The organism is Neobacillus sp. SAB-20_R2A (assembly GCF_049568635.1).
Lineage (GTDB): Bacteria > Bacillota > Bacilli > Bacillales > Cytobacillaceae > Neobacillus > Neobacillus citreus.
The window spans coordinates 5,549,174-5,664,516 of sequence record NZ_CP145895.1 but is presented as its reverse complement, the minus strand read 5'-3'; the positions used below and the strand labels follow the sequence as shown (position 1 = coordinate 5,664,516).

Here is a 115,343-nt window from a genome sequence, read left to right as displayed (position 1 = left end):
CGCAGGTCGGGGCAGTTGCCGTTTTGAAAAAAGAAGAAAACCGCGGCCGGCTGGCGTTTTTTGCAGGAATTGACAGCTGCCGTTTTAAAAAGCAAGTAAAGCCGGGCGACCAGCTGCGCCTTGAGGTGGAAATGGTGCGTTTGCGCGGACCAATCGGCAAGGGCAAAGCCGTGGCAACTGTGGACGGCGAAATCGCCTGCGAAGCGGAAATTACTTTTGCACTTGGGGAAAAGAAGGAATAAATTTAGGGCTTATAGTGGGTTTTGGCGAGTAAAATTTGATTTTAGACGAGTAAATATATAAAGTTGGCGAGTAAATTCTGCAATTAGACCAGTAAAACTACAGAACTGACGAGTAAAGACCGGGGGATAACCCTCGGCCTTTTTTACATGCAAAAAAATTCCATTCAAATTTTAAAAAACAACGGGAAAGCTATAAGTGTTAGGCAATAACATGAAAGTTGAAGGGAGTTTTTTGCTTGAAGAAGAAGCTGTTTATGCTGCTCACCGGTTCTGTATTGTCGGCGATGATGCTGGTTGGCTGTAATAATGCAAGGAACGACATAAACCCGCCGCCGCCAAGGGTTGATAACGATTTGAATGACAATATGGATCGCAACGACCTGAATAATCGGAACAACCTGAACGACCGCGACAGGATGAATAACCGGTTGAACAACGATTTAAATGACAATCCGATGGACCGACGCAACCATTATCCGGAGTCTGAGGACAAGAACACACCAACTGACAAGGACTGGATTAAGGACAACAACACTAAGCAGGAAGATATTATCGAGGATGATATCGACGTAAAAGACCGCGACAACAAAGACGAATAAGGCAAAAGGGGACAGGCGCCAAAACGGCACGCCTTGTCCCCTTTTTTTATGAAAATCCCGTCATCATTAAAGCTGCCGCGAGAATAGCAAAAATGATAACCAAAATATAAACGATGATGGCCAAAATCGTGATAATCCAGCCAAGCACCTTTCGTCCGGTTTGAATGAAATAAATTCCAAGCGCAATGGCCCCGAAGAAGAATCCTAAAATAGCCCATAGCCATGGCCTCTTACCGCGCTTCGGTGCGTCCACGGCTAAAAAAATGGCAATTATGACGTTTACAATCCAACTAGTCCAACTCATCTCTTTCTTCTGCCCCCTCCCAAATTTCTCCATATATATATCAATAGTATGGGGAGGATTTGTCGAAAAAGCAAGATAATTTTTCCAAGAAAAAACCAGCCCGAAGACTGGTATAAGCTTTACGTATTCTGGACCTTCAGCTTCGGCTTGCTCTTCATTTTATCCTTGAATTCGGCAAGGAGGGCATCTCCTGATAAGCCTTTTTGAATGAGGCTGTCGAGCAATAGCTCCGAATAGTCGCTTTTGTTACGGCGCAGATTACCTAAAAATAGAACGCTTGCGTGTTTTTCGAATTTCGTGAGTGAAGCGATTTTCGTTTGAAAATAAGCGGGTGCGTTTTCCTTCTTCGTAATAACGGCCTCGACAATGACTTCGCGGTTTTGCTCAGATATTTTTTTAAAATAATCATACAGGGAGAGATCAGTGGTGTACGCCTCAATCAGCCAGGTGGAGCGTTCGTCTTCTTTGTTGAGAATCAGGCCGTCTTCGAGCGGAACTTCAACCGATTTGTCATTTTCCACAACTTCCAGCGAGAATAATTTAAACGTCTTCATTACCAACCTCCTGTTTGTTTTTTCCTAATTATAACATACGCAAAAAAGAAGCAAATGTCGAAAAATATTTGACCGAAATAGGATTTTTAATTTATTTGTAAAAAATTGAGCCCATTCGTGACAAAAAACCTCTCGAAAATTGCTTTTTCGAGAAAAATCGACCTTGAAACGGGCTGTATCGCAATTTTACTTTGCTTATGAGCGGGTCTAAGATGAAATCATCAAATGTTGGAGGAGATGATACCTTGATTAATCAAGTAACGCTGGTTGGCCGCTTGACGAGGGACCCGGAATTGAATCAAACGACGGAGGGAACGCCGGTATCGCACATTACCTTGGCAGTGAACCGAAATTTCCGCAATCACAATGGCGAATTTGACACGGATTTTGTACAGTGCACCCTGTGGCGAAATGCCGCCGAAAACACGTACAAATATTGTCGAAAAGGGGCGGTCGTCGGGATCACCGGACGGCTGCAAACCCGCCATTATGACGGGCGGGATGGAAAAAGGGTATACGTAACAGAGGTCGTGGCGGAAACGATTCGGTTTTTAAGTACGAAACCGCAGGGGGCGGTGGCCGGGGAATCTAGAGCTGGGTCTTCGGCGTCGGTTTCTGGAGCTACAAATGGGCAGGGGACGAATCCCCCTGGACAAAGTTCAGCCGCGGCATCCGGAACTTCGGGGGCAGCGGTCCAGTCCCAAACTGCTGCACCTGGGCCAGCCCCTACAGCTGAATCGATTGCTGCATCATTACCATTTTAAGAGATGGAAAAAAGGAGGGGCTCTACCTTGGGTGCTCATGAAGAAGAATACGTCCATAACCTCGAGCAGTTACTCGAAACGTTAATCAAAATGGTTGGAAAGGCCAATCAAAAGGTCGACAGCCTACAGCTGCGGGTCAGCCAGCTCGAATGGCTGATCAAGGAACAGCAGCAGGAAAAAAGGGAGCGCAGCCCGATTCGGATTTACTCGTAATAATGGGGTTTCACTTTGACGACGACCTTAGATTGGCGGAGATATTGGTAAAAGTAAATGCAGGCAGCGGCGCCACTGCCTGTTTTCAAGGAAAGTCTGTCGGTCACGATTCTCAACCAATTTCCCCGAACTGCCTACATTGAAAAAGAGAATCAAACATCTCTTCTGAACCAGCCTCATTTTGGAATTCCGGCAGTTTTTTTGCCGGGATTTTTTTGTATGAAGGGATTGGTATAAAAACCCACGATTTGGCCATACTAATAGCAAAACCCCCTGTTTTTAAAAAGAAGCCGCTGACCTCGTGTCAGCGGCTTCTTCGATTTTCTAAAACCTCACGCTAAATCTTATCTCTATGCCGCTTATTAGCCCTAACAAGGCTCGCGATCATATCCGCATAAAACGCCCGGCGCTTAGGTGCCATTAAGTGGAGCTCCACCAGGGCCTTCTTCAACTCAGGTTCTTTTTGAAGCAATTCATAAATAATCGCCAAATCGGGATTCTCCAGGGTTTCCTTGGTAAGAAAGCCTGGCTCCACCTGTGGGAAATCTCCATGATTCAACTCCCCGAGCAAATAATCCTTGTCTATTTTAAAAATTTCCGCAAACTGCAGCAATGTTTGATAAGTGGGTACGCTGCGGCCGTTCTCAAATCGGCTGATCGTCGAGCGATGCAAATTCATCATGCTCGCCAGCGTGTCCTGGGACCAGTTTTGCCGATCACGAAGCTTCTTCAATTTTTCCGCTAGAGACATCCTTTTCACCGCCATCATAAAAACAGATCCTGCCTTTACGATAACGGGAAAAAATGGATCATAGTCCAAATGTGCGTATCCTTCACATCAGGTGACGTGAAAAGAGTGCACGTTGAATAAAAAATATGATTTTCCCAATTTTGCTGAAAAGGAATATTAAAATTATTGTCGAATAATATGAAACGGTGTAGATAAATGTCAAAACAGGAGGTTTTTCATGGAAAAAACTTTTTTAGTAATAGTGGGTGAACAAATTAGCAGCAAGGAATGGCGATTAAAAAGAAAACCTAGTTTTATTGACATATTTATACTTTCATTTCAGTTACCTCACACAACTATGAACCCCTCATACCAATATATCCCCCTTGAAAACGGTGGGAAAATGCCCATTAATTTTTGTGAACAAGACTTCCAAATAATATACAACGAAAATAAAATACAGATTCTAGTTGGTGAAAAAGATCTCCCAGAGGAGGTAATCTATGAGATTCTGAGTCACTTTGTTCTAATTGATGGAAGCAAAGTGACAGCCCTTCGACATTTCCCTTTCGAAAAAACAAGTCTATTAGTAAGGAAAAAACGGCGTACCGTGTCAGCGGAAAAGCAACTTAAAGATACTAGTGATTGTTTTAAACTTGAAGGAGGAATACTTCGGAAATTGTAGTTTATAGCGGGAACCACCTTAAAAAGGCAAAAGATGGCGAGTATTTGGCCAAGTCTTTTGCCTTTTCTTTTTGGGGATGGATTTCCTCTGAATATCAAATTGGAAAGTAAATCAGGTTTTTCGGTAAGTATTTTGCCAGAAGGCGGAAGAAAAATGATGAAAGTGGAAAGTATTTATCCCCATTTGGAAAGTAAACTCACCAAATCGGAAAGTATATCCAAATAAATGGAAATAGCTTCAAAAAGGTCATTGAAAAATACCTGAGCCAGGCTGGACGCCTGGCTTTTTATGTAGTTGGGGTCCGCTTGAGATGGGGGTTGGCGAGTAAATAATGAAATTCGGCGAGTAAAAGTCAATAGTTAGCGAGTAAATCCTCAATTTTGACGAGTAAATTCACGAAATCGACGAGTAAATTTTAAAAAAAAGGCAAATTTCAGCCCCAATACAGGACTTTCGCCCAAACGAACAAATGTCCAAGTAAGGTGCCTGACACCTTTACCCACCATTTTCCAAAATGGCCCTGTTTTTTTGATTTATGACACCTTTTTGCCATAAAACAGCCATTTTTATCCAGTTTAAGTCGATTTGTGATATTCTTTTAATATTTTTGTAACATAACTGGTAAGTTTGTCTGTTATAAATAGATTAATAGGAGGGGAGTATATGCAATCCACGATCAAGCGTATTTTACTAGTAGTACTTACAATTGCTACATACGCATCAGGCACCATGGTTACATATGCACAAACAAGCAGTGAAGCACTTCGCAATGCTCAACAGCAGCTCCAGGAAAAACAGCAAATTGTTAATCAGCAGAAACAAGAACAGCAAGCTGTTAATCAAGAAATACAAGGAATTCAGAAAGAACTAGATTCAATATATGCATATATTACAAAGAACCAAGAAGAAATGGCCCAAACTCAGGCCAAAATCGACGAAGTGAACAAGCTGATTGAACAAAAGAAAGAAGAGATTGTTGCGCTTGAGGACAAAATCCTCGGCCGTAGCGAAATCATGAAAAAGCGGGCCGTGGCCATGCAGCAAAGTGACAATTTCAATATCATCATGAACGTATTCTTAGAATCTGAAAGCATTTCCGATCTCATTAAGCGTGCAAGCGCTGTCTCGACATTGATGGATGCTGACAAGGACATTTTAAATGCCCAAAAGGCAGACCTTCAGAAAATTGAAGACGACAAAAAGGAAATCGATAAGCAGGAACAGGTTTTACTGGAGCAGCAAAACGTTCTTGCCGCAAAACAAGCTGAACTTGATCAAAACCTGCAAAAGCGTCAGGAAGTCCTAACGGCCATGCAGGATAAATATAATCAAATTACGCAACAATTGGCTCTAGCCGAGCAGGACAAAGCGAAAATCCAGTCACAAATGGCCGGCATTCAAGCGGCAATTGCCCAGCAGCAGGCACGCCCAGCTTCCGCACCAGCGCAGGATACCTCTAGCGCAGGCATTAGCGGCAAGGAAATGTACGTAACCGCAACCGCTTACAGCCATGAAGATTCAGGCTCGATAACGGCAATAGGTTATAACATCGAGGCCAATCCAAATATGAAATTGATTGCAGTTGATCCGTCTGTTATCCCGCTTGGTTCGCGTGTATGGGTCGAAGGCTACGGCGAAGCGATTGCCGGAGACACTGGCGGCGCCATCAAAGGCCACCGCATCGACATCCTCAAGCCAAACAGTGCAGAAGCAAGAGCATGGGGCAGAAGAACCGTCAAGCTGATTATTTTAAATTAATTTTTGAAAAATAAAGTTCATGTGAAGCGGAGACCCGGTACTGGAGCGTGCCGGGTCTTTTTATATAGGTTCGAATACTTTGGTTGGTCACACAATGAAAAATGACTTCGAATCAAGCAGGAACCATTTAATATATTCAATATCTGTTCTTGCAGGAAATTTGTCCAAGTTTGTCGAAATATACTCAATGTGGAATTTTAACTTTCATAACCATACAGAGAAAAGGATCTTTTTTATATTTAGTATCGCTAGGCGATATGACGCGCGTATAGCGTTACGCGATACGGATAAGCCCCTAGACGATACAGCTAAAGGCTTTGGCGTAATAAAAAAATTATCGGAAATCTTTTTTGGCGATATGCATTTAAACTTGAAGGAGGCTAAAAAGGGCGTTGTGGCGGTTGAGAACCTCAATCAAAAACAAGCATCATCCTTAATAAAGTTCCTCCAGAAAGGAGCTTTGTATCGCTGGGCGATATAGCTTGAAATAAATCGAAAATACTTTCATAATGTAATAGAATAGGAGGTCCGATATGAGACGTGATATACAACCGAATGAGCGAGCTTTCTCTTCCAAAGAAGTGGCAGAAGAAGTGGGGATTGCAACACCCACTGTTCGAAAGTATGGCCAAATCTTAGAGCGAAATGGATATGAATTTTTAAAAGATGGCGATCGGCGTATCTTTGTTCAATCCGACCTCGAAGCACTTATATCGTTACGCGATACAGACAAGCCCCTAGACGATACAGCTAAAGACCTTGTATATCAACAAAAAGAAAGACTAGATCGATTCAATGAAACAGAGATAGCGGTATCCGATACATATGAAAATTTACCCGAAGACCCCAATCAATTAAAAGAGGTATTAAGGTTTTTAGTCAATGAGCTCGCAGCCACACGTGAAATGAATGTCCAACTGACAAACGATATGTCACAGCTTAGAACCGCGGTTTCTCGGTTACAACAAGATCATCACAGCATAAGTTCTAATATTGCAAATTCGGCGCAAAAAACTCAGGTTAAAATAGAAAAATTATCTGAACAACAAATGGCCCATTATGAAACATTACTTCAACAAGAAAAACAAATGAACGAATTCTTACAAGCGGAAATACAAAATATGCGTGACGAACAGAAAGAAGAATGGCATTCACAAAATGATTTTAATAAACGTTTAGAAGAAGCGATACAAAAACCTAAAGGGATATGGGAGACGCTTTTTCTGTTATTCCGAAAATAAGGTGCCTATTTAAGTTTTTTTGTTCCGTATCGCTGGGCGATATAGGTGCAATTAACTTCTTTTTCAATCTGAAATCGGAGCGTTATAGCGATACCCGATACAGACAAGCCCCTAGACGATATTACAATCAATCAAAACGAATATTCCTTTGTTTCAAATAGTCGGATTCATTATTCTTCAAATTTCAACAAATTCCCGGGAAATACCTAAAATTTTGCTAATAATTACGCCAAAAAACGCTCAGAAAAATCTGAGCGTTTTTTATTGCTAATTTACTGTTAAAACATATGTTAATTAGCTTAGCGTCTTTCCCATCAACATCCGAACCCGTTAACCGAAAACCAGCATGTTCGTAACTTAGATCGACATTTTTTCTGCGGAATCAACCGTATGTTTCAACAAAGTCGCAATGGTAATCGGACCGATTCCGCCAGGAACAGGAGTGATGGCACTTGCCGCTTCGTAACATGTGTCATAATCAATATCCCCGACATTGCCTTTGTTATAGCCTGCATCTAATACGACGGAACCCTGCTTTAACCAGCTTCCCTGAATAAATTTTGGCCGTCCAACCGCTGCCACAACAATATCTGCCTGCTTTAGGATTTCAGGTAAATTGGCTGTTTTTGAATGGCATGTCGTAACAGTCGCATTGGCATTAAGAAGTAACGCGGAAACAGGTTTTCCTAAGATGGGACTTCTGCCCACTACGACAGCATGTTTACCCTCAATTGGAATCTGGTAATAGTCTAACATTTTCATAATCGCAGCTGGTGTGCAGGAAGGATATTCTCCAAACCCTAGTGCCGTCTGTCCGAACCCTGCACTTGTGACACCATCAACATCCTTTCGAATATCAATGGCCTCAAAAGCGGCACGTTCATCAATATGTGATGGCACCGGGTGCTGCAAAAGAATACCATGAACCGCTGGATCGTTATTTAACTCTTTAATTTTTTCGATCAGCTCCAATGTCCCTGTTTCAGCGGGTAAATGTACGCGAATAGACTCCATGCCAAGTCTTTTGCAGGCATTTCCCTTCATTCTTACATAGGTCTCTGAAGCGGGATTATCGCCAACTAAAATCGTTGCGAGGCATGGCGTGATGCCTTTATTTTTTAAACCTTCAATTCGTGCTTTCAAGCCTTCCTTAATTTCTGTCGCAACGACATTTCCATCCAAAATGATTTTTTCCATAACAAGCCCTCCTAAAAAAATGTAATAAAAAAGAGATAAGGATATGATCCTTATCTCTGCCCAGACGACCCGACACTATATAAAACACAGCTTCCTTGTGGTCGTTTCCACATTTGTCGTCAGTAACTGTGTCCATTTCATTGTTATAGGTTAAAGATAACATAAAGGCTTTAAATGTCAATGGAATAAATCCTTAATTGATATTGGCCTATGGTTTTAGTAATCTGTTAAAGATATTAAAAATGGGAGAGAACTCATTTGGCAATAGAGAGAAAGAAATATACAAAATGGTCTTTTAAAATCATTGTGATTTTAATGGGTTTACTGTTTATAAAAGTGATGGAAGCAGATGTATTGGAACGAATCATTCATTGGATTTGGAATAAACCATTAGATGCAACGGAGGAATTCATTGATATTATTGTGACGATCTTGATTTTTGTACCCTTTCTCTTTATTGTGATGACTCAACGGATTAAGTTAGAGAGCGCAGAGGAAAAGTACAAAGAGTTGGCCTATTATGACCCCATGACAGGCCTTTCAAATCGGCGATATTTTGATATGGAATTAAGCCATTCACTTATGCGAAAGAGCAATACCGGGGCTGTCTTGTTGCTTGATATTGATGGGTTTAAACAGGTAAATGATACCTATGGACATGACGTTGGCGACCTTTTATTAAAGGAAATAGGAATGCGCCTGATGGAATGTATAGGTAAAGAAAATACGGTCTCACGTTTTGCGGGGGATGAATTTATCATTTACCTTCCAAACACAGATAAATCTTTAGTAATAGAGTATGTGGAAAAGATTATTAATGAAATTAACAAGCCCGTTACGATCGATGAAAATCAAATTATTACATCGACAAGTATTGGTATTGCTCTTTTCCCGGAACACGGAATAGAGGCAATGACGTTAATAAAAAATGCGGATATCGCCATGTATAAAGCTAAATTACGCGGGAAAAACACATTTGTTATATTTGAGCTGCCGCTGAATGGCTCTTAAAAGACGGGAAGGGGCAACCAAGGCGGCTTAGGAGGGAAGAACAGTTCTTATAATGTATAAGGGCTGTTTTTCTTTTTCGAAAAACCAAGTAGCCTTAGCGTATTACGAAACAAAGTCACCAAAAAAGGACAGCAGCATATCGCCGCTGTCCTCCCCAGGCGCACAAATGTCTACGCGCGCTACCTGACACCATTATCCAAGATGCACTAAATCCCTAAGTTCATCCGTAGAAAGCTCCGTTATCCAGTTCTCACTCTGAATAATCTGGTCATTTAAAAATTGCTTCTTCTCCAGCATGGCGTCGATTTTTTCTTCGAGTGTGCCGGTGCAGATTAGTTTGTGCACGTGCACGAAACGAGATTGGCCGATCCGGTAGGCCCGGTCGGTTGCTTGGTTTTCAACGGCAGGGTTCCACCAGCGGTCGTAGTGGATGACGTGGTTCGCCGCCGTCAAGTTCAACCCGGTACCGCCAGCCTTTAACGACAGCAGGAACACTGGGAACTCCCCGTTCTGGAAACGCTCAATCATCGTATCACGCTGCGTCTTCGGAACACTACCGTTCAAAAATGGCACCTCGATGCCAAATTTCTTCTTCAGCGCACTCCGAATCATTTCGCCCATTTCGATATATTGGGTGAAAATCAGACAGCTTTCGCCCTGGTCCAAAACCGAATCGACCAGCTCGACAAGCTTCTCCAACTTGTTCGATCGCTCGAGAAGTTCCCGGCTTGCTGACTTTTCCTTCAAGTAGAGGGCAGGGTGGTTGCACAGTTGCTTCAAGCGGCCCAGCATTTGCAACACTAACCCCTTGCGTTCAAAGCCGGTCAATTTTTCAATTTGCTCAAATGTATCGTGGATAAGCTGCTCATAAAGCGACGCTTGCTCTGCTGTAAGCGGGCAGTATTCCTTTTGCTCCAGCTTGTCAGGCAGGTTCAGCGCAACTTCCTCATCCTTTTTCGTCCGCCGCAGCAGGAACGGCCGGATCAACGACTGCAGCTGCTGGATTTTATCTTTCTTTTCATCCTTTTCAATCGGGATGATGTACCGTTTCTGGAACTGGCCTAAGCTGCCAAGATAGCCATGATTGGTAAAATCAAAGATCGACCACAGTTCGGATAGGCGGTTTTCCATCGGCGTCCCGGTCAGAGCCACATGATGGCGCCCGCGCAATCTTCGAACCGCTTTGGATTGCTTCGTTTGGGCATTCTTAATGTTCTGCGCTTCATCGATGGCAATCGTGCTCCATTGAACGGACTCGAATTCCTCGGAATCCAGATGACTCAGCCCGTAGGAGGTGAGGACCACATCCACATCCTGAGCTTTTTCTGAAAAACTAGTCTCCTTAAGTCGGTTCGAGCCGTAGTGAAGGTACACATTCATCTCCGGAGCAAACCGCTCAATTTCCTTTTGCCAGTTGCCGAGCACCGAGGTAGGGCAGATGATTAAGGCTGCGTTCGTCGGTAACTTGGCAGGGGCAGCATCCTCTTTTTTCTTGCGGCGCGGTTTTGCATCAACGGGTGCAATAGGCAGGGAGGAGGGGGTGGTTTCTGAAACAGAGTCAATGTCGGCATCGGTTTCAGGCTCCGTGGCCTGACTATCCAGCGAATTGTCCCCAACAAGGTCATCAGCCACAACCGGCGCTTCCACAACATCTCCCGGAACCACCTTCACAACGTCCCCAGCCTCATCCTTTACCTTCAACAGATAAGCAATCAACTGAATCGTTTTCCCGAGCCCCATATCATCAGCTAACACAGCACCAAACCCGTACTGCCGCAAAAACCACAGCCAGCTCATCCCAAGCTGCTGATACGGTCTCAATTCTCCGTTCAATCCCTCAGGCACATCCACGAGCGGGATTTCATTTGCCTCCGACAGCTGCTTCACCATCTGCTTCCACTGCCGGTTCAGCTCAATTTGAATCTTCGCGAACACCTTGGGATTCTCTAGTTCCTCTTCGCTGCCCTCACCTGAATTAACTAGCTCCTGCTCAATCAAATCCCGAACCTGCAGGCCTTCTTTTTCGGCACGTTTCATCAAATCCTGAATTTGCCGAATGAACTGCGGGTCGAGCTTTACCCAACGGCCGCGAATATAGACGAGCCTCCGCTTTTCTTCGACAAGCTGATGGAACTCATCCTCGGACAAATCGACACCATTCATTGAAAAACGCCAGTTGAAATCGAGCATCGCATCCAGCCCGACAAACGACGGCCGGTGGCTCGACGTCCCCTTAAGCGACGCCTTTACGCGCAGATTGGCGTTTTTCATCGCTTGCCACCAGGAAGGGAGGAGGATTTCGACATCCAGCGCCAACAGCGTTTCACTCGCGTCCGTCAAAAACATCCACGCTTCTTCCTCGGTGAGCTCCGTTTTCAAAGCCCCGGGGCTGCTCTCGTCATCCGCATCCGTCGAAGCCCCGTCTCCCAGCCATGGAAACAGCCGCACCCAGCGGGCCTGCTCACGGTCAACCTTATCCAAAAACGGGCGCCACTTCGCCGGAATCCGCTTCACATCTTCAACATCAACAATCTCATCGACATTTTTCTTCCCTCGCAAAAACACATCCAGGCTCCAGTCACCTTCGCCGTCTTCCGGCTCATCCAGCCGCAAGCCAATCGTAAACGGGGCCTCGCTTTCCTTGATGCCGACCCACTCGAGCCAGCTTTCCTCATCAAAGTAACGCGCCAACTCCAAGCCTGACAAATTCTGTTTCTTCAATAAATCAAGCTTCGGCTCAAACAACTCCTTCGCCGCATTATTCCTAGTCAAAAAAGAATCCAGCGCACTGTTATACAAATCCGAAATATAGCTGAGAGCGGTGGGTGAGGCATGGGGACGGTTCTCATGCCTCACTTCATCTGCCTCTGATGATGCGCGAGAATCGTCCCCGTGCACCACTTCATCCGTCTGCGATGATGCAGAAGAACCGTCCCCATGCACCATTTGCTCCCAAAACTCGGGATGGAATTCATCCATCACGCGTTCGGGCAGTTTCCAGCGGAATTCGCCGTCCGGGCCCCATACGGAAAAGTCCGGGTGCCAGTCTTTTTCGACAATGCCCTCGTACATGGAGTTGGCGGCCGCCAAGCAAATTTCGGACTCTTCGTTCCAGTCCCATTCGATAAAGCGGTTGAACGATTCCTTGGCAAAAAGCGACACAAGCTGCCAGCCGTTCACAACCACGCCTTCGACATCATCCACGATCATCTCATCCAGGACTGTCCCGAAAAAACTCTCCTCGTGACTGCTGAAGACAAGATTCTTCCACTTGAAAGGACTCATAAACCTGCCGTGCTCATCCTGGGCCGTCAGCAGAAACCGGTCATCACCTAATTTAGTTGTCAGCAATTTCAAAAACCTGGTTTTAAGCATGGAAAACGTGCTCCTTTATATGAGGGCCGCTTAAAGTTAGACCCTCGAATACCTTTTTCAAAAAAGGTAATTTAAAAATAAATGTATGTAGTAAATCTATAATTGCCCTTAAAAAGTCTTCTAAGATACATATTTTCAGCTGAAAAGTCACCCGACTGCAATAAAATGACACTATATTAATGAGCGTGCATTTTCTATCGGCGAATTCTAAAGTCCTATCGGCGATTTATAGCATTCTATCGGCGGATTTCCGGCTCCAATCGGCGAATTCAGCCATTCTATCGGCGAATCAAAAAATGCGAGGTCCCCCAATCAAAAAAACCAACCCCATAAGTGTCAGGCACCGCTCCCAACAAACCAATCCAGAGCCCTAAAACCCCAAACTGTCCACTCCACACGAACAAATGTCCACGAGCGGTGCCTGACACCATGATCACCAACAAACACTATACCTATATCAACTTACTCCGCTGACACTCCTCATGAAAAGCCCGCAAACGTTTCGTTCGTTCCAATAAACCTTCGATAAAGTACTCCCAGTCATCAACGCGCTTTAGCTTCTTATACAGTGTCCGCAGCTTCTTCAAGTGCCGTACCGCCGCCCGGTAGCTCCCACGGTTTTTCTGGTCAATTTCCTTCTGCGCCGTCTGATGCAGCATCCCCAGCAGTACCTCGGGCCGCTCCTTCTCAACCACCTTTACCTTATCCTTCGGTAGATCATAAAAATCCAGCCCGACAAACGCCTGAAGCTCGCCCCAGCGGTCATAATCACCGCGTTCGAACAACAAATACTCATAATCCGCAAAGCTGTAGGGGAGTGATACCAATAAAGCCCGCTCATACAAATCTAATCGGCCATTCTCCGAACAATACGGTGCAATTGCCCGCATCACACTTCGCACAAACGCTGAACAGCTTTGATATGACACAAGCCCATCCAAATACTCCTTCAGCCTGCTCAAAAATAGCTCAATTACTGGCTCCACGCGGCGCCACAATTTCGGACCCGTAAAATATTCAATCCAGGACACCATATACGGCACAAACCGGACATCCGTTACACCGCCGGCCAGCTTCAACGCCAAATCATCATTTCCGAGCAAGAAATACAGATGAATCATCGTCACCTGAAAAGGGAGCGGGTTCTCTGACTCCTCAAGCGCCTTCAACCTAGAACCAATCCGGAGCGCTTCCTCCTGCCGCCACTCCTTCTTCCGGAACAGCTCAGTCCACAACTGGCGGTGCATATATACCCGTTCAATTTCATACCCCGCAACACTCGTCAGGACCTCAAACGACTCATCCCGCAGCCGCTCAATAAACTCATCAAACGCAAATGGCATCGTCTGCACGACTAACCGTTCCACCAAATCCGCCGAATCCTCCAGCAAATTTTCAAAACAATGCCCAAAAGCCTTCCGTACGACATGTTCCTCAAAACCAAGCTCTTCGCTCCACACCAGCAGCTTCCGAAACGATACGATCGACGCGACCAGCTCATACAGCAGGCGCCATTCCTTCTCCACCGGCGCACTCGCCCCGACCCGCTTCATATGAATCCCGAACAGCTCTGAGACCACATACGGGTTCGTATGTTTTTTAGAGGCAACCAACGCATCAAAACTCGACTCAAACGACTGCACCCAGCGGTCATAGTCCGGCTTCATAAGCCCGGCCGCCTTCACCAAATCCTTCGCAGCCTGCAGACCCCAGCTCGCCACTGACTTCGTCTCCCGCACCGGCTCACGCCACTCCGCCAACCAATCCGAAACACTCGCTTCCTTTGCGTACGCTGCAAAAAACACGGCCAACTGATGCCGGCAAAGCTCTTCACCAGGGCACGAGCAATCACTCATCCCCAAAAACTCCGGGTCCAGCCGCACCTTCGCCGGCGATACGTCCTGCACCACCGCCGTATACTCCCCGTTCTCAAAGCGAAGCTGCGTCACCAGACCCTGCCGGTACAGCATCATCCCCTTCTGAACCAGCCGAGCATCATCCGCTGCATTCGCATTCAGCATATCCTTCAACTCATCCGCAAGACCCTGTAACACCTCGTTCACAGGCATCGCTCCCTTTACCCAAAAAATCCATATTCCTCTATTATACCCAAAAATCCGCAACACGAGGAGCAAATGCTCAAGCCTCTAGGAAAAACGGTATCATTTCACCAAAAAGGTGTCAGGCACCGCTAAAGGACAATCCGGGCTCACAGCCCAAATTCCGCTGTCATTGTCCGATGACTGACAAATTCTTTACACCTTAGGTAGTACTGCCTAAGTAGTAGAAAGTTGTATGTCAAAATTCCCAAAATTTGTGAATTAAGAAGGAGATTTCCACTTCTGCGCTGAAATTATATAAATATACTTCTTTTGGGAGGAAGACCGAATGAGAACTACCCACCAATACAGATCTCCTTATGCCGCGATGTTGTGGTCAACGGTGCTGCCGGGGTTCGGACAATTTTACAACCGCGATTATATAATGGGATTTACGTTGCTGATATTGGAATTCGTCATCAATGTGAAATCAAAATTAAATCTTGCCATAATCTTCTCATTTGATGGGACCCTGCCGGAGGCCAAACCACCGATCGATTACAGCTGGGGATTGTTTTATCCGTCACTTTACGGCTTCGCCATTTGGCACGCCTACAATACGGCTAAGACGAACAATCAGAAACTGGAAGGAAATGTGGAGAACAGGACCTATCTGTCAGGCTTTTTTCTCGGAATCGTCCTCGGGATGGATTTCGGCCTGTTCTGGCATGATGGCCCCATATTGAAAAATTTGCCGCTTTTCGACGCTCCCGTGTTCAACGGAATCTTCTTCGGCCTGGTGATGGGATTAATCGGGCAGCTTATGGAAAACAATGTTTATCGAAAAAACAAAAGGAAGAAGATGAGAGCAACTTAATATGGAATATTACCAGAGCCAGGCTGCCCGCCTGGCTTTTTAGCCTTTTTGGACAGGCAGGAAAAATAGGTAGGCGAGTAAAATACAAATTTCGGCGAGTAAATCCTGAAATAGGCGAGTAAATTCGAAAAATAGACCAGTAAACCCGACAAAGTGACGAGTAAGTCCCAAAATAGGTAATTAAATAGGGGGACACGCACCAAAATCCCTTACCAAATCTCTAAAGATAGTGGGGGAGACCAATTAAAATTTCCTTTTTTCTGGATATACTTACCTGTTTTATAAAAATACTTTCCAAAATAGACGATTTACTTCCCACTTCCAACAAAATATTTTCCAAATTCAATAGTTTACTTTCCAAAAACCCCAACTTACTTTCCAAACACAAAAAAACCAGCCCCATAACGAACAGGTCTGGCTGGAAAAACTAGTTTTAATAGAGCCTCTTAAACGCAGCAAAGTGCGACGCATAATATGTGCTTTTTACATTAGAAATCGTCACACCGGTGCCGTCGTTGGCGTGGATGAACTGGTCGTTGCCTAGGTAGATCCCGATATGGGAGATACCTTGTTTATAGGTGTTTTGGAAAAAGACCAGATCCCCAACCTTAGGTTGGTCGACATAATACGAGCGGTCGTAGTAGCCGGCAGCAGAAGTGCGGCCGATTTTGTAGCCGGCTTGGTTGGCCACGTAATAGATGAAGCCACTGCAGTCGAAGCCGGCCGTCGTGCTGCCGCCCCAGGCATACGGGACGCCCATTAAGCTTTTGCCCACAGAAATCATCTGCGCGCCCAAATCACCAGCTGGTGCGGATACCGACGTCTGCCCTGGCACCTTTAGCGTCTGGCCGGCATAAATCATATCATAGGTTAAACTGTTCATGGCCTTCAATTCCTGAACAGTGATGTTAAATTTAGCAGCAATCGCACCGAGTGTATCACCGCTTTTGATCACATAATCGGATACGTCCGATGCCGCTGGAGGCGGAGTCACCGGCGCTGGTGCCGCGGGAACGGCTGGAGCAGATGGCTGTGCCGCATCACTCTGCCCAGGGACCTTCAGCGTTTGTCCGGCATAAATCATATCAGAACTTAACCCGTTCAAAGACTTCAATTGCGACACGGTAGTCCCGAATTTTAGCGCAATTTTGCTCAGGCTGTCGCCTGGGACAATCGTATAATCCTGCGTTGCAGCCGAACTAGGGGCTGGAGCGGGAGTCGCAGGAGCCGGCGGCGGTACAACTACCACTGGCGCGGGAGCTGGCGCCACCTCAGCCGACACCTTTAATACCTGTCCCGGAAAAATCAACGTGCCGCTAAGGCTGTTCCACTGTTGAAGCTCGCCGACTGTCACGCTGAAGCGGTTGGCAATCTTAATCAGGGCGTCACCCTTCACAACTGTATAAGTAGCCGCTGGCTGCGCAGATGGAGAAGGGGCAGGAGCAGGAGCTGCACTAGCCCCAGGACCAGGAATCTGCAACGATTGTCCAGCATAAATCAAGTCCGAACTTAACCCGTTTAGCGATTTAATATCATTTACTGTCGTTTTATATGTATTGGCGATTTTTGATAAAGTGTCGCCTTTTTGAACCTTATATGTATCCGCATGGGCCGCACCCGCATAGGCAATGGAAAGAAGGGCGGTTGTCGACAGAGCCCGAACGACGGTTTTACTCACGAAACAGTCACCTCTTTTTCTTCTATTTTTCTATGTATTTTACCATAGATTGCTAATTTTTTGTTCGAAAGTCGAAAAATTTGTGAGAATTTAACAAAAGAGGGTACTCACTACAGAAAATTCTACAAAATTCACAAATTTGCTACAAAATTCAACTGGAAATCTATTTACATTCCGCTACTTTTCTATTATTATGAAAAACAATGAGATGATGGAGGGACAGGTCGGAGTGGAGAAGAATGTAGAGAACATCAGCATGAAGGCTGACTTTTCAGAGATTGTCAAAAAAACATACGACAAGGCCATGCAAGAAAAAGAAATTTCCCTGAATCAATTAATCGAGGATTTAAAAGAAGACCTTAGACATTTGGTAGCACTTTAATAATAAATGGAAGACTGCTGGACTAAAGCCTGGCAGTTTTTTTGTGTCCATTTTCGGAGGACCATCCATGTCCCTCGCCGCCTTTTTGAGGCAGAAGAACCGTCCCCGTGCATCAAAAAAGGCGAACCTCTCAGTCCGCCTTCAACAATCACTTAATAAATATGATGCAAAAGAACCGTCCCCATGCATCACTTACTGATCAAATAGGCAGCTAATGCTTCGCTCCATAGTTGTACGCCTTTGTCGCTTGGTCCGCTCTGGTTGGGTGTTAAGTACTCTTTAATCGCTTCAGTATTTGGGTCTGGCCAGGAGGTCCAGTGGTCCAGATAGGCGATTCCGTTCTTCTTTGCGTAGTCCTTCAGTTGCGCCACTTGTACAGGGTAATTCTTTGCCTTATATAGCGGAATGGACGGCTGCAGGATAAAGGCGACTCCAGGTTTCTCCGTCTTCACAGACTCCATTACAGTCGTTAAATCCGCCAATGACTTATCCATCCCCACAGCACCGTTATTCTGCAAAATAAACGGTTCATAAATAATCAAATCTGCCCCGGCTCCAGCAACGTCTTTCTCTTTATTCTCCTTCAAAAATTGGCTCGAGTTTGAGCCGTATGTAATTAAATCAACCTCGATATGTTTCGCTTCAAATGCATCGACAAGTGACTTCTTCACAAGCGGAAAAGTCCCGTCACCTTCTGAGCCGATAGCCCCAGACCCAACAAACAAGATCTTAAACTTTGACCCATCTGCCAGCGTCTTCTTGAACCGCTCCACAGCGCCAGCAGGCCAATTTTTCGTTAACGAAACCAAATCCTCCTGCCCGTTAGCTGCAACCGAACCGACACCACCAGCAGCTGCCCCGCGAGTCTTCTTATATTCCTTCTGAAGCGTCGCGTAGTAATCCGTCTTCATATTCGCAGATGTGTCCGCAATTTGCTGTTTCCAGTGGGACTGTCCTAAATATAAAACGATAATAAAAATAATCCCTAATAATGCCACAATGACTTTCTGCATCTTTATATATAACCCCCAATCCACGTTGCACTCCTATTATAACAGAAAACTACCAAATTTCTCCTTAATTCTTCAAAAAACCCCAAGACCTTCAACCTAATGAAATGAAATTCCTACCAAATTCCTAAATCCCCTTCAAAAATCTTACAAAAGGGTGTTTAATAGAGTATGTAACATTTATTTTACAAATTTCGCATAAACATGACAAAATATGCTATAATATTCTATTGTATTCAGTTATTCAGGAGGACGAAATGGAAGAGACTATTAGTTTAAAAGAATTGCTTGAAACGCTAAAAAAGCGTCTAGCATTAATTGTATCCATCACCCTCATTGCTGCGATCATCAGCGGTGTGGTCAGTTTCTTTTTCTTAACCCCGATTTACCAAGCTTCAACGCAAATCCTTGTTAACCAAACGAAAAATGACCAAACGATGTACAGTCCGAGCGAAGTACAGACAAACCTGCAATTAATTAATACCTACAATGTTATCATCAAAAGCCCTGCTATCTTAGATATCGTTGCGGACGATCTCAAATTAGGCTTGAACGCGACCCAATTAAATCAAAAAATCACTGTAGGCAGTGAAAAGGATTCCCAGGTTGTCACCGTATCCGTACAAGACTCAAACCCGGACACAGCAGCGTTGATTGCCAACAAAACCGCTGAAGTGTTCCAATCGGAAATCGTCAAGATCATGAATGTCGACAACGTCAGCATTCTGGCAAAGGCACAAACCGGGGAAAATCCTTCACCGGTAAAACCAAGACCATTATTAAATGTCGCTATCGCCTTAGTAGTTGGCTTAATGGCGGGTGTCGGACTAGCCTTCCTACTAGAGTATTTCGATAACACCATCAAAAACGAACAAGATGTCGAAAAAGAACTCGGTCTGCCAATCCTGGGAATCATTGCCCAAATTGATGACCAGCAAATCGAAGAGTTAAAACAGCGCAGAGCCGCGAAAAAAACAGCAGTGAGAGGTGAGACTTATGGCTCTTAGACGAAAAAAGAAACAGCTAACGAAGGACCCAAGCCGTAAGTTAATTACATCGATTGCGCCAAAATCGCCGATTTCTGAGCAATATCGGACAGTCCGTACCAATATTCAATTTTCATCGGTCGATAAAGAAATCCGAGTGATCATGGTGACCTCTTCCGGTCCGGCCGAAGGAAAGTCGACAACAGCAGCCAATCTGGCAGTGACCTTCGCCCAGCTTGGGAAAAAAGTCCTCTTAGTGGATGCTGACCTGCGCAAACCAACCGTTCACCATACGTTTGGTGTCACTAATTTATTTGGTTTTACAACGGTCTTAACAAAGCAAAGAACACTTGAAAACACGATCAACGAGACGGAAGAGCCGGATCTTTATGTGTTAACAAGCGGACCGATTCCGCCAAACCCTGCAGAACTCTTAAGCTCCAAATCGATGGAGCAGTTTATCGAAGAGGCCAAAAGCGTATTCGATTATGTGATCTTCGACACACCGCCATTACTAGCGGTAGCAGACCCGCAAATTCTGGCGAATCAATGCGACGGCACTATTTTGGTGGTCTATAGTGAAAAAACCGAAATCGACCTGGCCAAGAAGGCGAAAGAATTGCTTGAGACTGCCCAAAGCAAGCTGTTAGGTGTGGTATTAAATCACAAAGAAGTTCAAAAGAGTGACTATTACTATTATTATGGGGCATATGGCACGAAAAATTAACATCATTCGACAAAATTCGTCATACTTTATCCTTATATATATGGTAATATAGTGGAAAGTGTTACAAATGACGAAATTCTCAGAAAAGAGTGTTAACAATGATTGACCTACATTGTCACATTTTGCCCGGAATCGATGATGGGGCAAGGGATTTGTCAGAAAGTATCGAGATGGCAAGAAAGGCAGCTAGCCAAGGGATTCGAACGATCGTGGCAACGCCCCATCATTTAAATAACCAATATGAAAACCCAAAACAAATCATTTTGGAAAAAACAGCGGAACTAAACCGCCAATTACAACAAGAAAATATAGATGTAAAGATTGTCCCAGGGCAGGAAGTCCGCATTCACGGCGAGCTTCTAAAGGGCTATGCGAAGGACGAAATCCAGCCGATTCACAACTCGAATTATGTTTTGGTGGAATTCCCCTCCAATCATGTCCCGAGGTATGCCAATCAGTTGTTTTATGATATGCAGCTAGAGGGATTAATTCCAATTATCGTCCACCCGGAACGGAACCAGCAAATCAACGAACAGCCCGACATCCTATATCGAATGGTGGAGAAAGGGGCATTAACCCAAGTAACCGCCGCGAGCATCAGCGGTGATTTCGGAAAAAAGATCAAACGTTTCACGCTACAATTAGTCGAAGCGAACTTAACGCATTTTATCGCTTCCGATGCCCATAATGTGAAGAGCCGCACATTCAAGCTCCGCGAGGCCTTCGATATCATTCAAAAAAACTACGGTAATGAAATGGTTTATCTTCTTCAAGAAAATGCAGCCAATGTCTTGAACGGGTATCATGTGTACAAGGAAGTACCTGAGAAGATTAAGAAGAAAAAGCTTTTTGGTATCTTTTAACGGACTAAGCCGATAGGAAGACCAAAAACTGAACATTCATTTCAGGGCGCGACGCTCTGAACGGCGAGGCTTCCCTGTCCGTTATCAATGGGGGCACTCGGTCATGCTGTGGGACCGCTCTTCGGCAAAGAGCGGGACCTTAGACGCAGGTCGTCAGGAGCATGATGTGAGGGAGGGTTAGATGCCCAATTTAAAAAATATACAAAAAAACAATAAATATCTAATGAAAGGATAAGTGTATACACTTGTATTTCCATTAGGTATTTATTTTTTTTATAAAGATATATGTTAACGGGGAGAAAAGAGGGGGAATTTATAGGTGACATATAGAAAGAGACTAGCCGCCATTATTTTATTGGATTCGTTCATTGTTTTAGCCGCCAGATACATAAGGCTCATCACGCTTAATCCAGAGTCGAGTTATTGGGAGGAATCCATTTTTTTATTTAGTACAATCACCTTAGTCATTTGCTATAACTTATTTGCGTTAGTTTACAAGCTCCATAATAAAGCCTGGGAATACGCGAGTGTCGGTGAGCTTCTGACGATCTTTAAGGTGGTAACTTTAGCAGTAGCGGTTACGACCGTAACGCAGCTTCTTACTTTTGAAGATGTGAACGTAAGAGGATTATGGATCACATGGATGCTTCTCCTCCTTTTCATTGGGGGTTCTAGGTTTTCGTGGAGAGTGTTTCGGGACAACTTTATGAATAAGCCGAAAAACGTGAAGCAAACGTTGATTATTGGGGCTGGCTCAGGCGGCACGATGGTGGCCCGCCAGCTGCTTCATAATCAAGAAATTGATTTAAAGCCGGTGGCGTTTATCGATGACGATCCAAAAAAGTTTAAACTGGATATCCTAGGGATTCCGGTTGTCGGAAATTCCAGCCATATCGTCAAGACCGTTGAAAAATGCAAAATTGATAATATCATTATTGCGATTCCTTCTTTAAGCAAAAAGGAAATCAACCGCATTTTTGATGAATGCTCTAAAACAAAGGCAAAAACGCAGATCATTCCAAAGTTAGAAGACTTGATGACAGGGAAGCTATCAGTAAATGAATTCCGCGATGTCCAGGTGGAGGATTTACTAGGCAGGGAACCGATAGAATTGGATATTAATAGCATTTCTGAATACGTGTCAGGAAAAACAGTTTTGGTAACCGGAGCAGGCGGTTCGATTGGTTCAGAAATCTGCCGTCAGATTTGTAAGTTCAATCCTCGAAAAATTGTCCTAGTAGGACATGGCGAAAATAGTATTTACCTAATTGATATGGAACTCCGCCGCAAATACGGAGAGCAGATTGAAATTGTTCCGGTGATTGGCGATATTCAGGATCGAAACCGGATGTTTGAAGTCATGGAAGAGCATAGACCGTTTGTCGTATACCATGCTGCTGCACACAAACATGTTCCGTTAATGGAATACAATCCGAGAGAAGCGGTGAAAAACAATATCTATGGGACTAGGAATGTGGCAGAAGCTGCGGACACATTTGGAGTCCATACATTTGTGCTGATTTCTTCAGACAAGGCGGTTAATCCTCCGAACGTCATGGGAGCGACGAAACGGTTTGCGGAGCTGATTATTCAAAGTCTGGCGCAACAAAGCTCGACAAAATTTGTTGCCGTTCGGTTTGGAAACGTACTTGGCAGCCGCGGCAGCGTGATTCCGTTATTTAAAAAACAAATCCAAGCGGGCGGACCGGTTACCGTTACACACCAAGACATGACACGATACTTTATGACGATCCCTGAAGCCTCACGGCTTGTCATTCAGGCAGGCACCCTTGCACGTGGAGGAGAAGTGTTTGTCCTAGATATGGGCGAACCCGTAAAGATTGTCGATCTAGCTAAAAACCTTATTAAATTATCAGGTTTTTCAATAGAAGAAATTGGGATCCGGTTTACAGGTCTTCGTCCTGGAGAGAAGATGTACGAAGAGCTGCTGAATGCCAATGAAATTCATCAAGAGCAGGTTTTCCCTAAGATTCATATCGGCAAAGCCAATGTGATTAATGCTGACGTTTTAAATCGTTTAATAAACGAATTATTAAAAATGTCAGAGCTAGAAATGCACGATACGTTAATAGCTGTAGCTAACAATAAGTATGATACTTCTTCGTTAATAGCTGTTGCCTATTAATCGTTTCTTGATAGACATTTCGATCGTTTCGATAAATTTCTGGCCGTAAAAATAGTTGAAGGTGAAATAAAAATGAAAAAAGTACGTAAAGCGATTATTCCAGCAGCAGGCTTAGGAACGCGTTTCCTGCCTGCTACAAAAGCGATGCCAAAAGAAATGCTGCCAATTGTTGATAAACCAACGATTCAATATATCGTTGAGGAAGCGGTAGCTTCTGGTATCGAAGATATTATAATTGTTACAGGCAAAGGAAAACGTGCGATTGAAGACCACTTCGATTTTGCTCCTGAGCTCGAACAAAACTTAATCGAAAAAGGAAAAACTGACTTACTCGACAAAGTCCGTTACTCCACAAATTTAGCTGATATACATTATATACGGCAGAAAGAGCCAAAAGGTTTAGGGCATGCAGTATGGTGTGCGAGAAATTTTATTGGTGATGAGCCGTTTGCGGTCTTGCTTGGTGACGATATTGTTCAAAGTGACACACCTTGCTTAAGACAGCTTATTAATATATATGAAGAAACTCGGTCATCTGTTATTGGGGTTCAGACCGTTCCTGATAATGAAACACACCGGTATGGAATTGTTGACCCATCTATACAAGAGGGTAGAAGATACCAAGTTAGTAATTTTGTAGAGAAGCCTAAGCAAGGAACTGCTCCTTCTAATTTGGCAATTATGGGTCGTTATATTCTCACCCCAGAAATCTTTATGCTCTTAGACCAGCAAGAAACAGGTGCTGGTGGAGAAATTCAATTAACAGATGCCATTCAAAAATTAAATCAAATCCAACGAGTGTTTGCTTATGATTTTGAAGGTAAACGTTATGATGTTGGAGAGAAATTAGGGTTTGTAAAAACAACAATAGAGATGGCACTACAGGATTTTGAGTTAAGATCCGAGTTAATTACTTATCTTGATCAAATAATGGATGAAATAAAGGTGAAATAAAATTTTACCCATGCACATATTAGTAGCTTTTTATGTGCATGGGTATTACATTGAGGATTTTAGTGGATTAGTAGTTGGTTAAATAGGAATGGTCTTTGAACTAAGTACTAGGCTACTAAATTGGAAAGGAAGTTATAAAAATGGCTGATAGAATATTCCTATCATCTCCCCATATGAGTGATGAGGGTTATGAAATCAAATATGTATTTGAAGCGTTCGATACGAACTGGATTGCTCCACTAGGAGAAAACGTCAATCAATTTGAAAAAGAACTAGCTGCTAAGGTTGGTACAAAATATGCTGCGGCATTAACATCTGGAACAGGTGCTATTCATATGGCTCTTAAGGCGGCAGGTGTGGGTGAAGGGGATATCGTTTTCTGCCAATCGTTAACATTCTCGGCAACAGCGAATCCGATTATATATCAAAATGCCATTCCAGTTTTTATAGATAGCGATTATGAAACTTGGAATATGTGCCCTAAAGCATTGGAAGAAGCTTTTGGGAAGTATCCTAATGTTAAGGCAGTCATTGTTGTTCATCTATATGGTTTATCTGCTGATATGGATAAAATAGTAGAGCTTTGTAAAAAGCATAATGTGGTTTTAATAGAGGATGCCGCTGAATCCTTAGGGACTTATTACAAAGGACAACATACGGGGACCTTTGGCGACTATGGAATCTTTTCATTTAATGGCAACAAGATTATTACTACATCAGGTGGTGGGATGCTTGTTTCCGATAACTCAGAGAGAATTGCAAAAGTCAGATTTTGGGCAACACAGTCTAGAGACCAAGCAAGGCATTATCAGCATAGTGAATTAGGATTTAATTATCGGATGAGTAATGTCGTTGCGGGTATAGGCAGAGGGCAGCTAAAAGTATTGGATCAGAGAGTGGCAAAAAAGAATTACATTTACGAGTTTTATAAGAGAGAACTAGGTGAACTCGAAGGTGTAGACTTTATGCCTACTAATAAATGGAATAAGCCAAATTATTGGCTAAGTAGTATAACATTGAACGGGAAGGTAAGACCTTTAGAAATCATGGAGGCCCTTGAGAAGGAGAATATAGAGTCAAGGCCAATTTGGAAACCAATGCACATGCAGCCGTTCTTCGAAAAGTATGATTTTATTGGGACTGGTGTCTCTGAGGAATTGTTTGAAAATGGTATTTGTTTGCCGTCAGATACGAAAATGACGGACGATGATTTAGAGAGAGTTGTAAAGACTATTAAAGGGTTGTGGGTTGAGGAATGGAAAGATCAAAAGGTGGCTTCTATCACAGGTTCCTAAAAAGACCGTTGGATTTTATATTATCATTGATTGCTATAGTTATTCTTAGTCCGGTATTTTTAATAGTTGCTATTTTAGTCAGAATAAAGTTAGGCAGTCCTGTGTTATTTAAACAAACAAGACCGGGGAGAAATGGAAAGATTTTTACGATGTATAAATTTAGGTCAATGACGGATGAAATTGATAAAAATGGAGAACTACTTCCTGAAATTTTTAGGCTTACTAAGTTCGGTAAGATTTTAAGGTCAACATCACTTGATGAACTTCCCGAACTTATTAATATTCTTAAAGGTGATATGTCGATTATAGGTCCGAGACCATTACTGGTCCAATATCTTCCTCTTTATACTGAGCATCAAAAACGTAGACATGAAGTTCGACCAGGTTTATCTGGGTTGGCGCAAGTTAGTGGAAGAAACGCAATCAGTTGGGAAGAAAAATTTAATCTAGATATAAAATATGTAGATAATGTTAGATTCATAGAGGATTTGAAGATTATTTTTCTTACTCTAATTAAGGTCTTTGTTAGGGAAGGGATTAATTCAGAAGATGCAGCTACAATGGAGCCTTTTAGAGGAACAAAAAAGGAAAGAATTGATTTATGAAAAATAAACTTTTAATAATCGGGGCTAGCGGTCATGGGAAAGTTGTTGCTGACATTGCATTGAAAATGAACAGATGGCAGAGCGTTGCCTTTTTAGATGATGATAAAAGAATTAAATCATCATTGGGATTGGAAGTGATTGGAACATCCTGTGATGTTTCTAAAAATATTGAGACATCTGATATTTTTGTAGGTATTGGAAATAACGTAATAAGAGAAAAAATTCAAGAGATGCTTGAAACATTAGGTGCCAGTATTCCGGTGTTAATTCACCCAAATTCGGTAATTGGAGAGCAAGTGATGTTAGGGGCTGGAACAGTTGTGATGGCAGGGGCAATAATTAACTGCTGTACAAAAATTGGTAAAGGTTGCATCATAAATACGGGATCTACCATAGATCATGATAATTTAATTGAAGATTATGTTCATATATCACCTGGTGTTAACTCAGCTGGGAATGTAAAAATTGGTAAAGGTACTTGGTTAGGGATTGGGAGTACGGTAATTAATAATGTACAAATAACTGAAGGTTGTAAAATTGGTGCTGGGGCAGTGGTCATTAAGGATATAAAAACAACGGATGTATACGTCGGGATTCCAGCAAAAACAATTAACCGCAAAAATGTAACTTAAGGAGAAAGAAAATGCCATTAACACTAATGTATATAACTAACAAACCAGATATTGCAAAAATAGCTGAGGATGCTGGAGTCGATAGAATATGGATAGATTTAGAACAGATTGGAAAGGAAGAACGTCAGGCTGGTTTAAATACGGTAAAATCTTATCATTCAATTGATGATATTATCCCAGTAAAATCAGTATTAAGTAGCTCAGAACTATTAGTTCGACTCAATCCTTTTTTTGAAGGTACAAAAAATGAAGTTGAAAATGTAATTCGAAATGGTGCAGACGCAATAATGTTACCAATGTTTAAAACAAAGCAAGAAGTAGATAAGTTTGTAGAATATGTTAATGGGCGTGCGAAAGTAGTACTTTTACTTGAAACTAAAGAGGCAGCAGAGAGTATAGATGTAATACTCCAAAGTACTGGTATTGATGAAGTTCACATAGGTTTAAATGATTTACATTTAGCATATAACAAACGTTTTATGTTTGAGCTTCTAATTGATGGGACTGTAGAACGACTATGTAAAATTTTAAAGGATAAAGGATATCTTTATGGGTTTGGGGGAATTGCGAGAGTTGGATTTGGCGCGATACCAGCAGAATATATTATTACTGAACATTACCGTTTAGGTTCAAGTATGGCTATACTATCAAGAAGTTTTTGTGATGCCAATATAGTTGAAAATCCATTTGAGGTAGCAGACATTTTTAAAAAGGGGATAAATAATATTCGTAAGAAGGAAATGGAAGCTTCCCAATACACAACAACACAGTTTGAATTTAATTATCAGATTCTACAACAAAAAATAAATAATGTTGCATTCGCATTAAATAGGTGATAGAAATGAAAATTTGCTTTATTACAACAGTTCCTATAACTCTTAAAACATTTGTTCTAGAAACAGCGAAATATCTTTATGATAAAGAAAAGATTGACATTACTTTTATATGTGATTTAGATGAAAGTTTTGCTCAAAATTTGCCAGAATATATTAATTACGTGCCAATTAAAATGACCAGAGGTATTAGTCTCTCCGGCATACCGGCATTACTAAAGATGTATCTTTTATTTAAGAAAGAAAACTTTGATTTAATCCAATATGCAACCCCAAATGCTTCACTATACGCTAGTATTGCAGGTTTTCTCGCAGGTATCCCCAAAAGATTATATTGTCAGTGGGGAATTAGATATGTCGGCATGGAGGGGACAATCAGGGGAATATTTAAAATATTGGAAAAAGCAATTTGTGTATTATCAACAGATATTCGTGCTGTAAGTAAAAAGAACCTTGAATTTGCTTTAAGTGAAAAATTATACAAGATGGATAAGGCTAAAGTTATAGGTGAAGGTGGAACAATAGGAGTTGATTTAAATCAATTCGACCTATTAAAGAAGGATGATTTCCGAAAGTCAATAAGGAAACAGTATGGGATTCTAGATGAATTTGTTTTTGGCTTTGTTGGTAGGCTATCAAGGGATAAAGGCGCAAATGAATTGTTAGCTTGTATTAAAAAATTAGCTGAAACCTCAAAGGTTAAGTTATTTATCATAGGGGACATGGAAGTTGATAAAAATGTTTCTTTAGATTTGCTCACATGGGCCAAAAATAGTGAAACCGTTATTTTTACAGGACAGAAAAACCAAAATGATTTAGTTCGGTATTATGCTGCATTTGATTGTTTAGTACATCCGACGTATAGAGAAGGCTTTGGTATGGTGCTACAGGAGGCAGCAGCGATGGAATGTCCTATTATTACAACTGACATACCTGGTGCTTCTGAGGTGATGGAGAACGGAAAATCTTGCTTGTTAGCAGAAGCAAGGGATTACAAATCACTTTATAAATTAATGGAAAAGATAATAAGTGATAATCATCTCTCTAAATTGTTAGGCACTAATGCAAGAAAAAGAATCGAGGAATATTTTGACCGAACAATAATGATTGAAAATCAGTATAAGGATTATATTTCATTAATTAAATCATAGTTTTTTATACATTGAAGAAGGGTTGGAATTATGCTTGTATTATCTGAGGTCGAAATTGAGGATACATTACTTAATGAAGATATAGATATTAAATTAATTAACAAGGAAACCGTTCAAGAGTACGATGGAAATATTGAAGTAAAAGTGATTTTGTGTAGTAGGGCAACTGCCGTTGTAGTTTCTAACATGAATTTCCCATCATTGTCTTTAGTAAATCTAACAAGTGCAGGATATGATGGTGTTCCAATAAAAAAGTTTCGAGATAAAGGTGTTCTAGTTGCGAATGTAGGGTCGATTTATAGCATTCCTATTGCGGAGACTGTTGTTTTTGGCATTCTTCAAATGGCCAAAAAATTTAGGTGCAATCCCAATAATAGATTTGTAAGGCTTACAAGAGGATACGATAATTATATAACAGAACTTTCTGGTAAAAAGGCAATAATCCTCGGGACTGGTAGTATTGGAACTGAGGTAGCAAAAAGGTTAGTAGGTTTTGATGTGGAAATCTTTGGGTTTGCGAAACGCACTCGTGAAAAAAGTCCCTTTATACGTATCGTGAATACAATTCATGAACTAAAGGAAGAATTACCAAAATGTGATTATGTTATATCAACATTACCTGATAACGATGACACAAAACAACTTATTAATAAGGATTTAATAAGTTACATGAATAGTGAATGTATATTTATTAATGTAGGGCGTAAAGCTGTAATTGATCAGATTGCATTATTTAGTGCACTAAAAAGAAAGGAAATAGGTGGGGCTGTCCTTGATATTTTTGAAAAAGTCCCGAACCCTATTACTAATATTTTTAGGAGATTATGTAATGTTATTGTTTTCCCAGGTGTTGCAGCTATTTCAAAAGAAACAAAAATAAGACTACAAAATCATTTGGCGTATAATTTGAATTGTATAAAGTTGGGTGAAAGACCAGTTTGTATTATTAATTCGGAGGATTAATAATGTTATTTAGTATAATTATTCCAGTATATAATGCAGAGAAATATATTCATGAATGTTTAGAAAGTATCCTAGCACAGAATTTTAAAGACTTTGAGGTTATATTGGTTGATGATGGTTCACCTGATAATTGCGGGGATATTTGTGATGAGTACATGAAAAAAGATGATAGAGTTAAAGTTATACACAAAACTAACCAAGGGGCATCTTCTGCTCGAAATGAAGGTCTCAAATTATCTGTGGGACAGTATGTAATATTCATTGATAGTGATGATTATATTAAGTCAGAAGATTTTTTAGCCAAAGTTTATGAACAAAGTAAAAAAAATCCGGACGTAATACTTTATAAATTTGAAAAGTATTTTGACGAGGAAGATAGGTTCTCTGATTGTTCATTTTCTTTAAAGAATGAGGAAAAATTAAATGAGCCCTATAAAATAATAAATATGCTTGTTTCAAATGATGCTTTTTATTGTGCCGCTTGGACAAAATGTGTAAAAGCCTCTTTACTAAAGGAACATAATATCGAGTTTGAGGTTGGTACAATTGCAGAGGACCAACAATGGTATTATAGGGTACTGGAACATACAAATAGATTTGCAATGATAGATGAGTCTTTTATAGTATATCGTCAAAGAAATGGGTCGGTGACTACATCGAATAAAACAAAAGATATTAAAGATGCTACACATATTTTAGAAAATTGTATAGAGATGGTAAAAAGATCAAATCTTCATAAAGATATGAAAGATGCTTTATACAACTCAATGGCAAAATTATATTGTAATTTATTAGTTGTTTTTTCTAGAGTAACTGACATTGAAAAAAAGCAATATATTAAAAGAATAAAACGTTTATCGTATCTATTAGGATATAAAATAAATAGTCGAGTGAAAATATTTTATTTTATATACAATCTTTTGGGGTTTAAAGGAACAATAACAGCTATAGGATTAATAGATAGAATAAAGAGTGTTGGGAGATAGAATAAAATGCAAGAAAGTTTGCCTAAAGTGTTGGTTGTTTCAATAAATGCTTGGAAAGATAATTCTGGTATAAATACGTTGATTGATTTATTTAAGAATTGGGAAAAGGATAAGATTGCCCAAATTTATACTAGGTCCTCGCTTCCAAGTACAAAAGTATGCAATAGATTCTTTCAGATCTCTGAAAATGCAGTTATTAAAAGTATTTTTAACAGAAAAAAAGTTACTGGAAGAATAGTAAGTAATGAAATGAAGATTGATAAAGATTTAAAAGAAAATATAGAACAGGAGAATTCATTATACTCAAAAATAAGAAAACGACGTTCTCAATTACTTAGCCTTGCAAGGGAACTTTTTTGGGTAATAGGTCATTGGAGAACAAAAGAGCTTAGACAATTTGTTGAGGACTTTGATGCTGATATATTATTTCTCCCAGTCTATCCAACTATTTATATGGGGCTTATCCAAAATTATCTTATTAAGATAACAGGAAAACCTGCGGTATGTTATTTGGCTGACGATAACTATACGTACCAAACCTGTGGGATAAATCCTCTTTCATATATTCATCGTTTTTTCCTCAGAAGACAAGTTAGGAATATTGTGAATTCATGTAGTAAGATGTTTGTGATTGCTCCTAAGCAGAAAGAAGAATGTGATAGAATTTTTGGCATAGAAAGCATTATATTAACCAAAGGAATAGACTATTCACAATTATATTATGAAGAGCTACAATTGAATACTCCAATAAAAATGGTGTATACTGGAAAGTTAATTATCGGACGATGGAAGTCACTAGTATCAATTGCAGAGAAATTGGGTGAAATTAACAAAGACACTATAAAAATCACATTAGATATTTACACTACAGATCAAGTTAAGCCATCAATATTAAAGAAACTTAATAGAAATGGCTGTAAAGTACGTGGTGCAATCCCTATGAATAAAGTTGCTAAGGTGCAGGCAAATTCTGATATAGTAGTTTTTGTTGAATCACTTGATTGGCGATATAAAAACTTAGCAAGATTATCTTTTTCTACCAAATTAACAGATTACTTTAAGAGTGGTAAATGTATATTTGCTGTAGGAGATAAGGATATTGCTCCAATAGATTATCTTTTACGTAATGAGTGTGCAATTGTTTCTGGTTCATACAGAGAGATTGGCCGAAATTTGGAAAATATCGTAGACAACCCAGACCTTTTAAAAGAATACAGCAGAAAGTCGTTTGAAATAGGTAAGAAAAACCATAATAAAATAATTATAGATCGAAATTTAAAAAGTACAATAAGTAATATTTGTGAACTACAAAGTCAAGAAAAAAATCAAATTAATTAAAGTAAATAAAAATATGGGTGGAATAGTCTAAAAGTCTCATTTCAGTAAGTACCAGATAAACATGATTACATTATTATCTATGCAGTAAGTATTGTTTAACGAGGTAGGTTTATTATATGAAAACAAACGATTTGATACGTAAAAACTATAATTCTTTGGACGTTGCAAAATTCTTATGCGCATTATCTATAATTTCTGCTCATTTTGCTTCTGAGTGGGGGCATTTCCCAATTCTAATAGATTATGCATTTTCAATTTACATTATAGCTGTTCCGTTCTTCTTTGTCTGCAGTGGTTTTTTGTTTAGTGAGAAATTTTTTAAACTTAAAAATGATAAAGAAAAAAAAATGTATTTTATAAAATATGAACGAAAGATAATAACTATCTATTTGTGGTGGAGTTTAATCTATTTTCTGTTTGTAGTTGTTGAGTGGATATCGAATGGAACTACACTTAATGAAGTACTTGATTATGTTCATATTGCCTTAGTATTTACTACTTATCCTACAATATGGTACTTACCTGCATTAGGAGTGGGTATTGCTTTACTCTATGTACTTCAAAAAAAATTATCAGTTATAAAAATTTTTCTTTTAGGTTTAGCCCTATATGTAATTGGTGCACTAGGATTTTCATATTCCTTTGTACAAGATAAAGTCCACTTCTTAAGTAATGTGTATCATATTTATAATATGGTATTTGAGACTTCACGTAACGGTTTATTTAATGGGTTACCTTTTGTGGCAATGGGAGCTCTTATTTCAATTTATAAGCAAAAGTTTAAATTTACAAGTTTTAGTCTTGGTTTGATATCCTTCTTTTCCCTAATAGCTATTGTATGTGAAGCTTTTATATTGAAGACTTTTTTCAATAATGTAGGCGCGGATACTGTCTTTTTCCTACTTCCCTTTGAATATTTCTTCATGTTATTTCTCATAACCATTAAATTACCAAGTAGTAGGGTTTATTTATGGTTACGTGAATTAAGTACTATGGTTTTCACTAGTCAAAGGTTGTTTCTAACAGCTATACCAGGCGTGATTCCTGGAATGGTAATAAACTCCTTGTACGAAAACTCTTATATTGGATTATTATTAGTTATAGGAATAACCTTATTATTCTCATTCTTGGTGATAGTAGGGAGTAAAAAATATTCCTTCTTAAAGGTTTTATTTTAAGAAAGGCAATTCCTGTGGCTCTAAAAGATTGGTAATAAAAGCGTATGTTTTTAAGAGGAGATGATCATCTTTGAAAAACGATGATAATGTAATGTTTATATGCGGTTGTTATCCCAAAGACAATGAAAAAGATTTTTATATTAATTCATATGTAATGCCTCAAAATGCAGCAAACGTACTATCGTGGCACATTATTGATGGAATGACCGTAAATATTGGAGATAATTTGACAGTTGTTACTGCACCATTTATCGGATACTATCCAAAACAATATAAAAAATTAATTATAGAAAATAGAAGGTGGTCGCTTAACTCTAGCACCGAAAAAAGACATTTGCAAATTGGTTTTATCAATATTAAAGGGTTAGAGACATTTATTAAAAGTGAGAAGATATATAGAGAAGCAATAAAATGGTATAAAGAATCAAAGAAAAATAGAACATTTCTTATATATAGTCATTATGCGGGCTTTATGCGTGCTGCTGGTAAACTAAAAAGAAAATTTAAAGATATTCATATATCGGTTATAGTCACAGATATGAACGAGAAAGATTATCGTCCTGACTTACAAGGCATTTATGGAAAACTAAAGTCAATCCCTCGAAATATTATGATCAGAACAACTTACAAAAATCTAAAATACATTGATTCCTTCGTATTACTAGCTGAAAATATGAAAGACCATTTAGAAGTTGGTGACCGGCCTTATACTGTTGTTGAGGGTGTGGCAAAAATAGCCTCTGAACTCCCAAATAATATTGATTTAGATTCAAACAGTAATAGTGAATTTAAGGTTGTTTACACGGGTACATTACACAAAAGATATGGGTTATTAAATTTAGTGGAAGCTTTTAATTATATTGAGGACATTAGTTGTAAATTATTCATTTGTGGCGATGGGGATGGTAGGAATGAAATAGAAAAAATTTCAAAAGTAAACCCCCAAATAAATTATTTAGGGGTTTTAGAACATAGTGAAGCGGTGAAGCTTCAACAAAGTGCAAATCTACTAGTTAATCCCATGCCTGAGTTTGGAATTCATACTGAATTATCTTTCCCATCAAAGACAATGGAATATATGGCAGCAGCTAAACCCGTAGCATGTTTTAAAGTGAAAGGAATACCGGATGAATATGATTCTTACCTATCTTACTTTAAGGAGAATAGTCCCCTCTCTATTGCTCATAAAATTTTAGAATTAAAAGAACTTGGGGATGAAAAATTAAAAACTATGGGTGAAGAAAATCGAACCTTTGTTGTTAAATTTAAGAATGCAAAAGTTCAAACAGCTAAAATAGTAAATTTAATTCTAGGGTGAGTCTATGACTTTAAGAAGAAAAGTAGTAAGTCCTTCTCTACTAGCAATTTTTATACAGTTTTTATATATACTAATGTTAATAATATATTTTGGACTGGGGACGGTGAATTTATATAGTATTAGTGTTTTATCATTATTTAATACTATTTTAGTACTAACCTTGGCATCTAAGGCACAAGGTAAATTTTTTTCAATGTATAACATTTTTATATTTCTTCTATCGTTATTTCATTTTGGACAATATTGGCTTTTTATTTTTGGTGTTAAAGTAGATACAACTATAGCATACGATATTATAAATATATACAGTGAAACACTTCTTATAACAACAGGGAAATTTATTATTATTGCGATAAACATTATAAATCTTTTATCATTATTTCAATTTGGGAAACAAGGGAAAGTTAAACATCCCAAGGATGAGGAGAATGTAGGAAGAAAGAACGTTGATAATAATTATGCTTTAAAGAGAATTTCCTTTTTTCTCTTTATCTTTCTAATACCTCCTGTATTATATTATGACCTTAACAAAATTATTATAGGGCTAACCACTGGGTATTCAGGGGTATTTACAATGGGAGGGAATATTTTACCAACATTAGAAAGCTATTTTATTATCCCCGCATTATGCCTAATTTATGCATTTCGTAATACGAGCAAGTGGAAGGCACCATTTTACTTTATGCTAATACGTTCTTTAATTTTAATGCTACTAACTGGTAGTCGCCTTTCCATGATGACAGACATAATTTTGCTAATATTTATCAAAGAAAATTATATTTCAAAATCAAATAGAAAAGATATTATAAAAACAGTATTCTCAATTGCACTTTTAATAATTCTTCTTCCTTTTGTAGGTTACATTAGGGGAAGCAGAGATATGTCGATAATTGATTTTATGATAAATCAAAATCCTATAGTTTTATTTATTTCTGAATTTGGTTCTACAGTGGTTAGTGCTATATTAGCGTTTTCTTATGTTAATGCTAATGGTCTTTACTTTGGGAAAACTTTTTTGGGGTCACTAACTGTGTTGGTCCCTGGGTCCAATGTTTTATTTTCTGGACTGAAACAAGAGATAACGATAGAAACAATATTAAACCCGATATCACCTGTTGGGGCTGCGTTGGGTGGTTCTTTTTTTGCTGAGTTTTATCTTAATTGGGGATGGTGGTCCCTAATTTTTATGGCCTTAACTGGATTTATTATTGCAAAATTTTCAAACTTTACTCTAAGTGACTTTAAAATTGATAATGAAGGCTTAATTAAATGTTTACTAATTTACATTTTCTTTGGAATTATGATATACGTTCGGGGGAATTTTTTGGACGTAGTATTAAGTTTCAAAAGGGCTATTTATTTTTTTATGTTATATCAAACTATTAGGATAATATTTTTTAAATCGAAAAAGAAAAGTAATGAAGAGGTTAGTATAGAATGAGAAAAAGTATTTTATTTGTCTATTCCAAAATGATTGTAGGAGGAAGTACTACAAGTCTAATATCGCTACTTAATAGTATTGATTATGATCATTACGACGTTGATTTATTATTATACAGTAATGAAGGTGTATTACAAAATTTAATTAATAAAAATGTGAATATTTTACCACCAGCATCATCCTCATTGGAAAAGTACAAAAAGTATATAGTACCTAAAAATGCTTATCTTTTTATGAAATCAAGGTATTTTAGCAAGAGATATAAAAGTAATCTTATTAAAGCTCAAGTGATGTCAAAAGTTGAGGCAAAATGCTGTAAGCCAATAAAAAAAGAATACGATGTAGCTATAAGTTTTTTAGAGTTTTGGCCGTGTGAATATATTATTGAACGTGTAAATGCTAAAAGAAAAATTGCATGGATTCATATTGATCTTAAAGGTGCAGGAATAGTACCGAAGTTGAGTAAAAACTCATTTAAGCAGTTAGATAATATTGTGATGGTATCACATCAATGTGTAAAAACTTTTAATGAGTTATTTCCAGATTTCACAAGAAAAACTATTTGTATTGAAAACATTTTGAGTAAAAAGACAATATTAGAGTATTCTCAAAAGGATAAATTGGATATCGAAATTGATAAGAAAAAACTTAACTTTGTTACAGTCTGCCGAATAGATTTTATTTCTAAAGGAATTGATAGAGGAATAAATGCTTTTATTAAATTAAAAAATGAGTCATTACTCGATAATGTGAATTGGTATATTATTGGAGATGGAATAGATAGGGGAAAAATGGAGTTAATGGTAAAAGAACATGATTTAGTAAATCATGTTCATATTTTGGGTCAGAAATTGAACCCATATGTTTATGTAAAAGAGATGGATATTTTCTTATTACCGTCAAGATATGAAGGGAAACCAATGGCTGTAACTGAGGCCCAGATGCTTGGGGTTGTTCCTGTAGTTTGTAATTATGCCTCAGCTGTAGACCAAATTGAGAATGGAGTTGACGGTATTATTGCTGAGAATAACGATATCGATATATATTATTCAATAAAAGAATTAATTACAAGGAAAATAAATCTTAGTAATCTAAAGGAAAATTTATTAAAGAAAGATTTTTCCAATGAAAGAGAGATAGAAAACTTTTATAATGTAGTTTTCGATAGAAAAGATGAGTAGAGTAAAAAGCCTAATAAATAATTCTTTATTTAGTATTTTACAACAAATAGTTGTAATGAGTGTAGGTATGATATTACCGCAATTTATGTTGAGGTACTACGGTTCAGAAACTAATGGTCTTATAACATCTATAACTCAAATTATTGCATATTTTGCATTAATAGAAGCAGGAATTGCGGGAGCTGCTGTGTACTCACTATATAAACCACTTGCTGAAAACTCATGGAGCGAAGTAAGTGGAGTTGTATCTGCAGCCAAGAAGACATATTTTAAATTAGGTTGGGTGTTTATAGGACTGACAGGTGTATTTGCTTTTATATATCCACTTTACGTAATTACAGAAAACCTGAGTAAAATAGAAGTTGGAATATTGGTTCTTGTTTTGGGTACTGCTGGGGCATTAGAATTTTTCACACTTGCTAAATATAGGGTTTTACTAACAGCGAGCCAAAGATCTTTTGTAATTTCTATTGCAACAATGATCGGAACATTAACTAATGCAATAATAATTATTACTTTTTCTTTGTTTCAAGTAAATATTGTCTTAGTAAAAGCAATTGCGGTAATCTCGTTACTATTACGAAGTTTAATTTTAAGTATTTATACAAGAAGAAAATTTACAAAAGTTAATTATAAATCAAAACCTAACATGCAGGCTTTATCAAAAAGATGGGATGCGGGGTATGTTCAAATACTTTTTTCAGTTCAGTCTGGGGCACCTATAATAATTGCAACTATATTTACAAGTCTTGAAATGGTAAGTGTTTTTTCAATATATAATATGGTGTTTGCTGCTTTACTCAGTCTGATGAGTGTTCTGGTGACTGGGAGTTATGCCTCAATAGGTGATTTAATTGTTAGGAATAAGCCAGAGCAATTAAAAAAAGTTTATAGTGAGTTGCAAACAGCTTTTTATTGTGTAATCGCTGTTGTTTATGCAATAACTCTTGTAATGATCAATAGTTTTGTAAAGGTATATGTTAGTAATCTTGGAGATGCTTATATATACGATAGAGCTTTACTAGGTATTTTATTTGTCTTAAGTAGTTTGTTTCAAAATTTGCAGACGCCTCAGGGTATTCTGTCAACAGCTGCAGGAATGTATAAAGAGGTTAAAGTTCAATCAACTATACATTCCTTGATTATTATAATAGGCGGTTGCATTGGAGTTTATTTTTTTGAACTTGAAGGAATATTAATTGTAACTTTAATTGCAAATATATATAGATTTGTTTACTATACCTTTTTTGTCCCTAAGTACATTACAAAAGATAATTATAGATTTACATTTTGGCAACTTATTAAAGTTCTGGTAATAATTGGTGTAATATACTATATTAATATACTTGTCGATTTTGAGCCCATTAACTTTATTCAGTGGACAATTATGGCGTCAATTACTGGTATGGGTGCGATTATATTAACATTGTTAATTGCTATCTTCTTTGAAAGAAGTAATCTAAAAAGTATTTTACAAAGGTTAAAAAGCACACTTTTAAAATAAAATCTAAGAAAAAATTACAAAACAAAAAAAAGTTAATATTTAATATGTAAATTTGCTAAGTAAATAAATTTGAAAAAATAAGGAGTAGGATGATAATAATGTTTGTTAATAAAACTTTATTAATTACTGGTGGAACCGGATCATTTGGAAATGCTGTTATGAAAAGATTTCTAGATACTCATATAAAAGAAATCCGTATTTTTTCACGTGATGAAAAAAAACAAGATGACATGAGGAAGCAATATAAAAATGAAAAGTTAAAGTTCTATTTAGGTGATGTAAGAGACTTATCAAGTGTGAAAAATGCTATGCACGGTGTTGATTATATTTTTCATGCTGCTGCGTTGAAACAAGTGCCTTCATGTGAGTTCTTCCCACTTGAGGCAGTAAAAACTAATATTATGGGAACTGATAATGTTTTAACAGCAGCTATTGAGTACGGTGTAAAAAAAGTGATTTGTCTTTCGACAGACAAAGCTGCATATCCAATTAATGCTATGGGTATTTCAAAAGCAATGATGGAAAAAGTCTATGTTGCCAAATCTAAAACTGTAGATTCAGAAAAAACGCTTATTTGTGGAACTAGATACGGAAATGTGATGGCTTCCCGTGGCTCTGTTATTCCATTATTTATCGAACAAATTAAAAATGGCCAGCCCCTAACCGTTACCGATCCGAATATGACAAGATTTTTAATGAGTTTAGAGGAGGCGGTTGAGCTAGTTGTGTTTGCTTTCCAAAATGCTGAGGCTGGAGATATTATGGTTCAAAAATCTCCAGCTAGTACAATCGGTGATCTTGCCCAAGCTGTAAAGGAATTGTTTAATGCGGATAACGAAATAAAAATTATAGGTACTCGTCATGGAGAAAAGAGATATGAAACATTATTAACAAAAGAGGAATACGTAGTTGCAGAAGACTTGGGTGGTTTCTATAGAGTTCCTGCTGATCAAAGAGATTTGAATTATGATAAGTATTTTGATAAAGGTAATAAAAAACTTACCACTGTTGCTGAATATAACTCCGATAATACCGAAATTCTTACTGTTAAACAAATTAAAGAAAAAATACTTGAATTAGATTATGTTCAAAGAGAATTAGAGGAATGGAATAAAAGAGTTCACGTATTGAACTAAAGGGTGGTATATATTAATGAATATTCTTGTTACTGGAGCAAAAGGTTTTGTAGGAAGAAATCTTGTTGCTGAACTAAAGAATAAGGGATATAATAATATCTTTGAATTTACTAGAGAAAGTGAACCTTCTTTGCTTGAGATTTATACAAAAGAGTGTGATTTTGTATTTCATTTAGCTGGAGTAAACCGTCCGATTGATGAATCGGAATATATGGAAGGAAACTATGGATTTACTTATGGACTACTAGAGTTACTGAAAAAACATAATAATAAATCTCCTGTCCTTATTACATCCTCCATTCAGGCTGAAAAAGATAACCCGTATGGGAGAAGTAAAAAGGCAGGAGAAGATTTAGTATTTGATTACTGTAAAGAAACGGATGCAAAAGTTTTTGTATATAGATTGCCTAACTTATTTGGTAAGTGGAGCAAACCTAACTATAATACGGTTGTCGCTACTTACTGCCATAATATTGCTAGAGACTTAGATATTCAAATAAATAACCCCGACGCAGAGCTTACTCTTTCTTATATAGATGATGTATTAGAAGAGTTTTTAAGAGCATTAGATGGTAACCCCACTTTACAAAATGAATACTGTGTAGTTCCTATAACACATACTATTAAACTAGGAGAACTAGCTGACCTTATAAAAAGTTTTAAAGAAAGCAGATTTAATCTAAGTATTCCTAATATGGAAGACTCTTTAACTAAAAAGGTTTATAGCACATATTTAAGCTTTTTACCGGAAGATAAATTTTCTTATGATCTTAAAATGAATTGTGACCATAGAGGTTCGTTTACTGAATTTATTAGAACCTCTGAAAGAGGACAAGTTTCAGTAAATGTATCAAAACCAAGTATCACAAAAGGGCAGCATTGGCATCATACTAAAAATGAGAAATTCCTAGTCGTAAGTGGAGAAGGACTAATAAGATTTAGAAAGATAGGTTCTGAAGAGATTATTGAGTATAGAGTGAGTGGGGAAAAGTTGGAAGTGGTTGATATTCCTACTGGATATACACACTCGATAGTTAATGTTGGTGAAAGTGATTTAGTTACAGTAATGTGGGCAAATGAACTATTTGATCCAGAGAAGCCGGACACATACTTCTTGGAGGTTTAATAGATGAAAAAATTAAAAGTTATGACAGTTCTAGGTACGAGACCAGAGATAATTAGACTATCAGCAGTTATTAATAAATTAGAAGCATCTGAAGCAATTGAACACGTCCTTGTTCATACTGGTCAAAATTATGATTACGAACTAAATGAAGTCTTTTTTCATGATTTTAATTTAAAAAAGCCAGATTATTTTCTAAATGCTGCAACAGGTACGGCAGTAGAAACAATAGGAAATATTCTAGTTAAAATTGATTCACTTATGGAAGAAGTAACACCCGATGCTTTTTTAGTGCTAGGTGATACTAATAGTTGTCTATGTGCGATTGCAGCTAAGAAAAGGCATATTCCAATTTTCCATATGGAGGCTGGAAATAGATGTTTTGATCAAAGAGTACCAGAAGAAACTAACCGAAAAATTGTTGATCACACAGCTGATATTAATTTAACTTACAGCGATATCGCGAGAGAATATCTAATCAGAGAGGGATTCCCATCGGATAGAATTATTAAAACCGGAAGTCCTATGTTTGAAGTTCTTAACTCCAGAAAAGAAGACATTGAGACATCAGATGTTTTAGAAAGACTTTATTTGGAGGAAGGGAAATATTTTGTAGTATCAGCCCATCGCGAAGAAAATATAAATTCGGAAACAAATTTTCTAGATTTAGTTGATAGCCTAAATGCAGTTGCTGAAGAATATAATATGCCAGTAATCGTTAGTACACATCCTAGAACGAAAAAAATGATTGATGCTAAAGGAATAGAGTTTAACCCATTGGTTAAAACAATGAAACCATTAGGGTTCAATGATTATGTGAAACTTCAAATTAAATCAAAAGCTGTATTAAGTGATAGTGGAACAATTAGTGAAGAATCCTCTATACTCGGGTTTAAGGCACTGAATATCAGACAGGCCCACGAAAGACCGGAAGCGATGGAAGAGGCTTCTGTTATGATGGTTGGACTAAAGAAAGAAAGAATATTACAAGGATTAGAAATTCTAGAGACACAAGAAAAAGGTACTTTAAGGATTGTTGGAGATTACAGTATACCTAATGTATCGGATAAAGTGTTGAGAATTATACTATCGTATACGGATTATGTAAATAAAGTTGTATGGGGGAAATAAAAGAAGGGTAGGAAATTGGGCTCAGATTCCCTCTCAGCTTAAGTTCAATTGGGTAAAGTGTAAAGAATGTTAAAATTTAGCCTTTTAGTTGTAAATACCTCATTCTTTTAAGTGAGAAAAGGAATGAGGACTTAATTTTTTGAATATCTACTTGTAAATATTTTACCGTCGTTGTAAATTCCCGGTACTTGTCACTCCACGAAATATCTTGTTTCACAGGAATGTTTCATGAATATTGTTAATGAAGAGAGCATATCATTTTAGGAATGTGGTTGGCTCTTTTTATTTCTGGTGGTCATTCAAGTATAATAAAGAAAGGTGTTTTTGAATTGGATATACTAGTAACGGGCGGTGCATGGTATATAGGTTCTCACACTTGTGGTGCTTTGTTGGGGGCAGGACATAGTGTAATTGTTACGGATAATCTTTGTAATAGTAATGTTTAGACGATTGATAAGATAAAACAAATTACCAATAAAGAAGTTGTTTTTCATCAGGTTGATGTGACGGATGAAGCAGTGGTGGATAAAATCTTCTTGGACCATCAGATTGCTGGTGTGATTCATTTTGCGGGACTTAAAGCAGTGGGAGAGTCTGTTGAGAAACCAATTTCTTATTATTATACCAACATTGTAGGTACTCTGGTACTTACCAAAGCTTGTCTTAGATATGGTGTGAATCGATTTGTATTCGCTCATCTGCAACGGTATATGGAGATAATCAAGTACCATTTGTAGAAACTATGAGTCTTTTACCAACGACGAATCCTTATGGCGAAACGAAAGCGATGAGTGAGCGGATACTATTTGATATAGCAAAAGCTAATCCTGCTTTTTCAGTATCATTATTACGCTATTTCAATCCAGTAGGTGCCCATGAGAGTGGTTTAATTGGTGAGGCACCAAATGGAGTCCCTAACAACTTGATGCCATATGTAACTCAAGTGGCCAAAGAAAAACTAGAGAAATTAAAAGTCTTCGGAAATGATTATCCAACAGTAGATGGTACGGGAGTGCGCGATTATATTCATGTATTGGATCTGGCTGAAGGTCATGTTGCTGCACTAAATAATCTTACTGAAGGTGTTCATGTTTATAACTTAGGTACCGGTAAAGGTACTAGTGTACTAGAATTAGTAAAGGCTTTTGAAGAAGCGAATGATATTAAAATCCCATATGAAATCGTCGATCGCAGACCTGGAGATATTGCTGAGTGTTATGCCGATGCTTCAAAAGCAAAACGTGAATTAGGCTGGACTGCCAAACGCGATATTTTTGCGATGTGCCGGGATGCATGGCGGTTTGAGAAGTGTTATAAAGAAATAAATTAAATGGTATATTACCCGCTAGTCTTTTCTATTTGGCAGATTGGCGGGTAATTTATTTTTTGTTTTATTGCTTTATTGACTAAATTCGTTAAAACACAGGCGCTTGTCACCGACCGAGTTTAAGCAGGAAAATACGAATAAGATAGTAAAAAGCCTTGTGGTCAATATTTGACCACAAGGCTTTTTAAAATTCAATAATGGTTCTTGAATTAAAAAAGGTTTAGTTAGTGTTTATTAGATCCAATTGTGATTTTAATTCGGTTTGAATTCTTTGTTTCTCCTCCGGAGCGACTAAGCCGTCATATATATTGTTAATTTTTGTCCCTGTTTCTTTAATTTCCATTTGTTCAATGCTGTTCCCAGCTATTTTATAATTTTTTTGAATGTCTACCATTTGGTCAAAGGATAAGTTTGTTTTGACATTTTTTCCAAGAGCAGTGAAGATTGATTACGGCCATTGGAATGTACCACTACTGACATAGTTTTTACCACCGAATGAAAAAGAATGTACCAAAGAATGACAGACTATTTACCACTCAATCTATCTGGTGATTAAAGATATAAAACCATAGTTTTGAGAATCAAAATGTCATAAAAAATTGATTGACTTTCAATAAGATCAGTCTTCGGCAAACGGTCTAGATTAACTCTTATATTACGTAGTAGACTAAATACTGCGCAATAAACAACTCCAGTTTTTGAGGACTTTTTGAAGAATGTCACTTAGAGTAATGGATCTGATAGTTGAATAAGGTTAGTCATGACAATGAGTATTTTACTCTGAATATTGAAGACTAGTAGGAATTAAATTAATAGAATGTCGTTTACTCGAAAGCGAAAAGGACTATTATTTGGTATTATATACCTTGATGACTATCAATAATGAATCATAGAACTTAAAGAGGAGAATAGATGAGACAATTTTACAAAGATAATAAGTGGATTATTCCTATTTCAATATTGATTGTATTAATCCCTATGGGTTTAAATCTCTTTTTTATATATGGTGATTTAAATACGGGTAAGGATTTAGGGAATGTCGAATGGTTGGTGTTTTGGGGGAGTTATCTTGGAGGGGCAGCAACCTTAATCGCAGTGTGCTTAACATTAAGCCAAAATATGAAGGTTATTAAACAAAATGAAAAGATTTTTATTCAGAATCAAGAAAATTTAATCTTTCAAGAAGAGCGCTCAAGGATAGCTCTTATGCCGTATATAGAAGTAATGGTGTCTCTTGATGAAGATATGAGTTTGCATAAAACAAAACTTCATCCTCCTAATGGTTTTATAATCCTAACAAACAACAATGATGCCAAAAGATTTAGTTCTGATTTCCCCCAAAAGTATCATCAAATTATTGAATCGGGATGGGTCGAGGAAGAAATTAGTGATGGAGTTACTACGTTACGTCGTGCAAATCACAATTTTATACGGTTAATTATGACGCAAAAAGCACCTTCGCTTGCAAGAAACATTCAGCTATCTGTTTGTTTGGTTGTAGAGCAGGTGGAAACAAGAATATACCTTAATCCTCCTTTTCTATTAGCTGCTATGGAGAGTGTTAAACTACCAATATTCTTTGATAAGGATTGGTCCGAAGGGGATTATAAATTCATCGTATCTTTTGAAGATATTGAAGGGCGCAGCTATGAGCAGTTCTTTACTATACAACATAAAGGTAGCCTCAATTATAGCTTCACTCCTATAAACGAACCTGAACTGCAAAATAAAAGCAGTTATTAAATTGAATATTAAAAGATAAAGTTGAATTTTGGAACAAGAATTTTCACTAACGGGAGAGGATTGTTTAAGAAGGGATGTTTTTGATATATATAGAATTATTATAGTCATTAAATGCTTTAGGAGGTAATTACTTTGGGTGAGGGACCAAAACAATTTGAAGAAAATGAAGTTTATAGAGAAAAATTTTAACTTTAAAAAAGGGGAAGAGTATGACGAGAGAAGAAAGAAAAGCAGCGCTTATCAAAGAAATGATTGCTATTTTGAGTCACGATGATGTTGAGGCTGATACCAAATATACCTATTTAAGAGACACTGCTATCCAAAAATGGACGGATGATATCCGAAATGGCGAGAAAACGAAATATCGCGGGTGTATCTATTGGTCAGCTAAAGCTATCGCTAAGTATTTAGAAAATATAGAGTTAATTAAAAACAAATCGGAAGATGCCCCTCGAAATCCTGAATTAGGCTTGAATCACGAACATGTAATTCCTAAAAGTTGGTTGATTACAAGGATATTCTTAGATAAAACAAAAGGGGAACCTTTAAAAGATGCCTGGCAATACCTTGATTTTTATTTAGAAAATATGACGTTTGCTTGTGTTGTTACAAAAGCAGAGCATGGTTTAATCAATAATCCCCCAGAAGGAGGAAATTATAGTTCTGTGATGCCTGAAGAAGCCTTCGGGAAAAACACCTGTAATCCTGATTATCATAAATATTGGTTGAGATATAAAAAAGCGGGTGTAAAAGTTTATCAATTGAAATGGAATGGAGAAAAAACAAAGGCTTCCATTGAAGGTGAGATCAACACAGATATCATCGATTGGGCAGAACCTTTGATTCCTATAAAACAAAATATATATGTTGAAAACCAACTTATTTATGATTTAGATAAAAAGATAATTGTTTTTAAATGAAAATGACATTATTTGAACGTACTTTCTTTAATATAGCGCTGTTTTGGGTCCATTATAAGAATCAATTTTTAAAGGAAACAATGGGTGACAGGAACTATCCAGAGAATTTCCAGTTTGTTAGGGATGGTGCCTGTGTCACCACCCGGATTTTGTTAAAGATTGATAGACTATATGAGTGGGTAGAGTGCTAAATAGAATTGCAGCCGACTAATGTTAGGGTAGCTTGGTGGTCAATCCTTTAATACGTTCTATAATGTAAACAATTGACTTGAACCTTTTGTCAATAATCTGGCGGAAATATTGTCTAAAAGTAAGGGGACGCCTATACTGTCTATAGCTTCCCTAATATCGGATTGCGAAATCCTGTGGAGGATTGCTGCCTGAACATTTAATGGACGCAGGAATTGTCCAGAAGTTGACGATATGCCTGTCTGGAAGTAGGTGGTAGGTGTTGTTGGAATTAATCAGGGTTCACCTTCGTTAACTGAAGCAAATCTTTAATCGCCTACTTCACACTCTTTCTTTTATACCAGGAAGGTGCCTGTCGCTCGATGTCCGCATGGCTGTAATCACTAGCTAATTTCTATATTAAATTCAAGGGTGACCTTCATAAAAGGTAAAATCATCAACTTAGTTTTTTAAATTTTTCTTTTTTCCACTTACCAACTTTATCATTAACGTGGAGACGATTCCAAACTTTCATGTTACACATTTCTGCGAATTCCTTTGCTTTGGGAGAATAATAACTGGTTGTAATGAATAGCGTATCAGAGCAACCATAGAATTCTTTTCCTCCATTCAACTTAATAATATCTGCATTTCCAACACTATTTTCCTTCGCCCATCGCTTACATTGAACAGCTATCTTTACACCATTCCTTGGATCCTTCATAACAATGTCCACTCCATGATCTCCAGAACCTCCAATTAATTCTGGGCTAAAGCCTAAATCTTTAAAGTATAAGTAAATTAATCTTTCAAATTCACTACCAGATAAACTATCAATATTAGCTTTTAGCAGTTCCGTATCATTATTAATTTTATTTATGTATGTAATTTTACTCCCCTCTTTAGTATTGTTTACAGCTTTTTTGACCGGTATAAATAAACCAATTATTGAAGTAAGAATAAAAGGTGTAATCAGAGCTGCAAGTAGATGGATCCAATCTAGCCTATTTAATAGAACATTGGAAAGGTAATAAAATAGAAGAATAAAATATATAATACTTTTGATAATTGCCTTTTTTCTTTTAGTCACTTCTTTTTCTCCTGTTCGAATTTCCATTTATCATCGACCACGGGAGCAGTTCTTGTGGTCGATCTTGAAAGATATTATCAATATAGAGCGTAAACAATGAATATAGTTTAAAATGCTATACCCCATAATGTGCTCTTTGTTAGATTTGTTCCTTAACGGGATTTTTAAAATAAAAAAGGAACCTCTATGTTAAATAACGGATATAATAACTTGTTTGTTTAGTTAAAACTGGACATATTAAAAAAACAATTGTTTTATCAGGGATGGCTGCCAGAAGTAAACCGCTGAAATCTGGCAACATTCATCAAAATTATTATGAGAATAGGGGGCAGAACCATTTATTTGAATGGTGCCTGTCACCACTCGAATTATTAGCCTTCAAATATATGCAGCCATTTTCTTTATAAGTAATTTTTTTCGTAAGCAGTTAAGTGTTTAGGCTAAGGGCTATGGGGTCAGACCCCCACTCAGCTAAAGTTTAAAGCGTTAAAGTGTGAGGGTTATGTATAGGGCATGGCCCTATTTTTTGTTCGTGAATTTGTCAAATTTGGTGGTTAGATTAGTAAGGGGATTGGCGGATTTTGTTGAATTTTGTCATTTTATATTACAAGAAAGAGGTGTGATGTTAGTTGTCGAGAGATCACCGTGTTTGGTTTTCTGGAGCTAGGTATCATATTACGAATCGGGGAAATTGGAGGGCTTCTATTTTTTATGATGATTTTGACCCTGAGGAGTACTTAAAGATTTTAGAAGAATCCTGCAAATATTATCCTTTTCATCTTCACGCCTACTGTTTATGACCAATCACATTCATCTTCAAATCGAAACGATTAACCATCATCCCAAAGATTTTATAAAAATGCTAAATTCCCGTTATGCCATGTATTTTAATAAACGCCATCATCTGGTTGGCCACGTTTTTCAGGGAAGTTATGGAGCGGAATTGATTGATACTGCAGACTATTTACTTGAGGTAAGTAGATTATTCTTTTGAATCCGGTCGAAGCGAACATGGTCAAGTCTCCTAAAGAATACTGCTGGAGCAGCTACATTGCCTATGTGACAGAAATCAAGGATCCTCATGTGACTACCACGAAAATATTATCGCATTTTCCAGATCTACAGAAAGAGAATTACCGCCACTTTGTTGAAGGCCTTAACCTTTCTTCCATTAAAGACAAAGACAGATGAGAGAGGGAGGATATTATTAGTAACAGTTAAGACACTTAGTATTGGCTTGAAGGTTATCTTGTACAGGCTTATTTTTCAAACCCGATGTATAACATATTATCCGTCAATCCCCAGTGTGAATGGAAAACCGTTTATAACTCATACTATTAATATTCCCCACACTAAAAGGTGAGTTATATGAAGGGTCAAAATAAAACAATTAGAAACCTGAAGCTCCAGTTGCAAGAAACAAAAGATTTAATAACGCACTCCTTTGAATATTTTAATCAGGAAATTTCTTTGGTGTATCTGCAAAGCCTATGTGACAGTCAGAAAATTAAGACTGATATAATCCAACCTTTAATGATGTGTGAGAAAGAATCGAAATTTCTTTTGCACCTTTTGTCGTTACCATCTGGTAATGACATTCAGAACGGTGAGGACCTACAGTCTTTAGTCATTGATGGGTGTGTCTTAATTTTTATTTCGGGTTCTGTTTATTCTTATAAGGCTCAAAAAGAATTCAATACTGAGGCTCAGGATTCGTCGGTAGAGATGTCCGTTCAAGGACCTCAAAAAGCATTCTCGCAGGATTTGGATCAAAATATCACCTTTATTCGAAAACGATACCCAAGCAGCAAGATAAAAGTAGAATACCAAGAGGTCGGGTCTTTATCCAAGACGAGAATCGCCCTTCTTTATGATATCGATTATGTGGATTTTACTGTCCTAAAAAAGTTAAAGAAGCGTTTAAGTGAAATAGATATGGATGTTATTCAAGCTGCCGGTCAATTAAATAATGCTCTAACGGGAAGAAAGATTAGCTTATTTCCGACCACGATGATTTCAGAACGACCCGATCGGGCTATACTCAATCTTTCACAAGGGAAAATTGTCATCGTGATACACGGAACGCCTTTTGCCGTAAGTCTTCCAGCTGTTTTCTTTGATTTTATGTCTTCAATGGATGATCTGTACCATGCTTATTGGATTAAGAAACTCATGCTTACTATTCGTTATGCTGCATTGATTATTACACTGGCATTGCCTGCTTTATATATCGCAATAACATCGTATAATCCTGAAATACTGCGATCACAGCTTACCTTAACCATTGCTGGAAGCAGGGCAGGGGTGCCTTATCCATCTTTCTACGAAGTTCTTTTTATGATGCTGGTAGTGGAAATGTTGGTGGAAGCAAGTATAAGGCTGCCAAAGGCAATCGGGCCAACAGCGACAACGGTGGGGGGACTAATTCTTGGCCAGGCCGCCCAACAGGCAGAGCTTGTCAGTTCAATTATGATTATTATTACGGCATTTGTGGCCATTGCCAATTTCACGATCCCGATTAACGCTATGAGCTTTGCCATTCGGTGCATTCGCTATCCCTTAATTCTTGCAGCATCCTTCTTCGGAATTGTTGGGCTGGTGGCAGGCATCATTGTGACGATATGTGTTTTAGTTGATATGCGAAGCTTTGGAACACCCTTTTTATCTTTGTATTGGGGCTCTTCGGATAAGATTGAAACTATAAGCGAGAGTCCAAAGGAGGGTCATGAATAGTTGATTCGTCATTTCTACTATATCGTCATCTTGACAATGATGATAAACATCATGGTAAATGTGCCAGCTGTTTTAATTCAAAAGCGGTTTGACGGCACGATTATGTCTATGATTCTAAGTGTTTTTATCGGAGGCTTATTGGTGATCATATTTACTTTTGCTATGGGTAAGTATCCACAAAAGGGCCTCCCTGAAATTTTCCTCCTTGAAAGGGTTCCGGCTTTTATTCGTAACCCCTATTTAGCCTTTTTGGCCTTAATGTGGATAGCTGCTGGGTCATTTGCCTTAATTTCTTACAGCTATGTCATTAAGCTATATATCAGCCCGGATATGAGTCTGGGGGTCATTCTTGCCTTTTTACTTATTATTGTCATATTTGGTGCTTTAAAAAAAACGGACTCCATTCTTTTCTTAGTTGAAATTGTTGTTCTCCCTGCTGCACCATTAGTGGCGTTTATTTTATTCAAGGCTTTTAGCAGCAAATACTTTTATTGGGAGCATATTTTTAGAATGCTCCATAACATTTGGCAATTTCCTAGCTATAGCTCTATCGCTGCGGCTACCTATGTATTTATTGGGTACATAAATTTGGTTATTATGAATCGTTTTATCAATTCAAAAAAAGTTTTAAAGTTTATATGGATTCTTCCCATCATAGGGTTTCTAGTGATAATTTGCACATTTTTTATACCAATCGCTTTTCTGGGCGTCGATGGTGTAAACGATGTGGTATTTCCTTGGATCTTCATAAGTGACTCTTTAAGGATGGAATTTGGCTTCATTGAAAGGGTGCTATATTTAATCCTGTGCTTGTATCTGCTTCTCATTTTAGTGTTCGGGATTATAACATGGCATGTTGGACTAAAGCTTTTAGAGGGAATAATTGAAGGGAAAAATATGAAAAGGAACGGTAGGAAAAAGATCTATAAATATGTATTCCTGATAAGTATTGGGCTTTGTACGATTATCCTCCAATCCCTTACAAATCAACGGGAATTTTTCTATATTGTAAAGACGTGGCTAAACATTCGCTTTCCTGCCGAGATAATGTTGGTAGCCTTGGTATTTTTCTTATCGAGGAGGCGGAAGACGTGAGGAAACAGTTTGCACTGATAGTGGTCCTTACCTCATTTTTCCTATCTGGCTGTCAATTTAACGATCTAGATAAACGTTTCTTTGTGGTTGCCATCGGAGTGGATTTAACACAAGATGAAAAAAACCCCTACCGTGTCATAATGAAATTAGCGATTCCTTCGGCTCAGGTCGAGCCTGGAAAATCGAGGTTTCAAATTATTAAAAAAGAGTCTAATTCTATTCCCGAAGCTATTCGGATCATCCAGTCAATGGTGGATAAAAAATTAGACTTCGGCCATTGCAGGGTGATTATTTTAAATGAAGATATTTTGCAGCATGATCAATTAGCCGTAATCAAATGGTTTATAAAGCGCCCTGATATACAAGGGATTTCATATGTAGCTGTTGGAAAGCCGTCGGCAGAAAAAGTGCTATCTTGGAAGGTGAAATCAGAGAGATTGCCTGCAAACGCCCTTATTTTAGCATTTAATGAAGTAACTAATAATTCACCATATGTAATGTCTGATATTCTTAATGACTATTATATGAGACTTAGAGAAGATGGGATTGACCCGTATTTACCAATTATCGAGCCCATAAAAGGGTCCTTTAGAATTAATAAAGCCGTGGTATTTAAAGAGAAAAAGATGAAAGCCGAGTTAAATCCAAATGAAACTAGATTGTTAAATGAGCTTCTGAACAATGAGAAAACAAACTTAATCAACGTTGGGAAGAGGAATGAGCGACTTTTTGTAAATGCCGAACACACAGATACGAAATGGAAAATAATTGTCCCGAAAAAGGGGAAACCTTATGTTCTTCTTTATATTAAGATTCATGGTATTGTTGAGGAATCAGAAATGACCCTTCATAGACGGAGTGATCTTGCAAAATATGAAAAGAAGGCTGCTAGCCAAATTAGCTCAAGGGTAAAGGAGTTTCTTATTCATCTTCAAGAATTAGAGGTTGACCCACTAGGACTTGGGCTAAAGTATCAGGCCAAATATGGGATAACAAATAATAACATAAGCCAGTGGAAGGCGATCTATTCTAATCTGGAATTTAAGGTGAAAACGGATGTAAAGCTTAAGGGGACTGGGGCAATGTATTGATTTTTAGAATAGGTGTTATTTGAAAAATTATTAAAAGATGAGCCGTAGAGGGGCTATTTTGCATGTCCCACGTATCATGATTACCAAATTTGTCACAAGGAGAATAACTTAGTTTGTTTAATTGTATGTGGTAAAGGAGCGTGATCTTCATGCGTATTGGCGAAAAGAAAAGCTTTGTCTATTTTCCCTCCTATGGCTTGATCGAAGTGAGTATGGCTGACTCTCAAAAAAGCGAGACCACCAGTTAAGCAGGCAGGTGGAGAAAGAAGAAAGTATGTCGCTTGAACAACTCTCCAGGAATACCCTGAGTGACGCATCGATCAGAGAAATGTTTGAACAGGCCTACCCGGGGCATACCGTTATTCAAAACGGAAACGAGTGGACGATTGTCCCGAACGAGAACCTTGACAAGAAAAAATTCAAAGACTAGCCTTAGCTGCCGAAGGCTTACCAGTTGAGAAAGGAGGGAATCCCGCAAGGGATGAAAGCGGGACACGAAACCCTCTTTTCCTCCTGGCAACATGAATCGTGCGGCTGTCTTTATTTCTTGCGGGGACAATCGGTCATGAATGCCAACCTGTGTACAGGACTAGCCAGGTTCAGCCGCCAGCCTGAGTTCCTTTTTAAAAAAAGCCCTTTGCTCTTCGATTTTCGACCTTCGATCTTCGTCCTCGTTATGTTTCCAAATGGGTGAACAGGCCATATTCTCTTTGGAAGTCAAGTTCAATGGTGCCGGTGGGGCCATTGCGGTGCTTGGCGAGTATGACTTCGATTTTGTTCCGGTACGCTGAGTCTTTGGTGTAGTAATCATCGCGATATAGGAAGGCGATCAGGTCGGCATCCTGCTCGATTTGCCCGCTTTCACGCAGGTCGGAGAGAACGGGATGCTTGTCGTGGCGGCTTTCGACGCCTCGGCTCAGCTGGGACAGGGCGATGACGGTTACGTTCAGTTCTCGCGCCATGGTTTTCAGGGCCCGTGAGATTTCATTGATTTCGGCCTGGCGGTTTTGTCGGAAGCTTCGGTCGCCCTCAATTAGCTGGAGGTAATCGATGACGACGAGGATTCGCTGCTCTTGGCCGTATTCCCGTCGTGCTTTGCGAACCTTGGACCAAATATAGGGGATATCCATTCCGGCTTTGTCAAAAATATGGAGATTCAGTTTGGACAGGGCCCCGATGGTATCGGTAAAATGCTGCCAATCTTCCTCTTGAAATTCCTTCTTCGGGTTTTTCATTTTCCGGCTGTCGATCAAGCCGGTGAATCCCGCCATCCGTTTTAGCAGCTGCTTTTTGGACATCTCTAGGGAGAAAATCAGGCTGAGGTCCTGTTTGGCTGCATGCAGCGCGACATTCAGGGCGAAGGCTGTTTTTCCCATGCTCGGACGGGCTCCAATGATGATTAGGTCGGATTCCTGGAAGCCGCCAGTGAGTATATCGAGATTAGGGAAGCCGGAAGGAATGCCGACGATCTCACCCAAATCTTTTTCACAATCCATGAACAAATCCACCAAAGACGGGGTGATGCTGCCGGTGTCTTCGTCGGTAAGCTGGTCATCGATCGCCATTAGCTCTTGAATCCCGGTGTGGATCGTCTTTCGGATGTCTTTTCCGTTTGCCTGCTCGATGAGGCGCGAGGCAATGTGAATCGTTTTTCGCTTTTGCGCATATTCCTTGACGGCTTGCTGATAAAAGGGAAAGTTGGCGGTGGTCGGCACGCTCCCGGCCAGTCGATTCAAATAGCTAACCCCGCCAATCCATTGCAGATTGTCAACGCCGAGCTCGTCAATCATTGATACATAATCAATCGGCTTTCCCTTCTCATCCAGGCTGCGAATCGCCGAATAAATCAGCCTCAGCTGCGGAAAATAAAGCTGCTCCGGCAGAATCGCCGCCTCCTTCACCAGCCCGCTGTCCAGAAACAATGCCCCCACGAAAGCCTCCTCCACCTCCTGACTAAAGCATGACGGTTCTTGTGTTTGTATTTGATTTATCATAATTGTGCCTCCTTGATGCATGGGGACGGTTCTCGTGCATCATTTTTTGTAATATTGATAAGCTTGAAGGGAGTAGTAATTCCAGTTCCCGAAAGGGAACCCTTGCGCGTCCGTCTTGTGTTGTTTTCGTAAATATTGTTGTTTTGCTTTTATGCGACCGACGGCTAATTTTTCCAAGCGTTGGGGCGCATAGAAAGGCTATATGCGACCGAACGGCTTTTTTTCCAAGCGTTGGGGCGCATAGAAAGGCTATATGCGACCGAACGGCCAATTTTTCCGAGTGTTGGGGCGCATAGAAAGGCTATATGCGACCGAACGGCCAATTTTACCAAGTGTCGGGGCGCATAGAAAGGCTATATGCGACCGAACGGCCAATTTTACCAAGTGTCGGGGCGCATAGAAAGGCTATATGCGACCGAATGGCCAATTTTACCAAGTGTTGGGGCGCATAGAAAGGCTATATGCGACCGAACGGCCAATTTTACCAAGTGTTGGGGCGCATAGAAAGGCTATATGCGACCGAACGACCAATTTTTCCAGGTGTTGGGGCGCATAGAAAGGCTATTTTATTCAGAAAGCAACAATCTTTTAGAAAAGGGCCTTATTTTTAATAAAGGGAAGTACGTCCCGACATGAGATGGACCGGGACCATGACGTGTGCTGTTTACGCTATCTCTGAATTCCCAGAATGGCCCGCATGTTGGCCAGTTCCCGCTGGATCACTTCTTCGCTCGCCAGCTTATGCCTGGCGGCCATGATGACTCTGGTCTCACTGGTATTAGGGACGGTCATGGCGCCGGAAGACTTTGGCAGCAGGTCGGCGATTTTGGGTGGATAGGGTGATTCTTTGACAAACGAAAACAGTCTTTCCTGCACGATGTCGTAAGCATAGCCTTTGAGCACTTCATGCCATAGATTCACCTTTTCCTGATTGACAATAAATTGGTCGTAGAAAGTGTTGATTGCCTTTAATAACTCAAACGTTTCACGCTTCATCATTGAGATCGAAATCCTCCTCGTTAAGGGTTCGGGTGGTGGCGGTTTGGCCCCTTCGTTTTTCAAAGAGGGGATTCGCTTGCGACTTTTGGTTGAGATAGGATTCAAATTTGGTTCCAAACAGTGTTGCCGGTCTCAGGTATGTACTCATATGTGGATCATCGAGCCATTCGGCTGTCTTTAAGTCGATGACCTTCTTAAAGTCCTCCACGGTAAAGCCTTCTCGTAATCTTGCTTGAATCAGCTGGTTTGTTTTCTTTGTTCCTGATTTGTAGTTAGCATCGGTTTTGGCGTTGAGGTAGTCGACGATGTCGACAATAGGTTTTTTCTCTGTGGTAGTCTCTGAAGTATTCTCTGGTATTGCTTGGGTCAGGTTGATTTCTTCTGTGGTCCAGTCTGGACTCTCAGACAGGTCAGTCTGAACCGACGGTTGGCCAGAAGTTGTGAAGAGGTCAGCTTGTACCTGTGTTGTGGGTGTAGTGTCGGCGATGGCGGGACCTTCCCCCAGGGATTCCAGCAGTTGATAATCGATTGTGTACCATTTGGTTTTATCGAGTTTTAGCTTGTTCCAATTGGACGAGATCAGGAAACCCTGTTCTTCGAGTGAGCGGATGGTTCGTTTAATGGTACTCTCCGACCAGAAGGGCATTTGTTTCTGCCACTCCTTATAGGAGTTGTAAATCCATTTCTGTCCCTCAATCACATGGGAACTAGTCTGGATCCAATAGTGAATCTGCTGAAGCACGATGGCTTCGTTCAGACCCATTTTGACAGCGAGTGAAGGGATGATCATGATGGGCGCTTCGTTCAACAGTAATTTCGTCATCGATTTTTTCCTCCAGTGTGGTGTGAACCCCATTTTGAGGCACAAGAACCGTCCCCGTGCTTCACCCTTAAGATATCGGGTTTGGTAGAATTAGTCGAATTGCCTCATTTCCAATTTGGAGCGAATTTGGGTAGGAAAATGCGATTTTTGACTCCAAATCGGAAATGATAAAGGGGTTTTCGTGAATTTCGTACCAATTTGATAGTTTTTAAATTGAAGCATGGGGACGGTTCTAGTGCTTCATTTTTGGGAAAATGACGGAGGGCATTACGCTTTTAGGAACAAGGAAGAACTTATCTTTGACACGCGGCAGAAAAAAACTCTCGAGTCTCATTCGTGCATTTGGTATACGGGGGTCTCATTTTTTAATGACCGACTACATCCCGAAAGGGATTTGTATTCCATACTGCTTTTTTATTGCTCGCCAAAAAAAATGCCTCAATCTGTGTATTCTAATCTCAAACTATCAAAGAAAGCATAGGCAAGTTATCAGACAAGCACTTATTCAGGGATAACCCAAGGTTCCTTTTTCAATAAATAAAGGAAGGATGCCTGTCACCACCCGAATTTTTTCCAAGATAGATAGAAATCTTTATAAATGGAAAATGGTAGAATAGAGTTGCGACTGAATATTGTGAGGGTGGACGGACGGTTGTTGATCTTCTTTTCCTTTTAAATGCCACCATTATCGCACCAATGTTAACCGGATTCTTAGTTGTTAGCTTTGGCTGCTCTTCGATGTTTGTAACAGCGGCGAGTGCGGCGGTAGCTGGAATGTCAGCTATGTTCTTTGTTAAACCAGGTCAACGGCAAGTAAAATTGAGTTAAAAAGGATGGGTGCATAGTGGATATTGTTTCTACCTCCATATTGATTAAAAATAAAGAATTGTCCCCTGTTGAATTAGTCAAGAAAACGTTAGACAAAATCTCGGAAGAAAACCCGAAGAATAATGCCTTTATTACCGTTTGCGAAAAAGAATCATTGCAGGCTGCAAGAGAATTAGAGAAAGAGTTAATCGCAGGGGAAATAAGAAGTCCGCTTCATGGCATCCCCATCGCTGTTAAAGATTTAATTTTTACAAAAGGGGTTCGTACAACGATGGGCTCGAAAGTGTATGAGCAATTTGTCCCGGATGTTGATGCAACAGTCGTCCAAAAATTAAGGGATGCAGGAGCTATTATTATTGGGAAAACGAATACACATGAATTTGCCTATGGCCCGATTGGCGATCGTTCTTATTTTGGTCCATGCCGTAACCCGCATAATTTAGATAAAATTACTGGCGGTTCTAGCAGCGGATCGGGTGCAGCCGTAGCTTCGGGGATGGTTATGGGTGCTTTAGGGTCGGATACAGGTGGTTCCATTCGGATTCCAGCAGCTGCCTGCGGAATAGTTGGAATGAAACCAACCTTTGGTTTGGTAAGCAAAAGAGGAGCTTTTCCTTTAGCCTATACGCTTGATCATGTTGGTCCTATGACCACAAATGTGAGGGATAATGCATTGATGCTGAACGTACTCGCTGGCTATGATGCAGAGGATCCCTATTCGTTACATATTGAAGGCAGGGACTATTCCAGTCTAATCGGTCATGACGTTAAAGGGAAAGTGATTGGCATCCCTTCTAGTTATTTTGAATGGATTGATGAAGAAGTACATGACGCGGTCATGAAATGTATTCAAATTTTTGAGCAGGCTGGAGCAGTCATCATGAAAGTCGATATTCCTAATTTGGCTAAAGTGGCAAAGGCCCAGCTTGTGACGATTCAATCAGAAGCGGCGGCTGTCCATGTTGATACTTTAATTCACCACAAAGATGATATTGACGATGAAGTTTATGAAAGATTAGTAGCAAGTCAAGCAGTCAAAGGCTTTGAATATGTTGAATCGCAAATTGAAAGGAAGCAAATCATTGCAGAGTTTAATCAAGTCTTTGACAAAGCTGATATCTTATTGACACCGACCCTGCCAATTCTACCAACGAATATTGGGCAGCGTGATGTTGTGATACGAAATCAAACCGAGGCGGTCCGCCACGCATTGCTAAGGTTAACGTCCCCAACAAATTATACAGGCAATCCATCGTTATCAATTCCTTGTGGACTATCATCTAGTAAACTGCCAATCGGTGTCCAACTAATCGGAAAACATGGTCATGAAGCCGAATTATATCAATTTGGGTATGCCTTAGAACAAACATTGAATAAGGGCCATTTCTCGAAGCATGGGGACGGTTCTCTTGCTTCAATTTAGGGAAAATGAGGAGTGCATTACGCTCTTAGGAATAAGGAAGAACTTATCTTTAACACGCAATAGGGAAAACAACTCTCGAGCCTCATTAGTACACTTGGTTAGGGATTGCATTTTTTAAGACCGACTACATCCCGAAAGGGATTTGTATTCCATACTGCTTTTTATATTGCTCGCCCTTAAAATAGCCTCAATCTGTGTATCCTAATCTTAAAACTATCAAAGAAAGCAGAGGCAAGTTATCAGACAAGCACTTATTCAGGGATAAGCCAAGGTTCCTTTTTCAATAAAATAAGGTTGTTTTTTTCGTTTTATAAAATTAAATCCAAAAATAAAAGGTTCAAATCATATGTGATTTGAACCTTTTATTTTTGTACTCTAAAGCCGAATCCGTTAACCTAATTTTTAACAATCTTTATATCTATTTTTTATAGAAATCATACCCTATTGCTTAATTAAGCCACCCCAAGAACTTCACGGATGCTTGTCTTATATACATCAGCTTTTGGACCGTAGATAACTTGAACGCCGTCACTTACCATGATAAATCCATTAGCTCCAAGCTTCTTCCAATGTGTCAAATCCGCAACTTTTGTCTTGTCCTTCACTTTTACACGCAATCTGGTAAAGCAGGCATCTACATTGAGGATATTGTCCTTGCCGCCTAATGCCTCGATAATATCATAAATTAAATCATTTTGTGAAAATTGCCCGCCGATGGCTTCTTCGACCGTTTCTTCTTCACGTCCTGGTGTTTTTAAATTAAACTTTTGAATCGCAAAACGAAAAGAGAAATAGTAAGCCACGAAATAAGGGATACCGAGAATTGGAACCCAAATGAAGTTAGAACCTTTTGCCCCTTGCAGGACTCCGTTAAAGATAAAACTAATAAATGGTCCGCCGAATGCACTCGAACCCGGAATGTTAATTTCAAATATATACGCTAGCATGTAGGCAAATCCAGCAAAGATAGCATGGATTCCAAATAGAAGCGGTGCAGCAAATAGGAAAGCAAATTCGATTGGTTCCGTAATACCCATAAAGATACAAGGAATAATGGAAGCAATCATTAATGTGCCTACCCGTTTTTTATTTTCTGGTTTCGCAGTATGATAGATGGCTAGTCCTGCTGCTGGCAAACCAAACATTGCAAAGAGTACCTTACCATTCATAGCGAAACGAGTAACGTCAATGTTAAACAGTGCATCTTTAGAAGAAAGCATCGCTTGGTAAATATTGATGGCGCCTTCTACCGTTTTTCCATCGATCACCATGGACCCGCCAAGACTCGTGAAAAAGAATGGAAGGTAGACGAAATGATGCAACCCAAACGGAAGCAAAGATCGTTCCGTAAAACCGTAAATAAAGCTTCCTGCTGCACCTGTTCCTTTAATCAAATCAGAAAGATGGATTAAAACAGCTTGGAAAGATGGCCAGATAAATGCAGCAGCCACACCCATTACGATTGAGGACAAAATCGAAACAACAGGGATAAATCTGGTTCCGTTAAAGATCGAAAAAATTGGCGGTAAAGAAATATTATAATAGCGATTGTGAAGCCATACGACAATAAAACCCATGATAATTCCGCCGAATACTCCAGTATCAAGTGCGGGAATACCTAATATCGCCTTTTGTCCGGTTAATAGATTAGCTGGATCTAACTGTCCAAGGCTAATGAGTAAACTGCCCATAATCTTATTAAAGGCTAAATAGCCAAGAAATGCAGACAGCGCTGCTATACCTTTTTCTTTCTTGGCATATCCGATGGCAATTGATATGGCAAAAATCACTGGTAAATTATCAAATACAACATTTCCTGCATCTTTAATTAGTTTTAGGATCATGACAACAACTTCATTGGTTAAAAAGGGAATTGCTTGTTGGACCGCTGTACTTGTAAAAGCGGACCCAATCCCCATCATAATCCCTGCAATTGGCAGAATCATGACAGGTGTCATTAAAACTTTACCGAGCTGTTGAAAAGAAGAGAACAACTGCTTTTTGCCCATCCATATCACCTCTTAGACATTTGCGATTACTATCAGTCCCGGGTCATCTGTAATCGCTTTCTGCCACCATCGTAACATGTGCCAAAAAGGAAACAGGAAAAGTTTCATTTTGTGAAACTTTTAAACAACTGATTTCCTATTTAGGTTAATTTTTGTATAATCTTTTCATTTGCCTATTTCAGCAGCTGTTTGGCATACGTTAAGTAAAGTACATTGATGATACTGTGCATAGCATATTCCTGTATGACAGGTGAGTTAAAATGTTCATTTTTGATTTTACTTACTTTTAAAACTACTTCCGCATTTTTGCAAATCTCGGCATGTTCATCAGAGGTTAAGATGACGGTTTTAATCCTTTTTTGATTTAAGACTTTGCTAACCCTCTGAATATGCTTCGTTGAGCCGGAAAAGGAGATAATGAATGCTAAATCTTCTTTTGATAAAGACTTTGCCTCCTCCATTTGACTTTCCTCCGTACTAAAGGAGGAGCAGTATTTTTGCAATCGAGTAAATTTTATTTGTGCGTTCTTAGCGACAATTTGAGAATAGGTAGCTCCAAAAAAGGCAATCTTATTCGAGTGTTTAATTAAGGTTAGTGCATTTTGAATCGATGCCAGCTCGATTAATTGTTCCGTTTCTTTTAAAGACTTTATAATTTGGTCAAAGTATGACGGAACAGAGAAAATTTCCTCATCCTCTTTAGCAACTTCGAAATCCATTTCATTTTCAATCATTTCATTATAGTCAATGCAAGCATTTTTCAAATCTTTAAAACTAATGTCTCCTATTCTTTTACAAAAACGGCTGATTGATGCTGGTGATGTATGACATTGTTCGGCCACATCATAGATAGACATTTCAGGGAAAATCTTTGCGTTTTTCAGGATGAAATCGGCAATATTTGCCTCCGTTGATGAACGATCTTCGCAGTTTTCGATAAAGCTAAGAAGTCTGATCCAAAATCTATACATCAGGTACACCTCAAAATTTTTTTATTTTACTCAAAAATGAATAAAAAGCAACCTTATTTCACATTTTGAAACTTTTCGAGAGTCAAAGAAAAATGGGTTTATGATGTTCACAGAAAGTAACACCAAAGATTTCTAATCTTATCATTGGAGGTTATCATAAATGAAAAAATTTAATGTACTGATTGTTGGCGGCGGAAGTACTTGGACTCCAGGATTATTAACAAGCTTGGTTAATCGTAAAGAGCAATTCCCCATTAACCGCCTTGTCATGCTTGACAATAATGCAGAGCGCCAAGCTGTGATTGGTGAATATGCAAAGGTTTTATTTAATGAAAAATATCCTGAACTTGATTTTTATTATACTACAGATAAAGAAGAGGCATATCTCGATGATTTGGATTTTGTTTTTTGCCAAATCCGTACCGGCGGATATGCTATGCGGGAAAAGGATGAGAAAATTCCGTTAAGTATGGGGATTATTGGACAAGAAACGTGCGGCCCTGGCGGATTCTCCTATGGATTGCGCTCCATTAAAGACATGGTAGACATTGTGGAAAATGTTCGTGCGAAGACAGATAAAGCATGGATTCTGAACTATACCAATCCAGCAGCAATCGTGGCGATTGCCCTGCAAAAATTATTCCCAGAGGATAAGCGGATCTTAAATATCTGTGATCAGCCAGAGAATTTGCTCCGCTCTTATGGAAGATTACTAGGTGGAATGAGCCCACGCGATTTTGAACCAGTCTATTACGGTTTAAATCACTTTGGCTGGTTTGAGCATTTATATGATAAAGATGGAAAAGACTATGTGCCTGTATTGGAAGAGATGATCCTTTCTCGAGGGTTCCTGCCGGCGGATTATGAACAGCGTGACAAATCATGGCTGGAAACGTATGCAATGGTTGAACAAATTGTTCGCGATTTTCCAGGATACTTGCCAAATACTTACTTACAATATTATTTGTATCCAGATAAAGTATTAAAGAAATTAAATCCTGAATTCACCCGGGCAAATGAAGTTATGGCCGGAAGGGAAAAGCGTGTCTTTGAAGAATGCCGTCGTGTGGCTGAAGCAGGGACATCACAAGATTCAAATGTTGTTGTTAATGATGCTCATGGAGAGTTTATCATCATCGTTGCTGAATCGATTGCCTATAACCAGGGTAAAACGTTTATTGTTATTTTGGAAAATAACGGGATTATTGAAAACCTTCCAAATGATGCCATGGTAGAAGTGCCTGCTGCTTTAACGATTAATGGTCCAAAACCATTTGCCATTGGGAAAATCCCAACCTTCCATAAAGGACTAATTGAAGGTCAAAATGCTTACGAACAGCTTACGGTGGAAGCCTACCTTGAAAATTCATACGAAAAGGCGCTTCAAGCCTTAACGTTGAACCGGACCGTTGTTTCAGGTTTACAAGCTCGACAGGTTCTTGATGCCTTGATTGAAGCAAACGGTGACTTTTTCCCTGAATTAAAGAAGGCAGAAAAAGAATTAGAATTAGCGAAATAAAAAGGTTTGATCAGGCTAATGGGATGGCGGAAGTGCCTTCCCATTCTTTTTAGAAACGCGAGGGGAGAGTTATTATGTTTTTTAAAAGAAGTCAAAAACACAAGCAAATAATGATACAAAGTCCTCTTGAAGGAGAAATTCTACCATTAGAAAGTGTCCCAGATCCAGTTTTTTCACAAAAAATGCTGGGAGATGGCTTTGCAGTTAATCCTGCCAATGGAACAGTGGTATCCCCAATAGACGGACAAGTAATGAATGTTTTTCCTACAAAACATGCGGTTAGTCTAAGGGATACGAATGGGAAAGAAATCTTAATCCATGTGGGGTTGGAGACCGTGAATTTAAAGGGTGAGGGATTTACATCCTTTGTAACGGATGGACAGAAAATAAGAAAAGGCGAAAAATTATTGGAAGTTGATTTTGCAGCAATAAAAGATAAAGTGCCTTCCATCATAACAACAGTCGTCATTACTAATTTGAATAATCATGAAAAAGTGGTTCTTGATGAACAAGGAGCTTTGATTGTTTGTTAAATTAGGAGACCAAGCATTTAATCTTGCTTGGTCTTTTTGCGTCAGGAATATTTTATATTGGCTGGCCAATCTGTTTTTTAGTTCTTCCCGTTTAATCCACAATTAGCTTATATCGCAACACAGCAGCCAGCCCGGCACCGTGCTTGAATTCTCCAGATTTAATTAGGTTATTTAAATCTTTCATCGAGATTTTATGTACTTCAATTTGTTCGCTGCTTTCCAGGTTTTGCTCCGTTGTTGTTAACCCTGCTGCTGCAAATAAATGAATCTCCTCACTTGTAGAACCCGGGGAAGGGTAGAAGCTTCCTAAATCGAGCCAGTGCTCACCCTTGTAGCCCGTTTCTTCTTCTAATTCCCTTTTTGCCGTTTCCAGAGGAGTAGGGTCGTGATCGTCAATCATTCCCGCCGGCAGCTCCCATTGCCAGCTTTTCATGGCGTGGCGATATTGCTTAATACAGACGATTTCATTGTTGTCTGTAATCGGGAGGATACACACACCTTTAGCAAAATCTATATAGGAGAACGTCTTTTCCTCCCCGTTTGGGAGAACGATCTGATCCATTGTTAACTCAAAACGGTCTACCTTTTCATTTGTAGAACTTTTAATCTTCCAAGACATATTATTCACCTCATGTTTTTAATCATTATCCTCATTTTACATGGATTCCATTAGAAAAACATTTTTTTAAGATAGGATAATCAAATGAGGCATGGGGACGGTTCTTTTGCATCATTTTTAGGCATTGGGCTGGGAAAGTGGTTATTCCCGCGGAGAGGGGACGGAAGGAGGAGCAGCTAATCAAAATTGAAAAGCCGGATTCCATTAAGAAAAGCAGCTGGATTTAAACATTGGGGAGGGATCCTTTTAAAATACGAATCAGAAAGGAGAAATCTGCGTGAACAATCCGATATCGAAGGAATTAAAGTAGGAATAAGGAAGCAGTGACAGATACGATCCGTATTAGATTTCGACATACTTCTACTGCCAAAATCAATATTAAGGCAGTTTCTGACAAGGTTTAGGCAGATACTAAACAATCGTTTGGTTAAATGACAAATTATTTACCGAAATCGAGCGTAGAAGGTTATAAAATTGATAGTTTTTTAGCTTTTAATCAAACGTTTGTCTGACCGACAAGCATTTTTGTGTAAGTGGAAGAAAAAGTCCGCCAGCGGCAAGACTTTCAATCAGTTTACATAAACGTTTTTTTAGGTTGCACAGGGGCAACAATTTGTTGAAATCCATCGGTAGGTGCCGGCCACTTAATTTCCTAATTTGGTTGATTTATACTAATGTGATAATGACGAAGAATTCTAGATCAAGTAAACGATATGACCAATGAATACGACCAAACTTTCAGAAACCTGGTTGATAGGTAGGTAATGATGGACGAACAGAGTACAAGGTATTTCTTTGGAGTTAAAATGCAAACAAATTTCCATTTAATTTGACATGCTGATAATTCTTTTTTCTCGTTGTAATTTCAGATGCGTTTTCGTGTGCGTACTAACAGAATAATTGTTAGAAACCTAGGTTCGGGTAACGATACCATTAATAGACGTAAAATTTTCGCTTAATTCGTGAATATCGTTGAAAATAGAATAAAATAGACGGAGAAAATTCGCTTAATTAGTGAAAGGCAATGAAAATGGCTTAAATAGACGAAGAAATTTCGCCTATTTTACTCGAAGTCCTAAAAATGGAGGATTTTGCTTTGCATAGTCGGAAAATATTCCCTTATTTACCTCAAAACGAACTCCATTCTGCATTTAGCCGAAAAATATTCGCTTATTTTACTTCTGCTAGTTACTTAATTAATTTCCCCTATAAAATACTCTTCCCATTAGTTTCATAAACATCCATAAATGCCCTTGCCGCCAGACTTAAGTATCGCTCTTTCAGATAAGCAAATACCACTGTTCGAGTCGGGTGTGATTGAAGCGGAATATACAACGGATTAAAATTTGCATTCTGCCGCATTACCATCTTTGGAATAATTGTCACGCCCAATCCGGAAGCGACGAGAGATTGAGCCGTCTCGATATTGCTAGTTTCGAAATCAATTTGCGGTTGAAATCCGCTGTCAGCACAGAGATCCAATACAATTCGCCGAAAGCCATATCCCTGTTTTAATACTACAAACGGTGAGCAGGACAACTCTGCCAAAGGAACTGTTCCCTCCGTGACTTGGTCATTTTCATCTACAGAACTAACGAAATGGCGAATTTGTTCCGACATCCAGTCTTTTTCTTCCCGTGGAACCGCTAGCAGCAATGGTTCTGTTAGCATCAGACGAGTGGCCAGTTGGTTATTTTCTATAGGTAAAGGTAAAACCGACAGGTCAACAATACCTCGAATTGTTAGATTTTCCAACTCCTCGGTTGATTCCTCAATGAGACGCACCTTGATTTGCGGGTATCGCTTCAAAAAGTTTTTTATTAGCAATGGCAGCACGTGACCGCCTGTGACGGCTGGCGCGCCTATTGTTAATTCAGATCCGATGCCCTCATTATTTTCGCGCATCTCACGCAAAAGGTCGTCGTGCTGCCTTAAGATCTGTTGCGCTTTCTCAATGAAACGGATGCCTTCTGGGGTTGGAATGACTCTTCCTTGTCCGCGTGAAAATAAACGGACACCGATTTCCTTTTCAAGCTTTTGGATTTGCTGGCTCAGCGACGGCTGGGCGATATGTAAGCTGTCGGCTGCTTTTGTAAAACTATTTTTTCGATAGATCTCCACTGCATATTGTAATAAGCGTATCTCCATCCATACCAACTCCATAGTTTAAATCTATGACTTTCATAGATTATATATCTTAGACGAATACGTGTCTAATCGATAATATACATGTAAGAACAGGTTAATTTTAGGGGGAATGAACGATGGCAGATGCGAAAAATACGGTCCAGCAACAGTTTGCAAAAAATCCCGAGAAATACCGGGACGAGAAGCTGTTTGCCGCAGGCCAGGAACTGGACGTAATGGTGAAAGCTGTAAAGTTAACAGGCAAGGAAAACGTACTCGATATAGGCACAGCTGCCGGGCATACTGCGCTCGCCTTTGCACCGTCCGTTAAAAATTGCATTGGAGTCGACATCACGGAAGAAATGGTGAAGGTGGCGATTGATTATGCGAAGGAACGTGGTTGTGAAAATGTAACGTTCCAGCAGGCAGACGCCGAAACTCTCCCTTTTCCTGATGCAACGTTTGATATCGTTACCTGCCGATATGCAGCTCATCACTTTCCAAATGTACGAAAAGCGGTGAAAGAAATTTCTCGTGTTCTGAAGAAGGGTGGACATTTCTTACTTGTTGATCATTACGCCCCGGAGGACAAGAGGCTCGATCAGTTCATCAACAAAGTAAATAAGCTCCGCGATCCCTCACAAGTACGAGAAAGCTCCCTTTCTGAATGGCGGGAAATGTTTGCTGAAAACTCATTACATTATTCGGAGCAATTAAAGTGGAATTTGCCCCTTGAATATGCCAGCTGGATTGAAAGGGCAGGTACACCAGCTGAAGCACAAAAGGAAATTATCTCGATGCTCGAGAACGCCACGCCATTATGCAGGGAAACATTTCAAATTTCCTTTGATGAGGAGGGGGAGCCGCAGGATTTTTGCCTGAAAGCGGTATTGTTGCATGGGGTTAGAGTGGATTGAGAATTGGGGGGGCAGCAGACCCCATAGCCATCAAGTTTAGTAACAAATTTACAGGATAAGGGGAATTGCCAAGGCTAGGCTAGCGGACCATGAGCGGAAACTGGTGCGTTGATGGCCTGACAGTCAGGTTAAATATGATCTATTAAAAAAAGCTTAAGGGATTATTAAATCCTTAAGCTTCTTTTAATTTTTAAGAGAGATTACACTAGATATTCCTTGATATACCAAAGTTTCTTTGAGTCACGGTATGAAGTTAAGGTCCTGTTTAATCCACAATAAGCCTATATCGCAATACATTTGAGGATTTTTTTAGAATACTGATACAGCCAATGAAATGTACCAACATTGACATAGTTTCTACCGCTGAATGACAAAAAGTATACCAATGAATGAAAGACAGATTAGCACTTCCTACCAGGATATTTATGTTGAAGAGGGGAGTGAATATTATGAGTATTTCCACATAAACAAACGGGCAGTTTTGTTAAATAAGATTAGTTTACTACTTTTACTATTTAGCCTGTACTAAGAAGAGTAAAAAGTCTAAAGTATGCAGGATTTCAAATTCTCAATAACGAATAAACAATCCTACCAGCAAAAAAAGAAATGAGGGGGAAAATGACTAAAATCATTCATGCCAAGTTGGTGGTATGTACATTGCTGCTATTAATAATCACTGCGGGGTGCAGCAAATCTTCAAGCGTTGCAGAGACAAAGGATATACAAAGTGTGAAAACAAGAGTATCCCAGTTGGAAGAGTCTAATCGCGTCCAGACCGACCTAATGAGTGTTCAGCTTTTGAACGACCAAAAACAGTATGCCAAAGCTGAGAAAGTTTTGGAGACCATTATTAATTCCACTAATGGAAAACAGTTTCTTACTGCTGAAAACAAGCTTGCAAAAGACCTATTGAATCATATAAAAATGGAACAATCAGCAAAGGCTCAAGAGCCAGAAACCCAATTTAAAACCTATACAAACTCACGTTTCGGCTATAGCATTCAATACCCCGATACCTTTCAGATGGGTCTAGAACCTACCAACAACGACGGAAGGGAGTTTTCTGACGGGATATGCCAAATTACTTCCTCTGGTGCGCATGCGGTTGAGGATAATCCCCTTCAGACTGAAAAGGACTGGGCAATTCAGGAAGTAAATGGAACGATATTGTACCAAAAAACAGGAGACAATTGGTTTGTTCTTTCCTACCAGGAGGGGAGCACTACTGTATACAAAAAGACGATGCTTAATGACGGAATCAGCTTTAGCATTGTGATCACTTATCCATCCGACAAGCAAAACACATACGGTCCAATAGTCTCGCACATCGTTTCCACCTTTGTTCCGGGGCACTCTGATTAACCTAAAAATTGGGGAAGATGTCAAGAGGGCTAGAAGAGTTCTAGCAGAGGCTGAATTGAAAAAGGCATTTGAAATGAGGCGATTATTTTAGGAAGAATTGCTTTTTCCTTATTGAAGCAACCTTCCCTTATCTATAGTATCAGCAATAAATCGTTAATCTGATGCACCTTCTATCTTTGTGTATATGTATCAATAGATTAGATTTATCGTCTATCAGAAGGACACTCGACACCGTCAAGGGCGAGGTGAAACCCTTTTTACCGACTCATTTCGGAGGCATCCTTTACACTGAGCCTCCGGCTATAAATAGTGGCATCTCTTGCCGTCATCCCAATGATTTTTAATTTCCACTATGAAAAACAAACATTGTGAAGGATTGTACTTAAAGTAACGAGGGTAGTTTAACAAGGAGTCGCAGACCACCCGAATTTTGTAAAAAAAATTGATAGAATGTAGTGACGGTGCCTAGTCACCGTCACCATTAGTCGTTACCCCACTTTTGCTTGTAAAAATAAATCAAGGAGACCTCTTTCAAGGCTCCTTATGATCAAAAATTAATTGTCAGCTTCACAATAGACTAAAACCATTCGGAAATTTTTTCTTTTAGCATGCTTCTATCCCATAGAATGATGTTATTTGAACGTGCTAACTCTCTTGCTGATTCAGTAAAATAACTATTAGTCACAACTATACCCTTGTGAAGCTTATAATAACTTAACCCAGCCACTACTTCCTGGATGGCCTTATTTGATACACTACCTGAATAACACTTAGTTTGAATGCCGTATTTTACATTATTTTTTTCAGCTAATACATCTATACCTTGATCTCCTGATCCCTTGGTCACTGTAGCATTGTACCCCATCTTACAGAAGAGTTCGGATACAAAAGATTCAAATTCATGCCCGGACATTAAATCCACATCATCCATTACTATTTTTTTGGACTTAGGTGTTTTTAATAGTAATGCTTCAAAATCATCCATTTCTTTTTCTTGAATTTTTTCTGAAATTTTCTTAACCACTATATTACGGCAAGTTAAATAATTTCTTCCTTCATCAAATTTTTTTAAGTACATTAGATAGTATGTAAACATACATTCATTTTCAATTGATTTCATATCAAGCATTTCAATTGTTGAGTATATTTCTATACACTCTTGTAGTGAGAGTACTTCAACATTTGAAAAATAAGAACCATATTGATCATTAAATTGATTGAAATAATAATGACAAACCTCTTCATTAAAAAGTATCCATGTATAATAAAACGCTTCATCATCAGAAATAAGGATTTCTCTCTTTTTTATAATCTGTACTAGTTTTTCAAAGATGTAATAATATTCAGTCATTTTATCTTGTTGATCCCCAACTTCTAATCTTTTAAGCAACCACCAATTATCCCCATATATTTCGTGTATTTGGAGCAAATACTTTCCTATACTAAAATTTTCGCAAATCATTAATTCAAACTTTTGAAAGTACTCGTCTTGTTCCAAAATAAGCATAGGCTGATTTAAAGTAATAAAGTTATAGATTATGGTCCTTACCATACTATCGGTCTTACAATCATTTACCTTTTTTATAATTTCTTCACGAAACATATTTCTTTTTCTATCAGTTTCTCTTTTATAGTCATCCAATCTTTTTTTGTAATACCCATTTAATGTATTAATATGTGTATTAACTTTTTTTAAAATATTTTCTTTATCAAAGGGTAAATGTACACCCCTGCCTGCCCTATCATCGTAAAATGCGGACAACGTAATCACTGTTTCATTCGTATGAGATTTAACAACATAAATTGATGGCATATAGTCATCATAATCCATTTTAATTGAGTATTCTGCGTTTTCATCTAAATTAAATTCAAAATCTGTACCGTGTTCAACGTATAGTTCAACTGTATAATCCTGTAAAACTAATTCACAATCTTTGAAATTACAATTTACCTTGCCTATAGATGTTCTCATATCTCTCCTCCTATTTTATTATATATATTCATTGAAAGGATTGAAAAATTCTCTCCTCCCAAATTATGATAAAAAGTAAGGGGATGGTGCTGCCACCTCCCGAAACCACCAGAACACTTGACCATCGACTACCAATTATACCTTGATCCAAGCGAAGTAGCTCAATGGGTAGATGCTCAATCGAAAAGAGGGTTTGTTATAGGCGAAGCATCCCAAAATGAAGCTTCTAAACCGGAGGTAAGCTGGATGGACGAGACCTCAAGCCTTTCATCCATGAATTCCTAACTGTAGCTAACAATGGAGAAACTGCAGACCTAGCATTAAGGGAATATCCATGGCCGAACAAAAGGATGCATCAACTGTACTCCTTGATCTGAATTATGTATTTTCGGAGCCCGTTGATACATATGAAATAGATTACAAGATCTTTTTTGATCAGTTTGACGCTCTTCATCAAAACCTTACGACTATACATATAGGCGATAAGGTAGTGGAGAAGGTTTTTAACAAAGATTACAGTTCTGTATCTGGTCATGTGGCAAGTGTAGCTTCAGGGACCATTACAATGGAAATCACCATTCCAAGATGGCTGAATACGATGTGGGAGTATGTCAAGCTAGGAGTGGAACATATTTGGACAGGGTATGATCATTTATTGTTTGTTCTATAAAGCAAATGTACCACCCGCCTTCTAGAAGCATCAGAGGGATTGGGTGGTATTTTGCTTTTTATTAGAAGTGTATGTAGATTGTTGAGGATTCCAATTATTAAGAGAGGCGGGATATACCATTCTTAGAGGAGATTCGACAAAACTAATTAAAAGGTCAAGTACTGGAAAGCAGTTGTCTATGCCTGAAGATGCTTTTATTTCCTTTGAAGTTAAAGTATTAAAGTGTGAGGGTTGTGCGAAGGGCATAGCCCTATTTTTTTGTTCGTGAAATGCCTAGATTGGTGGTCTACTCGGGGAACTTCTTTAATCCGATGGAATGATCGAGTTGTTGTTTAAATGTTTGTACAGGTTAAGATGTCCGACAAAAGACATGATTGTAAACTTTTTTCTTCTGCAATTACTCTATCAGGATAGGTATTTAGCTCTATTTATCCATTATTATCAAAACTTTACAGATTTATAGTTTATTAGGAACACTAAATATGTTATTATTCTGAATAATTAAATTATTCCAGGAGGATAAGTATGAAAAAGAAGAAACGACTCGGTTACATAATTTCCAGCGGGGTATTGGCCTCGACAATTATTTTGGGGGCAACGTCGGTTTTTGCCGAACCAACGACTACACCAAACGGACCTTGGGTACAGGACCAGCAAAATCTTTCCTTTGCAGGCTTGATGTCGAACGAGCAATTGGAAGCAAAATTGAAACAATTGGAGCAAGCATCCAACGGAAAAGTAGAGCTCGAGCAATTTGGAACATCTAACGATGGCTACCCGCTTTATGTGGTAAAACTGGGAGATCAGGATCCGCACAAGAAACGCGTATTGGTCTATACGCAAATCCATGGTAATGAGCCGCTTGGTACGGAGGCGGCAGTTGAACTAATCCAAAAACTTTCTGCTGGCGGTAAAGAAGCTGAGCAAATTTTGGACAAGGTGAACATTTGGTTCGTTCCCCGTGTTAATCCGGACGGGACCGCTAACCAATACGAAGGAAAGCCTTACCCTACAAGATACTCACATCAAACATTTAATCCAGTAGAATTAGGTCTGCCGGAAGATACTAAAGCTCCTTGGTATTACAATGCAGCAGGAAGTGAACGGGCTGTCAATAATGCTGGATCCGTTGTTTATGGCATTCCGGGGTTTGACCTAAACCGTGATTTCAACCCGAATTATGATTTTGACGTAAACGAAGAGATAGCGAAAAACCCGCAAAAAGTGGCGGCTATCTTGAATAGCAAAGATACAAACAACGGTTCGCAGGCAGCGCTGGTCTTCTCGCCGGAAACACGCGCCTTGACCGAACTGGTACAGGAATTTGATCCGGATGTCGCCATCGACATTCATCACCGTGGATTCAACCGATTATCGGAAGAAGACAGCCGTTCCGTCTCCATTCAGCTGTTAGGTCTGTTTACGACAAAGCCATACGTGGATCCATTCAGTGGAAAAACATATGCTGTCGATCCAGCTGTGGAAACACTCAGCAAAAAGGTGAACGCCGTTGCTTATGAATCCTTGCAGCGCGGGAACTCATCATATGGCGCCATTCAAAAATACCCTCAGGTGAACTATCCTGGCTCAGGTTTGGGGGCGATTCAGTTAAATGGCACCGCTACGATGCTGATTGAAATCAAAGGTCAGACGCAGACATTGGGCCAAAAGCAAAACGGAATGCTGAAGGAAACCGCGAAAGTGCCAGTCATGGCAGTCCTCAACAGCTTGGCCGATGGTTCCATTGAAAATGTAGACCCTAGCGTGTATGACGGAATCCCTGATTATGCATTGGGAGTAAGCCCAGGCGGGAAGTGATTGTAGGGACGGTTCTTGTGGGCCAATCAGAACCGTCCTTGTGAAAAGATATCTGCATAACTTGCATTTGGTACCGTTGAGAATTAGCTGTTATTAACCATTGTTGATTTTCATCTAGGTATGAGAATTCATAGGCGGAGAAATTTCGGTTAATTTATAAAAGGAAGCTTAAAAAGTGGATATAAGCGAATAAATTCCGATTAACTGCTCTAAATAAGACAAAATCTAAAGATTTGGATCATATAAACGAAAAAAATTCCTTTATTTTTAGTGAAATATGGGTATTTCCCAATTTAAACGGAATTTTTTCGTTTATTTTTCTAACACTGTGAAATCAACGTTCTGTTATGTTATAAAATTAAATCCACAAAAATAAAAGGTTCAAATCATATGCGATTTGAACCTTTTATTTTTGTGCTCTAAAACAGAACGGGCTAACCTGATTTCTGTTGCTTTATTAAGCCACGATTGTCGAGACACACCATGGGACAATGGAAGGAATGGGTGAACTAGCAAACGGAAGTGAGTTTTTGGTAAGATTGGCTAAGAGGTGCCTGTCACCTAAATGAACATGGAAGCAGAAGAACCGTCCCCATGCTTCATACACATGCTTCATAAGGAAGTGAACGAAAATGAAACCAGCTATACAGTTTAATGATGTTAATTACTCTATTGATGGTCAGCCGATTTTGAGAGATATTTCTGGGGCTTTTTATGATGGGGAGATTACGACTTTGGTAGGGCCTTCGGGGGCTGGGAAGACGACGCTGCTTAAGTTGTGCAATGGGCTGTTGTCGCCAAATGATGGAGACATTATCGTTCATGATCAAAACATAAATGATTATGACCCTGTGGAATTACGGAGGAAGGTTGGGATGGCGCTTCAAAGTGCGCCGATGATTGATGGAAGTGTACATAAAAATTTGGCACTGCCCCTGGAACTGCAAGGGAAACGGCTTCCAGATTTACAAGCCATAGATTTATTAAAGGACGTCGGTTTGTCAAAGGATTTTTTACATAGAAACAGTAGGGAATTATCAGGCGGGCAGCGTCAGAAGGTATCGATCGCCCGCACGTTGGTGAATCATCCGCAAATATTATTACTGGATGAAATTACTTCGTCTCTCGATCAAGTCTCGCAAAAGGAAATTGAGGAACTAATTGTAAAAATCAACCGGAAGTATGGCGTGACGATTGTTTGGATTACACACAACTTAAAACAGGCTTTACATGTCGGGACATATACATGGGTGATGATGGCAGGGGAAATCGTTGAAACGGGGAAAAGTGAATTATTAGAATCACCAAGCAATGAGCGAGTAAGGCAGTTTGTTAAGGGGGAATTGGGATGAGCACCATGGCCTTAATCTTTTCTCTCATTTTTGTTCTCATTCCCATCGTATTATCGAAGACCCTGAACCTTGGGCTGGAAAAAGATGCGACGATCGCCGTCATCCGCTCCATCATCCAATTGCTTGTTGTGGGCTATATTCTTAAATTTGTGTTCGACTCCGAAAGCATTATTTATATCTTCTTAATGGTTGCCGTGATGATTATTGCAGCGACCTTGAATGCCCGTAAAAAAGGGGCAGCGATTAAAGGGATTACGTGGAAAATCGCTGTTACGTTAATTTTTATCGAAGTGTTAACGCAAAGCATCTTACTCGGATTCAATATTACACCCCATACCGCCCAATATATCATTCCAATCAGCGGAATGATGATTGGCAATGGAATGGTGCTGGCCATCCTGTTTCTTAATCGGTTTATTGCGGAGACCGAGTCCCATCAGGATCAGACAGAACTGATCCTATCTCTTGGAGGAACACCTAAACAGGCCGTCCACACCCAGTTGATGACCTCAATCAAAGCAAGTATGATTCCGACCATTGAGAGTCAAAAAACGATTGGACTGGTTCAGCTCCCTGGGATGATGAGCGGTCAAATTATTGCAGGTGCGAGCCCTGTTCAGGCAGTTCAATTCCAGCTGCTTGTGCTGTTCCTGCTTCTAACGACAGCATCCATCACAAGTATCATGCTAGGGTTCTTGTCTTACCCAACGATGTTTAATAAACGGATGCAGGTAGTGATGCATGGGGACGGTTCTTCTGCCTCAAAGTGAGGCGGAAGAACCATCCGAGGCCACTGAAAAAAACAACTTAAGAAGGTTCGGACACTTTGGCCTCTTTTTTAGGCAATTTTGTGGCTGAATTTAGTAGTGGATGATCAAAAAGGACAGCTAGCCTTTGTGTGGGCAGGCTGTCTTTTTTTAATGCTATAAAAATCCAGTTGGGGGGGAGGTTTAGGCTAACAGGGATAGTGCCTGACATCTTTTGCCTCGCTTATTTTAAAATAATAACATTGCTGTTTATTTTTACCTTTAGAAATGAGATTGACAGAATTGTGCGCTTAATTGATAATAATAATCAGTATAGAGAGAATGATAATCATTATCAACATAGGGAGAGGGAGATTTATGAAGATTTATGGAAAGTTAGGCACTATAGTGATAGGTATTCTATTGTTATTAGCAGCTTGTTCTAATGCTTCCAACTCGTCAGTGTCTAATAAAGATGAGAAGGCACCAAAAGTAGAAGCTGATGAAAAATCGTCTAATGAGGCAAAAGTGATTTCTTTATATGCTGGTGATATTACAGAAGAGTTATCTGAAGGAAAAACATTGTATTCTTGGGGATACGGTTTGTGGGATGAAAAAAATAATAAACCGGCTTCCGAGCCCACCATTCCAGGTCCGGAAATTCGTGTGAAAGAAGGCGAGCATGTAAAGATTATTTTTCATAATAAGCAAAAAGAACCGCATACCATTCATTTTCATGGCATCGACAACAGTTTCAAAGGTGATGGGACGCCTGGAGTCAGCCAAAAGGAGGTAGAGGATGGTGAAACCTATACATATGAATTTGTTGCGGGCCATTCTGGAACCTACTTCTACCATTGTCATGTTGAACCGGACCGCCACCCTGAAATGGGATTGTATGGTGCCTTTATTGTGGAACCAAAGGAACAAAAGGTTAAGTATGATAAAGAATTTGTTCTCATGCTGGGTGAACGTGACCCGTTACTAAGTGTTGCTGAAGGTACAGAAGCAGGAGCATACTTGGGAACGGCTGCAGAGAATGAACATTTAAATGGTGAATACGATACTGTGGACCGCCATCCAAAATATTTTACTATCAATGGAAAGATGGATGGTGATATTCCGCCGTTGAAAGTGAAGAAGGATGGAAAGTACCTGATTCGGTTAATTAATGCCGGCTCTGACGTTCATTCCATCCATACGCATGGACATCACTTTAAAGTGGTAGCAACTGATGGCCGAATCAATCCAAATCCGCAGGTAAAGGATACAATCAGTATTGCCCCAGGTGAACGATATGACCTTGAGTTTGTGGCAGATAATCCCGGTGCATGGCCGCTTCACTGTCATATGGGACCTCACGCGACACATGGCATGCATACGTTCATTGTATATCCTGGATTTGAAGAAAAGATCATGAACCACGAGATGAATCAGTTTGGTAAAATCGAACATGAATTAGCGGAAATGAAGGAGTTCTTGTACAGTGAAAAATATGATCAGTTTAAGGCTGAGTTAGGTGAATTATCCCAAAATTTTGACCAAATCAAAGATAAATTAGCAAAAAAGGATCCAAGCTTGGTGGAAAATATTGAGGCAACAGGGACAGAAATTGCACAACATTTAGCGGCTTCACCCGATCAAAATAAGCTTCAACAATCGGTAGAAAAGTTGGTCGAACAGCTGAATAAGGCGAAGGAAATTATGGAGGGGGAGTAGCCCTTTGGCGTTCTCCTTCCCGCCTATCAGGCATTGGGAATTGCTGTTCCTTACAAGAAGCAGCCAACCATTAGACAGTATTGTTTTTATATTTGATGTTAAAAAAGGGAACAGCCTTCTGTTCTCTTTTTTGATGAAGTTTTTTTATATATTGAAAATGGAGACAAATTAATCGGAAACTTTACGTTAAGATACTTGTAATGATGCATGGGGACGGTTCTTCTGCCTCAAAGTGAGGCGGAAGAACCGTCCCTGTGCTTTACAATTCCAATATTGAAATTTATTCTTTTACTTTCAACATCAACGGCATTCCGTTTTTTACTGTGGCCGTGAAGATTCGCGTATCCGGCGGATTTAACATTTTCTAATTGATTGATCAGTTTTTCGGGGCTTTCGTTTGGTGGCGAATTTCGAAACTGTTCGTCCTCCATTCTTATTATGAGATAATCCCATAGGATGAAATTACCAGTTGAAATCCATGCGTAAAGGGTATATATTATTACTCCAGTCACTTTTTTGGGTGACGAAATACATTAGGATATGAAACAATAATGTTTTTATCTTGATTAAAAAACTTTTAGTTGCATTATAGTGCCAATGGTGTTATGATGTAAAAGTCGCTTTTGAAAAGAGCGTTTAAGTCAATCGCAATTGGAAATAATTGATGGTTGATAGATTGTAAGAAATGCGATACAATATAATTCCTGTCGCTTTTACGAGCGACAAAGATAGTTCTTTGAAAACTAAACAAACAAAAACGTCAACAAACAATAATGATCATGTTTCTTCTATATAAATAGAAAACATGAGCCAACGTAACATTTTTGAGCTAATCAACTCAACTTTATTGGAGAGTTTGATCCTGGCTCAGGACGAACGCTGGCGGCGTGCCTAATACATGCAAGTCGAGCGAATCACTGGGAGCTTGCTCCCGGTGGTTAGCGGCGGACGGGTGAGTAACACGTGGGCAACCTGCCTGTAAGACTGGGATAACTTCGGGAAACCGGAGCTAATACCGGATAATTTCTTCCCTCGCATGAGGGAAGGTTGAAAGTCGGTTTCGGCTGACACTTACAGATGGGCCCGCGGCGCATTAGCTAGTTGGTGAGGTAACGGCTCACCAAGGCGACGATGCGTAGCCGACCTGAGAGGGTGATCGGCCACACTGGGACTGAGACACGGCCCAGACTCCTACGGGAGGCAGCAGTAGGGAATCTTCCACAATGGACGAAAGTCTGATGGAGCAACGCCGCGTGAGCGATGAAGGCCTTCGGGTCGTAAAGCTCTGTTGTCAGGGAAGAACAAGTATCGGAGTAACTGCCGGTACCTTGACGGTACCTGACCAGAAAGCCACGGCTAACTACGTGCCAGCAGCCGCGGTAATACGTAGGTGGCAAGCGTTGTCCGGAATTATTGGGCGTAAAGCGCGCGCAGGCGGTCCTTTAAGTCTGATGTGAAAGCCCACGGCTCAACCGTGGAGGGTCATTGGAAACTGGGGGACTTGAGTGCAGAAGAGGAAAGCGGAATTCCACGTGTAGCGGTGAAATGCGTAGAGATGTGGAGGAACACCAGTGGCGAAGGCGGCTTTCTGGTCTGTAACTGACGCTGAGGCGCGAAAGCGTGGGGAGCAAACAGGATTAGATACCCTGGTAGTCCACGCCGTAAACGATGAGTGCTAAGTGTTAGAGGGTTTCCGCCCTTTAGTGCTGCAGCTAACGCATTAAGCACTCCGCCTGGGGAGTACGGCCGCAAGGCTGAAACTCAAAGGAATTGACGGGGGCCCGCACAAGCGGTGGAGCATGTGGTTTAATTCGAAGCAACGCGAAGAACCTTACCAGGTCTTGACATCCTCTGACACTCCTAGAGATAGGAATTTCCCCTTCGGGGGACAGAGTGACAGGTGGTGCATGGTTGTCGTCAGCTCGTGTCGTGAGATGTTGGGTTAAGTCCCGCAACGAGCGCAACCCTTGATCTTAGTTGCCAGCATTCAGTTGGGCACTCTAAGGTGACTGCCGGTGACAAACCGGAGGAAGGTGGGGATGACGTCAAATCATCATGCCCCTTATGACCTGGGCTACACACGTGCTACAATGGATGGTACAAAGGGCAGCGAAGCCGCGAGGTGGAGCCAATCCCATAAAACCATTCTCAGTTCGGATTGCAGGCTGCAACTCGCCTGCATGAAGCCGGAATCGCTAGTAATCGCGGATCAGCATGCCGCGGTGAATACGTTCCCGGGCCTTGTACACACCGCCCGTCACACCACGAGAGTTTGTAACACCCGAAGTCGGTGGGGTAACCGTAAGGAGCCAGCCGCCTAAGGTGGGACAGATGATTGGGGTGAAGTCGTAACAAGGTAGCCGTATCGGAAGGTGCGGCTGGATCACCTCCTTTCTAAGGATAATGCAGTCCTTATGGACTGATAAGAAGTTGACTGTTTCTTGTTTGTTTAGTTTTGAGAGAATAATCTCTCAAAACTTTCGTTCTTTGAAAACTAGATAATCGTAAAAGAAGAAGTAACCAAGTAAGAACCGAGTAATCGCCATTTTAGTTTTTCTCTCTTATTTTTAAGAGTAAGTAAAACCTTTTAGGTTAAGTTAGAAAGGGCGCACGGTGAATGCCTTGGCACTAGGAGCCGATGAAGGACGGGACTAACACCGATATGCTTCGGGGAGCTGTAAGTAAGCGCCGATCCGGAGATTTCCGAATGGGGAAACCCACTGTTCGTAATGGAGCAGTATCTTTACCTGAATACATAGGGTATTGAAGGCAGACCCGGGGAACTGAAACATCTAAGTACCCGGAGGAAGAGAAAGCAAACGCGATTCCCTGAGTAGCGGCGAGCGAAACGGGAACAGCCCAAACCGAAAGGCTTGCCTTTCGGGGTTGTAGGACACTCAACATGGAGTTACAAAGGAACGGGGTAGATGAAGCGGTCTGGAAAGGCCAGCCATAGAAGGTAAAAGCCCTGTAGTTGAAACTTCGTTCCCTCCTGAGTGGATCCTGAGTACGGCCGGACACGTGAAATCCGGTCGGAAGCAGGGAGGACCATCTCCCAAGGCTAAATACTCCCTAGTGACCGATAGTGAACCAGTACCGTGAGGGAAAGGTGAAAAGCACCCCGGAAGGGGAGTGAAAGAGATCCTGAAACCGTGTGCCTACAAGTAGTCAGAGCCCGTTCATGGGTGATGGCGTGCCTTTTGTAGAATGAACCGGCGAGTTACGATTGCATGCGAGGTTAAGTTGAAGAGACGGAGCCGCAGCGAAAGCGAGTCTGAATAGGGCGAATTAGTATGTAGTCGTAGACCCGAAACCAGGTGATCTACCCATGTCCAGGGTGAAGTCCAGGTAACACTGGATGGAGGCCCGAACCCACGCACGTTGAAAAGTGCGGGGATGAGGTGTGGGTAGCGGAGAAATTCCAATCGAACTTGGAGATAGCTGGTTCTCTCCGAAATAGCTTTAGGGCTAGCCTCACGTAGTTAGAGTCTTGGAGGTAGAGCACTGTTTGGACTAGGGGCCCTCATCGGGTTACCGAATTCAGACAAACTCCGAATGCCAATGACTTATCCGTGGGAGTCAGACTGCGAGTGATAAGATCCGTAGTCAAAAGGGAAACAGCCCAGACCACCAGCTAAGGTCCCAAAGTATACGTTAAGTGGAAAAGGATGTGGAGTTGCTTAGACAACCAGGATGTTGGCTTAGAAGCAGCCACCATTTAAAGAGTGCGTAATAGCTCACTGGTCGAGTGACTCTGCGCCGAAAATGTACCGGGGCTAAACGTATCACCGAAGCTGTGGGTGGACACCTTGTGGTGTCCGCGGTAGGAGAGCGTTCTAAGGGCGTTGAAGCTAGACCGTAAGGACTGGTGGAGCGCTTAGAAGTGAGAATGCCGGTATGAGTAGCGAAAGATGAGTGAGAATCTCATCCACCGTATGCCTAAGGTTTCCTGAGGAAGGCTCGTCCGCTCAGGGTTAGTCGGGACCTAAGCCGAGGCCGAAAGGCGTAGGCGATGGACAACAGGTTGATATTCCTGTACCACCTCTTTATCGTTTGAGTGATGGGGGGACGCAGGAGGATAGGGTAAGCGCACTGCTGGATATGTGCGTGCAAGCAGTTAGGCTGGCAAGTAGGAAAATCCGCTTGCCATAAGGCTGAGCTGTGATGCCGAGGGAATTATAGTACCGAAGTTCCTGATTCCACACTGCCAAGAAAAGCCTCTAGCGAGATAAAAGGTGCCCGTACCGCAAACCGACACAGGTAGGCGAGGAGAGAATCCTAAGGTGAGCGAGAGAACTCTCGTTAAGGAACTCGGCAAAATGACCCCGTAACTTCGGGAGAAGGGGTGCTTTTTGGGGTGAATAGCCCCGAAGAGCCGCAGTGAATAGGCCCAGGCGACTGTTTAGCAAAAACACAGGTCTCTGCAAAGCCGCAAGGCGAAGTATAGGGGCTGACGCCTGCCCGGTGCTGGAAGGTTAAGAGGAGGGGTTAGCGCAAGCGAAGCTCTGAATCGAAGCCCCAGTAAACGGCGGCCGTAACTATAACGGTCCTAAGGTAGCGAAATTCCTTGTCGGGTAAGTTCCGACCCGCACGAAAGGCGTAACGATCTGGGCACTGTCTCAACGAGAGACTCGGTGAAATTATAGTACCTGTGAAGATGCAGGTTACCCGCGACAGGACGGAAAGACCCCATGGAGCTTTACTGTAGCCTGATATTGAATTTTGGTACAGCTTGTACAGGATAGGTAGGAGCCTGAGAAGCCGGAGCGCCAGCTTCGGTGGAGGCGTCGGTGGGATACTACCCTGGCTGTATTGAAATTCTAACCCGCACCCCTGATCGGGGTGGGAGACAGTGTCAGGTGGGCAGTTTGACTGGGGCGGTCGCCTCCTAAAGTGTAACGGAGGCGCCCAAAGGTTCCCTCAGAATGGTTGGAAATCATTCGCAGAGTGTAAAGGCACAAGGGAGCTTGACTGCGAGACCTACAAGTCGAGCAGGGACGAAAGTCGGGCTTAGTGATCCGGTGGTTCCGCATGGAAGGGCCATCGCTCAACGGATAAAAGCTACCCTGGGGATAACAGGCTTATCTCCCCCAAGAGTCCACATCGACGGGGAGGTTTGGCACCTCGATGTCGGCTCATCGCATCCTGGGGCTGTAGTCGGTCCCAAGGGTTGGGCTGTTCGCCCATTAAAGCGGTACGCGAGCTGGGTTCAGAACGTCGTGAGACAGTTCGGTCCCTATCCGTCGTGGGCGCAGGAAATTTGAGAGGAGCTGTCCTTAGTACGAGAGGACCGGGATGGACGCACCGCTGGTGTACCAGTTGTCTTGCCAAAGGCATCGCTGGGTAGCTATGTGCGGACGGGATAAGTGCTGAAAGCATCTAAGCATGAAGCCCCCCTCGAGATGAGATTTCCCATAGCGTCAAGCTAGTAAGATCCCTGAAAGATGATCAGGTTGATAGGTCAGAGGTGGAAGCGCGGTGACGTGTGGAGCTGACTGATACTAATCGATCGAGGACTTAACCAAGTCATATTAAGTAAGGTGAACTCGTTTTTACTAAACTTCTTCTGCGTTATCTAGTTTTGAGGGAATGAAACCTCTAATTCAATAGGTCCGGTAGCAATGGCGAGAAGGTCACACCCGTTCCCATCCCGAACACGGAAGTTAAGCTTCTCAGCGCCGATGGTAGTTGGGACGCAAGTCCCTGTGAGAGTAGGACGCTGCCGGGCAAACAAAAAGACAACCTGAATTGGTTGTCTTTTTTTTTCAAAACGACTTACATTAACTGGATTATCTCCACTCTGTTTCCAAATCAAGCTCTGAACTCAAACCGGTACTTCCAATTTATTCATTTGCGAAAATGCTGTTTGGTGGAAGAAGGGAAAGGTTTTTTCTATACGTGTATAGAATAAGTAGTTATATCTGTTAAAGGCGGGTGTTTGGATGCTTCAACACGAATATGGATGGGTTCGGCAGACTAGAGGAACTCTGTTAGATTTTTGTAGGAAATTGGATCCTAATCATTTTACTCAAACAAATGGTTTCGGTTGGCAAAGTGTAAGAGACACATTGGTTCATATAGCAGATTGCTATGTTGCATGGCTTGGCTCATTTGTTTTATTGAAGACAAAAAAACCACTTACTCCAAGGGAGGAAATACATAATCTCAGTTTAGAGGAAATAAAAGCACGATTTGAACAAGTAGATTCAATCGTAAATGAATTATTAGAACTACATGGACATGATTTAAACGTGCTAATTGAGAGAGAAATCCCTTGGAGAGAAGCACCTGAACTATTATCAATTACTCCTCGTAAATTGCTCATGCACACCATCACTCACGAGTTTCATCACAAGGGACAAATAGTAGCCATGCTCCGTCAGATGGGTTATGAGCCCCCAAATACAGATGTTTTAGGAACGGAAGATTAATTTTATCTAGAAGTATTTTAGGCAATGTTTAATTGACATTGCCTTTTTCGTTGAGTAAGTTTGTGAAGTTTCGTACACAAATTGACCCCCATTACGCAGGGGATGTATGTATTTATTGCTTACCACTTACGGAATCCTACCTTCAAGAAAATCGTTGATTGATTTTTTTGGGGAATTAGCGTCTTTCCGAATAAGTGTTACATTTGCCAGAAATAAACCCTCCTAATCTGGCATTATTCATCAAATTTTTTTCGAGAGAAATACCAGAAACTCTGATTTATCAACATTTTGCTCCAATTTACATAAACGTTTGTCTGACCGACAAGCCTTTTTGAGATGTTGGAATAAAAAGTCCGCCGTGGCAAGGCTTTGAGTCGGTTTACACAAACGTTTGTTTAAATTGCACAGGGGCAACAATTTGTTGAAATCCATCGAACGAACATGTGAAGCATGGGAAGAGATTTAGCGTTTCAAACAATGATGCGCAAGAACCGTCCCCATGTTTTGCCGTAATCTTAAATGGCGATATTACTTTCACACCTTCATCTGCTCGGGCAGGTAGGAGTTCGCCATAGTTATGAACAGGACAAATAGTACCAATATCTAATCTGCCATTTTACCTAGTAACACCAAAGGTGAAGATTAAAAAGGACGATTTTTTTTAAAGATTTTTACTAGATTCTGTTACACACTTCAATATATTTTAAAGAGATTGTAAATATCCTCTTTTCCATATTTTAATAGTCTATGATTAAACCGAATAATAGAAAAGGGAAGGGGAATCTTTATGTTAATTGGACAAAAGACAAAACAGAATCTAGGAGTGAAGCTAAAATGCTTGGCAGTCGCTGTTGCACTTGGGATTTCTGTTAACGCTGTCAGCCCTGCATCCTCAGCGTTCGCAAAAACGGAAGAAAAGCCAAAGTTTACAATTGGAGTTGTTCCGGATATTCAGTACTGTGACTGTGATGACAATGGAACGCGCTTTTACCGCAACTCTATTGACAAGCTGATGGAGGCCTCGCAAACATTTAACGAACAAGATGTAGATTTTACTGTGCAAACCGGTGATTTGATTGACCGCAATATATCCAGTTTTTCAACGATCCTTCCATATTTTAATTCGATTGAGGGCCCGAAATATCATCTTCTTGGTAACCATGACTTTCCTGTCACAACAGACCAAGTCGTTGATATTCTTGGGATGCAGAATCAATATTACGATTTTAAATATAAGAACTGGCGGTTTATCGCGCTAGATACCAATGATCTTAGCCTTTACGCAAATCCAGTCGGATCTGAGAAATATCAACAGGCCCAAGTGATGTATAATTCGTTAAAAGAAACGGGCGCAATCAACGCCCAAACTTGGAATGGCGGAGTTAGCGAAGAACAGCTGGCATGGCTGCGCGGTGTGCTCCAAAAGGCGGCTCAATCACAGGAAAAAGTGGTTGTGTTCTCTCATATGCCCGTTTACCCTGCGAATCAGCATAATGTGTGGAATTCCGAAGCCGTAATGGCCGAACTCGAGGCATCCGGCAATGTGGTGGCATACATTAATGGACATAACCATGCAGGAAATTATGGTTATAAAAATGGTATTCACTATTTAAACCTTAAGGGAATGGTAGATACCGCTGATACTAATGCTTATTCCATTTTAAAGGTTTACAAAGACCGTATCGAAGTAGATGGTTTTGGACGTGAATCCGATCGTACGTTAACGATTCGGTAGGAGAGTTTTATCTATAATAGTTAAAAAGAAGTTGGTTGTAAAAAATCAACTTCTTTTTGTCGTTTATTTCTGGCTTGGTTCATATCAAGCAGGATTTACATTCTATTAAAGAACCTTTAGGAAATCATTACATTTGTTTAATACGTATTTTACGTTTGGTTTGTAATATAAAAAGTGTAAAACAAATACAAACAAACAAAAAACAAACTCTGGAGGGTTGTTTCGATGAAAAAAGGTTCTGTTTTAACGATGGCTGCAGTAGGAGTTTTATCTGTTTCTATATTCACAGGCTGTTCAAATAAAAATGAGGACACCGCAAAGAATGTCCAAGCTTCAAATCAAGTTTCTGTTGAAGACGTGATCAAGAATGCTAAACAAGAGGGTCAAGTCAACTCTGTCGGAATGCCGGACACATGGGCAAACTGGAAGGGGACCTGGGAGGACCTCGATTCAAAATATGGTATTAAACATACGGATACTGATATGTCCAGTGCCGAAGAACTAGCAAAGTTTGAATCGGAGAAAGAAAATGCAACGGCAGATATTGGTGATGTTGGTGCATCCTTCGGGCCGTTAGCGGAACAAAAGGGATTAACCCTTCCGTTTAAAACCTCACATTGGGACGATGTTCCAAAGTGGGCGAAGGATGATAACGGTGACTGGATGATTGGTTATACCGGAACCATTGCCTTTCTGACCGATAAGACGAATGTGAAAAATCCTCCGAAAACCTGGAAGGAGCTTGAAACCGGCAATTACAAGGTAGCAATTGGCGACGTATTAAAAGCGAGTCAATCTCAATACGGTGTGTTGGCCGCGGCCTATGCAAACGGCGGGGATGAGAAGAACATCCAACCTGGTATCGATTTCTTTGCGAAGATGGCAAAACAAGGTCGTCTTCAAACGAATAATGTCAACTTAACGGCATTAGAAAAGGGCGAAGTAGATGTCGCCATCGTTTGGGACTTTAATGGTCTTGGCTATAGGGACCAGATTGACAAGAACCGCTTTGATGTTGTCATCCCTCAGGAGGCGTCCGTTATCTCTGGATATGCATCGGTTATTAACAAATATGCCAAAAACCCAAATGCCGCCAAGCTTGCCCGTGAGTATATCTTTTCTGATGAAGGACAAGCAAACCTGGCACGCGGTTATGCCCGTCCTATCCGTGAAAATGTAAAATTGCCTGAGGATGCGAAAGCAAAATTGCTTCCAAATGACATGTACAAAAATGCAAAACCTGTATCAGATCCAAAAGCATGGGAGCAAGGCATGCAGCAGTTACTATCATTATGGCAAGAGAAGGTGTTAATGAATGTCAAATAAGCTAGCCTTTATTATGCTCGACGGTCTGCGTTATGACACAGCCGTTTCCCAAATGGGCTACTTGCACCACTTGATTGAAATGGGAAAAGCATCGAGATTTAAGGTCAAATCTGAACTGCCGAGCCTGTCCCGGCCATTATATGAGGTGCTCTTAACGGGTACGCCGGTTTTTAAAAATGGAATTACTTCCAATCAAACGGTTCGGTTGTCTCATGAAGAAAGCTTGTTTCATTTAACCAAGAAGGCTGGTTTAAAAAACGCGACCGCCTCTTACTTCTGGGTAAGTGAATTGTATAATTCGGCGCCCTTTCATCCGGTGACAGACCGCATTCAATTGAATACGGAAAAAGCCATTCAACATGGTATTTTCTACTGGGAAGACCATTATCCTGATTCCCATCTATTTTATGACGCCAATTTTTTAATGGATCAGTATGAACCAGATTTCCTATATATCCACTCCATGAATATTGATAATGATGGCCATTTATTTACGGCTGATTCCAAAGAATATCGGAATCGTGTGATTGCTGTTGATATACTATTGGCGAATATTCTTCCTAAATGGATGGAGGCAGGCTACCAGATTATTGTGACAGCCGATCATGGCATGAATCGTGACGGCCAGCACGGCGGTACGACAGCAGCTGACCGGGATGTGCCATTATTTATCATCACGGATAAGTTGAAGCATGGCATGTATGAAGAGGTCATTCCTCAGCTTCAAATTGCGCCTTTGGCATGCGAGTTGTTAAACATACAGCCATCGTCAGCCATGCAAAAGCTGTCCTTTCCAAAATTAAAATAGGTGTCTTCTTACAGGAGGCACCTTTTTCCTTAAAAGGTTTTACCGGAGTAAACACAGTTAAAAGGGAGTTTTTTCATTGAAAAAAATAAATGGAATGCTTGTCTCTAGTCTTATCCCATTTCTTTTCCTGGTTCTTCTGTTTCTGATCATTCCATTATTTTTTATGATATATGGAAGCTTTCAAGCAGATGGGGGCACTGGTTTTTCGTTCAAGCAATATCAGGATATTTTTCAAAATGAGTATTATCGCCAAGCGTTTAAAAATAGTATTTTGATTTCGCTTTTATCCAGTTTTATCGCAACTTTATTCGCCATTTTTGCCACCTATTCGATTACGCTTTTTTCTAGCCGGATCCAAAATCGGGTGTTGATTTTTGCTAATCTTACATCCAATTTTGCAGGCATTCCGTTAGCGTTTGCCTTTATCGTTCTGTTAGGAAACAGTGGATTGTTTACCTTGATGTTCAAGCATTTCGGCTGGGCAACGCTAAGCTCGTTTAATGTCTATTCCTGGTCTGGCCTTGTTCTGATTTATCTTTATTTTCAGCTACCATTGGCCGTTATGCTTCTTTACCCAGTCTACCAGGGGATTAATAAGCACTGGAAAGAAGCTGCTTCGCTGCTCGGGGCAAACTCCACGCAGTTTTGGCTGCGGATTGGGATCCCAATCATTCTTCCAAGCATTGCCGGAACGTTTAGTATTCTTTTTGCCAATGCGATGGGAGCATATGCATCCGCTTATGCGTTAACGGGAAGCACCTATAATCTCGTTACGATCCGAATTGGCGCATTGACGACCGGCGATATTTTTGCGAAGCCTGAGCTTGGCAGTGCGATTGCGGGATTATTAGGGTTAACCCTTGTGGTGGCGATGCTTCTCAATGAGTGGTTAACACGCAAGGTTCGGAGGGATTTATCGTGAACAAGAACCACTCGTTTTTTCATTACCTTACAATCGGAGCAGTCCTTTTATACTTGCTTGTACCGTTGCTTGGCACTCTCATTTATTCCTTCTCCACTCAATGGCATAAAACGATTTTGCCAGAGGGCTTAACATTTCGCTGGTACGGGGAGCTTTTTAGTGATTCGTTATTTTTAAAAGCAATGGGACGGTCTCTCATCCTGTCGGTCGGGGCGACCATTCTTTCCCTGCTCATCATGGTTCCGGCAATTTTCTCGATCGTGGTCTACGCACCAAGGCTGGAGAAATTTATCCAGGCTCTGATTGTGTTAACGTATGCCATGCCGGGTGTGATTATTGCGGTAGGGTTAATCAGGGCTTATTCAAACAGCGGCCTGTCGATGGTGGTTGTCACCGTGGGCGCTTATTTTGTTGGAATCCTCCCGTACATGTACCAGGGAACCCGGAATAGCCTGCGGAACATTCAGGCCGTTTCGCTTATGGAGGCGGCTGAAATATTAGGGGCTAGCCAATTTACCGCTTTTTTAAAAGTCATATTGCCGAATATTATGCCGGGCGTACTAGTTTCGTCGCTGCTGTCATTTTCAATCTTATTCGGGGAATTTGTGTTAGTGAATCTATTAATCGGCGGGAGCTTCGAAACTGTTCAAGTCTACTTGTATAAAAAATTGAATGTGAGCGGCCATATCGCAAGTGCCATTGTCATTTGCTATTTTATCTTAATCTCCATTCTATCTTCTATCATTGTCAAAGTAACCCGGTCAAGGAAGGAGACTTTCTAACATGAGCTATGTCACCATTGAAAATATTAAAAAGGCCTTTAAAGGACAAACCGTCCTACATGATCTGAATCTATCATTTAAGCAAGGTGAATTTGTTACCCTGCTGGGCCCAAGCGGTTGTGGAAAAAGTACCTTGCTGCGAATCCTTGCGGGATTAACCAGCCCAGAACAGGGCGTCATCAAGATTGATGGACGTGATGTCACGAATGTTAAGGCTAAGGACCGGCAAATCGGGATGGTTTTTCAATCATACGCCCTTTTCCCGAATCTGACCGTCTCTGAAAATATTGCTTTTGGCTTGAAAATGCAAAAGCTTCCTAGCAAAACGATTAAACAAAAGGTCGCGCGGATGGTGGCGCTGGTAGGATTGGCTGGGAAGGAGGATGCCTATCCAAGGGAATTGTCAGGAGGCCAGCAGCAGCGTGTCGCCTTGGCAAGATCGATAGTCACTGAGCCGAAGGTATTGTTGCTTGATGAGCCCTTAAGTGCCCTGGATGCACAGATCAGGAAAAATCTGCAGAAGCAGCTGCGTACCATCCAGCAGGAATTGAATATTACGACTGTCCTTGTGACTCATGACCAGGAGGAAGCCATGGCTGTGAGTGACCGGATTTATATTTTAAACGAAGGCAGGATTGCTCAATCCGGTACGCCTCATGAGATTTATACCAAACCGGGCAGTGAATTCGTCGCAAGATTTATCGGTAATTATAATGTTCTTGACGGCTCGGAGTTATCGATTGCCACCTCGGAAAAGGAATTTTCCAATCGACTTTACGCGATCAGACCCGAGGCCTTCAGTGCCCAGTTCATGGAGGACGGCTATGCGTTTTCCGGCCGAATCAATAAGGTCATGATGCTGGGAAATATCACTCGGTATGAGTTCAGTTCAAATGGGATAGCGGTGACCGCGGAACACCTGCATCAATCAGATGAAGAGGTGCAGGAAGGCGCTCGGAAAACTCTTTATCTTCATAAAAAGGATGTGATTCCACTGTCATGAATATTCTGGTTACAGAGCGTCATGAGTACATTTTACAGCAGCTCGAAAAACAGAAGAAAATATTGGTCACTTCCCTTGCTGGTGAGCTTGAGGTAACGCCCGAAACGATCAGGCGGGATTTGGACATCCTCGAAAAAGAAAAAAAATTAACGCGTGTCTACGGCGGGGCGATCAAGGTTCAGCAAACGAAAAGCGAACCGCATTTTTCGCAAAAAATGAATGTCAGGATTGCCGATAAAAAAGCCATCGGGAGAAAAGCGGCGGAGTTTATCAAAGACGGGGATACCGTCATGATTGACGTTGGAACGACGACCGTTCATCTCGCAAGTGCGATTTCTGCTGTTCAGGGAGTGACGATCGTGACCAATTCCCTCGCATGTGCGGAAGAACTTAACCACCGTTTGGAAAATAAAGAATTTGAAGGGAAAGTCATCGTACTTGGCGGAGTTACGAATCCTGGACAAAAATCGATTGTCGGTGGCATGACGTGCAAAACACTGGAATCCTTTCGGTTTGACAAAGTCTTCTTATCTTGTGGAGGTATTACCCCAACGGATATCAGTGATTATGATTTTGAGGAATGTTTAGTATCCACTGCGATGGTGGAAAGGGCAAACCAAGTGTTTCTGCTATCCGACTCCTCTAAGGTAAATCATGAGTCGTTCTATAAAATTTGTCCGATCACGAAAATTGATCATGTGATTTGTGATCAAGACATGCCAAACTCATGGAAGGAAACGGGCATGGATACGATGCTCCAATGGATTACAGCTAAAGGTGGCGAACAGCATGAAAGTTGATTATCATTTGCATCTAGAAGAAGGCCCTTATTCACTACGCTGGCTAGACCGTACCAATCAGGCGTTAAACCATTTCAGTCCCCTGGAAGAAAAGCCGCATACTAGGGGCTGGCTGGAAAAAAGCATGGAGCGGCTGGCGGCACGACTGGAACGAGGAGCATACGACGCATCCTGGCTAGATCTCTATTTGCTTGAAGCCAAGCGAAAAGGGCTGAAGGAGGTAGGCATTGTTGATCATCTATACCGTTTTAAGGAATCAAGGGCTTATTTTGAAAAAAATCTTGACCTGAGTGATTCCGATGTCGGAACCAAACAGCAGGTTTGGCTGAACCAGGTCATGACGGAGTCAATGGGGGATTATGTAAGAGCCATTCATGATGCCAAGCCGCGCTGGAAGGAGGCAGGCGTCACATTGAGGCTGGGTCTGGAAGCAGACTACTTTTCCGGAAGCGAAGCGGAATTAAAGGGGCTCATTGAGAAATATGAGTGGGATTTTGTGATTGGCTCTGTTCATTATATGTACGGTTGGGGATTTGACAATCCAGATACCCAGAATCGGTTCCATCATTATAACCTAGTAGATTTATATAAGGACTTTTTTGCTGAGGTCGAAAAGGCGATTCGCAGCAACATCTTTCAGTTTGTCGCGCATCTGGATAACCTTAAGGTATTTAATTACCGGCCAGACGAAGCTCTGCTTGTCCCCCACTATGAAAGAATAGCCAATGCCCTTGTCGAAACCGACACGGCAACCGAAATAAACGCCGGCCTTTATTACCGGTACCCGGTAAAAGAGATGTGTCCGAGCCCAGTGTTCCTGGACATTCTAATCAATGCGGGTGTTTGTTTTACGACTTCATCCGATTCCCATTTCCCCGATGACATCGGGGCCTTTATTGAACAGAACACACAAACCCTGTTGGAAAAAGGGGTAAAAGAAATTGCCACCTTTAAAGAGGGGCGACGGGTGATGAGAGGGATTGGTGAGGGTGTTTGTACTACCCGGTGAGGTGTAGGGACTAAATCTAGCTTGGATTCTATTCGATAAAGCGGCTAGAGGGTCGCAACGATAGGGAATCTACCTCATTGATAAATGAGATGATTTGTTCCACGGCAAATGCGTGAAGCAGCCAACAATTAGACAATATCGTTTTTATATTTGATGTTTAAAAAGGGAACAGCCTTCTGTTCTCTTTTTTAATTTGATTTTATTTTAGAAATGATGAAGGGGATTTCGTGAATTTCGTTCAAATTTGATAGTTTTTGAGTTGATGCATGGGGACGGTTCTCGTGCTTCATTTTTTACATTGGCTAAGAAGGTTGTCTCTCTTTGGTTCTGTCTTTTACCCAAATACTCTTTCTATTCCGTGCCTGGTAACAATTCGAGAGCGATAAAGTTTAGTTTGCCGGATTTGTTGTTCAAGTTTTGGTTAGTTGAAATGGTTAAGTGGGGGTATTCCTTTTTGTGTACTAAATCAAAGGGTATTCCAAATGGAGGAAGAGGAGGATAGTAGATATACAGACCTATTTATGCTTACAATAAAGAAAGTGGTTGTAAAATTGAACTGGTTCATAATTCATATTGTCCTACGTTAGTATTGCATTTAATAATTAACCCTAGAGATGAGGTATTTATATATGAAAGCACTTGTTTTTAATACATTTGGAGGTCCGGAAGTCCTGGAATATTGCGAAGTAAAGGATCCTGTCATCGGTCCGGATGAAATTCTTGTAAGAATGAATGCAATCGGCCTAAACTTTGCAGACATTTATAGAAGGAAAGGAAATTATCATTTGGCCGGGGAGCCTCCCTATATTTTAGGTTATGAAGGTGCCGGAATTGTAGAAAAAGTAGGAGCAGAAGTGCAATGCATAAGCTCAGGAGATCGTATTGCCTTTGCTGATGTTCCATTTGCCAATGCAGAGCTAGTAGCTGTTCCATATGAAAAATTGATACCTTTGCCAGAATCAGTTTCATTTAAGGAGGCTGCATCTATACTTCTTCAAGGGCTAACTGCACATTATCTTACAAGGGACAGCTATGCTGTAAAAAATAATGATGTTGTCTTAGTACACGCAGCAGCCGGAGGTGTCGGGCAGCTCCTTGTTCAAATTGTAAAGCTTCTTGGTGGTAAGGTAATAGGCTTAACATCTTCCAAGGAAAAAGTTGAAGCTGCAAAAAAAGTGGGAGCGGATTTGGTTCTCCAGTACACGGATGACTGGAAGCAGAAAGTTCTGGAGGAAACGAACGGCAAAGGGGTGGATGTTGTTTATGAATCAATAGGCTCTACACTCATGGACAGTTTTGCTGTTACGCGCATCGGTGGTACAGTTGTATTTTATGGGATGGCAGGTGGAGATCCGGCTCCAGTTGATCCCCGTATGTTGATGGATACCTCGAAAACTCTAACGGGGGGAGATCTTTGGAATGTTCTCACTTCTAGGGAAGAAAGAGTGACACGATCAAAAGAGCTGTTTAGATGGATAGAAGAAGGAAAAGTAAAAGTATCGGAGCCAACAACTTTTGCGTTAAGGGACGGACAAGAAGCTCACCAATATCTAGAAAGCAGAAAAAGTACGGGTAAAATCTTATTACTGCCATAAAGGGTCAGCGTCAGAAGACAAAACAACAAGGAATTTCCTTCCGTTTTGAAGGAAATTTGCTAAATCATCTATTCATCCTTTTTGTCCTTCAAAAAAGTTTTCCTTGTTTTTGTCACAAAATCATTCGCTCACCCGTTATGTTTGTAAACAACCGAAAAGGGTGATGACATTGACAAAATATGATGTTGCGATTGTAGGTGGGGGAATTGCGGGTTTAACTGCCGCGATTTATGCCGCAAAGGCAGGAAAGAAAACGATTGTTCTGGAACAAAGCAAACGGTTGGGAGGAAGGGCCATTACCAATAAAAAGCAGGGTGTCTATTTTAATTTAGGCGGTCATGCTTTGTATAATGGGGAAGCGTATAAAACATTTCGCGAGCTCGGATTGCAATTGGAGGGGAGCTCACCCTCTGTTGATGCATATGGATTATGGAAAAATCAATTATTAACCATGCCAACGAATATTTCATCCCTCATTCAAAGTCCGCTTCTAAGCTGGGGAGGAAAACTTGAATTTGCCAAATGGTTTATAAAATTGGGGAAAATGGATACAAAAGTCTTGGATCAAATTAGCATCCGGGATTGGATTGAAACTGAAATTCAGGACCCGATGCTGCGCAACCTGTTCTATTCACTGCTTCGAACAGCGACTTATACTGGTGCACCTGATTTACACCCTGCCGGACCGGCTTTAAAGCATATGCAACATGCATTGCTTGGTGTATTCTATCTGGATAAAGGTTGGGGGTCGCTCGTAGATGAGCTTCATGAGCACGCTGTCCAGTTGGGAGTAAAAGTAGTAACCAATTGTAAAGTGGCTTTAATCGAGCATCATGAGCAAAAAGTCCGCTCGATTTTATGTGCCGATGGCAGTAAAATAGAAGCAACGAATGTTATCTTGACTACACCCCCAGCCATTTCTTATAACCTGGTCCCGCATGCAGAAGATACGGCACTCGACACATGGAAAAAGCAAGCCCTCGCTGTTACTGTTGCCTGTCTCGATGTTGGATTACTCCAGCTTCCCAATCCTAAACACCAATTTATTTACGGCATAGATCAACCCATTTTATATTCCAATCATTCACGTGCCGGAAAACCACGCCCGGCCATCCTAAGTGACTATGAAACACAAGTAGTTTCGCTTTTCAAATATCTGGGCCCGCAAACGGACCCGGAACAGGATGAAAGAGAGTTAGAACAGGTGTTAGATCTCGCTCAGCCTGGTTGGCGAAATCACTTGGTTGCCCGGCAGTATCTGCCCAAAATGACGGTGGTTCATGATTTTCCTCATCTGAATCGAATCGAAAATCCAGGTCCCACAGTACCAGAAATTGATGGGCTCTATGTCGCCGGTGATTGGGCTTCGCATGGGGAACTGCTCGTAGATGCATCTGTGGCCAGTGCGAAACGTGCTGTTTCACAGCTATTGAATGTCAGAAAGGATACCGAATCATGTGTGTAGAAACACTGTATCAAGCCTATCAACCTCTGCTTTTTTCTTTAGCCTATCGCATGTTGGGCAGCGTCATGGATTCGGAGGATATCGTGCAAGAAGCATTTATTGCCTTTAACCAGCTCCCTAACCGCGAGACGATTGAAAACAAAAAAGCCTATCTTTGCAAGATTGTCACCAATCGGTGTCTTGATTTAATCCGGTCATCCGCAAAGACACGCGAGGTGTATGTCGGACCTTGGCTGCCGGAACCATTGCTTGAAAAAGAGAACCCGGCAACCGACCCCACACAGGCCTTTTTACAACAAGAGTCTATCTCCACAGCCTATTTGCTATTGTTGCAACAGCTTAATGCCAACGAACGGGCCGTCTTTTTGCTTCGCGAGGCCTTTCAGTACTCCTATGAAGAAATCGCAGAAATTCTCGACAAAAGCAGTGCGAACTGTCGGCAAATTTTCCACCGTGCCAAGAAAAGTATGGATTTTACCCCCAACCAACAGCCATCCGTTACGATTATGGAATCAAAGATCAAAGAGTTTGTCCACAGCTTCATAAATGGGGACATTACGCAAATATTGGAGCTTGTTAGTGAAGACATCGCGATGTACGCGGATGGCGGCGGAAAGGTACCAACAGCAAGGGTTCCTATTTTCGGTGCTGCAGGCGTCATCCGATTGCTGCAAAACCTGTTGAAAATGCATGAAGGAAAGTTTACCTTCTCCTTTGCCACTATCAATGCGAGTCCAGGACTGATCCTAACAATGGATGATGACCTGAAGTATGTCTATTCCTTCGCCTTTAATGGTAATCGGATTCAGACCATCTATATAGTTGGCAATCCCGACAAACTGAGTCATTTGCAAGAGGGGAACATGCTTTAGCCGTAGGGGAAAGTTGGTTGCTTGTTAAGAACCGCATGTAAAGAAAAAGAATCCCTTTTAATCAAGATTGATTAAAAGGGATTCTTTTTTAACGATAAACAGCGTAAAACCCCTAGCTTTAGATATGGGGATATAAGCTGTTTTTTTTGTTTATTTTTTCAATTAAATCTAGTGAACTCACTATACTTTTTTGTATAATGTGATATTATTTAAATATATACAGAACATTTGTTCTTGTTCAGAAGGAGGTGTATACGATGTATAGGTCCTATAAAATACAAATTCATCCTGTACATGAATTATTTGAATACTGTGATTCACTATGTTTTAAGGCGAAAAATTTGTACAACATTACCAATTATTATATTCGTCAGGTTTACACATCATTAAGAAATGAAATTAGAAATGAAAATCAACTTCAAGTGTTACAAGATATTGAAACCTATTTACCTCAAATGAATATAATTCGCCTGAAAAGCTATGAAAAAGCAAAAGCCAACCCTATGAAAGTAGACAAAAAAGGCAAAATAATAGAACCAAAGTTGAAACTTTTCGAAATGCCAACCCAAGAGAAATCATTCATTGGATATGCCTTTTTAGAAGCGTTATTTAAGGTTATGAAACAGATTGATTACATCTCGATGCCCTCTCAGTCCAATCAACAAACGATAAAGAAAGTATATGATGATTGGAAAAGCTTTTTTGAAGCCTCTAAGAAATATAAACTCAATCCTGCCAGCTTCACCGGTAAACCAAAAATTCCAAAATATAAACCGAAGAATGGTCGCACAACGTGTTATTTAACGAACCAAATTACGGAAATAAAAGATGGGAGTATTCTAAAATTACCAGGAACTCATCTTCCATTAAACTTGGGAAAGATCGCTTATTCTGAAGGGAAATTTCAACAGGTTCGGATTGTACCGTCCTATGGCCGCTATGTAATAGAGATTGTTTTTAAAGGAGAACAAGAAAAGGAAATCAAGAGAACGGATAAACAAAAAAATGAATTTGTATTTCCGCCAAGACGGGTAATGGGTATTGATTTGGGAGTGGATAACCTGGCAACTATTATCGATAACACGGGGCTTAAACCTCTGCTTATCAAGGGTACATGGTTAAAATCGATCAATCAATACTATAACAAATTAAGGGCAAATTATATGTGTATAATAAGAAATGGAAAAGGACCAAAAGAAGGGATATTTACCACTAATCGCTTGATTTCATTGGATCGAAAAAGGAATAATCGGGTCATGGATTTTTTACACAAGGCCAGTGCAAAAGTAGTGGAGATTGCTTCAGTAAGAACGATTGATACTATTATCATAGGAAGAAATGTTGGTTGGAAATCGGAGGTCGCATTGAAAAAGTCTAATAAGCAAACCTTCATCCAAATTCCGTATTCCACGTTCATTGAAATGATACGATACAAGGCTGAACGGAAAGGAATTCAAGTCATCGAACGAGAAGAAAGTTATACTAGCAAGTCTAGCTTTTTGGACAATGATCCGATTCCAACCTTCGGAGATGATAACCATCCACTTTTTAGTGGGTATCGGTGTAGTAGGGCTTTCTACAAAATAAAAGGATCGAAAATTTCCATTCATGCCGATGTAAATGGCGCCTTTAATATTGTTCGCAAACATGTAAAGGATGCATTTGACGGACTTGAAAGGAAGCAGTTCCTTCAAGCCCCAAAGAAAATCATCATAATGAAGAATAAACATGCAAAGCTGAAGGCCTTGGCCTGATGAAATAGCGGGACTTGTGGTAGCCCACGTAAAGACAATGGACTTTTAAAGCCTATTCTTTCGAAACCCCAGACTTTAGTTATGGGGATAATCATGTGTGTAGAAACACTGTATCAAGCCTATCAACCTCTGCTTTTTTCGTTAGCCTATCGCATGTTGGGCAGCGTCATGGATTCAGAGGATATTGTGCAAGAAGCATTTATTGCCTTTAACCAGCTCCCTAACCGCGAATCGATTGAAAACAAAAAAGCCTATCTTTGCAAGATTGTCACCAACCGGTGTCTTGATTTCCGGTCATCCGCAAAGACACGGGAGGTGTAGGTCGGACCCTGGCTGCCGGAGCCGTTGCTTGAAAAAGAGAACCCGGCAAACGACCCTTCACAGGCCTTTTTACAACAAGAGTCTATTTCCACAGCCTATTTGCTATTGCTGCAGCAGCTCAACGCCAACGAACGGGCCGTCTTTTTGCTTCGCGTGGCTTTTCAATACTATATGATGAAATCGCAGAAATTCTCGACAAAAGCAGTACGAACTGTCGGCAAATTTTCTACCGTGCCAAGAAAAGTATGGATTTTACCCCCGACCAACAGCCATCCGTTACGATTATGGAATCAAAAATCAAAGAGTTTGTCTACAGCTTCATAAATGGGGACATTACGCAAATATTGGAGCTTGTTAGCGAAGACATCGCAATGTACGCGGATGGCGGCGGAAAGGTAGCAACAGCAAGGGTTCCTATTTTCGGTGCTGCAGGCGTCATCCGATTGCTGCAAAACCTGGTGAAAATGTATGCAGAAAAGTTTACCCTCTCTTTTGCCACCATCAATGGGAGTCCTGGACTGATCCTAACAACGGATAATGACCTGAAGTATGTCTATTCCTTCGCCTTTAATGGTAATCGGATTCAGACCATCTATATAGTTGGCAATCCCGACAAACTGCGGCATTTGCAATAGTGGGGGAACATGCTTTAGCCGTGGGGGAAAGTTGGTTTGCTTGTTAAGTACCGTATGAAAGAATCCATTTTAATCAAGAGTGATTAATATGGATTCTTTTTTATTCCAAACGATTGGATGTCCCAGTACATTTCACCATTAAGATAAATTGTCAACCTGATAGGCTATCCCTATAAAAGGAAACAAAGGATTTTAATTTAATAGGCTCTGTTATAACTGAATGTTGAATTTACTGTGTTTGAAAAATAAACGGAAAAATTCCGTTTAAATTGGGAAATACCCTTATTTCCTTAAAAATAAAGGAAGTTTTTCCGTTTATTTGATCCAAATCTTTGGATTTTGCCTTATTTAGAGCGGTTAATCGGAATTTCTTCGCTTATATTTGCTTATTTAGCTTCCTCTTAATACTTTAGCCGGAAAATCTCCGCCTATGAATTCTCGTACCTATAAGAAAATCAACAATGAGTATTAACAGAGCCATTTAATAAAAAATAATTACAATATTCCTTTACAGGAATATTCTAATTGTGTTATATTCCATTTAAGGAATATTATTCAAATTTAGAACTTCATTTTTGGAGAATTGTGTACAGTTGGGTGGGGATATTGAGACAGAGTACTTTTTACAATTAAATTAAATAGGGTTAAATGAATATTAAATTTAGCTGTTTTATGGATAGGGGTGGGTTCTATAAATGGATACTACAACACTGAATGCTCTTTCCGAACCCAATCGTTTACAGATTGTAGAACTTTTGCGAGAAGGTCCCCTTACAGTGGGGGAAATTTCCGAACGCTTACAAATCCGTCAGCCACAAGTTTCTAAACACCTTCGTGTTCTTAGTGATGCCGGAATTGTTAAAGTACACGCTGATGCAAATCGGCGCATCTACCAATTACGACCTGAGCCATTTATCCAATTAAATGCGTGGCTTGAGTCTTATCGCCGAATTTGGGAAGAAAGATTTGATAGCTTGGACGATTATTTAAAGGTAATGCACGAAAAAGAAGAAAAATAAGATCACAGTTGAAAGCAATGCGTTAATCCCTTTATAAAATATAAAACAATTGAACAAGGAGGAAATATAATGGCAAACAACACAATGGTATCGAGAGTTGAGAACGATCGGGTACTGGTACTGGAGCGCGTTTTTGATGCGCCGCGAGATCTCGTATTTAGGATGTTTAAAGAGCCGGAGCATCTGAACCGCTGGTGGGGGCCGAGGGGCTGGGAGATTCCGGTCTGCACCGTCGATTTCCGTCCGGGAGGCGTTTGGCATTACTGTATGAAGTGTGTCGATCAGAATCAGGGTCAATTTTTTGGTATGGAATCCTGGGGTAAAGGGGTTTATAAGGAGATTATCGAGCCGGAGAAGATCGTCTATACCGATTACTTTTCAGATGCCGAAGGCAATGTGAATGAATCCATGCCGTCGACCGAGATCACATTGGAATTCATCGATTTGGGTGGAAAGACAAAGCTGATAAACCGTGCTGAATATGTTTCCGAAGAGGCCCTCAAGACCGTCATGGACATGGGCATGCTGCAGGGCATCACCGAAACTTGGGACCGTTTGAACGAGCTGGTGGAATCGCTGAGGTAATTACAGTAACGCTGTTTTAACGTTACTATGGTTTAGGAGCATTGAGACTATTAATTAATATATAAAGGAGTGTAAAAATCAATGATTAGTCAAGTTGGTCAAATCATGTTGTATGTGAATAATCAAGATGAAGCAAGGGAGTTTTGGACAGACATAGTAGGGTTTAGTGTCATTTCAGAGGAAGATAACGGTCAAGGTATGAGATGGATTGAAATTGCTCCAACTAAAGAAGCTGAAACAAGCATTATTCTCCATAATAAGGAGTTTGTTGCAAAAATGTCTCCTGAATTAAATCTCGGAACACCATCGTTAATGTTCTTCTCAACAAATTTCGATAATTTGTATAGTAACTTATCAAACAATAACGTTACAGTCGGAGAAATTGTAAATATGCCTTCAGGTAGAGTATTTAATTTTGCAGATAATGAAAATAATTACTTTGCGGTAATGGAGAAAAAATAAATTTCATTTCAATATACGAGTGCGATGCTTGAATAAAGGCATCGCCTTTTTGCATGTTTGAACTACGAAACAGGCTGTGAAGATTTACATTTAAAGTAACTGATGCAATACTTAAGATCTGGTCGCTAATGGCAGCCTTTTTATTTATTGAATTAAAGTGGAACTGGAGTGACAACCCTAATTCAAAAAAAGAAAGATCATTTATAACGTATGAAACGATCTTTCCTGTTAAACGTTCTCTGCTTTAATTGTATATGTCACTATGATGATTCTTCATTATCTTTGTCATCTTCGACATTAGAGTTTGAATCACAACAGATACAGAAGAAAAAAGTACCTTCAAATCCTCCAGTACAAACACTGGTTTGAGTTTCATTTGGGCAGATAGCCTTGATTGATTGAGTAGGACCAAAAGAGAATAGAAAAGAACCCCCAGGAGGAACTTGAAAAGTTACCGATGCCCCATCAGGTCGTGTTACTACAAATGTAATTGGGCACCCGACAGCAGCGGTGGCATTATTTGTAAATCTAATCACTGCTGCAGTTGGAGCTGGTCCAATTGCATCAAATAAAATGTGTTCAGTTCCGTCACACTTCCCCGCAAAAGTATTACTTACTGGAACTGAAATACTTGTACACTTAAACTTTTTAATACTTCCCATAATATACACCCCTTTCCCAATCAAAAAAAATCTCCATGCATTATAGTAAATGAAAAAATAGTTCATTTTGAAAGGGACAGGTTATTTAGTTAATCCGTACATTTTTCTGAATCCTTAGACCAAATCTGAACCGTGTTCTGAATTTAACTAAAAGCCTCTCTGAATGAGAACGTTTTTTATTTTTTGAATGAAGCTCATGGGGATTGAAATTGTTATTCTTATTCAGCTAATTGGCTGCTCTTGTTAAATGAATAACTGGTGTTGAAATTAAAAAATTGTAATCCTAGTTGAACTCACGGGTGCGTTTCTGTAACAAGGCAGGAACGCTTTTTTTCTAACAAAACAATTAATTTAAAAGATACATTGTAAAGGAGCAGTTGAAGAAGGATATTGAAAAAGGTTAGAGTAAAAGAAAATATTCCATTTGAAAGAAGGAATGATATATTTGAATGTCAATATTGAGAACTTTGTTTTTAGAACTGATTCAGATGAATATAGGATTGTGAATGATGTTTTGTGGATTATCTCTATAAAGAAAAAAGACATAGATTCAATGACGATAGGAGAAAAGACAATCACATTAATTACAAAACTTGATGGGGAAGTCGGTAATGGTGGGTTTGTTCAATACTTTTTAAATACTAATGGGGCTTTCATTGCGGATACAATAATGTCTTTTAAAAGAATTAATGACTACGATTTTTATCTTATATTTAAACAAGCAATTACTATATTTAACTCAAAACTAAGTAAAGAAGTTAAAGAAAGAGAATGGCAGGAATTAGATAATCAATACTATATTTTAAATAACAGTAGACTGTATAGATTATTGGTTTCATACATTAAGGAGAATTTACACGAGTTTAAATAAGATTAAGTAGAGTTAATATAACAACTGTCGGAATAAATCTTCTAGAATTACCTATTGACACGATATTATTTATAGGGGAGTCTGCAATTATTAAAGTAACAGGCTTAAGCAATCCTTGTGCTCAAATTGATCATTTTAAACAGGGCCTTTTAAAGGCTGTTTTGGATAAGGATTCAGACGGAAAAAGTCAGGAATCATGGGAGTTATATTGCAGAGTGGAGAAGTGAAACCAGGTGATACCATCCGTGTTAAACTCCCTCCTAGACCATTTAAAAAGCTTGAACGTATTTAACCAGCTTGGTGCGTATTGCACCTTAGTGAAATTAATCTTATTTGTGAACAAATGTATTTAAAGTAACGGGCAGGATTATTCAAGAACGTATTTTCTTATTTTAATAAGGCTTTTTGTACTTTTCAAACAGGTATTGGAATCCGTAAAACAGAAATACCTTAGAAAAGAAATAGAAGAAAAATTGTAAATGATTAAGACGAACCAATGTGAAATACTTAATTTTTCTCGCAAATTTGGCGAATGGATTAGCAAAAAAAGCATTACCGATTGCATTAAGTAAGATAAACTTTAGGAATTACCCATATGACCACTTCATAATCCAAAGTGAGGTTACCAAAAACGCACCAATATTAAATGGAAATTCATTAAATAAGTATGAATTAGGTTTATTATAAAAGACCCACCATTTGCGTTTTTTTCCAATTGTTGCATTAATGACTTCTATACCACCGATAAGGATTGAAACCGGTAAAAACCGCTTTATATTTTTTAACCCCATAAAAGGTAATGTCGACAATGCAATTAAGACGATGCGATATTTAAGATCCTTTGAAGCTTTATTGACATCTTGCTCATCCTTTTCCCATATAGGCTAATCACTCCTATTTTGTTAGTGTATCCAAACATTGAACTTGTGTGCTGTTTTGGTGAAAGAAGGGAAAGGGTCAACCATTAGTGCCGGGATGCATGTATTGATTGCTTACACTTACGGAGTTCTACCTTCAAGTGAGAATTCTCGCCAGACCAAACGCAACTGCTGCTGCAAGTCCCCCAGTAATCGTCGTTTGAACAGCACTCTTAATAGGCGAAGTTCCCGTGAACCTTCCTTTTACGTATCCGAAAATCATCAAAGCGATAAGTGTGACCACCACAGAAACCATTAATGCTGTTGCAGGATGTTTTAAGATAAAATAAGGGAACAAAGGGATTAATCCTCCGACAATATAAGAAACTGCAATGGTAATCGCACTGTTCCTTGCTCTTGTAGGCTCTGGTTTCTCCAACCCTAATTCGAATCTCATCATAAAATCCACCCATTTTTCAGGGTTCTTTTTCATGGTTTCGGTAATAGATTTGATTTGTTCTTCTTCAAGTCCATATTCCCTAAAAATTTCGGATACTTCCTCTTCTTCGCGTTCTGGAAAATCTATTATTTCGTGCTGTTCACGAGCAAGTTCAGATTCGTAATGTTCCGCATCTGTTTTTCCTGCCAAGTATCCACCGAGTCCCATTGCAATTGACCCTGCTGCAATTTCAGCACTACCTGCTGTGAGAATCAATGTTGTTGTATCAACAGCACCGGACAAACCAGCAGCTAATGCAAACGGTACGGTTAATCCGTCTGACATACCAATTACAACATCCCGAATGAAGTCAGACCCAGAAAAATGTTCTTCTACGTGATGCAGGTGTTGATCCATTTTTTCACCTCCAATTAACTAATCTAATACCAATTGTTTTCATAACTCCTCTTAAAAGGAAAAAGTTTTTATTAGTATCTACTGTCGCTTCTTATTTTTAACTTAATTTATAATTAAAAATTCATTAATTTGGAAAATGTATTCATTTATCGTGCTACATTGTATTTAAATAAAATTGAAGGTTATTTTAACTTTAGATGGTTTGTTTTCCGAGAAAAATAGGATTCGGTGACAATGACCAGAATTAAGAATCTAAAAGTTGCCTTTGGATTTAAAAATGCAAACATTACTCTAATTAATAGGAGGACAAACCAATGAATACACGGGCAATCAAGGTTCAAAAACAAGGATGGATTCCTAAAAAGGAACGCATATGGGTAATCGTGGCGATTATTATCGCTGCTTCGATCATGCTTTGGGAACTTAAGGGACTATTACAGCTTCCATTAACCACTCTGCATAGCAAGCATTTCGAACATACATTTAAAGATTTTGGCTCCAATGCAAGAATTGCCTTATTTTTTGTACTTGCTTATTATGTGCTTCTTCGTGTTATTAAGCTTGATTATTTAAAAGGTCAAGCCAATGTGAAAAAAAGGTTGTCGACTTTACTGCGCTTTGCCCGAAGATGGCATACTCCAGTAGCAATTCTCGCCATCGCTTTTATTATCTTGCATACGGTGGCTGTCTTTATGCACGGCTTCAAATTTGATTTTAATAACATAAGTGGATTGCTTTCCTTGATCGTCCTGCTCCCAGTTCCTATATCAGGACTATTTCGATATCAAAGGATGGACCGGAAGTGGCATTTACGGTCTGGCGTTGCTTTTGCTATTCTCTTTTTAATTCATTCTTTTTTATAAGCAACATGCGCATAAGCCGTTTTAGCGTGACCTTGATTAAGGTCAATTATTAACGTCCAAATCATATAGTAAAAATGGGTCAGAATAAATCCTTAGCACATAGGGGACTATTTACCATAGGTTAAAGTCCCCCAATACTTTATATACTTGGCCCTTCCTGCTATAATAAATACTACAGTTGTAAAAGTAGGAGAGGTATCATGAGGGAGATTCCACAAATATCAGAAGCAGAATATGAAGTAATGAAGGTTATATGGAACTATGAGCCGATTTCGACTCCTGAGGTAGTGGAGAAATTATCGAATAGTGAATGGAAGCCCAATACCATTCACACGATGCTGGCACGCCTAGTTAAGAAAAAGGCTTTGCATGCTAGAAAAGATGGCAGGGTGTTTATTTATACGTCACTGGTTGAGAAGCACCAATATGTTGAGCAAAAAAGTAAATCCTTTTTGCAGCAGTTCTTCGGCGGTACGTTACATTCAATGGTCTTAAATTTTATTGAAAATGATCAGTTATCGAACGAAGAAATATCGGAACTAAAGAAAATATTGTCCACGAGGGAAAAGAAAGAAGGGGAGAAATAATGGATACACTGCTGCTGCGAATCATCGTCAGTACAATCGTTGTATCCCTCCTTATTTTTACTATTCTGTTAATCAAAAAGCTATTAAACCAGCATATGACAGTGAAAGCACATTATCATATTTGGTATTTTCTTTGCATTCCAATGCTTGCTGCCTTTTTGCCTTGGCATTATTTTCGCCTTGGAGATTTTAAAAGTTTACTATTTTTCCATAGAGAAGCGCCATTGGACAGTGAAAGGATCAATGGAGTGGCTGCCGCTCAGGCGCCAAACAGCGATTTATTACATGATTTCACGGTATCGGTAAACAAGTCAGCGCCCGATTTCGTCTACCATACACTTTTTACAGCTTGGGTCATTGGAGTGCTTCTTTTTGTTGGGGCTGCTGTTTATTCATCTTATCAAATCTATCAAATCAAAAAGTCGGCTGTTGCTATTGATGACCAAAAGCTAAACAAACTATTAGAAGTGTGCAAAGAGATGGTTGGCGTGAAAAGAAACGTGAGGCTGCGGGAAACGGCTCTGATTTCCTCGCCAATCACGTTCGGGATTTTTCACCCCTATATTTTTTTACCAAGCAAAACGCGGGAAGAATTCTCGTTAAATGAATTAAAATACGTGCTTTTGCACGAGCTGCACCATCAAAAAAGCAAAGATTTGTTCGTGAATTACGTCATGTGGATGGTTCAGATTATGTATTGGTTTAACCCGGTCGTCTGGTATGCTTCAAAAAGGATCCGAAATGATCGGGAATTGGCCTGTGATGCATCCGTTTTAAATCTCTTGGATGAGAGCGGCTATATCGAATATGGGTATACCATCATTCGTTTTGCCGATAAAAAGCAGGATCGTACCCTTAAACAGATTGCTCCAGGTATAGGCGGGACAAAAAAACAAATCAAACAAAGAATCCGGTGCATTGCAAGCTACTCTAAAGATTCTTTGTTATTGAAATGGAAAAGCAAGGTCATCTTGGCTGTTTTAGGAATGGTTGTGTTATTCCTTGCTCCATTCACCAACGTTATTGCCAGCCCAAATGATGTGTATCAGTTTAGCGGGAAGAATGCGGTCTATGAAGATCTAAGCTCCTATTTTAAGGGCTACAAGGGAAGCTTTGTTTTATATGATCCCTCTAAATACCAATACCGAATATATAATCGAGAGATGAGTGAACAGAGGGTTTCTCCTGATAGTACCTATAAAATATATTCGGCCTTATTTGCATTGGAATCCAATGTGATTTCCCCGAATAGCAATAACCAGGTTTGGGATGGGGAAATTTATCCGTTTCCAGAATGGAATCAAAATCAAAATTTAGCGTCCGCCTTAGGCCGTTCCGTGAATTGGTATTTCCAGAATACCGATCGAGAGGTAGGCAGAAAGCCGCTGCAGGATTATTTTCACAAGATAAAATACGGGAATGAGGATCTTTCAGGGAATTTGGATAGTTACTGGATGGAATCTTCCCTAAAAATATCACCCATTGAACAAGTCCAATTATTATATCAATTAAAAGAAAATCAATGGGGTTTTAAAGCGGAAAATATCAAAGCGGTACAAAAGGCACTTTTCATAGATGAGCAAAAGAATGGGCAGTTGTACGGTAAAACAGGAACCGGTATGGTTAATGGTAAGAATGTAAATGGCTGGTTTATTGGTTTTGTCGATAAAGGCAATGATCGTTTTTATTTTGCCATTAATATTCAAGATAAGGATGGTCAAGCCCAGGGAAGCAAGGCAGCGGAGATTGCTAAGCAGATTCTGCATGATAAAAAGATCTATTAATAATGAACCCCAGAAAGGATTACTCTTCCTTTTTGGGACTTTCTTGGGTTAAATACTACAATTGTAGTATTTGGGGCGAACATAGGAAAGGGCTGATAAGTTTTGAAGCAAAAAGAAAATATAGTAAAAGGTAAAACTCGATGGAGACTGGCTAGTCTCTTTTTCGTGGTCTTTGTCCTTTTTTCCATCTTAATTCTGCGCCTGGGGTTTATTCAAATTTTAAAAGGAGAAGCCTTTGCTGCCCAAGCTGAGAAGACAGATGTGACGTCTGTCAGCTATTCTGTTCCCCGCGGAAAAATATATGACACGAACGATAGGTTAGTAGTTTACAATATACCGGAAAAGGCGATTATCTATACACCGCCGAAAAACCCGCAGCCAAGAGAACTTCTTGAACTGGCCAAAAAGTTAAATACCTTCCTAATCATGACGGATAAAGAGATCAATAAAGTGACCGATCGGGATTTGAAAGATATCTGGCTGTTAGAACATAACAATGGCACGGATTTAATCACTAAGAAGGAGGAGAAATTATACAAACAGGAAAAGCTGAATGACAAGGATTTATATCATTTAAAATTGAACCGCATTACAGAAAGCGATCTCAAGGGAATGGACAAAAATCTGGCAGCTATCTACCGGAAACTTTCATCCGCCACCGCTTTAACACCGACGATGGTCAAAAATGAAAATGTAACAGAGGAAGAATTTGCAAGGGTCAATGAAAATCTGGATAACCTGCCGGGTGTGGATGTGACGACCGATTGGAAGAGGGGCCGGACCTACGGGGAAACGTTTTGGAATATGCTTGGGGAAGTAACGAGTGCAGATGAAGGCCTTCCGGCGGACAAGGTAGATTACTATACTTCTAAAGGATACAAGCTGAATGACCGCGTCGGAAAAAGTTATATTGAAGAGCTTTATGATGGCGTGTTGCAAGGCCAGAAGGAAAAAGTAAAAACGGTGACCGATCAAAATGGAAATGTGGTAAGTACAAAGACTGTATCGGAAGGGAAGAGCGGCAAGGATCTTGTTCTGACCATTGATATGGAGTTTCAAGCCCAAGTGGAGAAAATTATGCAGGAAGAGTTAGTCAGTGCCATCCAAAAGCCGCATACGGATACCCTCGACACTGCCTTTGTTGTGGCAATGGAACCAAAAACAGGCCGGATTCTGGCGATGTCAGGAAAAGTCTTTAACAGACAGTCCGGAGAATTTACCGATTTTACACCGGGAACCTTCACTTATGCATTTGAACAGGGGTCCGTTGTCAAAGGGGCCACCGTATTAACCGGATACCAAACGGGTGTCAGGGATTTCGGGGAAACCGAGTTGGATGAAGTCATGCGGTTTAAGGGCTCGGGAACCTTCTCCTCTTACCAAGTCATGAACAGAATTAACGATTTAGAGGCATTAGAGCGTTCATCAAACGTGTATATGTGGAAAACCGCGATTGAAATGATGGGCGGCAAGTATGTCCCCAATGGCACATTGAATATCGATCCGAAAAAAATTGAAACGATCCGCTATTATTTCAACCAATTTGGTTTGGGCATCCCAACCGGTATTGGTTTTGATAATGAAACGGCTGGAATTAAAGGAACCAATCCGAGCACCTACTTTCAAATAGCCATCGGACAACTAGATACCTATACACCGCTGCAAATCGCCCAGTATATTACAACGATTGCTAATGGAGGGTACCGGATGAAGCCCCAATTGGTGAAGGAGATTCGGGAACCCAATATGAATGGCGATGAACCGGGCAGCGTGATCGATGAAATCGAACCAGTGGTGCTGAACCAGGTGGATATGAGTCAGGAGATGCTTAAGCGGGTTCAACAAGGTTTTTGGCTGGTCACCCATGGTTCCCAAGGAACGGCGAGAGGATATTTTAAAGACGAACCGTACAATGCAGCGGGTAAAACCGGGACCTCGGAATCCTATAAAAATGGGGTGAAGACTTGGAATCTATCTTTTGTTGGTTATGCCCCATTCGATGATCCTGAGATTGCCATTGCTGTTATTGTGCCAAATGCCTACCGTGATGGTTATGCTCAGCCGCACAGTGCAGCTAATATCATCAGCCAGCGGGTATTTCGGGCATATTTTGACCTTAAGGAAAAAGGACAGCCAATTGCAAAATGATTGACATGTATTTATTACACATGTAGTATTAGGTGTGTAATAAATACTACAAATGTAGTATTACCATGCGTATCCTGCTATTACGCATGTAATCAAATTGTAGAAAGGAGGGAAGTATCCCCAGCATTTCGGGGCAATTTTTGAAGGAGATAAAAACGTGAAATTGAATAGAATAAGCCGCTTAGTCTATTTTCAGAACTTCAAATATTAATAGAAAGAGGTAAAGATTATGAGGAAAACAAATGATATTTTCAACATAAAAAGCTTTATGTTTACCCTGCTTGTGCTAGTGGTTGCCATTGTACCGCTCGCCGGCTGGTCAATGACTACTGATAACCTTTCTGACAAGTCCGAAAAGGCAGTCAGGAAAACGCCGGCACCCCAAATACACCGCGAGTTTGCAGAACTCGAGGACAAATATGATGCCCGTCTTGGAGTCTACGCGATCGATACAGGTACAAATCGGAAGGTCTCCTATCGGCCACAAGAGCGGTTCGCTTTCGCATCTACTTACAAAGCTCTAGCCGCAGGTGCATTGCTGCAGCAATACTCTATTGATCAACTCGACGAGTTAGTTACATACAACAGCGAGGACATCGTTACGTATTCACCCGTCACAAGCCTTCACGTAGATACCGGGATGACTCTTCGGGAAGTGATTGAGGCTGCTGTTCGATATAGTGACAACACTGCAGGGAACCTTTTATTTGAGAAATTGGGAGGACCTGAGGGGTTTGAAGCAGCATTGAGGCAGATTGGCGATCACGTGACTCAGGCTGATCGCTACGAGACGGATTTGAACTCAGCTGTTCCTGGAGATACACGGGACACCAGCACGCCAAAAGCACTTGCTACCAGCATTCAGGCTTTCGCAGTCGGCGATGTGCTCCCAGCTGAAAAACGTACGCTCCTGACAGATTGGATGCGGGGAAATGCCACTGGAGATGCATTAATCCGTGCCGGTGCACCAACAGGCGGGGAAGTTGCTGATAAGAGCGGGGCAGGAAGCTATGGAACGCGGAATGACATTGCGATTGTGTGGCCGCCGAATAGATCTCCTATTGTGATCGCAGTTCTATCCAGCCGTGATACACAGAATGCCGCCTTTGACAATGCGCTGATCGCAGAAGCGGCAGAGGTTGCACTTAACGCTCTTAAGTGAACAGATTAGGTGGCGTTGGAGTTTAAGTAAATATAAATTCCCATCGTGTAATTGGATTTGGGTACTGAGATTAATATTATAAAGGACTTAATTGTTCCGTGAAAAACTAGTTCAACTAACTTAGCAGATAACAGAATAATAAAGGATAAGTTTATAGAGCCTAAAATATGTATGTTTTTAAGAAATACTTGCATATAAAAAGCCAACTGCCACACATTGAAAAGGTAGTTGGCTTTAGTAATACTGGGATGACCAAAGAGCGGTATGACTTTCACCCCTTCATCCGCTCAGGCAGGCTCTGGATCGACTGGACGACTAAATCAAGCTTTGATTCTATTCGATAGAGCAGATAGAGGGTCACAACGATAGGGAAGCCCACCTCGTTGATAAATGAGATGATTTGTTCCACAGCAAATTCTCTCCTTTCCGATTCATATTTTAAAAGAGACCGGTTTCGCATTTGAATCCGGCCTCCCCCTTAAATGTATTGATTTAACTAGATTGCCCTGCAAATTCACTACCTAACTACTAAACAATTTCATACTCAACCACATTGCGGTCGATGACTCTAGCTCCTTTTGCAGCAACATACCTGCCGCTGGCCGATGTAAATACATCCGCAGCAATGATCTGTTCCATCGCTTGTTTAACAGCAGCCTCATCAACCGGCTCCTTCGGATTCTCCACCGCAATCCGGGCAGTCTTGCCAAACTCCGTACCAAACATTAACTCCAACGTCTTTGCCATTCCATTCACCTCCTTTCTTTGAGGCATGGGGACGGTTCTTTTGCTTCACTTTTTACTGATTACCTCCTTGTTAGATTTGCGCTTCTTTACCTAAGGTTTGAGGCACTAGAACCGTCCCTCTGCTTCATTCTTTACGCGGTCAGTTCAGTGCTGTCGCTGCGTTCGGTTTTGTTTAGCGGGTAGTTGCATAATGTAGAAATGGCTTGTGCAACTTGGAATAACTGGTCAGCAGTTGCTTCCTGTTTGATATTGCTGAATGTTTTGGTTTTTAGAACAGGGTTTCCCTGCTCGTCCAGATCTACCTGGAAGGCCAAGCGAAGCTTTGAACCTTCTAACAATGCTTGTGCCATTGTCCTTCACCTCCTTTCACCCTTTATTTAGTGTTTTTGGTGGGAAAAGGACAGGGGAGAAATAAATTTTTCGGGGAGTTGCAGGTGATACGTAGGGAGGGTTCCAATGTCTCAATTATTGAAATGCTGAGGTTAGAATGGAGATTTGATTTTGCCTACGCGACAGGAGAAAGCTAGGAAGCTACCCTTAATTGGCAGAGTATCAAGGCTTGGCTTATGTGCATTTGAACTTCAACGTGCAGCTAGATTAAATAATTTTTGTGTTAATGATAGAGATTTCCTTGATTTTTTTGGAACATAAAGAGAGGCTAATACTCTGAAGGCAAAAAGAAAAACTCGCCAATCTGGCGAGTTTACCCTTTTGTAGAATGTTTTTTTAAAAGTTTTTAAACAAAGCAACATTAATAGTTCTAGTTAGAATTGCTTAACTCCAATTGTGATTTTAATTCACTTTGTACCCTTTGTTTCTCTTCAGGGGCAACTATTCCGTAATAAATTTTGTTAATCTTTGTGCCTGTTTCTTTTATTTCGATTTGTTCAATGCTGTTTCCGGCCGTTTTATCATTTTTTTGAATGGCTGCCATTTGGTCAAAGGTTAAGTTTGTTTTGACATTTTTACCAAGTGCGGAGAAGATGTCAGAGAAATTTGTTAAGGTAGAAAGGCTGGCACCTTTTTTAATAACAGCCTTTTAGGTTAAATTAATAAGGGAGAGCTCCTTTGGTATAAGGAAATAAAAATATCTTTAATTCGAGACTCTTTAATTGAAAGTAATTAACAGAAGGTTTATTATTAACTTGTTCACTAAAAGCACATAATAGAAGTTGTTTACTTAACAGAAAAAGACTTTGAAATTTCGAAAGGAGAAATTCAAAATGGGAAAATTAGATGGAAAAGTAGCAATCATTACAGGGGCAGCACAAGGTATGGGTGCTATGCATGCTCGTAAATTCGTGGAAGAGGGAGCAAAAGTAGCCATCACGGACCTTAACATTGAGGGGGCACAAGAACTAGCAGACGAACTAGGAGAAAACGCAATCGCTCTTAAATTAGATGTTTCTAGTGAAGAGAACTGGGTAGAAGTTGTAGCAAAAACAGAAGAAACATTTGGTCCTATCAACGTTTTAGTAAACAACGCAGGAATTGGTATCTTCAAAACATTAGAAGAACTAACTGTAAAAGACTTCGAATTAACATTTAAAGTAGACGAGCTTGGTGTATTCTTAGGAATGCAAAAAGTACTTCCTTCAATGAAAAAAGCTGGCGTAGGTTCTATTATTAACATTTCATCCGTAGATGGTTTGGTAAGTGCCCCAACGGCTATTGCTTATAGTGCTTCTAAACATGCTGTAACTGGTATGACTAAAGGTGCGGCTGCTGAGCTTGGACAATTTAACATCCGTGTAAATTCTGTACACCCAGGAATCATCAAAACACCTATGGCTGACCAACCAGATGTTGAAGAATATCTTAAGCAACTTGAACAAGATATTCCACTAAGAAGAAGAGCAGAAGTAGTAGAAGTATCTAATTTAGTTGTATACCTTGCTTCAGACGATTCTAGTTATTCAACTGGAGCACAATTCGTTGTCGATGGCGGTATGATTTCAGATTTATAATTAAATTAAACTTATACTTTAACACAATAAAGGATAAGTTTAAAATGCCTATAATATAATATGCAAGACTTTAAGAAATACTTGCGTGTAAAAAGCCAACTGCCGTTTGAGGTTGTTGGCTTTTATTGTTAGGTGTGGCTGGATTGGGAGGATCACCTTAATTCGAGCATTAATTACATTAGTTTAGTTAGAATTGCTTAACTCCAATTGTGATTTTAATTCGCTTTGTACCCTTTGTTTCTCTTCAGGGACAACTATTCCGTAATAAATTTTGTTAATCTTTGTGCCTGTTTCTTTTATTTCGATTTGTTCAATGCTGTTTCCGGCCGTTTTATCATTTTTTTGAATGGCTGCCATTTGGTCAAAGGTTAAGTTTGTTTTGACATTTTTACCGAGGGCGGAGAAGATGTCAGAGAAGTTTGTTAAGCTAGAAAGACTGGCACCTTCTTTAATAACTGCTTGAATGATTTGACGCTGCCTTTCTTGTCGTCCAAAGTCCCCTCTAGGGTCCTCGTGTCTCATCCTTGAATAACTTAACGCTTCATCCCCATTTAGAGTGATCTTTCCTTTTGCGAAATGGTATTGGCCGACAGTAAAGTCCAGGTCATTCTGGACCGTTACCCCGCCAACCGCATCGACAATGTCTTTAAAGCCTTCCATATTAATTTGGATATAATAATCGATCGGGATATCGAGAAAGCTTTCAACGGTATCCATTGCCATCGGTACTCCGCCGAATGCATAAGCATGATTGATCTTGTCCTCTTTGCCCTTGCCGACTATTTCAGTGCGAGTGTCACGCGGTATGCTTAACATTTTTACCGACTGTTTTTGTGGGTTTACAGCCAATACGATCATGGAGTCAGAACGGCCTTTGTCACCTTGACGTTCATCGACACCCAACATTAACACAGTAAATGGATCCTTCTTTACTTCAACTGGCTCTTGGCGTTTATCTGATTGTTTTCGTTCAATTGGGTGATGCATGGTATCGACGGCGGTTTTAAACGATTTATATATGGAATAACTGTAAATTCCGAATGATAAGAACAACACAAGAAGAGTGATGAGCGTTATTTTGACCCATTTTCTCTTCTTTTTTTGGGTTTTCATTTAGGGAATCCTCCTTTATTTTAAACTGTTGGCTGGGTTATATAAACGATACAAATCCTGATGCCGTTTTTTTTGAGAGACAGTTGGCCTCAGTCTTCCATTTTCTCACAAAACAATATTTATGTAACTATTAACTTTTTCCAAGAAAAGTAAGGTGCTGCCAAATATAACAGTCATAAAAACCTCCCATCCCTATGGTCCTTTACTTTTTATATAGTTATTTACCAAAAAAGATGTTGGATGAATGGGGATGACATGGTTGGCAATTATTTTAATAGTATTGAAAAGTTTTAAGATACTTTAGGTAAAAATTAGTTAAAATGTACTTATAGAAGAGGTGGACAGATGATTTATAACGAGGAAGGAATAAAACAACGTATAGCAGAGATTCTTACTATATTAATTGATAAAGATATAAACGAACAAATTAAGCTGGCATATAAGTACATCTATTCTGATCCCAAGAGTTCTTTAACCAAGTCTAGGATTGCACTTGAAAAGATTGTCTCGGATGTATATTTGAAGGAAACAGGTCAAGATTCACGAGGTTCCTCCCTGGGCAACATCCTAAATAACCCAAGTTTTAATCATAGAATTGCTATCCCAATTCTCAATTTGATGAGACATATAAAGGCTATGGGGAACATAGGTCCTCACCCCGGGCCTGGCAATGCTAAAGATGCAATAAGAGTGTTAGACAGTTTACTAGATATTGTGGAATGGTATGTTCAAAGTTATAAAACTAGTGAAACCAGTCAAGAGAAGCAGCAGGTGTTCCAGGATTCTGAAGTAAGCAAGGCTGATAAGGAGTTTCAAGCAGGAGAAGAAGCAAGACTCACGGGTGATAGGCTTGAGGCAGCGACTCACTATAAAAAAGCGGCAGAATTAGGACATGTTGAGTCCCAATTTGTGTTAGGTTTACTATTTTATGAAGGAATCATTGAAACCGATTATGCGAGTGCTATCCAGTGGTTTAAAAGGGCAGCAGAGCAAGGGCACGCAGGGGCACAAGCAAAGCTGGGCAGTATCTATCGGAGAGGAACGGGGGGAGAAGTAAATCTGTTAGAGGCATTTTTTTGGTTTAAAAAAGCGGCTGTTCAAGGCGATCCGGATAGTCAATTTTGCCTTGCAGAGATCTATTATAACGCTCAAGGAGTGGAACAGAATTACAATAAGGCAATCGAATGGTACTCCAAGGCTGCGGAACAAGGGCATGCAGAGGCTCAATATAACCTTGGGTTAATGTATGACGGGGGATATGGAATGGAGCGGGACCCTAATCGGGCCATGAAGTGGTATCATCGTGCGGCAGAACAAGGACACGCGCAGGCGCAATTTTACCTTGGCTGCAAGTACGAATATGGAGATACTGGGATACAGTCAGAACTTAAACAAGCGGTGGAATGGTTTACGAGGGCTGCAGTGCAAGGCCATACTGGTGCCCAAAATACCCTAGGGACGATGTACTCCAATGGGAATGGAGT

General features: G+C 40.1%; 96 protein-coding genes, 3 rRNA genes, 4 pseudogenes and 1 riboswitch (2 of these 104 running past the window's edge). Of the genes and pseudogenes, 79 read left to right on the top strand and 24 right to left on the bottom strand.

Annotated elements, in window-relative coordinates; genetic code table 11:
• Positions 1–242, top strand: the 3' portion of a protein-coding gene (fabZ, locus tag V5M37_RS27665) for a 3-hydroxyacyl-ACP dehydratase FabZ (protein WP_378586710.1). It extends 193 nt beyond the left edge of the window; only the last 242 of its 435 coding nucleotides appear in the window; the start codon falls outside the window, past its left edge; it ends in the stop codon at positions 240–242.
• Positions 243–478: 236 nt separating this feature from the next.
• Positions 479–841, top strand: a complete 363-nt coding sequence (locus tag V5M37_RS27660; protein WP_423800076.1) for a hypothetical protein — start codon at positions 479–481, stop codon at positions 839–841.
• Between the two features lie 46 nt (positions 842–887).
• Here V5M37_RS27660 and V5M37_RS27655 read toward each other — a convergent pair whose 3' ends face one another.
• Together V5M37_RS27655 and V5M37_RS27650 are read right to left on the bottom strand one after the other, a co-directional pair.
• Positions 888–1,145, bottom strand: coding sequence for a hypothetical protein (locus V5M37_RS27655; protein WP_423800075.1), 258 nt, complete (start codon positions 1,143–1,145; stop codon positions 888–890).
• A 119-nt stretch (positions 1,146–1,264) separates the two neighbouring features.
• Entirely contained in the window at positions 1,265–1,699 is a 435-nt protein-coding gene (locus tag V5M37_RS27650; RefSeq protein WP_423800074.1) for a YwpF family protein, read from the bottom strand.
• A 245-nt stretch (positions 1,700–1,944) separates the two neighbouring features.
• Here V5M37_RS27650 and V5M37_RS27645 point away from each other — a divergent pair, with 245 nt between their 5' ends.
• Together V5M37_RS27645 and V5M37_RS27640 are read left to right on the top strand one after the other, a co-directional pair.
• Positions 1,945–2,463: a single-stranded DNA-binding protein gene (locus V5M37_RS27645; RefSeq protein ID WP_423802692.1), complete on the top strand. Its 519-nt coding sequence runs from the start codon at positions 1,945–1,947 to the stop codon at positions 2,461–2,463.
• A gap of 27 nt (positions 2,464–2,490) precedes the next feature.
• A complete protein-coding gene (locus V5M37_RS27640; protein WP_213118011.1) occupies positions 2,491–2,676 on the top strand; it encodes a hypothetical protein in 186 nt (61 codons plus the stop codon).
• 337 nt (positions 2,677–3,013) lie between these two features.
• On the opposite strand, the gene V5M37_RS27635 is transcribed toward V5M37_RS27640, so the two are convergent.
• Positions 3,014–3,496, bottom strand: a complete 483-nt coding sequence (locus V5M37_RS27635; protein ID WP_423800073.1) for a helix-turn-helix domain-containing protein — start codon at positions 3,494–3,496, stop codon at positions 3,014–3,016.
• Positions 3,497–3,644: 148 nt separating this feature from the next.
• Here V5M37_RS27635 and V5M37_RS27630 point away from each other — a divergent pair, with 148 nt between their 5' ends.
• The 4 genes from V5M37_RS27630 (at position 3,645) to V5M37_RS27615 (ending at position 7,090) form a co-directional block, all read left to right on the top strand.
• Complete coding sequence (locus V5M37_RS27630; protein WP_423800072.1) at positions 3,645–4,091, top strand: hypothetical protein; 447 nt, start codon at positions 3,645–3,647, stop codon at positions 4,089–4,091.
• Between the two features lie 663 nt (positions 4,092–4,754).
• Entirely contained in the window at positions 4,755–5,849 is a 1,095-nt protein-coding gene (locus V5M37_RS27625; RefSeq protein ID WP_423800071.1) for a PcsB-like coiled-coil domain-containing protein, read from the top strand.
• A gap of 94 nt (positions 5,850–5,943) precedes the next feature.
• Complete coding sequence (locus tag V5M37_RS27620; RefSeq protein WP_423800070.1) at positions 5,944–6,330, top strand: hypothetical protein; 387 nt, start codon at positions 5,944–5,946, stop codon at positions 6,328–6,330.
• Positions 6,331–6,382: 52 nt separating this feature from the next.
• Entirely contained in the window at positions 6,383–7,090 is a 708-nt protein-coding gene (locus V5M37_RS27615) for a hypothetical protein (RefSeq protein WP_423800069.1), read from the top strand.
• Between the two features lie 357 nt (positions 7,091–7,447).
• Here the strand turns inward: V5M37_RS27615 and V5M37_RS27610 are convergent, their stop codons facing one another.
• Complete coding sequence (locus V5M37_RS27610; RefSeq protein ID WP_423800068.1) at positions 7,448–8,287, bottom strand: bifunctional 5,10-methylenetetrahydrofolate dehydrogenase/5,10-methenyltetrahydrofolate cyclohydrolase; 840 nt, start codon at positions 8,285–8,287, stop codon at positions 7,448–7,450.
• A gap of 51 nt (positions 8,288–8,338) precedes the next feature.
• Positions 8,339–8,424: riboswitch (ZMP/ZTP riboswitch) on the bottom strand.
• Between the two features lie 121 nt (positions 8,425–8,545).
• Between V5M37_RS27610 and V5M37_RS27605 the strand changes: the two genes are divergently transcribed.
• A complete protein-coding gene (locus V5M37_RS27605) occupies positions 8,546–9,298 on the top strand; it encodes a diguanylate cyclase domain-containing protein (RefSeq protein ID WP_423800067.1) in 753 nt (250 codons plus the stop codon).
• 192 nt (positions 9,299–9,490) lie between these two features.
• On the opposite strand, the gene V5M37_RS27600 is transcribed toward V5M37_RS27605, so the two are convergent.
• From V5M37_RS27600 to V5M37_RS27590, 3 genes and pseudogenes are all read right to left on the bottom strand, one after another.
• The gene (locus tag V5M37_RS27600; RefSeq protein ID WP_423800066.1) at positions 9,491–12,673 is read right to left on the bottom strand and encodes a DEAD/DEAH box helicase; all 3,183 of its coding nucleotides are present in this window, start codon (positions 12,671–12,673) and stop codon (positions 9,491–9,493) included.
• A 452-nt stretch (positions 12,674–13,125) separates the two neighbouring features.
• On the bottom strand, positions 13,126–14,394 hold the full coding sequence (locus V5M37_RS27595) for an SWIM zinc finger family protein (protein ID WP_423802701.1): 1,269 nt from the start codon (positions 14,392–14,394) through the stop codon (positions 13,126–13,128).
• A gap of 75 nt (positions 14,395–14,469) precedes the next feature.
• Positions 14,470–14,529: pseudogene (locus tag V5M37_RS27590) on the bottom strand (SWIM zinc finger family protein); the annotation flags it as partial.
• A 532-nt stretch (positions 14,530–15,061) separates the two neighbouring features.
• Between V5M37_RS27590 and V5M37_RS27585 the strand changes: the two are divergent.
• Positions 15,062–15,589: a hypothetical protein gene (locus V5M37_RS27585; RefSeq protein WP_423800065.1), complete on the top strand. Its 528-nt coding sequence runs from the start codon at positions 15,062–15,064 to the stop codon at positions 15,587–15,589.
• 433 nt (positions 15,590–16,022) lie between these two features.
• Here the strand turns inward: V5M37_RS27585 and V5M37_RS27580 are convergent, their stop codons facing one another.
• Positions 16,023–17,267, bottom strand: a complete 1,245-nt coding sequence (locus tag V5M37_RS27580; RefSeq protein ID WP_423800064.1) for a LysM peptidoglycan-binding domain-containing protein — start codon at positions 17,265–17,267, stop codon at positions 16,023–16,025.
• A 229-nt stretch (positions 17,268–17,496) separates the two neighbouring features.
• Here V5M37_RS27580 and V5M37_RS27575 point away from each other — a divergent pair, with 229 nt between their 5' ends.
• Positions 17,497–17,649, top strand: coding sequence for a hypothetical protein (locus V5M37_RS27575; RefSeq protein WP_213117205.1), 153 nt, complete (start codon positions 17,497–17,499; stop codon positions 17,647–17,649).
• 188 nt (positions 17,650–17,837) lie between these two features.
• Here the strand turns inward: V5M37_RS27575 and V5M37_RS27570 are convergent, their stop codons facing one another.
• On the bottom strand, positions 17,838–18,662 hold the full coding sequence (locus tag V5M37_RS27570; RefSeq protein WP_423800063.1) for an SGNH/GDSL hydrolase family protein: 825 nt from the start codon (positions 18,660–18,662) through the stop codon (positions 17,838–17,840).
• Between the two features lie 254 nt (positions 18,663–18,916).
• Here V5M37_RS27570 and V5M37_RS27565 point away from each other — a divergent pair, with 254 nt between their 5' ends.
• The 24 genes and pseudogenes from V5M37_RS27565 (at position 18,917) to V5M37_RS27450 (ending at position 46,140) form a co-directional block, all read left to right on the top strand.
• Entirely contained in the window at positions 18,917–19,666 is a 750-nt protein-coding gene (locus V5M37_RS27565) for a YveK family protein (protein WP_423800062.1), read from the top strand.
• Positions 19,656–20,372 carry a CpsD/CapB family tyrosine-protein kinase gene (locus tag V5M37_RS27560; protein WP_423800061.1) on the top strand — a complete coding sequence of 239 codons (717 nt, stop codon included), beginning with the start codon at positions 19,656–19,658 and terminating at the stop codon, positions 20,370–20,372. The genes V5M37_RS27565 and V5M37_RS27560 overlap by 11 nt, the downstream gene beginning before the upstream one ends.
• A gap of 98 nt (positions 20,373–20,470) precedes the next feature.
• Positions 20,471–21,235 carry a tyrosine-protein phosphatase gene (locus tag V5M37_RS27555; RefSeq protein WP_423800060.1) on the top strand — a complete coding sequence of 255 codons (765 nt, stop codon included), beginning with the start codon at positions 20,471–20,473 and terminating at the stop codon, positions 21,233–21,235.
• A 319-nt stretch (positions 21,236–21,554) separates the two neighbouring features.
• Positions 21,555–23,381 carry a polysaccharide biosynthesis protein gene (locus V5M37_RS27550; protein ID WP_423800059.1) on the top strand — a complete coding sequence of 609 codons (1,827 nt, stop codon included), beginning with the start codon at positions 21,555–21,557 and terminating at the stop codon, positions 23,379–23,381.
• A 72-nt stretch (positions 23,382–23,453) separates the two neighbouring features.
• Positions 23,454–24,335, top strand: a complete 882-nt coding sequence (gene galU / locus V5M37_RS27545) for a UTP--glucose-1-phosphate uridylyltransferase GalU (protein ID WP_423800058.1) — start codon at positions 23,454–23,456, stop codon at positions 24,333–24,335.
• Positions 24,336–24,475: 140 nt separating this feature from the next.
• Positions 24,476–25,630 (top strand): DegT/DnrJ/EryC1/StrS family aminotransferase, encoded by a 1,155-nt coding sequence (locus V5M37_RS27540; RefSeq protein ID WP_423800057.1) that lies wholly within the window; start codon positions 24,476–24,478, stop codon positions 25,628–25,630.
• Positions 25,591–26,235, top strand: coding sequence for a sugar transferase (locus V5M37_RS27535; protein ID WP_423800056.1), 645 nt, complete (start codon positions 25,591–25,593; stop codon positions 26,233–26,235). Before V5M37_RS27540 ends, V5M37_RS27535 begins: the two co-directional genes overlap by 40 nt.
• The gene (locus tag V5M37_RS27530; RefSeq protein WP_423800055.1) at positions 26,232–26,867 is read left to right on the top strand and encodes an acetyltransferase; all 636 of its coding nucleotides are present in this window, start codon (positions 26,232–26,234) and stop codon (positions 26,865–26,867) included. The genes V5M37_RS27535 and V5M37_RS27530 overlap by 4 nt, the downstream gene beginning before the upstream one ends.
• 11 nt (positions 26,868–26,878) lie before the next feature.
• Complete coding sequence (locus V5M37_RS27525; RefSeq protein WP_423800054.1) at positions 26,879–27,703, top strand: aldolase/citrate lyase family protein; 825 nt, start codon at positions 26,879–26,881, stop codon at positions 27,701–27,703.
• A gap of 5 nt (positions 27,704–27,708) precedes the next feature.
• Entirely contained in the window at positions 27,709–28,851 is a 1,143-nt protein-coding gene (locus V5M37_RS27520) for a glycosyltransferase family 4 protein (protein ID WP_423800053.1), read from the top strand.
• Positions 28,852–28,881: 30 nt separating this feature from the next.
• Entirely contained in the window at positions 28,882–29,814 is a 933-nt protein-coding gene (locus V5M37_RS27515; protein ID WP_423800052.1) for an NAD(P)-dependent oxidoreductase, read from the top strand.
• A 2-nt stretch (positions 29,815–29,816) separates the two neighbouring features.
• Positions 29,817–30,800, top strand: coding sequence for a glycosyltransferase family 2 protein (locus tag V5M37_RS27510; protein ID WP_423800051.1), 984 nt, complete (start codon positions 29,817–29,819; stop codon positions 30,798–30,800).
• Between the two features lie 6 nt (positions 30,801–30,806).
• The gene (locus V5M37_RS27505; protein ID WP_423800050.1) at positions 30,807–32,138 is read left to right on the top strand and encodes a hypothetical protein; all 1,332 of its coding nucleotides are present in this window, start codon (positions 30,807–30,809) and stop codon (positions 32,136–32,138) included.
• 116 nt (positions 32,139–32,254) lie between these two features.
• Positions 32,255–33,316: an acyltransferase family protein gene (locus V5M37_RS27500; protein ID WP_423800049.1), complete on the top strand. Its 1,062-nt coding sequence runs from the start codon at positions 32,255–32,257 to the stop codon at positions 33,314–33,316.
• 70 nt (positions 33,317–33,386) lie between these two features.
• A complete protein-coding gene (locus V5M37_RS27495; RefSeq protein ID WP_423800048.1) occupies positions 33,387–34,634 on the top strand; it encodes a glycosyltransferase family 4 protein in 1,248 nt (415 codons plus the stop codon).
• A 4-nt stretch (positions 34,635–34,638) separates the two neighbouring features.
• Positions 34,639–36,075 carry an O-antigen polysaccharide polymerase Wzy gene (gene wzy / locus V5M37_RS27490; protein ID WP_423800047.1) on the top strand — a complete coding sequence of 479 codons (1,437 nt, stop codon included), beginning with the start codon at positions 34,639–34,641 and terminating at the stop codon, positions 36,073–36,075.
• Complete coding sequence (locus tag V5M37_RS27485) at positions 36,072–37,256, top strand: glycosyltransferase (RefSeq protein WP_423800046.1); 1,185 nt, start codon at positions 36,072–36,074, stop codon at positions 37,254–37,256. Before wzy ends, V5M37_RS27485 begins: the two co-directional genes overlap by 4 nt.
• Complete coding sequence (locus tag V5M37_RS27480; protein WP_423800045.1) at positions 37,249–38,760, top strand: lipopolysaccharide biosynthesis protein; 1,512 nt, start codon at positions 37,249–37,251, stop codon at positions 38,758–38,760. Before V5M37_RS27485 ends, V5M37_RS27480 begins: the two co-directional genes overlap by 8 nt.
• Positions 38,761–38,858: 98 nt before the next feature.
• Entirely contained in the window at positions 38,859–39,896 is a 1,038-nt protein-coding gene (locus tag V5M37_RS27475) for a polysaccharide biosynthesis protein (RefSeq protein WP_423800044.1), read from the top strand.
• A gap of 16 nt (positions 39,897–39,912) precedes the next feature.
• Positions 39,913–41,022, top strand: a complete 1,110-nt coding sequence (locus V5M37_RS27470; protein ID WP_423800043.1) for a capsular polysaccharide biosynthesis protein CapF — start codon at positions 39,913–39,915, stop codon at positions 41,020–41,022.
• Positions 41,023–41,025: 3 nt separating this feature from the next.
• Positions 41,026–42,150, top strand: coding sequence for a non-hydrolyzing UDP-N-acetylglucosamine 2-epimerase (gene wecB, locus V5M37_RS27465; RefSeq protein WP_423800042.1), 1,125 nt, complete (start codon positions 41,026–41,028; stop codon positions 42,148–42,150).
• A gap of 329 nt (positions 42,151–42,479) precedes the next feature.
• Positions 42,480–43,480: pseudogene (galE, locus tag V5M37_RS27460) on the top strand (UDP-glucose 4-epimerase GalE).
• 909 nt (positions 43,481–44,389) lie between these two features.
• Complete coding sequence (locus V5M37_RS27455; RefSeq protein WP_423800041.1) at positions 44,390–45,220, top strand: hypothetical protein; 831 nt, start codon at positions 44,390–44,392, stop codon at positions 45,218–45,220.
• A gap of 209 nt (positions 45,221–45,429) precedes the next feature.
• Positions 45,430–46,140: a hypothetical protein gene (locus tag V5M37_RS27450; RefSeq protein WP_423800040.1), complete on the top strand. Its 711-nt coding sequence runs from the start codon at positions 45,430–45,432 to the stop codon at positions 46,138–46,140.
• Between the two features lie 625 nt (positions 46,141–46,765).
• On the opposite strand, the gene V5M37_RS27445 is transcribed toward V5M37_RS27450, so the two are convergent.
• Entirely contained in the window at positions 46,766–47,425 is a 660-nt protein-coding gene (locus V5M37_RS27445) for a restriction endonuclease (protein ID WP_423800039.1), read from the bottom strand.
• A 769-nt stretch (positions 47,426–48,194) separates the two neighbouring features.
• On the opposite strand from V5M37_RS27445, the gene V5M37_RS27440 reads away from it, so the two are divergent.
• From V5M37_RS27440 to V5M37_RS27420, 5 genes are all read left to right on the top strand, one after another.
• Complete coding sequence (locus tag V5M37_RS27440; protein ID WP_423800038.1) at positions 48,195–48,392, top strand: transposase; 198 nt, start codon at positions 48,195–48,197, stop codon at positions 48,390–48,392.
• A gap of 374 nt (positions 48,393–48,766) precedes the next feature.
• Entirely contained in the window at positions 48,767–50,131 is a 1,365-nt protein-coding gene (locus V5M37_RS27435; RefSeq protein ID WP_423800037.1) for a spore germination protein, read from the top strand.
• Complete coding sequence (locus V5M37_RS27430) at positions 50,132–51,226, top strand: GerAB/ArcD/ProY family transporter (RefSeq protein ID WP_423800036.1); 1,095 nt, start codon at positions 50,132–50,134, stop codon at positions 51,224–51,226.
• Complete coding sequence (locus V5M37_RS27425) at positions 51,223–52,317, top strand: Ger(x)C family spore germination protein (RefSeq protein WP_423800035.1); 1,095 nt, start codon at positions 51,223–51,225, stop codon at positions 52,315–52,317. The genes V5M37_RS27430 and V5M37_RS27425 overlap by 4 nt, the downstream gene beginning before the upstream one ends.
• A gap of 274 nt (positions 52,318–52,591) precedes the next feature.
• Positions 52,592–52,747: a hypothetical protein gene (locus V5M37_RS27420; protein ID WP_423800034.1), complete on the top strand. Its 156-nt coding sequence runs from the start codon at positions 52,592–52,594 to the stop codon at positions 52,745–52,747.
• Between the two features lie 244 nt (positions 52,748–52,991).
• On the opposite strand, the gene dnaB is transcribed toward V5M37_RS27420, so the two are convergent.
• The 3 genes from dnaB to V5M37_RS27405 form a co-directional block, all read right to left on the bottom strand.
• On the bottom strand, positions 52,992–54,311 hold the full coding sequence (dnaB, locus tag V5M37_RS27415) for a replicative DNA helicase (protein ID WP_423800033.1): 1,320 nt from the start codon (positions 54,309–54,311) through the stop codon (positions 52,992–52,994).
• A gap of 669 nt (positions 54,312–54,980) precedes the next feature.
• Positions 54,981–55,310: a replicative helicase loader/inhibitor gene (locus V5M37_RS27410; RefSeq protein WP_423800032.1), complete on the bottom strand. Its 330-nt coding sequence runs from the start codon at positions 55,308–55,310 to the stop codon at positions 54,981–54,983.
• Positions 55,297–56,133 (bottom strand): conserved phage C-terminal domain-containing protein, encoded by an 837-nt coding sequence (locus V5M37_RS27405; protein ID WP_423800031.1) that lies wholly within the window; start codon positions 56,131–56,133, stop codon positions 55,297–55,299. Before V5M37_RS27405 ends, V5M37_RS27410 begins: the two co-directional genes overlap by 14 nt.
• 666 nt (positions 56,134–56,799) lie before the next feature.
• Here V5M37_RS27405 and V5M37_RS27400 point away from each other — a divergent pair.
• Positions 56,800–56,943, top strand: a pseudogene (locus V5M37_RS27400) (MFS transporter); the annotation flags it as partial.
• Positions 56,944–56,977: 34 nt separating this feature from the next.
• Complete coding sequence (locus V5M37_RS27395) at positions 56,978–58,384, top strand: amidase (RefSeq protein ID WP_423800030.1); 1,407 nt, start codon at positions 56,978–56,980, stop codon at positions 58,382–58,384.
• Positions 58,385–58,836: 452 nt separating this feature from the next.
• On the opposite strand, the gene V5M37_RS27390 is transcribed toward V5M37_RS27395, so the two are convergent.
• Positions 58,837–60,393 (bottom strand): PTS transporter subunit EIIC, encoded by a 1,557-nt coding sequence (locus tag V5M37_RS27390; protein WP_423800029.1) that lies wholly within the window; start codon positions 60,391–60,393, stop codon positions 58,837–58,839.
• 173 nt (positions 60,394–60,566) lie between these two features.
• Positions 60,567–61,364, bottom strand: coding sequence for a MurR/RpiR family transcriptional regulator (locus tag V5M37_RS27385; protein ID WP_423800028.1), 798 nt, complete (start codon positions 61,362–61,364; stop codon positions 60,567–60,569).
• 160 nt (positions 61,365–61,524) lie between these two features.
• On the opposite strand from V5M37_RS27385, the gene V5M37_RS27380 reads away from it, so the two are divergent.
• On the top strand, positions 61,525–62,883 hold the full coding sequence (locus V5M37_RS27380) for a 6-phospho-alpha-glucosidase (RefSeq protein WP_423800027.1): 1,359 nt from the start codon (positions 61,525–61,527) through the stop codon (positions 62,881–62,883).
• A 74-nt stretch (positions 62,884–62,957) separates the two neighbouring features.
• Positions 62,958–63,416: a PTS sugar transporter subunit IIA gene (locus V5M37_RS27375; RefSeq protein ID WP_423800026.1), complete on the top strand. Its 459-nt coding sequence runs from the start codon at positions 62,958–62,960 to the stop codon at positions 63,414–63,416.
• A gap of 91 nt (positions 63,417–63,507) precedes the next feature.
• Here V5M37_RS27375 and V5M37_RS27370 read toward each other — a convergent pair whose 3' ends face one another.
• On the bottom strand, positions 63,508–64,035 hold the full coding sequence (locus V5M37_RS27370) for an NUDIX hydrolase (protein WP_423800025.1): 528 nt from the start codon (positions 64,033–64,035) through the stop codon (positions 63,508–63,510).
• A 1,206-nt stretch (positions 64,036–65,241) separates the two neighbouring features.
• Positions 65,242–66,183, bottom strand: a complete 942-nt coding sequence (locus tag V5M37_RS27365; RefSeq protein ID WP_423800024.1) for a LysR family transcriptional regulator — start codon at positions 66,181–66,183, stop codon at positions 65,242–65,244.
• Between the two features lie 116 nt (positions 66,184–66,299).
• Between V5M37_RS27365 and V5M37_RS27360 the strand changes: the two genes are divergently transcribed.
• Both V5M37_RS27360 and V5M37_RS27355 read left to right on the top strand, forming a co-directional pair.
• Positions 66,300–67,079 (top strand): class I SAM-dependent methyltransferase, encoded by a 780-nt coding sequence (locus tag V5M37_RS27360; protein ID WP_423800023.1) that lies wholly within the window; start codon positions 66,300–66,302, stop codon positions 67,077–67,079.
• Positions 67,080–67,697: 618 nt separating this feature from the next.
• Entirely contained in the window at positions 67,698–68,441 is a 744-nt protein-coding gene (locus V5M37_RS27355) for a hypothetical protein (protein ID WP_423800022.1), read from the top strand.
• Positions 68,442–69,018: 577 nt separating this feature from the next.
• Here the strand turns inward: V5M37_RS27355 and V5M37_RS27350 are convergent.
• The gene (locus V5M37_RS27350) at positions 69,019–70,413 is read right to left on the bottom strand and encodes a restriction endonuclease (protein WP_423800021.1); all 1,395 of its coding nucleotides are present in this window, start codon (positions 70,411–70,413) and stop codon (positions 69,019–69,021) included.
• Between the two features lie 334 nt (positions 70,414–70,747).
• Between V5M37_RS27350 and V5M37_RS27345 the strand changes: the two genes are divergently transcribed.
• The 25 genes and pseudogenes from V5M37_RS27345 to V5M37_RS27225 all read left to right on the top strand — a co-directional run bounded on the left by V5M37_RS27345 (position 70,748) and on the right by V5M37_RS27225 (position 100,242).
• Positions 70,748–71,083 (top strand): hypothetical protein, encoded by a 336-nt coding sequence (locus V5M37_RS27345; protein WP_423800020.1) that lies wholly within the window; start codon positions 70,748–70,750, stop codon positions 71,081–71,083.
• Between the two features lie 525 nt (positions 71,084–71,608).
• Entirely contained in the window at positions 71,609–72,901 is a 1,293-nt protein-coding gene (locus V5M37_RS27340) for a M14 family zinc carboxypeptidase (RefSeq protein ID WP_423800019.1), read from the top strand.
• Between the two features lie 632 nt (positions 72,902–73,533).
• Positions 73,534–74,253, top strand: coding sequence for a phosphate ABC transporter ATP-binding protein (locus V5M37_RS27335; protein WP_423800018.1), 720 nt, complete (start codon positions 73,534–73,536; stop codon positions 74,251–74,253).
• The gene (locus tag V5M37_RS27330; protein WP_423800017.1) at positions 74,250–75,023 is read left to right on the top strand and encodes an ABC transporter permease; all 774 of its coding nucleotides are present in this window, start codon (positions 74,250–74,252) and stop codon (positions 75,021–75,023) included. The genes V5M37_RS27335 and V5M37_RS27330 overlap by 4 nt, the downstream gene beginning before the upstream one ends.
• Before the next feature lie 354 nt (positions 75,024–75,377).
• The gene (locus V5M37_RS27325) at positions 75,378–76,718 is read left to right on the top strand and encodes a multicopper oxidase domain-containing protein (protein WP_423800016.1); all 1,341 of its coding nucleotides are present in this window, start codon (positions 75,378–75,380) and stop codon (positions 76,716–76,718) included.
• A gap of 844 nt (positions 76,719–77,562) precedes the next feature.
• Positions 77,563–79,112, top strand: a 16S ribosomal RNA gene (locus tag V5M37_RS27320).
• Between the two features lie 196 nt (positions 79,113–79,308).
• A 23S ribosomal RNA gene (locus V5M37_RS27315) occupies positions 79,309–82,243 on the top strand.
• 86 nt (positions 82,244–82,329) lie between these two features.
• Positions 82,330–82,446, top strand: a 5S ribosomal RNA gene (gene rrf / locus V5M37_RS27310).
• Together the 16S, 23S and 5S rRNA genes form the textbook arrangement of a ribosomal RNA operon.
• A gap of 214 nt (positions 82,447–82,660) precedes the next feature.
• Positions 82,661–83,149 carry a DinB family protein gene (locus V5M37_RS27305; protein WP_423800015.1) on the top strand — a complete coding sequence of 163 codons (489 nt, stop codon included), beginning with the start codon at positions 82,661–82,663 and terminating at the stop codon, positions 83,147–83,149.
• A 787-nt stretch (positions 83,150–83,936) separates the two neighbouring features.
• The gene (locus V5M37_RS27300; protein ID WP_423800014.1) at positions 83,937–84,884 is read left to right on the top strand and encodes a metallophosphoesterase; all 948 of its coding nucleotides are present in this window, start codon (positions 83,937–83,939) and stop codon (positions 84,882–84,884) included.
• Between the two features lie 225 nt (positions 84,885–85,109).
• A complete protein-coding gene (locus tag V5M37_RS27295; RefSeq protein WP_423800013.1) occupies positions 85,110–86,210 on the top strand; it encodes an ABC transporter substrate-binding protein in 1,101 nt (366 codons plus the stop codon).
• Positions 86,200–87,018, top strand: a complete 819-nt coding sequence (locus tag V5M37_RS27290; RefSeq protein WP_423800012.1) for an alkaline phosphatase family protein — start codon at positions 86,200–86,202, stop codon at positions 87,016–87,018. Before V5M37_RS27295 ends, V5M37_RS27290 begins: the two co-directional genes overlap by 11 nt.
• 76 nt (positions 87,019–87,094) lie before the next feature.
• A complete protein-coding gene (locus V5M37_RS27285; protein ID WP_423800011.1) occupies positions 87,095–87,940 on the top strand; it encodes an ABC transporter permease in 846 nt (281 codons plus the stop codon).
• Positions 87,937–88,722, top strand: a complete 786-nt coding sequence (locus V5M37_RS27280) for an ABC transporter permease (protein WP_423800010.1) — start codon at positions 87,937–87,939, stop codon at positions 88,720–88,722. Before V5M37_RS27285 ends, V5M37_RS27280 begins: the two co-directional genes overlap by 4 nt.
• Before the next feature lies 1 nt (position 88,723).
• Positions 88,724–89,725 carry an ABC transporter ATP-binding protein gene (locus V5M37_RS27275; RefSeq protein ID WP_423800009.1) on the top strand — a complete coding sequence of 334 codons (1,002 nt, stop codon included), beginning with the start codon at positions 88,724–88,726 and terminating at the stop codon, positions 89,723–89,725.
• Positions 89,722–90,525, top strand: coding sequence for a DeoR/GlpR family DNA-binding transcription regulator (locus V5M37_RS27270; RefSeq protein ID WP_423800008.1), 804 nt, complete (start codon positions 89,722–89,724; stop codon positions 90,523–90,525). Before V5M37_RS27275 ends, V5M37_RS27270 begins: the two co-directional genes overlap by 4 nt.
• Positions 90,515–91,534, top strand: a complete 1,020-nt coding sequence (locus V5M37_RS27265) for a histidinol phosphate phosphatase domain-containing protein (protein ID WP_423800007.1) — start codon at positions 90,515–90,517, stop codon at positions 91,532–91,534. Before V5M37_RS27270 ends, V5M37_RS27265 begins: the two co-directional genes overlap by 11 nt.
• Positions 91,535–92,148: 614 nt before the next feature.
• The gene (locus V5M37_RS27260; protein WP_423800006.1) at positions 92,149–93,129 is read left to right on the top strand and encodes a quinone oxidoreductase family protein; all 981 of its coding nucleotides are present in this window, start codon (positions 92,149–92,151) and stop codon (positions 93,127–93,129) included.
• A 169-nt stretch (positions 93,130–93,298) separates the two neighbouring features.
• Positions 93,299–94,594, top strand: a complete 1,296-nt coding sequence (locus tag V5M37_RS27255) for a phytoene desaturase family protein (protein WP_423800005.1) — start codon at positions 93,299–93,301, stop codon at positions 94,592–94,594.
• The gene (locus V5M37_RS27250) at positions 94,585–95,466 is read left to right on the top strand and encodes an RNA polymerase sigma-70 factor (RefSeq protein ID WP_423800004.1); all 882 of its coding nucleotides are present in this window, start codon (positions 94,585–94,587) and stop codon (positions 95,464–95,466) included. Before V5M37_RS27255 ends, V5M37_RS27250 begins: the two co-directional genes overlap by 10 nt.
• 257 nt (positions 95,467–95,723) lie before the next feature.
• Complete coding sequence (locus V5M37_RS27245; RefSeq protein WP_423800003.1) at positions 95,724–97,220, top strand: RNA-guided endonuclease InsQ/TnpB family protein; 1,497 nt, start codon at positions 95,724–95,726, stop codon at positions 97,218–97,220.
• A gap of 93 nt (positions 97,221–97,313) precedes the next feature.
• Positions 97,314–98,176 (top strand): annotated as a pseudogene (locus V5M37_RS27240) (RNA polymerase sigma-70 factor).
• A 695-nt stretch (positions 98,177–98,871) separates the two neighbouring features.
• Positions 98,872–99,195: an ArsR/SmtB family transcription factor gene (locus V5M37_RS27235; protein ID WP_423800002.1), complete on the top strand. Its 324-nt coding sequence runs from the start codon at positions 98,872–98,874 to the stop codon at positions 99,193–99,195.
• A 69-nt stretch (positions 99,196–99,264) separates the two neighbouring features.
• Positions 99,265–99,780 carry an SRPBCC domain-containing protein gene (locus tag V5M37_RS27230; RefSeq protein ID WP_423800001.1) on the top strand — a complete coding sequence of 172 codons (516 nt, stop codon included), beginning with the start codon at positions 99,265–99,267 and terminating at the stop codon, positions 99,778–99,780.
• An 81-nt stretch (positions 99,781–99,861) separates the two neighbouring features.
• A complete protein-coding gene (locus V5M37_RS27225) occupies positions 99,862–100,242 on the top strand; it encodes a VOC family protein (protein WP_423800000.1) in 381 nt (126 codons plus the stop codon).
• Between the two features lie 260 nt (positions 100,243–100,502).
• On the opposite strand, the gene V5M37_RS27220 is transcribed toward V5M37_RS27225, so the two are convergent.
• Positions 100,503–100,904, bottom strand: coding sequence for an S-Ena type endospore appendage (locus V5M37_RS27220; RefSeq protein WP_423799999.1), 402 nt, complete (start codon positions 100,902–100,904; stop codon positions 100,503–100,505).
• Between the two features lie 445 nt (positions 100,905–101,349).
• Here V5M37_RS27220 and V5M37_RS27215 point away from each other — a divergent pair, with 445 nt between their 5' ends.
• Positions 101,350–101,775 carry a DMP19 family protein gene (locus V5M37_RS27215; RefSeq protein WP_423799998.1) on the top strand — a complete coding sequence of 142 codons (426 nt, stop codon included), beginning with the start codon at positions 101,350–101,352 and terminating at the stop codon, positions 101,773–101,775.
• Between the two features lie 1,014 nt (positions 101,776–102,789).
• Here V5M37_RS27215 and V5M37_RS27210 read toward each other — a convergent pair.
• On the bottom strand, positions 102,790–103,488 hold the full coding sequence (locus V5M37_RS27210; RefSeq protein WP_423799997.1) for a VIT1/CCC1 transporter family protein: 699 nt from the start codon (positions 103,486–103,488) through the stop codon (positions 102,790–102,792).
• A 314-nt stretch (positions 103,489–103,802) separates the two neighbouring features.
• Between V5M37_RS27210 and V5M37_RS27205 the strand changes: the two genes are divergently transcribed.
• The 5 genes from V5M37_RS27205 (at position 103,803) to bla (ending at position 110,032) form a co-directional block, all read left to right on the top strand.
• Positions 103,803–104,351: a hypothetical protein gene (locus V5M37_RS27205; protein WP_423799996.1), complete on the top strand. Its 549-nt coding sequence runs from the start codon at positions 103,803–103,805 to the stop codon at positions 104,349–104,351.
• Positions 104,352–104,551: 200 nt separating this feature from the next.
• A complete protein-coding gene (locus V5M37_RS27200; RefSeq protein WP_423799995.1) occupies positions 104,552–104,938 on the top strand; it encodes a BlaI/MecI/CopY family transcriptional regulator in 387 nt (128 codons plus the stop codon).
• Complete coding sequence (locus V5M37_RS27195; protein ID WP_423799994.1) at positions 104,938–106,722, top strand: BlaR1 family beta-lactam sensor/signal transducer; 1,785 nt, start codon at positions 104,938–104,940, stop codon at positions 106,720–106,722. Before V5M37_RS27200 ends, V5M37_RS27195 begins: the two co-directional genes overlap by 1 nt.
• Positions 106,723–106,824: 102 nt before the next feature.
• Positions 106,825–108,870, top strand: coding sequence for a peptidoglycan D,D-transpeptidase FtsI family protein (locus V5M37_RS27190; protein WP_423799993.1), 2,046 nt, complete (start codon positions 106,825–106,827; stop codon positions 108,868–108,870).
• Between the two features lie 268 nt (positions 108,871–109,138).
• Entirely contained in the window at positions 109,139–110,032 is an 894-nt protein-coding gene (gene bla, locus V5M37_RS27185) for a class A beta-lactamase (protein WP_423802691.1), read from the top strand.
• A 271-nt stretch (positions 110,033–110,303) separates the two neighbouring features.
• Here the strand turns inward: bla and V5M37_RS27180 are convergent, their stop codons facing one another.
• The 3 genes from V5M37_RS27180 to V5M37_RS27170 form a co-directional block, all read right to left on the bottom strand.
• Positions 110,304–110,441 carry a YvrJ family protein gene (locus tag V5M37_RS27180; protein ID WP_213117301.1) on the bottom strand — a complete coding sequence of 46 codons (138 nt, stop codon included), beginning with the start codon at positions 110,439–110,441 and terminating at the stop codon, positions 110,304–110,306.
• Between the two features lie 119 nt (positions 110,442–110,560).
• Positions 110,561–110,779 (bottom strand): DUF2922 domain-containing protein, encoded by a 219-nt coding sequence (locus V5M37_RS27175; RefSeq protein ID WP_423799992.1) that lies wholly within the window; start codon positions 110,777–110,779, stop codon positions 110,561–110,563.
• 131 nt (positions 110,780–110,910) lie between these two features.
• Positions 110,911–111,129, bottom strand: a complete 219-nt coding sequence (locus V5M37_RS27170; RefSeq protein WP_423799991.1) for a DUF1659 domain-containing protein — start codon at positions 111,127–111,129, stop codon at positions 110,911–110,913.
• A gap of 873 nt (positions 111,130–112,002) precedes the next feature.
• Between V5M37_RS27170 and V5M37_RS27165 the strand changes: the two genes are divergently transcribed.
• On the top strand, positions 112,003–112,746 hold the full coding sequence (locus V5M37_RS27165; protein WP_423799990.1) for an SDR family NAD(P)-dependent oxidoreductase: 744 nt from the start codon (positions 112,003–112,005) through the stop codon (positions 112,744–112,746).
• A gap of 183 nt (positions 112,747–112,929) precedes the next feature.
• On the opposite strand, the gene V5M37_RS27160 is transcribed toward V5M37_RS27165, so the two are convergent.
• Positions 112,930–113,859 carry a LytR family transcriptional regulator gene (locus tag V5M37_RS27160; RefSeq protein ID WP_423799989.1) on the bottom strand — a complete coding sequence of 310 codons (930 nt, stop codon included), beginning with the start codon at positions 113,857–113,859 and terminating at the stop codon, positions 112,930–112,932.
• Between the two features lie 345 nt (positions 113,860–114,204).
• Here V5M37_RS27160 and V5M37_RS27155 point away from each other — a divergent pair, with 345 nt between their 5' ends.
• Positions 114,205–115,343 carry the 5' portion of a DUF4145 domain-containing protein gene (locus tag V5M37_RS27155; RefSeq protein WP_423799988.1) on the top strand. The gene runs 1,093 nt beyond the window's last position, so only the first 1,139 of its 2,232 coding nucleotides appear in the window; the start codon lies at positions 114,205–114,207; its stop codon lies off the right edge, out of view.

What these genes read in the sequence shown, in the direction of transcription:
- V5M37_RS27410 (WP_423800032.1), bottom strand. Translation starts at nt 55,310, where the DNA reads ATGATGAAGCGTGAAACGTTTGAGTTATTAAAGGCAATCAACACTTTC.
- V5M37_RS27165 (WP_423799990.1), top strand. Translation starts at nt 112,003, where the DNA reads ATGGGAAAATTAGATGGAAAAGTAGCAATCATTACAGGGGCAGCACAA.
- V5M37_RS27325 (WP_423800016.1), top strand. Translation starts at nt 75,378, where the DNA reads ATGAAGATTTATGGAAAGTTAGGCACTATAGTGATAGGTATTCTATTG.
- wzy (WP_423800047.1), top strand. Translation starts at nt 34,639, where the DNA reads ATGACTTTAAGAAGAAAAGTAGTAAGTCCTTCTCTACTAGCAATTTTT.
- V5M37_RS27235 (WP_423800002.1), top strand. Translation starts at nt 98,872, where the DNA reads ATGGATACTACAACACTGAATGCTCTTTCCGAACCCAATCGTTTACAG.
- V5M37_RS27620 (WP_423800070.1), top strand. Translation starts at nt 5,944, where the DNA reads ATGAAAAATGACTTCGAATCAAGCAGGAACCATTTAATATATTCAATA.
- V5M37_RS27275 (WP_423800009.1), top strand. Translation starts at nt 88,724, where the DNA reads ATGAGCTATGTCACCATTGAAAATATTAAAAAGGCCTTTAAAGGACAA.
- V5M37_RS27210 (WP_423799997.1), bottom strand. Translation starts at nt 103,488, where the DNA reads ATGGATCAACACCTGCATCACGTAGAAGAACATTTTTCTGGGTCTGAC.
- V5M37_RS27340 (WP_423800019.1), top strand. Translation starts at nt 71,609, where the DNA reads ATGAAAAAGAAGAAACGACTCGGTTACATAATTTCCAGCGGGGTATTG.
- galU (WP_423800058.1), top strand. Translation starts at nt 23,454, where the DNA reads ATGAAAAAAGTACGTAAAGCGATTATTCCAGCAGCAGGCTTAGGAACG.
- V5M37_RS27350 (WP_423800021.1), bottom strand. Translation starts at nt 70,413, where the DNA reads ATGAGAACATCTATAGGCAAGGTAAATTGTAATTTCAAAGATTGTGAA.
- wecB (WP_423800042.1), top strand. Translation starts at nt 41,026, where the DNA reads ATGAAAAAATTAAAAGTTATGACAGTTCTAGGTACGAGACCAGAGATA.
- V5M37_RS27365 (WP_423800024.1), bottom strand. Translation starts at nt 66,183, where the DNA reads ATGGAGATACGCTTATTACAATATGCAGTGGAGATCTATCGAAAAAAT.
- V5M37_RS27505 (WP_423800050.1), top strand. Translation starts at nt 30,807, where the DNA reads ATGCAAGAAAGTTTGCCTAAAGTGTTGGTTGTTTCAATAAATGCTTGG.
- V5M37_RS27220 (WP_423799999.1), bottom strand. Translation starts at nt 100,904, where the DNA reads ATGGGAAGTATTAAAAAGTTTAAGTGTACAAGTATTTCAGTTCCAGTA.
- V5M37_RS27390 (WP_423800029.1), bottom strand. Translation starts at nt 60,393, where the DNA reads ATGGGCAAAAAGCAGTTGTTCTCTTCTTTTCAACAGCTCGGTAAAGTT.
- V5M37_RS27435 (WP_423800037.1), top strand. Translation starts at nt 48,767, where the DNA reads ATGAAGGGTCAAAATAAAACAATTAGAAACCTGAAGCTCCAGTTGCAA.
- V5M37_RS27405 (WP_423800031.1), bottom strand. Translation starts at nt 56,133, where the DNA reads ATGACGAAATTACTGTTGAACGAAGCGCCCATCATGATCATCCCTTCA.
- V5M37_RS27370 (WP_423800025.1), bottom strand. Translation starts at nt 64,035, where the DNA reads ATGTCTTGGAAGATTAAAAGTTCTACAAATGAAAAGGTAGACCGTTTT.
- V5M37_RS27650 (WP_423800074.1), bottom strand. Translation starts at nt 1,699, where the DNA reads ATGAAGACGTTTAAATTATTCTCGCTGGAAGTTGTGGAAAATGACAAA.
- V5M37_RS27450 (WP_423800040.1), top strand. Translation starts at nt 45,430, where the DNA reads ATGACGAGAGAAGAAAGAAAAGCAGCGCTTATCAAAGAAATGATTGCT.
- V5M37_RS27250 (WP_423800004.1), top strand. Translation starts at nt 94,585, where the DNA reads ATGTGTGTAGAAACACTGTATCAAGCCTATCAACCTCTGCTTTTTTCT.
- V5M37_RS27270 (WP_423800008.1), top strand. Translation starts at nt 89,722, where the DNA reads ATGAATATTCTGGTTACAGAGCGTCATGAGTACATTTTACAGCAGCTC.
- V5M37_RS27655 (WP_423800075.1), bottom strand. Translation starts at nt 1,145, where the DNA reads ATGAGTTGGACTAGTTGGATTGTAAACGTCATAATTGCCATTTTTTTA.
- V5M37_RS27615 (WP_423800069.1), top strand. Translation starts at nt 6,383, where the DNA reads ATGAGACGTGATATACAACCGAATGAGCGAGCTTTCTCTTCCAAAGAA.
- V5M37_RS27470 (WP_423800043.1), top strand. Translation starts at nt 39,913, where the DNA reads ATGAATATTCTTGTTACTGGAGCAAAAGGTTTTGTAGGAAGAAATCTT.
- V5M37_RS27560 (WP_423800061.1), top strand. Translation starts at nt 19,656, where the DNA reads ATGGCTCTTAGACGAAAAAAGAAACAGCTAACGAAGGACCCAAGCCGT.
- V5M37_RS27160 (WP_423799989.1), bottom strand. Translation starts at nt 113,859, where the DNA reads ATGAAAACCCAAAAAAAGAAGAGAAAATGGGTCAAAATAACGCTCATC.
- bla (WP_423802691.1), top strand. Translation starts at nt 109,139, where the DNA reads ATGTTTACCCTGCTTGTGCTAGTGGTTGCCATTGTACCGCTCGCCGGC.
- dnaB (WP_423800033.1), bottom strand. Translation starts at nt 54,311, where the DNA reads ATGATAAATCAAATACAAACACAAGAACCGTCATGCTTTAGTCAGGAG.
- V5M37_RS27480 (WP_423800045.1), top strand. Translation starts at nt 37,249, where the DNA reads ATGAGTAGAGTAAAAAGCCTAATAAATAATTCTTTATTTAGTATTTTA.
- V5M37_RS27170 (WP_423799991.1), bottom strand. Translation starts at nt 111,129, where the DNA reads ATGGCACAAGCATTGTTAGAAGGTTCAAAGCTTCGCTTGGCCTTCCAG.
- V5M37_RS27205 (WP_423799996.1), top strand. Translation starts at nt 103,803, where the DNA reads ATGAATACACGGGCAATCAAGGTTCAAAAACAAGGATGGATTCCTAAA.
- V5M37_RS27485 (WP_423800046.1), top strand. Translation starts at nt 36,072, where the DNA reads ATGAGAAAAAGTATTTTATTTGTCTATTCCAAAATGATTGTAGGAGGA.
- V5M37_RS27345 (WP_423800020.1), top strand. Translation starts at nt 70,748, where the DNA reads ATGGCCGAACAAAAGGATGCATCAACTGTACTCCTTGATCTGAATTAT.
- V5M37_RS27585 (WP_423800065.1), top strand. Translation starts at nt 15,062, where the DNA reads ATGAGAACTACCCACCAATACAGATCTCCTTATGCCGCGATGTTGTGG.
- V5M37_RS27245 (WP_423800003.1), top strand. Translation starts at nt 95,724, where the DNA reads ATGTATAGGTCCTATAAAATACAAATTCATCCTGTACATGAATTATTT.
- V5M37_RS27420 (WP_423800034.1), top strand. Translation starts at nt 52,592, where the DNA reads ATGTCGCTTGAACAACTCTCCAGGAATACCCTGAGTGACGCATCGATC.
- V5M37_RS27555 (WP_423800060.1), top strand. Translation starts at nt 20,471, where the DNA reads ATGATTGACCTACATTGTCACATTTTGCCCGGAATCGATGATGGGGCA.
- V5M37_RS27175 (WP_423799992.1), bottom strand. Translation starts at nt 110,779, where the DNA reads ATGGCAAAGACGTTGGAGTTAATGTTTGGTACGGAGTTTGGCAAGACT.
- V5M37_RS27200 (WP_423799995.1), top strand. Translation starts at nt 104,552, where the DNA reads ATGAGGGAGATTCCACAAATATCAGAAGCAGAATATGAAGTAATGAAG.
- V5M37_RS27380 (WP_423800027.1), top strand. Translation starts at nt 61,525, where the DNA reads ATGAAAAAATTTAATGTACTGATTGTTGGCGGCGGAAGTACTTGGACT.
- V5M37_RS27565 (WP_423800062.1), top strand. Translation starts at nt 18,917, where the DNA reads ATGGAAGAGACTATTAGTTTAAAAGAATTGCTTGAAACGCTAAAAAAG.
- V5M37_RS27335 (WP_423800018.1), top strand. Translation starts at nt 73,534, where the DNA reads ATGAAACCAGCTATACAGTTTAATGATGTTAATTACTCTATTGATGGT.
- V5M37_RS27330 (WP_423800017.1), top strand. Translation starts at nt 74,250, where the DNA reads ATGAGCACCATGGCCTTAATCTTTTCTCTCATTTTTGTTCTCATTCCC.
- V5M37_RS27570 (WP_423800063.1), bottom strand. Translation starts at nt 18,662, where the DNA reads ATGCAGAAAGTCATTGTGGCATTATTAGGGATTATTTTTATTATCGTT.
- V5M37_RS27195 (WP_423799994.1), top strand. Translation starts at nt 104,938, where the DNA reads ATGGATACACTGCTGCTGCGAATCATCGTCAGTACAATCGTTGTATCC.
- V5M37_RS27625 (WP_423800071.1), top strand. Translation starts at nt 4,755, where the DNA reads ATGCAATCCACGATCAAGCGTATTTTACTAGTAGTACTTACAATTGCT.
- V5M37_RS27440 (WP_423800038.1), top strand. Translation starts at nt 48,195, where the DNA reads ATGACCAATCACATTCATCTTCAAATCGAAACGATTAACCATCATCCC.
- V5M37_RS27445 (WP_423800039.1), bottom strand. Translation starts at nt 47,425, where the DNA reads ATGGAAATTCGAACAGGAGAAAAAGAAGTGACTAAAAGAAAAAAGGCA.
- V5M37_RS27300 (WP_423800014.1), top strand. Translation starts at nt 83,937, where the DNA reads ATGTTAATTGGACAAAAGACAAAACAGAATCTAGGAGTGAAGCTAAAA.
- V5M37_RS27630 (WP_423800072.1), top strand. Translation starts at nt 3,645, where the DNA reads ATGGAAAAAACTTTTTTAGTAATAGTGGGTGAACAAATTAGCAGCAAG.
- V5M37_RS27375 (WP_423800026.1), top strand. Translation starts at nt 62,958, where the DNA reads ATGTTTTTTAAAAGAAGTCAAAAACACAAGCAAATAATGATACAAAGT.
- V5M37_RS27360 (WP_423800023.1), top strand. Translation starts at nt 66,300, where the DNA reads ATGGCAGATGCGAAAAATACGGTCCAGCAACAGTTTGCAAAAAATCCC.
- V5M37_RS27515 (WP_423800052.1), top strand. Translation starts at nt 28,882, where the DNA reads ATGCTTGTATTATCTGAGGTCGAAATTGAGGATACATTACTTAATGAA.
- V5M37_RS27600 (WP_423800066.1), bottom strand. Translation starts at nt 12,673, where the DNA reads ATGCTTAAAACCAGGTTTTTGAAATTGCTGACAACTAAATTAGGTGAT.
- V5M37_RS27230 (WP_423800001.1), top strand. Translation starts at nt 99,265, where the DNA reads ATGGCAAACAACACAATGGTATCGAGAGTTGAGAACGATCGGGTACTG.
- V5M37_RS27260 (WP_423800006.1), top strand. Translation starts at nt 92,149, where the DNA reads ATGAGGTATTTATATATGAAAGCACTTGTTTTTAATACATTTGGAGGT.
- V5M37_RS27295 (WP_423800013.1), top strand. Translation starts at nt 85,110, where the DNA reads ATGAAAAAAGGTTCTGTTTTAACGATGGCTGCAGTAGGAGTTTTATCT.
- V5M37_RS27525 (WP_423800054.1), top strand. Translation starts at nt 26,879, where the DNA reads ATGCCATTAACACTAATGTATATAACTAACAAACCAGATATTGCAAAA.
- V5M37_RS27290 (WP_423800012.1), top strand. Translation starts at nt 86,200, where the DNA reads ATGTCAAATAAGCTAGCCTTTATTATGCTCGACGGTCTGCGTTATGAC.
- V5M37_RS27305 (WP_423800015.1), top strand. Translation starts at nt 82,661, where the DNA reads ATGCTTCAACACGAATATGGATGGGTTCGGCAGACTAGAGGAACTCTG.
- V5M37_RS27610 (WP_423800068.1), bottom strand. Translation starts at nt 8,287, where the DNA reads ATGGAAAAAATCATTTTGGATGGAAATGTCGTTGCGACAGAAATTAAG.
- V5M37_RS27535 (WP_423800056.1), top strand. Translation starts at nt 25,591, where the DNA reads ATGGAAAGATCAAAAGGTGGCTTCTATCACAGGTTCCTAAAAAGACCG.
- V5M37_RS27500 (WP_423800049.1), top strand. Translation starts at nt 32,255, where the DNA reads ATGAAAACAAACGATTTGATACGTAAAAACTATAATTCTTTGGACGTT.
- V5M37_RS27540 (WP_423800057.1), top strand. Translation starts at nt 24,476, where the DNA reads ATGGCTGATAGAATATTCCTATCATCTCCCCATATGAGTGATGAGGGT.
- V5M37_RS27225 (WP_423800000.1), top strand. Translation starts at nt 99,862, where the DNA reads ATGATTAGTCAAGTTGGTCAAATCATGTTGTATGTGAATAATCAAGAT.
- V5M37_RS27475 (WP_423800044.1), top strand. Translation starts at nt 38,859, where the DNA reads ATGTTTGTTAATAAAACTTTATTAATTACTGGTGGAACCGGATCATTT.
- V5M37_RS27510 (WP_423800051.1), top strand. Translation starts at nt 29,817, where the DNA reads ATGTTATTTAGTATAATTATTCCAGTATATAATGCAGAGAAATATATT.
- V5M37_RS27530 (WP_423800055.1), top strand. Translation starts at nt 26,232, where the DNA reads ATGAAAAATAAACTTTTAATAATCGGGGCTAGCGGTCATGGGAAAGTT.
- V5M37_RS27385 (WP_423800028.1), bottom strand. Translation starts at nt 61,364, where the DNA reads ATGTATAGATTTTGGATCAGACTTCTTAGCTTTATCGAAAACTGCGAA.
- V5M37_RS27355 (WP_423800022.1), top strand. Translation starts at nt 67,698, where the DNA reads ATGACTAAAATCATTCATGCCAAGTTGGTGGTATGTACATTGCTGCTA.
- V5M37_RS27265 (WP_423800007.1), top strand. Translation starts at nt 90,515, where the DNA reads ATGAAAGTTGATTATCATTTGCATCTAGAAGAAGGCCCTTATTCACTA.
- V5M37_RS27455 (WP_423800041.1), top strand. Translation starts at nt 44,390, where the DNA reads ATGAGACAATTTTACAAAGATAATAAGTGGATTATTCCTATTTCAATA.
- V5M37_RS27520 (WP_423800053.1), top strand. Translation starts at nt 27,709, where the DNA reads ATGAAAATTTGCTTTATTACAACAGTTCCTATAACTCTTAAAACATTT.